Origin of the sequence: Pseudomonas sp. 5P_3.1_Bac2, assembly GCF_025465995.1 — a bacterium.
In the GTDB taxonomy this organism is placed as follows: Bacteria; Pseudomonadota; Gammaproteobacteria; order Pseudomonadales; family Pseudomonadaceae; genus Aquipseudomonas.
Genome location: NZ_JANLNY010000002.1, coordinates 114,622 through 229,964, shown reverse-complemented (window position 1 = coordinate 229,964; position 115,343 = coordinate 114,622). Strand labels below are relative to the sequence as shown.

The window sequence follows — 115,343 nt, the reverse complement described above, 5'->3', positions numbered from 1 at the left end:
CTTGCTGGCGCTGCTGCTACTGGTGCTGGCCACACTGTGGCATTTGGCGCCGCGCCAAGGCCCACTGCAACCGGCAGTCAGCCGGCACCGCCGGCAACTGCAAGAACACCTACGCGCCAGCGCCGACTTTATCCTCCGTCACAACGGCCAGCAGCGTTTGCTGCAAGGCCTGCAACAGGATATTCAGCGCCGCGCCCGCCAACGGCAGCCAGGCTTTGAGCGCCTACCGGTGGCTGAGCAGTGGCAAAGCCTCAGTCGCCTCAGCCGCCAAGCCCCGAGTTTTATCAGTCAATGCATGCGCACCACTGCCACGCCACGGCTCAGTGCCGCCGACTTCACCCGCCAGGTCGCCAACCTGCAAACCCTTAGGAATGCCCTATGATCCGGCACCTTGCAACCGTTAAATATTCCGTCTAATAGAAACAGACCCTCACGAATTCATAGTTGCAAGATGTGCTTGAGGGTCGATCTGATGGCCCTAACTCTGCCAGAGCAGACAAAGGGATTGGCTGCCTGGTCAGTACAGGGGATGGCAGATGGAGCTTGTGTGGGCTACTGACGATTTGGTGATCGCTGGGCAACCGTATCCTGGATTCCCCATTCTGCTATGGGACTCAATGGAAAGTTGTGTCCCAGCCAATCAGTTCTTTCGTCACTACCTGTTTCGCGGGGTCATTGGCTCTAAGCGATCCTGGCCCAGCACCGGTCGCGCGCTGTATGATTTCTTCAGCTTTCTCCAGGCCCATGAGATCGACTGGCGCGACGTTGATCGTGGCGAGGCCAAGAGCCTTGCGGCGGCCTACCGGGACTATTGCCTGGTGGCGTGCGAACTGGCACCGAACACCACTCACCAGCGCCTGCATTACATCTGCAAGTTCTACGAGTTCGCGCTGAAGGAGGGGTGGGTGAAACGCTTACCCTTTGCCTATGAAGAACGTAGCGTGAGGCGCGGTAAAAGCTTTCTTGCACATATCGATGCCAGTGGCGGCAAGGCTATGGCAAACGATGTGATGCCGCGTAGACATAAGGCCCTGCCAAAGTTCCTGAGCATGGCCGATGTCAAGGCGCTGCTGACCGCTGCGGAGAACCCTCATCACCGCATGATGATGCGCCTGGCGCTACATACGGGTCTGCGCCGCGAGGAGCTCGCCGCCTTTCCGCTGTCATATGTGTTCGATCCAGACAAGGCGCTACGAACCGAGCGCAACCTTCGCATCTACCTCGATCCATTCGACGGCAGCGGCATGGTGACCAAGGGCAGCAAACCGCGAGGTATCTACGTTAGTCGCGGGTTTATGGCCGAACTCTATCGCTATGTGACGAAGTTCCGCAGCGAGCGTGCGTCGCTGAGCAAGCCCCCGCAAAGGGCGCTGCTCCTCAACCAGTTCGGACGAACCTACAGTGAGGACGGTAAGAGCCTCAATCGGATCATCAGCGAGACAGGCAAGCGAGCGGGGATTAAGGTCCATACGCACATGCTCCGACATACCTATGCCACACATACCCTGATCAGTCTTCAACGCAATCCTGCGAGCGGACTGGAACCCCTAGTATTCATCCAACGGCAACTTGGCCACAGTTCGATTCAAACAACCATGGTTTACCTGCATCTGGTCAACGAAATAGCCGACGAGGCTGTGCTGGCCTATGACGATGAGTTGAACGCACTAGTGGGGGGGACTTGATGGGCAAGCGCAAGGTATTTACTAAAACCGATCTCAGCATCCCGCAAGTCGAGCACTGTCACAACGCAACAGGCAATGTGGTCATTCTCCCCGAGGTCATCCCGCCGACGAACACTACGGTCGAGTTCTGTCGGAGCACTATTAGCGCCCGGCGCTTCAACTTTGGCCGCTGGTACGGCGTCGGCATCGACCACGTTACCTACGTCTGTCAGCGTCAAATCGAGCGGTTCCTCGCCGGCCAGGACCAAGCCGCCTCTGTCACCACCATTGTCAGCTATTGCAACACTGGCCTGTGCAATTTCCTCGACTACTGCGTGCTGCGTAGGATGGCTTTTAGTCGTGACTTAGCTTTGTCTGATTTACATCGGGATCTGGTCGACGGCTACCTTACACATCTGGCGGGGCAGGGCTGGGTGATTAATTCTCAGAAGAGCGTCTATTCGAAGACCAAGCCTGTGCTGCTCGCCTTGGGTCGGCGTGGGCTGATCACTCTTATCAACTCCGGCGATGCAGCCACCTTTCCGCGCAACCCTTTCCCAAACAGCAACCTCAAGGGCAAGGGCGAGACGGCGCTGTCTAAGCGCGAGCTACAAGCATTCACAATAGCACTCAGGCAGGCACTTAAGCCGATCTGGAATGACGACGCACCAGTGACCAAAGAACTACTGGTCTTCGCTTTGTTGGTCATTGCGCTGCACACCGGACGCAATACAACTCCACTGCTGGAAATGGGCCGGGACTGCCTGCGGCCACACCCTAAAGACAACGCCGTATTTCTGGTGCTATGGAAGCGGCGTGGTTACAACACCAGCAAAGTGGCGCTACGCTCAGACTCGGACGCCAATCGCCTCCTGGAATCAACACCGAGCGTGAGAACCAACGTAGAGCGACTAATCCGCCGCGTGATGTCGCTGACCGAGTCTCTGGATGCAGATGCCCCGGACAACCTGAAGGGCCGAGTATGGCTATATCGCTATGGTAGCGGTAAGGGCGTCAGTCGAGTCTCGGCTTTGAATCCAAGTGCGCTAGTTGAGGCAACAAGTAGCCTCGTAACCAAATATAGCTTGACCGACAGCGAGGGGAAGGCACTGCGCATCAATGTCTCGCGCCTTCGCAAGACCTTCGCTAATCGTATCTTCGAGTTGACCGATGGCGACTTAACGACCTCCGCCGCGGCGCTCGGCAACACTCCCCAGGTGGCCGACCAGAACTACTTGGTGCCTGGCGAAGATGCCCGTCGCAACTGGCAGTTCATGGGTGAGGTACTGGTGCAGGAGTTGCTGACTAGTACCATCGGTACGACCTATAGGGACACCCCCATGGGCCACTGCTCCGACCTGGTATACGGTCAGTACGCCCCGGCGCGCGAAGGCGCGACTTGCATGAATTTCATGAACTGTCTGCGCTGCAAGCACTACGCGGTGACGGCAGAAGATCTGTACAAACTGTTCAGTTTCTACTTCCGCGTACTGACCGAGCGCTCGCGCATGGACAAGCGGCGCTGGGCACGGGAATACGCCCACATTCCACGACTGATTGAGCATTACATCGTTACCGAGGGGCTGCGTCGCGGCATCTTTAAGGCCACAGCTGTGGAAGCCGCCCGTGAGCGCGCCCGAACCCAGCCACACCAGTTCTGGTCGATTGATTTGATTGACAGCCTGGAGACATTTTCATGAACGGCAACCTCCTGGCGGCGCTACCCCAGGTACCTCTTCACACCCAGCCGAACGATGTGTGTGAGCTCGCAGAATCCGAGCGCGACGCTCTGATCATCAGCGCGACCAAGGTTGGTGAACACTGGGTCATCCTCAGTTGCTACGGCGATAACACCTGGCAACTCGACGGCTTCCCCAACAACATCTCTGCCAGCAAAACACGACTGGACTTCAGCATCGTGCCACCGGTATTTCGGGGGGTAATGAAGGCGGTGCTGTACCGTTATCTCCGGCGTGGGCGCACAGATTCGGGTCGGCCTAAAGGCGGCATAGTGCGACAACTTTTCTTTAATACAATGATATTCCTTCGGCATTTGGAGGCGCTCAAGCTCGACCACCTAGGCGGGGTGACACCTCTGGTATGTGCGAGCTATGTGACCGCCTGCAAAGCGTACCGGCAACCCCACCGGTCTAAGGGAAAACCGCTGTCGCAAGAGGGACTACGTAGACGTTTAGCGGCCGTCGAAGCGCTCTATGAACTGAGCCAGTACACCAATGACCCAATACCAAAGCATCCCTGGCCAGAGACGTCCTCTTTAGCAATGGCAGGGCTTACCGGTAGCGGCTCCCGTCAGAAGAAAGACAGCACGACACCACTAATCCCCGATGATGTGTTCTGCATCCTGTTCGAACGGGCCTACCTGCAGGTTGAACGCGGCCATCAACTGTTAGACCTTCGCGATAAGTTGGAAGTCATCGCGACGCAGCGAAAGAGGCAATGTCGCGAAGCCGTCATAGCGGCCAAGAATCGCCTTCTGAGCGATAGTGGTCGGAAGGGAGGTCTGAGAGCATTCAATAGGGCGCTGAGCGACCTGCGTACGGCCTGCTACATCACCCTGGCCAGCACCTCCGGCTGTCGCCACCATGAGTTGGCAAACTTGCAGTTGGGTGCGCACCACCGTACCCAAGACGATGAGGGCACCATCTATCATTGGATGCGCTCGCGGTCGGACAAGACTGACGTAGGAATTCATGACTGGATGATCCCTGAGGCCGCCGTGCTTAGCCTGCGCGTGATGGAACGCTGGTGCGCGCCCTATCAGGCCATGATCGCCGCAGAGATCGTACAGCGCCGCCGCGCCAACCCACATGATCCGCAAATTGTCGAAGCGCAAAAGCACCGGCATGCGTTATTTCTCGGCGTATATCCAAAAAAGGGTAACCAAGTGCGCACGCTTACCACGTGGGGTTTGGGTTTCAACCTAAACATATTCATCAAGGATTGCGGGTTGAATTGGAGTCTCACCAGCCACCAGTTCCGCCGCAAGTTTGCCAACTACGCCGCGCATAGCCGCTTCGGTGACCTGCGTTACCTCAAGGAGCATTACGCGCACTGGTCACTGGACATGACCTTGGGCTACGCGCTAGACGACAGTTGGGGACAGCACTTGGACCTAGACCTGTACGCCGATATTCAGACGGAATTGCAAGATATAAAACTCGGCATCGTTGATTACTGGCTGGGCGACGACCCCATGGCTGGCGGCTATGGTCGTGCGCTCAAGCAGTGGCAGCGGGAACCCCAGAACCTGCTGATATTCAAGGATCACGCCTCGATGCTGAAGTCTATTGCTGAAAGCACTGCGATTCGCAGCAACGGTCATGCTTGGTGCACCGCGGACAACGACGGTTGCGTCGGCAATACTCTAGAACGTACCCGCTGCGGCAACTGTAACAACGCCGTGATTGGACGCCGCCATGCGGCCATATACCAGCGACTCTACGATGATCTGAAAGGGCTGCTGCATTGCCCAGACATTGGAGAGAGCGGACGACAGCGCGTTGAGCGCGACCTGAATCGGTGCCGAGACGTACTGGCCCAGTTAGGCATGGACCCGGAGACCCTGATCGCATGAAGCCTATCGACAAGGCAACCAACTACAAGCCGGCTGAGGATCGTGAAAAGGATCTGCGGCTCGCGCTTTACCGCATCCAAAAGGGACGTACCCGCTCAGGGGAAACCAAGGTTACGATCACCGCAGTCGCCCGCGAAGCAGGAGTATCAACGGCGCTAATTCACAACTACTACCCAGGAATTGCCGAGGCTATCCGCGAGGCTCAAGGGCGTTCCAGTCGCGCCATGCGTGATGTGAAACACCAAGGCTTGCTTGCTGAGCGCAAGAAGTCCGCAGCCTATCGTCAGGAGATAGAGGAACTGCGGGCCAAGATCGCCCATCTCGCGTCCGTCAATGAGGTGCTATTGGACGAGAACCGTGTGCTCAAGAGTAAGATGAACGATCATAAGGTGATCAATCTTGCTTAAAGGAGCAAGCGTCCGCCCAACTCACCTCGAGTACGCCAGGCAGATACCCACTGGGGTAGTAGCTGCTAGCTGCGCGAGCAATAGCCTCAGAAAGGCAAAAGCCCGGAAATCAACCGGGCTCTGCAAATCCCTCAAGGGGGTTAAAAATCAAGTGCCTCAAGGGCTACCATTAAAACTCTATGGCCGGTTGACTCAAATGTCAACATTAGTCAAATAAGACTGACTCGCTCGTCTCGCGACCTTGGAACCCTGCAGCTCCGCATCTTCTAAGAAGTAGGCGATCAATACGTACCGCAATGTGTAGTCGTCAGAGTCCCTATAAGCGTTCCTAACGATGTCTACTGATATTCTGCGCACGCTAGGGGCTCGATTCGAATCACTGCGTGAGTCAATGAAGCGTAGGGTTACTTAACTTCACTGCTCTCAAGAAGCAGCAACTACGTATCTCCCGCGGAGTACTGGTATGCACATCGTTCAGCCATCGTCCGGTTTCGACTAAATGAGCCGGCCAAATCAAATCAGGCGCGGTTGGCGAAACGAAGCCTATGAGGTGCCGGTAAGCTAAACGAACATGGCTCCCGTCGTCAGCGTTTGATTGAAGGAGTCAAAAGTGTTGTCTCGGTGCAGCGTTCTCACTTGCCAAAAATAGAACGAGCGCACCGAACCTTCCGTCGAAACAGCTCCTTCCCGATAGGTAGTGCCCCGTGAAATGAGGGCGGTACCGCAGTTACCACTAAACTGAATGGGTCGCGCAGCCCCCCAACCGGCATTCCAATAGTAGAGGTCCGCGATTACCTGTTCGTCTACCTTAACCTCCAACCGCCCGTCACAAGGGGTAAGTTCGGCGTGGTCAGCGCCAGGTAGCGTTGGAAGGAAAAGCCGTCCAGGATATAAGTCGTGCTGGAGATAACCTAAACGGTCGAAATCAAGCGGCGCAGCAAGTGGCCAAGCCTTGCATTGCTCTTCCGTCAGCCCGCCTAGTTGGGGCGGCACGAAGATAGTTGTCGTGCTTAAGGGGTCATAGGACGCACTGCGAAGCATCCAACCATTGGCCCAGAAATCCTCCAAATGTGCTGGTAAGTCACTGTCAGCGGTGCTGCTGCCCTCCGCTTGCGACCAACGGACCAGTGAAACCTCCACACACCGCACCATCGATACAAATATTGGTGAACTGAACGCGATCAATTCGTCATCGGGCCGTATTTTTTTTACGTGGGCTTCCAAGCCTCGTACAGATGATTCGATAGCCTCTATATCGCCGTCGAAGTCAGTCGCCGCGGGAAACCAGACCGGGCGCTGAGGTCTGAGCAAGGCCAAGGTTGGATGAACTGGCAAAGCCAAGAGAGCCCTAGCTTCCGCTCGATCCGTTGGCATACCCCAGAACTCTTCAGCCACCGCCAACGTGCGAAGGTAGGCAGAGATAGCCCGAAGGGCTGTCCGCGAGGAGAGCTGTCCGATGAAACCATCGCCTAGGGGGCGTGAGAAGTGCCAAGGATCTCCTTGGAACGGGGCGTCCGGGTAGGCGGATCGATTCGCTGCCCATTCAAAAGCCATCTGCCGGACGAATGGAAACCCAGTGCGGCTTTCGAGCTCGCCCATAGAAGTCCGGAACATCCGAGGTAGATCTGAGCCTTGCACACCGTCAAAGTCTTGGGGAATCTCGAAGTCGTCGGGCGCCTCCTCCAGTTCTTCGTCGTCTTCGGCAAACATACCAAAGCTTTCCAGTAGCAGGTCCGAAAGTATTGATGATTTCGGGATGCTTTCAGCCAGCTTGAGGCTAGGTGAGTAGCCGTACGCTTGCGTTGCCATCCAGAAGATACACAGCACCTCAACCACTTCGGCCTCAAGCTTGCGCGAACTCAGCTGTTGAAGCAGCGCGTACTCAGTCTCATCCCTTATAGCAGCCTTACCTAGCCGAGCTGCCAGCTCCTGCATGCTCCACCACCTTGCAGATGTCGACGGCCAACCAAGCCTGGCTATGAGGATGCGAAGCTCGTCCATCAGTTTTCCGCTCCTTCAAGTTGGACTAGCTCGACAGCCCAGCGTGGTTTTCCCAATGGTAGAGTACGAGTGTCTTCAATGACGCAGCCAACCATCGTCTCGGCAAATTTCACGGCTTCTGCGATGCGCCCTTGTCGTGCATAGAAGTAGACCATCACTTCGTTAGGTGCCACTCGTGGAGGTTCGGGGTCACCGAACATACTGTAGGTCGTCGCAGTGACGAACTCGTCGCAGCGCTGCGGATAGTGCTTGACGACTAAATCGAGTCTGCTGCGGGTCTTTTCTTCCTTCTCCATAAATCCGATCCAACCACCGCTATGGATGTGCGCCTGAACGAGATACTTCCATGCCGCCTTTGCGCCACTTAGCTTGCGTCTAGTCTGAAATGCCAAATCAGACAGCTCCAAAACGCCCCGGAGCCTGCCCTCTCCCGACAGAAGCAAACCGTCGAGTGCCGTAAGAAGTCGCTTTCCTTGCCCAGCCTTTTCCCAATGTTGATACCAGGTACGAAGGAGCGTCAGTTGCTCTTTGTAGCTGGCTGATGAGCTGTCGAGCAGCTCACCGAGTTGTTCCGGCGCAAAAGTCGTGACATCTTCAGTGTATGGTTTGTTTTCGCTATCGCTGCCATTACTCTCCGTTCGCTGCAGCATTCCGATGTCCCAACCGACATGTTCCCGAAGTACTCGAAGTCGCTCCCCAGCGCTTTCGCTGCCTTCTCGTGCAATTCTACTCAGAGCGTCATGGATCTCCGGATGCAGTCCGGTTCGCATCAACGCGTCAAGCGGCCAACCATCCCTGACACCTTGCTCCACGTATTCCCGCAAACTGTCTTCTGCCTGCGACCAGTCGCCTGCGTGAGTATGCTCCTCGTACTTAGTCACCAAAGCTGACGGTTTCAGCTTCGCAAGTAGTCGGTCGGCGGCCGCCAGAACATGTCTGGTGCCCTTCCCATCGGTGTAGTCCAAGACGTGGTGGACCTGAGGCGCAATAACGCTGAGCAAGCGGCGAGCGTCGTTCGGGGCGACATCGACCAAATAGCCGATAGCGTCGACCGTGTTGTTCAGCGTAGGGTCTTTGCGGTGTGCATAGCCAGTTGTCAGCTCCCACGTCTGCTTGCACAACTCGCGAGCGCTGGAGTTCAAGCCATGAACTAACGCAATGGCACATAGCTGGAGCGGCATCTGAAGATGAACGCTGGTTTCCTGGCGAATCTCTGCATCAAGCAAGACACGTTGGGACTGAACGAACGCAGCCGCCGCATCGTCGCTCATCCTCGTCAACAATCCGGAAGCGTACTGAGTGCGGAATGACGCGCAGTCAAACCAAGCCTGCTGTCCCGCCGCCTTCATGGTTTCGTCGGTCAGGGCCACGTCGTCGAAGTGGTCCAACAGAATACTGCCCAGACGGATATCGCAGGCAATGCGATGCAGCGCGCTCCGAAAGTCCTCGGCTGCAGAGCTCGCGTCATGGCTTTGCCTGAAGCGCCTGAACTCCACCGTCTTTAGCAACTCGAACAGCTCATGGAAGTCCACGAACTCCCCCCGCCACCAATGGTGTGCAACCTGTGCCGCCGCCACAGACAGCGCGTTGAGGAAGTCGGTAATGTTCTTCCGGTCTTCGTAGACGGGAGCCCGCACGAACTCAAAGGCAGTTTGACCTTCCGCAGCCATGCACAGGCTCAGTTGAACGGCGCTGAAAAACCAGTGGTGCGCGAGTGTCGCCAGATCTTCCTTGCGCTCGTAGTAGTTGCCCTTGAGCCACTCAATGGGGATAGGCCCATTCAACGGCTTCGAGGCCCGCGTATGAGCCGCCTCTACGGCAGCGACGAAGGGGGTTCGCTCAAGTTCGTTGAAGTCATCGCGCTCCGCGATGCTCACTCCAGCGGTCGCCGCCGCACGGACGCACGCATCGCTGATGATGCTCTTGCTTTCACCAGAAGCGAGCGAAGCAGCGGCCGCCATCAAGTCATCCAGGTTACCCTCTTCAACAAGCATCTGGACTCGCGGCATCCAAACAAACGGCCCGTTTTCAGAAACTAGCCTAGCCAGCGCTGCCGGGGTCGCGCCGATGGCACCAAGGCGCGCAAATGCTTCGATGAGGAATTGATATTCATCTGAGCCGGCGCTCGACGAGTACCTGCTGGAGAAACGGCTCAAGCCTCTGAACCGACGAAGGGCCTCTTCACCACAAGCCTCGGCTACGATCTTGTCGCCCCGAGCACGCAGCGCCAGTCCTAGTGCGGCAAGCCGCAAGATGTCTGCCTCATGTCTAGAGGCAACAGCCTCCCGCACTACACCCTCCTCTTCAGTCAGGATCAACGTGTACGAGATCAGCCTGGCCATGTCATCGTTCTGCATCTGGTACTGACTGCCACCGACCATCCGCGCTTTGAGGTGCTCTAGTCGAAAGGCTTCAGCGAACGCGTTGGTATCCAGCGCTGCAACCAATGCATCGGACAGCAGCGTATCAAAGAGCGACTCTGGATATCCCTCTTCCAGGCGGAGCATGATCCAATCGCGGGTGAGGCCTGTGATGAGATTCTTGGGATCCCCCATCCTCGCCTGAACCGTCCACAGCCAGTTCACGCGTAGCGATGTGGGCGCAGTGCTTTCCAACCAGCTTGCCACAGCAGGCATCAGTTCGTTAATGCGGTCGGAATAGCCTGCGGTCGCACGCACAAATACCGCCAGACTTTCGTGGAAAACCTTCAGGCCTGCCGCCGATGAGTGAAGCAGATGCTCCACTTTCGCGACTTCCGGCTCCGCCGCGCCGACTTTCGCTGCGATCTCTCCGAATGCAGCCCTAGGCCAGAAAAACGAGAAGGCACATACCAGCCGCAGCGTGTCTTTGAGACTTGGAGGAAGGACTTCCCAAAGCGATGCGTAGTAAAACTTTGCATCCTTGCTTAAGTCTCCCTTCAGTTGCTCGACATCCCACTTCGACAAGCTGCGACCGGCATGCTCAAGCTCCGCGGTAGCATAGATGACGTGCAGAGGATGGCCATTGGTCTTCGTGCGAAGCGCGGTTGCAGCTTCCTGCAGTTGCGCATCCGAACCATCCTCACCCTCGAAGCCAATCGTGAGCCTGCCTTCCTGAAACGCCTTTCGCAAATAGGACAGAACTGCGTTCTCAGACATCGCCGGAAGCGTGCGCCACTCGGCCTTGGGCGCGAAGGCAAGCAGATCCGTCGGCAACTGGGCGTCGTCCACAGGCTGGGTTCCAACGAGTAGCACCATGTTGTCTGGGCATGGGATCACTTGGGAGAACACATCGTCCAGCGGCCGTTTGTCCTGAGCGTTAATGCGCCAGACGTGGTCCAATCCGTCCAGGACAAAAACGAATGGCTTGGCCTGTTTCTTGTAGTGTGAAGCACACGCTTCAAGGAGCGAGCGCAGGTCGCCCGCTGGAGCCTGAACATCGGGATGAAACCGTTTGATCTGAGCGTCGATGGACTGCTCGACAACGTAGCTGTTCACCCGGTCGCTCCCCCGCTCCGTCGTCGAGAGGAAGTAGTGGTGTCGGACCGTGGGGATCTCGCGCTCGGCAAGTGTGTCGCACAACGCGCTCAGGTATGTGCTCTTCCCACGGCCCGGCGGCCCTGTGAGCACGATTGCCCTCCCCGTAGCGCCGACAGCGTCACGGACGAACTCCCGATGAAATGTTTCGTCAGGCACCTCGTAACCCGGGGGAACAACGAAGTCTTCAGGCAAAGGTGCCGGCGGCGTCGACCGCAGGATGTTGCGGACTTGCTCCAGCGTGATCCAGCCATCCGGGGGCGGGAAGTTCTTCCGCGTGGCCCAGTTCAACGCAATGTTCTTGAGGGTAGCAATACCCTCAAGAGTGCCATGCTTGCGAAGTCGTGCATCGACCTCTTGCTCCAGCGTGTCGAACCCCTTATCGCTGTGACAAATTTGCAGCTGGCTGAAGAACGTCTCGCAGTCTTGCTCCCCCCCAAGTTCGGCGATGACCTCAGAACGCCTGGGCTCGGGGATCTTGGCGAAGGAGATCTTGCCGCCATCCAGGCAAGCTTCGATATCGGCGTCCGGACGGCGGTTGGTCGTCAACGAGAGCAGGCCAGTACGCGCCGGGTCTAGCGCCTTGAAGGCATCGAACCACTTGCGCAACATCGACCGCGATCGCGCCGTCGTGCCGGTTTTCTCGAGCATCCAATTCCAGCAGAGTGGATGCACGTGTGAGGCCGGGGTGAACTTGACCTGCTGGAGGTCGAAGAGGCCATCTGCACGCTCGACAACGATGTCATCCAGCCCCATCGGCGCGACAGCCTCGTCGTCGCACTCAAACCTGACCCGGGTGTAGCGAGCCGGCGCGTCAAGCCAATCGCAGAGGATTCGTAGGCCTTGCCGGTTCTGGTATATGTAGCCTGCGGCGGTGATCGCGGTGTTCTTGATGTCTTCAGACACGGGCGGCCTCTAGTTCAGAGGCCGCCACGATACGGTCGGCCCTTAACGAGAACTCGGTGATGCGACTAAAGACAACAATACGCGGGTCAACCGTTACCACCGGGAAGAGCGAGATCAAGATGTGTTGTATTAGCCCGACGCCTAACGTCATCATAAGAAGGTGCTCCCAATTAGGCTCTTTGATTGACGCTTTCTCATATGCTCGAATGAAACCGCGATTGTAGTGGGCACAAGCGACCGCAGGGGCGAGGGTCATTGCGTCCAAGACCGAAGTCATTCAAGCCCCGATGTAGTAGAAGCGACGGCGGGAGCAACTATGACTTGTTGTGTGAGCCAGGCATCTAATGCATCGATTCGGGTAAATGCAGTCGGAACCTCGTATGGCGGATGCACCATCCAGTAATGGATAGCTCGACTGACGTAGATCTCTAGATCGCGAGGTTGATCAACTTGGGGTAAAGGCCAGCTCAATAGCTCCAGGAGCCGCGACCTGTGCTGAAGAAGGAATTGCCTGCGACGCAGAATCCGGCTGAATTGGCCATTTCTGTCGTCCTCACTTTTCCCGAAGATTTTGTCTCTGAGTCGCCTGGTATCTTTCATTGAGTACGCTGGCTGGTTGTATTTGCATTCGGCAACCAGCAGCGTATTCGTTTCTGGCCAATACGCGAACACGTCAAAATCTCCCACATCGTCAAATCGTTCGCTGCGGAACCTGCGATAAAAATCTAGATTACGCATCACATAGGGCGTATGCCGTAAAAGCACTTCTCCTGCCCGCGCCTCCAACTTTTTCTCAATCCCTTCCTTGATTTCTCTGATAAGCGGTTCAACGTTGGGCAGCGAAAAATCGGCGGGAAGATATCCATCCCGTACGGAAGCACTCCAGATACTCAGGGCTCGACTGGCGGTTTCTGCCCCCCAACGCAAAGCATCGCCTTCATCGATTAATGGGCGGATTGCGTATCGGTGGATCCGCTTGCTGTGCTCCCAGTATGGAACCTCTGACTCTTCCACATCTCGTCCTGCCAGACGACGAATATGGGTGCCTGACAGAGTCAGGAACTCCACAATTAGGGCACTCTCGGAATTCTCTAGCCCTTCAATATTGTCCACCAGGAGCTGCGATAGTCTATCCGCTGTTGCCACGTATGAAAGCTCGAGCGTGTCAGTCAGTCCCAATTGCACAGGCTGGGAAAGAACTACTAACGCACTGAGTAAGTGCTGCAACTCAAATCCAAGATCCTGTTTAAAGGCTTTGCGCATCCTCTCGTCAGCCATCAGTTCTTCTACAGGACCTTCCACCTCGTCCTGATCATTTAAGTTGATACCCAATCGAGACTTGGCGTACTCCCGAGCGAATTTCTCGCCCCTTTCTCCGGAATCGGTTGAATAAAAGATCTGGGGTACGTGGAAGTCATCGATCTCAATACCTCCTACGTCTACCCCGGTGTGCAATACGTCGCCGGCGTCCGCCAGTACTTTGTACCAATCAACCAATCCCACCAGCTCACGCAACACTTCGCTAGTGACCTGTTGCGCACCGCCGCCCGTCGAACTTAGAACCTTTTCCAGAAGATATCGATAATGACGAGCCGCTGCGCCAAGGTCCTTACGTGCTTTTTCCACAGCCTCAAAACGATCGTATTCAACGTCATGCGCGAGGCTTTGCTGGGCTTTAAGAACAGCAAATCTCTCCGCTGCGGCAAGTGCATCATGTTGCTCAATGCACTGGCGAATAAGCTGATGCCGATCAAGAGAACCAAGACGCTTCTCAATATGGCTCCGGAGAAAATCCCGCCCGACATCAATCTTCGTCTTCGCGTCCTTGAGCTCGTAGCGTCCCGGATTTAGACCTGACCGCTGCATGGCAACAGCCAGATGCTTGCGAGCCTGCTTATAATCCATCGGGGATGGGATGACAGGATCTACAAAATCTGGGACATCAACAAGGCGCTGGGCGCGCTGCAGATGAAACCGGGCCGCAGCCGTGGCCCTAGATTGCAAAGTCACCGCCAAATCGTTTGAAAATGTTAATCCGTACTCCTCGTGGCAGCGCTGTAAGGCCTCGATTAGGCACCTAACCTCAAAAGACGCATCCTTAGAGTCATTCAAACCGGCCATCACAGCACGAGTTCTTATTGTGAGAAGAACAACGTGTGGCTGAGCTTCCGTTCGTGACGTTTTGACGATCACGTTAGGGAATATCGCCAGAGATTCGGGAGCCTTCTCGGGCTCGATAACGTCGCGAGCATCTACACCACAGGTAAGAATCAGATGCGGTAGCTGCAGCAGAGGCAGTGTTGACAGCAGATCGCGGTGACGGAAGAACTGATCTGTTAGCAAATGTGCAAACATCTCCAGCATCCGCCCATCTATTACCTGCAGATGAGGGGCGATAGGAACGAGGGTCTGGACGGCGCAAGCGTCCACCACTTGCGTTGAAAATCCTAACAGTGGCAAGCTGCGTGACTCCATTCTCGTGACACCCGAAGTCGCGGATGACAGTCTCCAACCAGCGGAATCCGTCGGAAACCTACTAGGAGCAAGGGCCCAGAATGAAGATAGTTCCTTAAAGCGGCGCGAGGTTCCCCAACTAGTGTCCAGCATCAGCATCGACGGCTCCATGGCACCGTCCACCAGAACTCCGTGGCTGTCTTTGAACGAGGCAAATTGATCAGCAAGTCCGCTGGAAAACGGACTGAACATAGCTCGTTGGCCATCCATGAACGTCCAAAATGATTCAATATCATCCGGCTGATCCAAATCGTCGAATATGGTGATGAAGTCTGCCAATGGCATCAGCCTCGCGGGCTTCACGACTGGATCAAGCATTTCCGGCGCGGTGCCGGATTGAGTGAGCACAATCAGAACGTGGACTTCTTCAGATTTGAGACAGCGGCTTCTGTCACTGCCCAAATAAAATCTGCGTCCGTCTGCCAATTGGAAGTGTGCACGCTCACCACGCTTCAAAGCAGCGTATACATTCTGCGACGCACTTGAAGCTTGCAGATACAACTGATGATCGCAAGCGCAGACGAGGTATACACCTGATTTGCTGGGGATGAGGCAGCTTATAGGTAGTTGATGAACTGCGGTCTCGCCGACGAACAGAGTGATTGGACCAATACGACTATGCCTGAAGCGCTCTGCGATAAAGCGACCAAACCTCCTGTGTACCTCCGCATCGACTCCCTGAGCATGCAGTGCTGCCCAATGGTCGATGACAACCCCCGGCATATTCCGTACAGAAATAGGCACCCAACTATCTCCGTCAGTCACAGCAAGGTATGGGAGAACCTGTCCGGCCATCACGGCATTGCCGAATCCATCGTGGGTGAGAGGATCCTTTAGAACGCCAAAGCTGGCTTCAAGGTCTTTGCTGGCATGAGCACGTCGATTAGCCAGGTATTGGCCCAGTTGAATAATTGTCGACCGACACGCTAACCAGAACTTTTCAGGAGGAACCTCCACGTCTCCGATGCCCGGCTGCGGCATCGATGTTTTAGCCAATTCAGGCATAGAATTGATAATACAAGTTTGCGCCGCGACGGCGAGATCCATGTCGACTTGTGCTGTCTCGATATCTGCATAAGAGATTCGGAACGCCTCCACAAAATCAGGTACGCGCTCGATGCAGCTACCGTAAAAAATCGGAACGAAATCGGAATCCAGACGCACCCTGGTCTGACCCCAATCCGCTTCGGAAGCAAAGTCTTCAAGCATCGGAAAGTCAGGCCAAACCGCGTAAAGCGCATTGACGAAGACTACAAAGTCCTCATACGTTGCAATAGGCAACGTACCTGAATTCGTCTCCTCCGTTCTCAACAGAACGGACCAGGCAAACATATGCTTGATGGGGCTGCCCACATTGGCTGGCCACAAATCGGATATGCTCAGCGCCAAAGCTGCGTCAATGCATTTGTACCGGCGGAGGACGCTAGTTGTTTGCTCGATGCATCGTTGAAATTTGCTTTCTATCTGAGAATCGGGCGCACGCCGCCTGGAAAAAAAATCAATACTGGGAGACCTAGTTTGCGGATCTCTGCCCAGCTTCGCCGCCTTGCGCTCACGTTTCTCTCGTGATTTCTTTCCCATCTAACTCTCCCTGTTTTGTATTTTTTGATACGGCGCGGCAGCTAATTTTGGTGATAACTGATTCTCCAGCGCAGCCCGAACTCGTCAGAAGGCAAATGCGTTGCCTCTCGGTACTTTGAAGCTGACTGCTACTCCCACATCATGTACCTGGAAAGTACCTAGCGTGCTGGCGTCAGAGACCGAAGCCGACACGCCATTTATGCCCTATAGACCATGGCGGTAAATTGATACGGACGATGCCATTCTTCGATCATTCGGCCAACAACAATGCAACGTGTTTTCCCTGTTGCCTCCATGAGGTCATTGGCAAACTCTCCAGCCGCTTCGCTGCGACTGGCCGACAGGACTTTCGGGAAAATATAGAAAGCGACCAAAGTATCGCTGTAGGAGGGAGGCAGGATGGCAAGCCCCCGGGGCTGTAGCGGGTCATGAGGGTTAGCTGAAACCCCCAGTTGGATCGCCATCAGTTCCTCGTCTAACCCGTCCGCGGCGTTGTAAGCGATGTCGAGTAGTGCAAGGCTAACCGTCGTCCAGCCTCGGCCAGCCCGATGTTGGACCTCCAAGATCATACGTCGAAGTGTTTCGGGCAATTGAAGCGGCGGTTTAGGTACTCTCACCCCTGCGTCGTGGCTGTTGTAATAGTGATCGATCGGAGCAGACATCCCCGCAATGGCAAATATCGCGTCGGAGCGCTCTACCTCCGGCATACCAAATGCGGTCTGAAGGTAGAACCCCAGATAATCCAACTCATCGCCGAGCAGACCCGTCGAACGTTGCACATGCCCGCGATTCGACAGGTAATGCAGGATAAATGCAGGCTCCTCAAGGATATCCACGACGCAGCCCAAGTCCGCAAGATTCAACGTCGGCGCGAGCTCTAAATCACCGGGGACCCAACCCGCCTCTTTTAACTCTGCTTCGCAACTGGCCAGGATCGAGAAATCATCGAGCGTCACCGAAAGCCGGATTACCCGGTCTATGGCTTTTCCATCAATCCCCAACTGATCAAGGACTTTCTGGCTTGCAAAATTGCCACTGCCCGATTCGCGGATGAACTGCGCCAGCCTATCCGACTGCAAGGCTGGGTCAACGAGCAGTTCCTGAACATGGCGCTTCACCCGATCCGGCGCACCTCGTAGCCCCTGTGCTGTCAGTGAGGCTGACTTTGATTCAACAATCAATACTGTGCGGTCAATTATCAATAGAAGATCAGTCTCGTAACGATCCTCCCCCACTGACCATATGATCCCCGCGTTGAGGCGGGCCATGGGAAATGCCTTTCGCAGCAAACTGGAAACTTTTCCTTCAAGATAAGCAGCACGCGTTCGAGCAAGTTTTCCCAAGGTGGACGGTTTCAAGTCATTCAGCAATGAACGCATGACGCTATGGACGTGGCTGAACACCAGTTGGGGCATCGGAAAAAAGTATGCCGAGCCGTCCTTAACGCAGGGCGCACCCCAAACCGGGTTGCCCATGAAAAACTTAGGCATGTCGTCGGTGCTCAAGCTCCCTGGACTTAGCGACAAACGCTCCAGCACTCGGATTACAACATTACGGTCAAGTGAAACCGCATGCGCCATACGATCGGGATCAACGGTGGCAAGCGCGGGAAGCTGCAAGTCCGCATGAGCCATCAGCATGCAGGCTAGCTGTTCTCGCCCAACACCTTCCGGAAGTCGACGCAGAAACTCCTCTGGATCGCCTTGAACAAAGGTACACTCCCGGAAATAGGTGTGGACCATCTCGGTGCGGGTTTGGCAACGGGTAACCCGCCCGAGCATCGTGAAGCGTTCTGACGCCTGTTGCTCAGTACAAATAAGCATAGCTTGTGCGATATCGATCACCTCCGTCGCACCGAAACCGTAGGCGACGTTAAGTTCGCTGTCCAACGCGCCGTAGAGTTCTCGCGAAATCTCTACCACCGAGCCATGGTAGCCCCAATTTCGCACGAACTGGGTGTGTCCCCTCAGGCGCTCTTGAAGCAAAAGCACAGCACGCTGCTCAGCATCAGCTTCCTTAGCTAGCGCTATAAAACGCGAGCGGTAAAAAGCGTCCGCGAGCTCTCCCAGCTTATCAATCATTTGCTGAATTTCTTCAGCTTTAGCGGGGAGTTGCCCCCATTGATCACGCGATACAGTTAGTGTGAGGGCCTGCAATAGCTCGACATGGTGCTGCTCGATCCCTGACATGATCCGTACATGAGAGACCCCCTCGGCGGTAACCGTAGATCGCAGCCCATAACCAGCCAAAACAGCAAGCAGATGAGGCGGATAACTGCATTGCAGCATCTCACGGATCTCTTCGCACAGTTCCGGCAGTTTCCTTAGGCTATCTGCGCCTTCGGCAACAAGCTTCGCCTTTAACTGATCACGGTTTATGTGGCTATAGGGGTGAATGGTCCATCCCCCACCCAACGCCGAGTCTGCTTCATCATTCATCACTTACAGGCTCCATCGACTGAATGTCGTTCACTGGCAAGCAACCTGCCATCATGAACTCGACGTTTCTGCTTGTCGCTACTGGTTACTATGGGTCGGTTTCAGGCGTTCGTGGCAGGCAGAAATCCGCCAAACATGGTCATTTAGAGATGTCCTTAAAAAATAGATGCAATGCAACAGACAGCTCTGACTGCTACAAGAGTGGCGGGCTGCTCCAACCGTTGATAAAAGTCCACACCTAATGTACGAGATATTAATTAGCCATGATACTCTGAAGACTCTATGTGCACTTCTGCTCTAACGCAGCAGACCAAGAATGGAGGCAGTCGAATGGCCCAGAAGCCAGTAGTTTGGTACGCAGCAGGTCGAATTGAGCGAGACCGAAATCGTTTCGGGTTGGTGGAATGTTCTCTCCTCGGTTTTGAGCAGGAGGCATGGAGTGCTATCCCAAAAGTGGTGGAGGAAACTGCCGAAGGTGTAACGTTCGCTTACTCGGGCCCTTGGACTGTTGGGTGCGATCACGGATGTGCCCATGTCGCAGGTGAACAGAACCCATGGGCAAGCTCTAAATCGGCCGGAACGTACGGCACTGGCACTCATGGGGCGGCGGAAAGCTATTGCTCATCTAATACAGGCGCTGCTGATGCGGGGAGCGTCGTATTTGAACGATCCATGGCAGGCATCGCCAAAGCGGATGCTGTATTCGTGTGGCTGGAAGATGCCGAATGCTACGGGACATTACTTGAGGTGGGATACGCTTTTGCGATGAAAAAGCCCATCTATCTCGCGCACGCTCCATGCGTGCTTCCCAACGGAGAGATGTGGTTCGCATTCAAAGCAGCCCAAAAGACTATGCAATCTCCGAATGCTCGCGACGCATTCCTCGCTGCCATCAAATATGTCGATGGCCTCCGTCAGGATTGATCCAGAGCTCGCCATTCAGCCAGAAGCGGACTCTCCGATGAACGCTCAGAACTGGCATCAATGTGGTTGTTTCGAAGTGATCTGGGTGAGCGGGCGCCACCTATCCTAGCTGCTAAGCTGACAACCCCGAAATGCGCTTAGCCTGGCGGGCGCCAGAATAGATTTCATAGCGGAAGTCAGAGCTTCAGCGATACTGTCTATCCTTGACACCGCTGCGTTTTTTTAAAACCTAACGGCGGCTTAGTAATGCTAGCGGGTGGGGCACCCTGGCACTCGATTGGCCTAGAAGCAAGTACAGAGTGCGGCCTGCCTACTCTCGCGTATCGGTCCAGTTAGGTGCTTTAGATCCAATACCAACAATTTAGTGTACATGTCATGGAGACAGCCGCGTGAGTGTCGTTGCAAGTCGTTACGAGCGTTTGGGACCTTTGCTCTCCCTGCTTTCTGATGAGGCCGTGCTTGCGCAAGCATGGAAAAAAGCTGACGCGTATATACGGCGACATAATTGGTATGCCGATATTCTGGAATTGGAACAGATATCTCTTCTACTACCTCAGACCCTAGGCATTTGGCAGCAGCAGATATCCTCAGGCGATCACGCTGGCGCCAGTCCCATGCGCCTGGTCCCTGCACCGAAGAACGGAAAGTGGCATTTTCCGTCTAAAACGGACGGAGGCGGCTGGAAATTTAAGCCTACCCCCAAGGCGGACAACTCCGTTCAGGTTGAGCCAGAGTTGCGCCCCTTGGCCCATGTCAGTATTCGCGAGCAAGTGATGGCATCCGCCGTAATGCTGTGTGTGGCTGATGCTGTAGAGACCTTGCAGGGTAATACCGACCCGGCTACCTATGCGAGCAAAGCAAATGGAAGGCAGCAGGTTTGCAGCTACGGTAACCGGCTTTTCTGTGATTGGCTCAACGACTCGGACGGTCGTCAACAGGCGAGATTTCGCTGGGGAAATGGAAATACCTACTCCCAGTTTTTTGTCGACTACCAGCGCTTCCTTGAACGCCCAGCCGAAGTGTGCCGTGAAGCGCTTCCAACGCTACTAGACGAGCGACTCTTTGTAGTAAAACTCGATCTCGCGAAATTTTACGACTGTGTAAGTCAGCCTGCAGTGGTCACACGCTTGCGCGGTATGTACCAAAGTTACGCTTCCAAATTTGCCATTCCATATGTGGCGTCGATATCCGAGTCGTTCTGGCAAGCAGCGGAGAAAATCCTTCGCTGGGAGTGGCATGAAAATGACGTCGCTGATCGTGAAAAGTTGAAATTAGGGCTGCCTCAAGGATTGGTGGCGAGCGGTTTTTTTGCCAACGCCTATATGCATGACTTCGATCAAATGATCGTTGGGGGCTTATCCCAGCGCGTAGGCATTCCAATCAAAGTGAATGGTAGTACCGTGCCCGCACGCTTGATCGATTACTGCCGCTACGTAGACGACATGCGCCTTGTAGTGGCAATTCCTAACGAAGCCGCGAATAGCCTGGCGCTTGAGACCATCGCAAATGACCTAAGCGAATGGGCAAATCTCCAGCTCAGTTGGTGCTTCAAGGATGCGCTCAATGGCCTAGAAGTAAAGAAAGAAAAGTCCGAGGCTATTGCTTGGGAGGACTTCGCGGTACAGGGGAGCACGTCCCGATTCATGCGCGGTGTGAACGGGCAAATCAGTACAGCCCCTGATCCAGCGACATTGCTTCAGGCCACTGGAAGCTTAGATCACCTTCTCTGGCTGGCGGATGCGCTAGACGATGTTGGTGACGTCGATGAAAATCCCTTAGCTTTGGCTAGAATTTCGCTACCAAGAGCGGACGTACGGGATGACACGGTTAAACGTTTCGCGGCGAACCGTCTGCGCCAGGTTCTAAGGATGCGCCGCAGCATGGCGGATCCAGAGTTACCTGCTGAGGATGCGCTAGCAAATACTGAGGTAAGCGAACGCCAAGCGCTAGATCATGAGATGGAAGCAATCGCTAGAAAGCTCGTTGCGTGCTGGTCACGCAATCCCGCTTTGGTCAGCGTTCTCCGCTGTGGCCTAGACATTTTCCCATCAGCAGACCTTTTGCGGCCAGTCCTGCAAGCCTTGCAGCTGAAACTTAAGCCAGACGCTAACCCTGCTGAACGTGAGGTTTCGTTATTCGTATTATCGGATCTGCTCAGAGCGGGAGCGGTGGAAACTGGAATGCATCGGCCAGAAAGTTACCCGTCTTCAGCTGACGTTGCTGGATACCGCAAGGAACTATTGCAAGCGGCTCTGGAGATTGTCGCGGATAATCAGCTGCCGTGGTACCTGCACCAGCAAGCTGCCCTTTTCCTCGCGGTCATGCAGTACCCCGTGCTGCTGCCACCAACGGATGAACTTGTTTCGTACAACGCTCTTCACAGTGCCTTGTGCCTTATACCACCTTTTACGGCTGACTTCTCGACTGCGCTCACGGCAGGGCTTCTGGTTTTGCGGATTACCGGCCAGCGCGACAAGTTTGTTATTTGGCTAGGTACATGGCTACAGAAACTCTCCATCAAGGATGCCAACGAGATTATCGATGACATCGCAATGATCGAACCGAAAGTATTGGGTGAGCTTCATGCCGCATGGATCGGCAGAGGCAAGGTTGGCTGGGTGAAATATGTCGATCGATATCTGTCCCCTCCTCAGCGCCAAGATTACCCGGTTCGTCTTCAGGACTGGCGTGCCGGCAAGCGGTCGCTGCTTGCGATAGTGACTCACCCCGATAACCCCTTCGTTCAGGAAAATGCGTTGCTCAAGTTAACGGCAGAGCTTCTGAAAGCTACGCCTCATGGAATACTTGATAACGATGGGGTAAGCCTAGAATGGCTGTCAGTCGAATGCGCGGACTGGAACAAGATCCAAGATCCTGCTACTCCAATCACGTTGTCATTCAAGGCACCTAACAAGATAGTACAGCCGTGGAACGAGAAACCTTCATGGTGCTCGGATGAACTAGCGTGGGCGTACCGTTTGGGACGACTCATGCGCTCCGCCATCGTTGGAGAAAATGACTTTACCACCCGTTTCTTTCCCTTGCGTGAGGAGCAGTTTGATCGCTATCGCAGCACTCAAAGCAGCTGGTACAAACGCCGCTTGGGCTTGATGCCGCTTAGCCGTGGATTGGGCGAAGAACCTACACCCATTTCGCCGTGGCTAAACGAGCTGGTCATGAGACTGCTGCAGTGGCCAGGGCTGGAGATCAACAGGAACGTAGTTGTAGGTTTTCCCGAAGTTGCTGTCCCGGCCGACTTGCTCATCCTGGTCAAGGCACGGCTGGCAGAGCAAGGACGCCTTTTTGGAAGACAATCCAACCTCCCGGCGTACCTGCTGCCGATCGAGTGCGCTAACGCAACTAGTCTGACTGCTTTTAAGGTCGCACTTGTCCAGTCCCTGATGCCTCGGGATGCGGATTTTTCTGAGGCTGATCCATTACATTGGACAGAACCTTATCGAGCTAGGCACAGAGCACATCTAGCCGCAATGTGCCGCTTGATCGGGCAACAGCTAGCAGCCGCGCGCTTCGCTAGCCGGAAAGCTTCCTCACAGCGCAAAGCCCAATTGGATTTGATTGTATTTCCAGAACTGTCCATCCATCCCGACGACATGTGGTTATTACATCGACTGTCAGACAGTACGGGGGCAGTGATATTTGCGGGCCAGACTTTTGTCCATCACCCCTATCTCAAAAAGCCTATCAACCGAGGTGTGTGGTTACTGCGCCAAAAGAGTGCTGCGGGCCGACAGATCGTGTGCGCTTATCAAGGAAAAGAGTATGGAATTCCATGGGAAAAGAGGGCTGGGGTGGCTGGCCACCGACCTTATCAAGTGATTGTCGAGTTCAAAGATGCCCGAGGCCTCACGGCGAGGTTAACTGGTGCTATTTGCTATGACGCGACTGATCTGAAACTCGCGACCGACATGCGCGACATCACTGACGGCTTTGTGATAGCGGCCCTTAATAAGGACATCGGAACGTTCGACACCATGGCTACGGCTCTACAGTTCCATATGTACCAGCCCGTGATGCTTACCAATACGGGTCAGTACGGTGGGTCGAACGCTCAGGCTCCTTTCAAAGCGCACCATGAGCGACAGATTGCACACGTACATGGGAACAATCAGGCGGTGGTCAGCATATTTGAGGTAGACCTACTCGCATTCCAAAGCAGCCGAAATGAGGAGCCGGAGAAAGAGAAGAAGGCTGCGCCTGCTGGATTCAGAGGAAGAAGCTAAGTACAAGACTGCCGTTCAATAATGGCAGATATAGATGGACTTCTGCAGGTCATTACGGGCAGCTACGTGACATGGACTTCAGGCTGTCGTTCGACGCTAAGCTCATGGAGTCGCTATCCTATTATTACCGTTCCCCTACAGACCTTTTGTGAGAAATCGCTCCGTAAACATGCGATGGATCAGTTGTAGGCATTTCTCATCAAGGTTGCCTATGCTGGACTCTCCAGAAAAGGGCTATTCTGGCCTTCAGACGAGACCCCGTCCTCCACAACACTCTCCTAACCAAGTCACCAACCTGCCTTGAGGTGCACTGCCTGAGACGTTACTGGTTGCTCTAGCCTAACCTCCACTCCAGACGAGCTCAAAATGAGAAGGTTCTTAGGATTGCAATTGTGCATGCTGGCCTTCACTCACTCTGTCCACACGTAAAAATACGTGAAAAACGTTAAATTAGGTAAGCGACTGATTTATGGAAGATAAATTTAATATAACAGTTAGTAACGCTCCAGAAGTCGTGAGCGAACAGACTCCCGAACAGCTGCACGCAAGCGTTGCGCCAGGCCTGGCTGCAACTCCCGAGGCCGCCCCAGCCACCAGCAGTGCGAGCCATGCCCAGGCCCAGCGGCAACGTGCCAGCCAGTTGGCCCAAGCCGTGCGCGCGGAATTGCAGAAGGTGCTGATTGGTCAGAACCAGGTGATCGACGATGTGCTCAGCGCCTTGATCGCCGGCGGTCATGTGCTGATCGAAGGCGTCCCTGGTTTAGGCAAAACCTTGCTGGTACGCGCCCTCGCCCGCTGCTTTGGCGGTGAGTTTGCGCGCATCCAGTTCACCCCGGACTTGATGCCCAGCGATGTCACCGGCCACGCCGTGTATGACCTGCAAAGCGAGCAGTTCAAGCTGCGCAAAGGGCCGATCTTCACCAACCTGCTGCTGGCCGATGAGATCAACCGCGCTCCGGCGAAAACCCAGGCCGCGTTGCTCGAAGTGATGCAAGAACGCCAAGTCACCCTGGAGGGCCGTGCCCTACAGGTGCCGCAACCTTTTATGGTGCTGGCCACGCAAAACCCGATCGAGCAGGAAGGCACTTACCCACTGCCCGAAGCTGAGCTGGACCGCTTTATGCTCAAGCTGCGGATCGATTATCCCGAGCACAGTGAAGAGCTGAACATGGTTCGCCAGGTGGCGCGTTCGAGCAAAGCCGACATGCTCGAAGTCACCTCGCTGCGCAGTCTGCTGCAAGCCCGCGACGTGCAAGCGCTGCAAAAAATCGCCAGCGATTTGCCCATTGATGAACAGGTGCTCGATTACGCCGTGCGCCTGGCCCGCGCCACCCGTACCTGGCCAGGCTTAGCCTTGGGCGCCGGGCCACGCGCCTCGATTGCCTTGGTCCGTTGCGGCCGGGCGCGAGCCTTGCTACGCGGCGGCGATTTTGTCCTGCCGCAAGATATCAAGGGCTGCGCGCTGGCCGTATTGCGCCATCGCGTGCGCTTAGCACCGGAGCTGGATATTGAAGGGTTAGCTGTGGATCAGGTGCTGCAACAACTGCTTGATCAGGTTCCGGCGCCCCGCCTATGACCCAGTCTTTCCAGCGTTTGAGCACGCTCGCCAACCAGACAGGACCACGCCGATGAAACCGGCGCGCCGATTACTCCTGTGTTTGGCCTGGCTGTTCGGCTTGGCCACCCTGCTGGGGATTGCCAGCGCCTTGGGCATGCCCCAGGTAGCCAGCGTGCTGCCAATATTCTGGGCATTGTTGCTGCTTCTGGGCCTGCTCGGCGTGGTCGATGCGCTGCGGCTCTGGCGCTTGCCCGCACCGCAAGTACAACGCTTGCTGCCGGGCAATCTGCCGCTGGGGCGCTGGAGTGAAATCCGTCTGCAGATCAGTCACGACTACCCACGCACGCTGCAGGTCGAAGTGTTCGACCATCTGCCCAGCAGCATGCAGTTTGAACACCTGCCACTGGCCGTCGAACTGCGCCCCGGGCAACATAGCCAAGTGGGCTATCGGGTGCGCCCGCTTGAGCGCGGACACTGGCACTTCAGCCACTGTGAAATCAGCCTGCCCAGTGTCTTCGGCCTGTGGCAGCGGCGCTGCTTGATCGCGGTGAATGACGAAACCCGGGTCTATCCCGACTTCGCCCGCCTGCATGGCGCGCAACTGATGGCGGTCGATCATTGGGTCAGCCAACTCGGGGTGCGCCAGAGTCAGCGTCGTGGTCTGGGCATGGAGTTTCATCAACTGCGCGAATTTCGTGATGGCGACACCCTGCGCCAGATCGACTGGAAGGCCACCGCGCGCAAGCGCACGCCGATTGCCCGCGAGTATCAGGATGAACGCGATCAGCAGATTATCTTCTTGCTCGATTGCGGGCGGCGGATGCGCAGTCAGGACGGCGAGCTGTCGCACTTCGACCATGGCCTCAATGCCTGCTTGCTGCTTAGCTACGTGGCCCTGCGCCAGGGCGATGCAGTCGGCCTGGCGACCTTCGCCAGCGAGCAGCCGCGCTTTCTCGCCCCCGGCAAAGGCCAGGGTCAGCTTAGCGCCATGCTCAATGCCCTGTATGACCTGCGCAATACCCAGCAGCCGGCGGACTTCAACAGCGCCGTCAACCAATTACTAAGCCGTCAACGCCGCCGCGCCTTAGTGGTGCTGGTGACGAACCTGCGCGATGACGATGATCAGAGCCTGCTCAGCGCGGTTAAACGCTTGGGCAAGCAGCACCGCGTGTTGATCGCCAGTCTGCGTGAGGAAGTGCTGGATGATCTGCGCCTCAACCCCGTCAGCGACTTTGCCGGTGCCTTGGATTATTGCGGCGCGCTGGATTACCTCAACGCCCGCAGTCAGCTGCATGAGCGCTTAACCGCGCAGCATGTACCGGTGCTGGATGCACGGCCGAGCGAGCTGGGGCCGCAAATGGTCAGCCATTATCTGGCGTGGAAAAAAGCCGGGGTTCTCTAGCCACGACTCACGAGAGCAGCCAAGCCTATCCAGCCCTTGCCCGGCGCCTTGCGATAAACCCGCGCCGGTGCGGCTACAGCCAAGTCACCTGTTGCTCCAAAGCAAAGCGCAAGCGCGGGTTATAGATGCCGCGCTCATGGGCCCGGCCCACCGCCAGCAACATCACGGGCACGGCTTGACGCGGGATATCTAACACCTGACGTAAGCGCACCTCATCAAAGCCCTCCAACGGGCAACTGGCATAGCCATGGCTTTGCACCGCAAGCATTAGATTCTGCGCGGCCAAGGCCGTCGACTTAACCGCCCAGGTGCGCATCTGCGCATGACTGTTTGGGCTGCGCATCAATGCCCGGCGCCAACCGACCAGGCGGATGAGCTGCCGCTTCAACCAACCGAGCAGCCCCAACGGCCCCTGGTTGTATTGAAAAGGCGCGGTCTTGCGATAGAAGTGCCGCACTGGCGCCGGCACCTCGGCCTCGGGCCAATCCCTGAGGATCTGTGCACACGCCTCGCGCCAGGTATCCGGCCGCGCCAACACGGCGATCAGCACCGGCGCCTTGGCCGCATGCTGGCCCATGCACACGGTATGCAGGCGCTCAAGCAATGCCGGCTGGCGAATCACCTGAAAACTCCAGGGCTGCAAGTTGCAGGAGTTGGGCGCCAATACGGCCAGCTCTAAACAGTCACGCAGCACCTCATCCGGCACTGGCTCATCGGTAAAGCGGCGCATGGCGCGGCGGCTTTCGATCAAGGCACGTAACGCCGCAGCGCTGGCAGGAGCCGTGCTGGGGGGACAGAGGGAGACAGTGTCGGGGCTCATCGCGGATTACTCGGGCAAGTGTTAGCAGCCGATTAAGCCGTGACGGGAGAGCCTGAACAAGCCGAAAAACCTAGAACTGCGCAGGCTTGGCACAAATGGCCTGAGCTGTTGCAGCGGTTTGCCGGTGGGCAAACCGCTGCAGGTTTCAGCCTAAAGCTTTTTCGATAGCGCTAATCAGGGCAGGATCATCCGGTGCGGTACGTGGCGAGAAACGCGCCAGCACACGCCCATCATGACCCAACAAAAACTTCTCAAAGTTCCAGGTGATATCGCCAGGGAACTCCGCGCCCTCACCCGCCAAAAGGCGGTACAACGGATGGCGGTCAGGGCCATTCACTTCCAGTTTGCTGCCCAGCGGGAAAGTCACCCCGTAGTTAAGGCTGCAAAATTCGCGAATAGCTTCTTCGCTGTCAGGCTCTTGCCCGGCAAACTGGTTGCACGGCAAGCCTAAGACGCTAAAACCCTTATCCTTGTACTGCTGGTAGAGCTTTTCCAGACCCGCGTATTGGGGAGTCAGGCCACACTTGGACGCCACGTTAACGACCAATACCACTTGGCCTTTAAAAGGCGCCAGCGGCAGCTCCTGACCATCCAGTGCACGCAGATTGAGGTCGTGAAAGGCACTCATGACTAACTCCTTTAGAACCCACAGGTTTCACGTCGCAGACAAAAAAGGCGCCTAATCCAAGGCGCCTTTAGTGCTTGTTTCAGCTTAGCAGTCGTGTCACGGCTTGGAACGACCATAAGTCGTTTTATGGGCACAACTGCTCAGTAAAACTTAGTGGTGGTGACCACCTTCGCCATGGATGTGACCATGGGCCAGCTCTTCGTCGCTGGCGTCGCGGATAGCGACCACTTTAACTTTGAAGTTCAGACGCTGGCCAGCCAGAGGGTGGTTGCCGTCAACGATCACGTCATCGCCATCCAGCTCGCGGATGGTGACGATTTGCATGCCGCCGTCCGGCGCCGAAGCGTGGAACTGCATGCCCACTTCCAGCTCATCGACACCTTCAAACATCGAACGGTTGAGGGTGGCGACCAGCTCAGCGCTGTATTCGCCGTAGGCTTCTTCCGGCTCGACGCTGACTTGCAGCTCGTCACCGACTTGCTTGCCCAGCAGGGCTTTTTCCAGACCGCCGATGATGTTGCCAGCACCGTGCAGGTATACCAGCGGCGCGCCGCCAGCGGAGCTATCGATTACCTCACCGGCATCGTTGGTCAGGGTGTAGTCGATGGAGACAGCCTTATTGGCGGCGATCAGCATGGGGGCGGGACCTTTGCATGGATAAAAAGAGCCGGCAAGTTTACCCAAGGGCACCGCCGAAAGCGATCCTAACGCGGACAGACGGGCGAAAGGTGGCCTTGATTCGTGTGGTTGATTTCCATCAGCAAAAATCCGGCCATTGTTTGTCAGACTTATCCTTTAGTCATAGTTGGCACCTGTAGGACGATCTACCCTGTCAGAATTGTTCTCGGGTTGTGTAGTCACAACACCGTCTACGGCGCAGGATGAAGCCAGCTCATAATAAAAACCGTGCCAATCAACGCACACAGCGGTGCAGCATTAAGCAGCGCCCTGTATTACTTTTGTGTCCGCGCTATCTGCCTAGCAAATCGAGGAATAGTTAATGCCGTCTCGCAATATCCTGGTGATCAACTGCGGCAGCTCGTCAATCAAATTTGCCTTGATCAACGAACACCATACTCACACCACCCTGATTGGCCTGGCCGAGCGCCTAGGCACTGCTGATGCCCAGATCAACTGGCAACTCGACGGTGAGAAAAACCACCTCAGCGTGCCTAACGCTGATCACCGCGCTGCCCTCGCAGAAATTCTGCCACTGGTGGAAAACGCCTCCGGCGGCCACCTCGACGGCATCGGTCACCGCGTAGTACACGGCGGCGAACACTTCACTGCGGCCTGCCGCCTCGACCCAGTGAGCCTCGACGGCATCCGTGCCCTCGCGCCGTTAGCGCCACTGCATAACCCGGCCAATGCCCTGGGTATCGAAGCCACCATGCGCCTGTATCCACAGTTGCCGCAGGTTGCCGTATTCGACACCGCCTTCCACCAAACCCTGCCGCCGCACGCGTACCGCTACGCCCTGCCGGAGTACCTGTACAGCGAACATGCGGTGCGTCGTTATGGTTTCCACGGCACCAGCCACCGTTATGTCAGCGCCCGCGCTGCCGAGATGAGCGGCCTGGAGCTGGAAAACAGCAGCTGGCTGGTCGCCCACTTAGGTAATGGCTGCTCCACCTGCGCCATCGTCAACGGCCAGAGCCGCGACACCAGCATGGGCCTGACCCCGTTGGAAGGTCTGGCGATGGGCACCCGTAGCGGAGATGTCGACGCTAACCTGCACAGCCACTTGGTACGCACCTTGGGTTGGAGCATCGAGCAGATCGACCGCATGCTGAACCACGACAGCGGCCTGCTCGGCCTGTCGGGCCTGTCCAACGACATGCGCACCCTGCAACAAGCCAGCAGCGAAGGCCATGCCGGCGCCACCTTGGCCATTGAAGTGTTCTGCTATCGTTTAGCCAAATCCTTGGCGGCCATGAGCTGCGCCCTGCCGCAACTGGATGGCGTGGTATTTACCGGTGGCATCGGCGAGAACTCGGCCTTGGTCCGTAGCCTCACCCTCACCCACCTGAAGCTGCTCAACCTCAAGCTCGATGAGCCCGCCAACCAACTCGCCACCCGTGGCGCGGCCGGCCAGATCAACGCTGAAGGGCATCCGCGCGTGCTGGTGATCCCGACTAACGAGGAACGCCAAATCGCCCTCGACACCCTTGCGCTACTCGACGCCTGATGACTGCACCCGGAGCACCTATGCATAGCTTTTTTATCGCCCCCACCGGCTTCGGTGTCGGCCTTACCTCCATCAGCCTCGGCCTGGTCGGCGCCCTGCAGCGCAGTGGCCTCAAGGTCGGCTTCTTTAAACCCATCGCCCAGCCGCACCAAGGCGACCTTGGCCCCGAGCGTTCCAGTGAGCTGATCGCCCGCACCCATGGCCTGCAATCGCCGCAGCCGCTGCCCTTGGCGCATGTCGAGCGTATGCTCGGCGATGGCCAGCTGGATGAGCTGCTGGAAGAAATCATCAGCCTTTACCAAGAGGCGGCTGCCGGCAACGACGTCGTGATAGTCGAGGGCATGGTGCCGACCCGCCAAGCCAGCTACGCCGCGCGGATCAACTTCCACCTGGCCAAAAGCCTGGACGCCGACGTGATTCTGGTCAGCGCCCCGGAGCAAGAAACGCTCACCGAACTGAGCGACCGCATCGAGATTCAAGCGCAGCTGTTTGGCGGGCCAAAAGACCCGAAAGTGCTGGGCGTGATCCTCAACAAAGTGCGCAGCGCCGATGGCATCGAAGCCTTTACCCAGCGCCTGCAAGAACTCTCGCCACTGCTGAAAACCGAAGACTTCCGCCTGCTCGGCTGCATCCCGTGGCAGGACGAACTCAACGCGCCGCGCACCCGCGACATCGCCGAGCTGCTCAGCGCCCGCGTGCTGAATGCCGGCGACTACGAACAACGCCGCGTGCTCGACATCGTGCTGTGCGCCCGCGCCGTGGCCAACACCGTGCAACTGCTTAAGCCCGGCACGCTGGTGGTCACCCCTGGCGATCGCGACGACATCATCCTCGCAGCCAGCCTCGCCGCCATGAATGGCATGCCCCTGGCCGGTTTGCTGCTATGCAGCGACTTCGCCCCAGACTCGCGGATTATGGAACTGTGCCGTGGCGCGCTGAACAGCGGCCTGCCGGTGATGACCGTGGGCACCGGCTCCTACGACACGGCAACCAACCTCAACCGGCTCAATAAAGAGATTCCGGTCGACGACAAAGACCGCGCCGAAAAGGTCGCCGATTTTGTCGCCAGCCACGTCGATCAAAACTGGCTGGTTAACCGCTGCGGCACGCCGCGTGAGCTGCACCTGTCGCCGCCCGCCTTCCGCTACCAGTTGGTGCAACGGGCCAAGGCCGCCAACAAACGTATCGTCCTGCCCGAAGGCAGCGAGCCGCGCACCGTGCAGGCCGCCGCCATCTGCCAGGCCCGCGGCATCGCCCGCTGCGTGCTGCTGGCCAAGCCGGAAGAAGTCGCAGCCGTGGCGCGCAGCCATGGCATCGAGCTGCCGGCAGGGCTGGAGATTCTCGATCCGGAGCTGATCCGCGAGCGTTATGTCGAGCCCATGGTCGAGCTGCGCAAAGGCAAAGGCCTGACGGCGCCGGTCGCCGCCGCGCAACTGGAAGACAGCGTGGTGCTCGGCACCATGATGCTGGCCTTGGATGAAGTCGACGGGCTGGTTTCCGGCGCCATCAACACCACCGCCAACACCATCCGCCCGGCCCTGCAACTGATCAAGACCGCGCCAGGCTACAACCTGGTGTCGTCGGTGTTCTTTATGCTGCTGCCGGATCAGGTGCTGGTGTACGGCGACTGCGCGGTAAACCCCGATCCAAGCGCCGTGGAGCTGGCGGAAATCGCCCAGCAAAGCGCGGCGTCGGCCGAGTCCTTTGGCATCCCGGCGCGGGTGGCGATGCTCAGCTACTCCACCGGCGAGTCGGGCATCGGCGCCGATGTCGAGAAAGTCCGCGAAGCCACCCGCCTGGCCCGCACCGCCGCGCCGCAACTGCTGCTCGATGGCCCGCTGCAATATGACGCCGCCGCGATTGCCAGTGTCGGCCGGCAGAAGGCACCGAACAGCCAAGTGGCGGGCCGCGCCACGGTGTTTATCTTCCCTGACCTCAACACCGGCAACACCACTTACAAAGCGGTTCAACGCAGCGCGGATTGCGTCAGCGTCGGGCCGATGCTGCAAGGCCTGCGCAAGCCGGTCAATGACCTGTCCCGAGGCGCACTGGTAGACGATATCGTCTTCACCATCGCCCTCACCGCCATCCAAGCGGCTAATCTGCCGCGTTAAGGGTCAACCGGGGGCGCCACGCACGCCCCCTTGGTTGCTATCTTCGGCGCGTTGTCGCCAACTTCTCGAAATTTGCTGCTATTGGGGCTTGCAGTTCAGTGCACAGACGTTACCCTGTGCGCCGAACTTTCTATGGCAAGACGCCATAGCCATTACAAAAACTGCGGGCCTAAGCCCCCACCCCGAGACGTTCGCCCCCATGCTGCACTTCCTGCCTGCCCCCGTGCGCGGCCTGATAGCTTGTTTGCTCCTCGCACTGAATACCCTGATTTGCTGTTGGCCACTGTTTTTTGTGGCCCTGCTCAAATTGCTCATCCCCGTGCCAGTCGTACAACGCGCCCTGCGCTTTGTGATGCATGGCATTGCCGAGTTTTGGATTGGCACCAATAACTTCTGGATCAACCTGGTTGGCCAGACCCAATGGCACGTCAGTGGCCGTGGCAGCCTGGATAACCAACACTCCTACCTCGTCACCAGTAACCACCAAAGCTGGGTGGATATTCTGGTGCTGCAATACCAGCTCAACCGCCGCATGCCGCTGCTGAAGTTCTTCCTCAAACAAGAACTGATCTGGGTACCGGTGATTGGCCTTTGCTGGTGGGCGCTGGAGTTCCCCTTTATGAAGCGCTTCAGCAAGGAGTACCTGGCCAAGCACCCGGAGAAGGCCGGCGAAGATTTAGCCACCACGCGCAAAGCCTGCGAGCGCTACAAAACCAATCCGGTGTCGGTGTTTAACTTCCTCGAAGGCACCCGTCTGACCCCCGCCAAGCACGCGCAGCAGCAATCGCCGTTTAAGCATTTGCTTAAGCCTAAGGCGGGCGGTATTGCCTTTGTGTTGGATGCCATGGGCGAGCAGTTGCACAGCTTGGTCAACGTCACCATTCACTACCCGCAAGGCAACCCCGGCTTCTGGGACTTACTCAGCGGGCGCATCCCGCAGGTGGTGGTGCATTTTGAAGAGCTGCCGATCCCCGCAGAATTTATCGGCGGCAACTACGACAAAGACCCGGTCTACCGGCAGAACTTCCAGAATTGGGTCAACCAACTCTGGCAAGCCAAAGACGCCCAGCTGGAACAACTGCATCAGCAATATCCCCCGCGTTAAACCAACACCCGCCGAACTGGCGGGTGTTTTCTTTGCGGTTCGCGCTGGCCACAGTACTTGCCTGCAACAGCAGAGGATAAGTCTTTAGGCGAGCGGCACCGATAAATCGCGGGCAGAAAAAAACGCGCCCAGTTGCCTGAGCGCGTTTTTTGAGGGGGATTACAGCGGACGCAGGTTGATCTCTACCCGACGGTTCTGTGCACGCCCAGCCTCGGTGGTGTTGCTGGCGATTGGCTGGCTAGAGCCCGCGCCGTACGCCGACAGACGCGAAGCCGCAACACCGTTAGCGCTCAGGTAAGACGAGACACTCTGCGCACGGCGGTTGGACAGGTTGTTGTTCAGCTCAGTCGAACCGGTGCTATCGGTGTAACCGACGATATCCACGCCATTCTTATCAAACTCTTTAAACACCAAGACCAGGGAATTCAGGGTTGGGTAGAAGCTGCTGGAAATATCCGCCGAGTTGCTGGCGAAGGTGATATTGCCCGGCATGATCAGCTTCAGATCGTTACCGTTACGCTGCACCTGGACGCCAGTACCTTGCAGGGTCTGCCGCAGTTTGGCTTCTTGGGTGTCGGCGTAATAGCCGTAGCCGCCACCGGCTGCACCACCAACTGCCGCACCGATCAGCGCGCCCTTGCCGCGATCCTTCTTGCTCGAAGTCGCCGCGCCCACCAGCGCCCCGGCCACAGCGCCGACGCCGCCATAAATACCCGCCTTGCTGGCTTCACTCTCGCCCGTATAAGGGTTGTTCGTGCACCCCGCGAGGACACTCAGACCCAAAACCGCCACTGCTAGATTTCGCCAAAATTTCATCGGATGTTTCCTTAAACTTAAAATCAATACGGGTTAACCGTGCCTTTCGACCGCGGGGAAAAACGAAGTTCAGTAGAACGGCACCTAAGTCTCGAAAATCTGCGGCTGATCAAGCACGGATAAAGGGATTTTCGCGCATTTCATCCCCCAAGCGGGTATCCGGACCGTGCCCCGTCACCACCGTGGCCTCTTCATCCAGAGTGTATAGACGCTGCTTGATCGAGCGCTCGATGGTGTCGTAGTCCCCACCCCACAAATCAGTACGGCCAATGCCGCGGCGGAACAGGGTGTCGCCGGCAATCAGCAGCTTGGCCTCTGGGAACCAAAAACTCATCGAGCCAGGGGTATGCCCCGGCGTATGCAGCGCCACCCCGCAACCACAGTCCAGCGCCTGATCGTCAGCCAACCACTGATCCGGCGCCGGCACCGGCGTGTAGGGCACGCCGAACATGCGGCACTGCATCTCCAGGTTATCCCAGAGAAACTGATCTTCTTTATGCAGATGCAGGCTCGCCCCAGTCAGCTCCTTCATCTGCCCCGAGGCGAGAAAGTGATCCAGATGGGCATGGGTATGAATGATGCTCACCACCTGCAAGCCATGGGCCTGCAGCCGCGCCATGATCACCTCCGGATTACCACCCGGGTCAACCACAATGGCCTTCTTGGTGAGCGGATCACCAATGATGGTGCAGTTACACTGCAACGGGCCTACGGGGAAGGTTTCGCGTATTAGTGCGGGCTGGGGGGCGTCCATGGGGATTCCTGTAGGATTGATGACATAATTTTGGCATAGCCCGGTTAGAGATGGCGACGTTCAGCAAGAAGGGCCTTTACCGGTGGTATGGGCCAATCAGGCGTAAAGGGTGGCCCCAATAGACCCGCCGATTCAATTGGGCTGCTCCGTTACCCCGCGCAGTCTACCGCGCGGGCCAACAGCTTCAGGCGCTACTGGCGATGGGGCCGCCGCCATGAATGGCCCGCTACGGCTCGGGTGTAGCCGGATGAGTTCTGGCCAGTCAACGGCCGAAGAGGTACTAGCCCCCCAGACTTATCGGCATCGAGCAAAAGAAATCCGTGCACCTCGGCGTAAAGCTCTGGCGCAGCGCGGCCACGGCGGTAAGAATGGCCGTCCTTCGCCCCTGTCACTTGCATGGATGCTGTGTCATGTCTAGCTCTACCGCTTCCTCCGCCCCACCTGTCGCGACCTCTGCGAATAGCGCCAACCCCTTAGTGCTGCGGATCATTGCCGCTTGTGCCCTGGCCCACCTGATCAACGACCTGATCCAGGCAGTGTTGCCGGCGATCTACCCGATGCTCAAGGCCAACTACGGTCTGAGCTTTACCCAGATTGGTCTGATCACCCTGACCTTTCAGATGACGGCCTCACTGCTCCAGCCTTGGGTCGGCTATCACACCGATCGGCATCCCAAACCCTGGCTGTTGCCGGCGGGGATGGTGTGCACCTTGATTGGCATTCTACTGTTGGCTTTTGTCGGCAGTTTCCCGGCAATTTTGCTGGCTTCGGCGTTGGTAGGGATTGGCTCGTCGACCTTCCACCCGGAGACTTCGCGGGTGGCGCGCCTGGCCTCCGGTGGGCGGTTTGGCTTGGCCCAGTCGACCTTCCAGGTCGGTGGTAACGCCGGCAGTGCCTTCGGCCCGCTGCTCGCGGCGGCGATCATCATTCCCTACGGTCAGGGCCATGTCGCCTGGTTCGGTTTGTTCGCCGTGGCCGCCATTGGCGTGCTGTATGGCTTAAGCCGCTGGTACCGGCAGCACCTGAATCTGTTCAAGCTCAAGGCCGGTGCTAAGGCGACCCACGGCTTGTCGAAAGCACGGGTCAACGGCGCATTAGCCGTGCTGGCGCTGCTGGTGTTCTCCAAGTACTTCTACATGGCCAGCTTCACCAGCTACTTCACTTTCTATCTGATTGAGAAGTTCCACCTGTCAATCGCCAGCTCCCAGTGGCACTTGTTTCTGTTCCTTGCTGCGGTAGCTGCCGGCACCTTTATCGGTGGGCCGGTGGGGGATCGGATCGGGCGTAAGACGGTGATTTGGATCTCCATCTTAGGCGTGGCACCGTTCAGCATCGCCCTGCCCTATGCCGACCTGTTCTGGACCGGTGTGCTGAGCATGCTGATTGGCTTTATTCTGGCCTCGGCCTTCTCGGCCATCGTGGTGTTCGCCCAAGAACTGGTGCCGGGCAATGTCGGCATGATCGCCGGGTTGTTCTTCGGCCTGATGTTCGGCATCGGCGGTATCGGTGCCGCGCTGGTCGGTCACCTGGCCGACAGTCATGGCATCGAGTATGTGTTCGGCCTGTGCTCTTACCTGCCGCTGCTGGGTATTCTCACCATTCTGTTGCCCTCCACCAAGGGCGTATGAGGCGTACGCCAGCGTGCCGGCAGGGCACGCTGGCGATCTAGTTGGCCATTCGCCACACACTTCTGCCCCTTCCTCTCGCGCCATTTAGACCCAGCCTTGACCGCTGGGCGCTTAATCGGCGTGCTGACAGATGTCATCAATTCACTGTCACCTTAGGTCAAGTATTTCTAGACCCTTAGCGCGCATACTCGGGCCTTACTCTTCCCACTCTCTGTCCACCCCGCTGCGGCACATTGCGGCTCTGCCTAAGGATGACGATGCCCGACTTGATGATGGCTGAGCCGCCCAGCATCACCCTAATCATGGCGCACGCCGAGCAAACGGCGCGGCACTGCGCCGTGGCGGGCTCGGTACGCATCTTTCATAGCCCCCATAACCGCCTGAACCCTGAGCCCATCGTCTACGGCAGCAATCACCCGGGCGACCGCCCCCTGTTGGTCGGCTGCCGATTTATTCCGCTACTGCAGCACATCCGCAGCACCGTGCTGCAAAGCCTGATCAGCACGGAGATAGTGCAGCGCCAGCCGGGCAGCCAGCCGGATCGACAACCACGGCGCAACGCTCTACAAGGCCGCGTCCCCGACGCCTGCGTAGTGCATGAAGCCCTGCCACACAGCGCCACCGCCACGATCGACAAGCGCGCTTTACGCCACCAATACGCCGAGGCGCATTGGAACGAACTGCTGGCTTAGCCGCTAGAACGTGCCCCGGCGAACCAGTCGGGGCGTGTCAGGCCAGCGTCCCAAGCTGTGCGCTATGCGCAGCTTTTTCAGCCGCAATAACGAGGTACTTATGCGTCTAAAAATCTTTGCCCTACCCTTCACCCTCGCCCTGGGACTGACCGCCAACCTGGCCGCCGCCAATGACCCAGTCCCACAGCCAGGCGTGCAATTGGATGACGTGGCATTTCAGGCCTTAGCCCGCGACGCTTACTTGTATGCCTACCCCTTGGTGACCATGGACCTGACCATGCGTCAGGCCACCAACACCGCTGATGCCAGCAGTCAGGCGCGACGCGCCCCCCTTAATCAGTTCGCCCACTACCGCCAGTACCCCGATGCGAACGCCAAAGACGTGGTGCGTTTTAACTTCGACACGCTGTACTCCTTAGCCTGGGTCGACAGCAAAAAAGAACCGGTAATTCTGACCATCCCCGACAGCCACGGCCGCTATTACCTGGCGCCGATGCTGGACATGTGGACTGATGTATTCGCTGTCCCCGGCACCCGCACCACGGCGAACAAGCCCGGCAACTATGCCATCACCAGCCCTGGCTGGCAGGGCCAGTTGCCGGCTGGCGTTGAGCAGATCAAAGCCCCGACCTCGATGGTCTGGCTCATCACCCGGATCAAGACTGACGGCCCGGCAGACTATGCCAACGTGCATCAGTTCCAGGACGGCCTCAAGCTGACCCCGCTAAGCGCCTGGGGCACTGACTACCAAGCCCCCAGCGCTCTGCCGCTGGACCCAGCAGTCGATAATCAAACGCCACCGCAGCAGCAGGTCAACAGCATGGATGGCCTGCAATTGCTGACGCGTTTCAGCCAACTGCTCAAAGACTATCCGCCGCACTACAACGACTACCCGATCCTGTACCGTCTGCGGGCCTTAGGCTTGGCCCCTGGCCAAGAGTTTGACCCCAGCCGCTTCAGCACCCAGCAATTGCAGGTACTGCGTGACACAGCCAAGAGCAGCCAGCAAGAGTTGCTGCAAGCGGTGCAAAACGCCGAGATTGGCAAGGTGGCCAACGGCTGGAACTGGGCTGACAACTTGGGCAGTTACGGCACCGACTACCGCCGCCGGGCGCTGGTGGCCCTCGCCGGTTTGGGCGCCAACCTGGCGGAAGATGCGATCTACCCCAATGGTTTCGCCGATGCCGACGGTAAGCCCTACTCCGGGCAAAACAACTATGTACTGCGCTTCGAGGCTGACCAACTGCCACCTGCCGAGGCCTTCTGGTCGCTGACCATGTACGACCCCCAGGGTTTTCAGGTGCGCAACCCGATCAATCGCTTCGCCATCGGCAGTTACGACAAACTTAAGTACGGTGCTGACGGCTCACTCGAGCTGTATCTGCAACAACACAATCCAGGCGCCGACAAAGCCAGCAACTGGCTGCCCAGCCCGGCTGAGGGTTTCCAACTGACACTGCGCTTGTATTCACCCAAAGCCAGCGTGCTCAAAGGCCAATGGCAGCCGCCAGCGGTACACAAAGTCCAAACGCCAGGGAGCTAAACATGCGAAACCTAATCAGCGCGTCACTGCTGGGCTTGAGTTTGAGTCTGCCACTGGTCGTACAGGGCGAAGTTAAAATCGCCCCTGAAGAACTGCAAGACATCGCCCGCGATGCCTATATCTATGCCTACCCGCTGGTGCTGATGCAGCTCACCCGCGAAGTCGGCACCAATGTCAGCCAACCCACCGGCCTGCGCGCGCCGCTCAACCAGCTGGCCCATGGCCGCGCCTTCCCGGATGAGAAGTTCACCGACGTGGTGCGACCTAACGCCGACACCCTGTACAGCGTCTTGAGCTTCGATGTCAGCCAGGAGCCGCTCGTGCTGCACGTGCCCGACTCGCAAGGGCGCTACTACATGCTGACCCTGCAAGACTGGTGGACCGATGTATTCGCCGCCCCCGGCACCCGTACCAGCGGTAGCGGCGAGCAAACCTTGGCGATTGTCGGGCCTAACTGGCACGGCACCCTGCCCGCGGGTGTGCGCCTGTATCGCAGCCCCACTAACGACGGCATGATGATTGGCCGCACGCGCACCAATGGCAAAGCCGATTACGCGTCGGTACACCAGTTTCAAGATGGCATCCAAGCCTATCCCCTGAGCGCCTATGGCAAAACCTATACAGCGGCGCAAGGTAAGGTTGATCCGCAGCTGGATATGCGCGCGCCGCCGGTGCAAGTCGAGGCCATGAGTGCCGCGCAGTTCTTCAAGCGCTTCGGCCAATTACTGGCGAACAACCCACCCCATGCGACCGACTACCCGATCCTTGATCGCATGCAGCGTCTGGGCCTGAAAGTCGGCGAGCCATTTGACCTCAGCAAGCTATCCAGCGCCGTGCAGCAAGCGCTGAACGACGCACCGCAGCAAGCCTTGCCGATGATCAAAAGCGCCTTCCGCAACTCCGGGGTACAAGCTAACGGGTGGCAGACCAACCTCACCGCCATCGGTACTTATGGCTCGGACTATCTGCACCGTGCCGGCGTGGCCTACGCCGGGCTAGGCGCCAACGTGATCGAGGACGCGATTTACCCCACCGCCTACAGCGATGCTCAAGGCCAGCCCCTGCACAGCGACAAGCGTTATGTCATGCACTTCAGTGCCGAGCAATTACCGCCAAGCCGGGGCTTTTGGTCGTTGACCATGTACGACGAGCGTCAGTTGTTCAGCGCCAACGACCTGCAACGCTTTGCCATCGGCGACCGCGACCCGCTTAAATTCAACCCCGACGGCTCGCTGGATCTGTACATTCAGCGCGAAGCCCCCACCAAAGGCTTGCACACGAACTGGCTGCCAGCGCCGGCCAGCGGCAGTTTCAGCATGAATATGCGCCTGTATTGGCCTAAGGCGGCGGCCCTCGATGGGCGCTGGACACCGCCACCTGTGCAACCAGTGCAATAACCCCGAGCGCGCGCTGGCGGACAGCGCGCGACTTCCTCCCTGCGTCAAGGCAAAAGATGGCAACAAGCCACCAGCCCTATCGCGAAAAGCCCATGCTAGAGCCTCCGCACAGAATGAGCAGGCAGTGACTGAGTTGGCATAGGCTTAAGTTGACAGATTGCTGGACGAGCTAGAGACTCGCCCAAGGACAAGCCCAACGCATAAGGTGGACTGATTGCTGATAAGCCAAGTGACTGCCTTTATTCGTGTCTCCGCACTGAATGGCATCGCCGAATTTGCGGCTACGCAAAACCTGGCCATAGAGCAACTTCTCGAAGCAGTGGAGCTCCCCAGCGACGCCCTGCAATATCCGGAAAGTTTTATCCCCTACCGCAAGTTTGCCGCCCTGCTCGATGCCGGCGCGCAGCGCACCGACAACCCACTGTTTGGTCTGCAATTTGGCCTGCATCAAGGGGTCGCTGCGTTAGGCCCGATGTTTTATCTGATTCGCAATGCGGCCAATGTCGGCGAAGCACTCAATGAGCTGTCTCGCTATTTTCATCTGCACTCCAGCTCTTCGCGCCTGCGCGTGACCCAGGAAGGTGAACACGCGCTGTTCCACTACGATGCCGATGACGTCAAGGATGTGCCCAGCCACCGCATCGTCGTCGAACTGGTGGTAGGCACCGCGACCCACTTGATGCGCGCCCTGCTCGGCAGTCGCTGGCAACCGCAGGCTTTGCTGCTGCAGCACGCACCACTGCGCCCGCCGCAGGCCTATCACCGCTTATTGGGGATCACCCCGCAGTTCAATGCGCCGTATAACGCGTGGGTGTTTGACGCCAAGTTACTGCAAGCGCCGCTAGGTGGCGGGGACCCGGAGTTGCGCAAGCTGATTCAGCAGCACTTGGATAACCTCGACCGCATGGCCGTGCAGGAGCTGCCCAGCTATGTCAGCCAACTGCTACGCGACCTGCTGCCCAACGGCCGCACCTCGATTGAGCAAATCGCCGAGTACATGGACTTAGGCCCACGGACCTTACAGCGCTACTTGGCCGAGGAAGGCACTTCGTTCCAGCAATTGCTCGACGAAACCCGCCAGTCCATGGCCCAGCGTTACCTGACCGACTCCACCCTTAACCTGACCCATATGGCCGCCATGCTCGGTTACTCCGAACTAAGTGCCTTTACCCGGGCGTTCCGCCGTTGGTATGGGATGAGTCCTAAGCAATGGCGCGTGCAGCAGGCCGGAGGCAGCCGGCAGCTGCTGCGTAGCCCGCGCGGCAGCTATTGCGACTAGGCCAAGGGCGCGAGCTGCAAGCGCAGCCAGTTACTCACTTGCTGCACGTGGTCTTGCCAACCCGCCTCCCCTAGCAGCCAATGCGCATGGCGCGGGAACTCGCGGTAGTCCATGCGTGCGCCATAGAGCTGCGCCATCTTGCGGCTCACGCCAGGCGGGATAATCCGATCGCGGCCACCGGCGAGGGCCAGTATCGGGCAGTGCAGCCGATTGAGGTCGACGCGGTTGCTGCCCGCGGTGTTCAGCGGCCCATAACCGACGGCATAGGCGACCCGGCCGGACTCCGCAATTAACTGCTCATACAACGCCGGGCGCTGGCTAGCCGGCACCTGATTAAAGACCAGGTAATTGGCTTCCCACGGGGTTAAGCGAAAACTCTTGCGCCACAAGCCCCACTGCGCAAAAGGCCGCAGCAAGCCCGGCAGCATCACCGGGCGCAATGGGAAGATTTGCCCTGGCACGGCACTGTTGATCAGCACCAAGGCGCTGACCTCCACGTGCTGCGCCGCCAACTGCGCCAACAAGCCACCCAGCGAGTGGCCGATCAGCACCGGTCGCTGACAAGTGCGCGCCAACTTAACCACGGCATCCACATAACGCTGCAAAGGCATACCGGCCAATGCCTCATCGCTATCCTCAGGTGCATGTCCGGGCAAGTCCAAGCTCAGGCAATTAAAGCCCTGGCTGCGCAGGCTGGAAATCCAGTCCTGCCACACTTGCTGGCGTGACCACATACCGTGGATAAAAATTAAGTCGGCGTTCATCAGCAGCCTTTCCTTACATAGCTAACAGCTAACTGCCGCGCAGTCTCAAGCATGGCTAAAGTGCAGGGCATGATCTTGCAGCGGGTCTTTGAGCAGCATTTTTTGATCATCTTCAAAACTGTGCAGTACCCGCCACGGCAAGCTGCGCCCTTGGCGCGGCAAGAAGGCTTGGGCACGTTGCACATAACCGGATTGCAGCGAGCCCATCACGGTCTCGTTGGCCTGCAACTGACCGGCCGGGGCCACGGGCATGACCATGTCATAGCCAGTCTGCTCCATGTACTTAAACAACCGGCACAGGTAGCTGGCGGTCAGGTCCACTTTCAGTGTCCACGGCGCATTGGTGTAACCAAACACGAAGCCCATATTCGGCACGCCTTGCAGCATCGAGCCCTTATAGGTCATCAACTGCCCCGGCTCACGCGGCTCGCCATCAACCTTGAGGCTCATGCCGCCGCAGGTTTGCAGTTGCAGGCCCGTGGCGGTAACGATGATGTCGGCCGGCAGGTGTTCGCCGGATTTAAGCAGGATGCCGGTCTCGGTGAAGCAATCGATCTGGTCGGTCACCACACTGGCGCGACCTTCGCGCAGCACTTTAAATAAATCGGCGTCTGGCACCGCACAGATGCGCTCATCCCACGGCTGGTAGCGCGGGGTGAAGTGGCGCATATCGACCTGATCACCCAACTGTTTGCGCACTCCGCGCAGCAGCCAGGAACGCACCACGCTTGGGTAGCGCTTGGACAATTTATAGATAAAGCGCTGCATGCCGATGTTGCGCTTGCGCGCCAGGTTGTACACCCACTTCTGCGGCAGCACCTTGGCCAATACGGCGGAAATTTTGTCGTAGCCCGGCACGCTAAATACATAGCTCGGCGAGCGCTGCAGCATGGTCACGTGGGCCGCCTGCGCGGCCATGGCCGGCACCAATGTCACGGCCGTGGCGCCACTGCCGATCACCACCACGCGCTTGTCGCGGTAGTCGAGTTGTTCTGGCCATTGCTGCGGATGTACACGCACGCCTTGGAAGCGTTCTTCACCGGGGAAATTCGGCAAGTAACCGGCATCATGGTTGTAGTAGCCGGTGCAGCTGATGAGAAACTTGCAGGTGAATTGCCGCACTTGACCGCTGGCTTCGTCCAGGCAGCTCACCGACCATTGGCGCTCGCTGGTGCTCCAGCTGGCCTCGGTGGTTTTCAGGCCAAACAGCACTTTGCGTTCAAGGTCGTATTCACGAGCCGTTTCAGTGATGTAGTTACGGATCGCAGGGCCATCGGCGAGAACTTTAATTTCATTCCACGGCCGGAATGAGTAACCAAAACTGAACATATCCGAGTCAGAGCGGATGCCTGGGTAGCGGAACAAATCCCAGGTGCCGCCAATAGCTTTACGCCTTTCGATCAGGCCAATTTTGGCCTGCGGCATTTGCTCAGCCAAACGACAGGCCGTACCAACGCCAGACAACCCGGCACCAATAATCAGAACGTCATAGTGGTTGTGCATGCAATGCTCTCATCACTTAATTATTTGTTGAGCAGTATTGACAGCCTACGGTGCGACCACTTGACCTTGGCAGCCCAACATTTGACATTTAACGACAACGCACTATTTCTGCGACAAACGCCACCTCCCCCCAAGGTTCGGTGGCGGCCGAGCATGGCGCAATTGCCTGAGAAAGACTGGGTGTTAGCGCACGCCTGAGGTACGCAGCGCAGCTGGGGTGAAGTCGTTAGCCGAAGCCGGCACCCCGAAGCGCACCCACTGCGCCTCTTCGTTAATCATGCCGTACACCCCATAGCGGCCGGAGATCAAGTCGTAGAGTGCCTCAAAGGCATACCAAGGCGTTTGTGCGTGGTATTCCTGCAGGTGCATGGCCTGGCCGACGCGCCACAGTTGCCCGCGGCCGTCGTACAACTCCGAGGCAACGATGGTCCAGGAGTCCTCATCCATATAGAACCGGCGCTTGGCATACACATGGCGCATACCGGACTTCAGCGTACCCTCCACGACCCAGACACGGTGCAGCTCGTAGCGCGCCAAGTCCTGATTGGTGTGGCCGACTTGCAAGAGGTCAGCGTATTTGACCTTGGGTGAGGCCAGCTCGTAGTTGTTGTAAGGGATGTACAGCTCCTGCTTGCCGATCAGCTTCCAGTCGTAGCGATTCGGCGCACCGTTATACATGTCGAAGTCATCCGAGGCGCGGGTGCCATCGGCGTTGTTGCCGGGGCTGTCATAGGCCACCTGCGGCGCACGGCGCACCCGGCGCTGGCCGGGGTTGTACTGCCAGGCCATGCGTGCTTCTTTGACTTGATCGAGGGTGTCGTGCACCAGCAGCACGCTGCCAGCCAAACGCGCCGGCGCGGAGGTCACCGCCTTGAACACCAGCAACGTGTTGGCGGCTTTGTCGGCCGTCATATCCGGCAACCAAGCGGGAAATGCCACCTGGTCCTGAATACGCACGAGGGTGTAGTCGCCATTGCGCTGAGGGAAGGCATTGCTGGAGTCGCGCAGCACGTTGCCACCGCGATAACGGGTGATGTGGTTCCACACCGCCTCAAGGCCGGATTTGGGGATCGGGAAGGCCAATACCCGCGATTCGGCAAACCCTTGCAAGCCATTACCGCCATCGACCAGGCTGACTTTTTCCGCGCTTTTACGCACGGCGTCATAGATGTCTTGCGGCATGCTGACGCTGCGGTGGCTGGGGTAGACCTTCATCTGATAGGTCTCTGGGTAACGCTTAAACATCGCCAGCTGGCCGGGGTTAAGTTTGTCGCGATATTGCTCGGCGTTCTTCGCGGTAATCACCAACAGCGGCTGCTCACCGGCATAGGGGTTGGCTAGAAAACCCTGGCTGTCGACACTGCCGGCATCGGCCTTAAGCCCGCCCGTCCACGCGGGAATACTGCCATCGGCATTGCCCGCCTGCTCTGCGCCCAGGGGCGTCAGATTCTTGCCCAACTGGGCCACTTCTTGCGCCGTTGCTGCGGCCCAGGTGCTGCTGGTAAAGACACACAGCGCTAATGCGCCGGCGATTTTCATGCTGCTGTTCATCGCGGGTTCTCGCCTTAAATTAGAAGTTGACGCCGACGCTGAGCGCCAGGAAATCACGGTCAATTTGGTTGTTGTAATCGCCGCCGAAGAAGTCGGTATAAGCCAGGCTGGCGGTGTACAGGCTGCGGTAATCGGCATCGACACCCAGGCTGATGGCCTTAGAACCCTCGTTGAAGGTCGGCCCGTAACCATCCACGTCGTGGCTCCACGCCACATTCGGCTTGAGGTTGATACCGGCGAACACGTCGCTGTACTCGAGCATCCCGCGCAGGCGATAGCCCCAGGAGTTGGCGGTGTAAAAGCCCTGCTGGTGGGTGGCGCTGTAAGGCCCTACTTCGTTGATCCGGCCATAACGCAGCTCGCTGCGCGACTCCAGTGCGGCGACATGGGTCATGCCCACTTCCGCCACCAAGGCCAAGCGTTCAGCCCCCAGCACACGGTCAAAAAAGTGCGTCAGGGTGCTTTGCACTTGGCTGACTTCTTTGCGCCGGTAGCCCTTGATGTCGCTGTCGGCCATGCCTAAGGCGCCGTTCAGGCCACCACTGGCGCCAGCGGTGAGCACGGCAATCACCGGTGCGTTGGTGAGGTCGATGGAGTTGAGCGCCAAGGGCATATTCGGCCGGTAGCTCAGCTCACCGGACCAGGCAGTGCCGGTAGGCAACGTGGTAGCGAAGCTCAAGCCATACAGACGGATATCTTCCGGGTACTCGAAGAAGTACTGGCTGTTGCCCAGCAGCGAGCTTTGCGCCATGGGCCCCAACGGGCCACCGGGCATCATCAGCCCCTGCAACACCGCGGCGCGGTCCGGCGTGCTCATGCCCAGGTAAGGCATGCGACTGTGGTAGTTCATGGCATAGGCGGCGTACTCGGTATCGTCGCCCAACCAGCGCAGAGCCAAGCCCCACTGGCCGCTGTTGCGCGCATCACGGTCGGCGCCGCGCGGTACGATCAGCCCCTCTTCGGTCATCTGCACATTCATTAAGTCGGCATAGGGCAACAAACCGTTCACCGCCGCCGGCAGGCCCACGGTGAAGTTATCGGTGCAGCCATCGGCAATGGTGTCGGCGCCAAAGAAGGTGCCGCAGTTGTCGACCACGGTCTGCTGCCAATCGATTTGGTAAAACATCTCAGCCGACAATTGCTCAGTCAGGCCCTGGGAGACAAACAGCATGTTGACCGGGATCAGGCCTTCCTTAATTTCCGCCCCAGGCCGGCGCAGTGCCGCTACATCCAATGGGTTGATGGCATTGATGCTGTTGCCGATAAAGGTGCTTTCGCCCCAACTGACCACCTGCTTACCCACACGCACGCTGCCGGGCAGGCTGTCAATGCTGTAGTTGTGGTAGAGGAAGGCATCGAGCATCTCGATACCCGAGGACTGCGCGCCCTCTTTGCGGTTGTGATCGCTGATGTCCTTATGCGGGCGGTTTTCGTCTTTGAGCTCAAAGTCGTACCAATACTTGCCGCGTAAAAACACGCCACTGTCGCCGTACTTCAACTCCAGGTCGTGCAGGCCTTTGAAGATTTTGGAGAAGGTTTCGCCCTTCTTGAAGTTCAGCCGGCCATCATCGTTAGCCGAGGCATTACTGTGGCCGCCGTTGACCTGGCCGACCAGATCCGGATCGGCGCCACGCATCGACCAACTGGCGCCCAGGGATAACGAAGTGTCCAGCTGGCCTTCGATTTCGCCGATGTTAAAGCTCGCGGCCTGAGTGGGACTTAGGTTGAAACTGTGCAGCAAGACAACGCCCAGCAAAGGGGTCGCCCAAGGTTTACGCCATTTTGTTGTTGTCATTGGCTGGTTACTCGGTTGAGGAAAAACCGCCTCAACATACCCAGCACAGGACGCGCGCCATACAGACTTAGGTAGCGTTTTGCAGCCACACCTAACGCCTATCAACAGCCCGGCGGCAGTGGGCAAGACAAGATTTTCAGGGCACTTGATGGCCTTGATTGCGGGCGCATTCGACGAACGGTAGCAGTCGCGTCAAGTCGCGTCGCAATATGTCAATTCCGCGTCGCGGAATATCCAAATACATGCCTAAGTTTTAGCGCAGCATTGTCCACTGCGGCTATGCCAATTCGGCACATAACAATGACGCCGCCGCGCACAAGCGCGACTGAATCGCCGAGGTACACGATCATGCAAGCATCCCTATCTCCATCCGTTCCCGCCAGTGTTGTGACTAATGGTCTGCCTGCCATCGCCAAGGGCTATATCCGCCGACCGGCGCTTAGCCAGCCGTTGATCGAGGGTAACCAGCGTTTAACGACCCTCTGCGCACCCGCGGGGTTCGGCAAAAGTGCCTTGCTGCTTGAGTGTGCCCACCAGGCGCCTGCTGGCACGCGGGTGCTGTGGATCGAGTTGTTGGGTGCGGACCTGAGCACACGCGAGCTGCTCAATTGCATTACCAATGCGCTGGATGAGCCGGCTGATGATGGTGAGCCCAAAGAAGCCCTGCGGCGTTTATTCGCCCGCGTGCGCCAGCCGCTGTGGTTAATGCTGGATGACTTTGCGCAACATGCCGGGGCTGAGCTCAATGCCTGCCTGCAAGAGTTGATCGAATACAGCCCCAGTCAGATCCGCTGGTGGTTGAGCAGCCGTCGCCCGCCACACTGGAGCCTGCCGCGGCTGGTGCTGCAAGGGGCGGTGAAACAGTTGGGCTATCGCGAGCTGGGCTTTGACGCCAAGGTTCTGCAAAACCTGACCAGCGAGCGCCAGCTGTACCTGAGCCTGCACCTGCATCAACGCCTGCTGGAGGAATGCGCCCATTGGCCGGCACTGATCTGCCTGTTATTGCACGAAGGCAGCCTCGACAACCTGCCCCAGCGCCTGCACCACGGCACGGCCTTATTGCGTGACTATCTGCAACGGGAAGCGGCCAACAGTGGCGCAGACGCTGAATACCTGCTCAACAATATGCGCGAGGTGCATCCGCATTGGTTCCACCCCACGCTCAACGTCCCGCACAGCCCCACTGCGCCGCGCCGTATGGGCCCCAGTAACAGCCTGTACCCGCTAAGCAAGCGCGAACGGACCATCCTGCAGCTCATTGCCGCCGGCCTGTCCAACCGGGAAATCGCCGAGCAGCTGTGCTTATCGGTCAACACCGTGAAAGCCCATGCCTGGAACATCAACAGCAAGCTCGGCACCGAGCGCCGCACCCAAGCCGTGGCCCAAGCCCAGCGCCAAGGTCTGCTCGGTTAAGCGCAACTCGCATTAACCCCAAGGCTCGCCCGCAAGGCGGGCCTTGGGGCTATCGTCAATCGATTCGTGCAGCGCCGACGCTTGGTCCAATGCTACGGAGCTGTGCACTAGGCAAACGGTCAAACAATCCAGGCAGGTTATTCACACCCCTGCCAGAGAGTTGGAGACCGCTATGCGCCACCGCCTAAACCCTATCCCGGAACACTCAAGCAGCACACTTAGCCCATCCAAACTGTTGCTGGCCTTGGAAAGCCGCGCGCTGTTCGAATGGCTAGCCACGCCGCTGGCCCTGCCCTGGCTCAAGCGCCAATGCCCGCTGGGTGACGGCCACGCGGTCATGGTGATGCCGGGCCTCCTCGCTGGCGACAGCTCCACTGCACCGCTGCGGCGTTTCTTAAGCACCTGCGGTTACCAGGTACAAGGCTGGCAGCAGGGCCGTAACCTGGGCCCAAGAGCGGGAGTGATGGCGGCGCTGCAACGACAATTGCGCGAGCTGCAGAGTGCCTCAGATGGCAAGATCAGTTTGATTGGCTGGAGCCTCGGCGGCATCTTTGCCCGCGAATTGGCGCGCCTACAGCCAGAGGCGGTGCGCCAAGTGATCAGTTTGGGCAGCCCGCTGTATGGCGAACCGCAAACCAGCACGAATGCCTGGCCACTGTATCAACACATCAGCGCTGGTCATCCGGCCGATGTGGAGCGCGGTGACTGCGCCCCGCCGGTGCCGACCACCTCGATCTTTAGTCGCGGCGATGGTGTGGTGGGTTGGCGCGGCAGTGTCGAAACCCACGGCGCGCAGATCTGCAATATCCAGCTGCGCTCAGGCAGCCATCTCGGCCTCGGGGTTAACCCACTGGTGTGGTGGGTACTGGCCGAACGCCTGGCCCAGGCCGAACACGCCTGGCAGCCATATAACGCACAGGGCCTGAGCCGCTGGCTGGTCAGCCACTATCAGCCGCGTTAGTGCCTACCACTGCGCCAGGCGCTGCTGGCACAACTCGAGGAAGCGTTGCACGGCCGGTGCTCGGGAGCGGCCCGCTAACTCGATGGCGTTGATCTGCGCCCGCAGCGTCCAGCCTGGCACGTCCAGTGCGGCCAATTCACCACTGACCAGTTCCGCCGCCAATTGCGGTAACGGCGCCGGCAACCAGGCATCGGTGCGCAACAGGGTTTGCTTGAGTAACTCATAGTCGCTGCTCAGCACATGCACCTGGGGTAACTGCCCATCCGGCTGGGCCAGCAATTGCAACAACGGATGGCTTTCGCCTAACTGCGCAGCAGACAGCATGGGGTACTCATACAGCTCCACCAAGCTGACATTTTTGCGCTGATGCAGGGGGTGTTGCTGGCGGACAAAGATCGGCGCCGGCAACGACTTCAAGGCTTGAAAACTCAGGCCCTCGGTACTGTGCATACTGCCGAAGCCGCCCAACACCAAATCGAACTGGCGGCTTTGCAGCCCCTGCACCAGCTCCTCCGGATTGCCCTCGGTGATATGCACTTGGATCTTGGGAAACTGGGCGACAAAATCGGGCAACACTGGGCGCAGCACAATCTCGCGGATCGCTCGGCCCACCCCCAGATTCAGCCGGCCGCTGTCGAGCTGACGGTACAGTGCGGCTTCGCGGATCAAGTCATCGACATCACACAGCAACTGAGAGCAGCGCGCCTCGATCTGCAAACAAAACGGCGTGGCTTGCATACCACTTTTGCTCCGATCGAACAGCTGCACACCTAGGTCCGCTTCGAGAATGGCGAGGCTGCGCGTCAGCGCTGGCGGCGTCACATGCAGCACGTCCGCGGCCCGGTTGATGCTGCCGTGACGAATCACGGCCTGGAGATGTTTAAGCTGTTTGAGTGTGAGCATGTTGGGCTTCGACAGATACGGGATCACCCGCTTAGATGGCATGGCGTGATAAGACCAGTAGGGCACAAAAGCTGCCTTGGCAGGCTATGCCAAAGTCCTAAATTTCACGACCACATTTGGTACGAAAGTTTTATCTTTCACGAGTTACGGGTTGCTTAGTCGTTGAGCAGGCCCAGGCTTTTCGCCCGCGCTACTGCCTGTGTACGGCGCTCCACGCCAAGCTTGCTGTTGATATGGCGAGCATGGGTTTTCACCGTGTGTAGCGAAATAAATAAGCTGTCACTGATTTGCTGATTCGAGCAGCCTTGGGCGATCAGGCGCAGTACCGCAAGTTCGCGACTACTAAGGGCGTCCACGGCAGAACCGGGCAAGGTCAAACTGACGCCATCACCGGTGTCTGGCAGCAATTGCGCTAAGTCTTGGGTCACATGGCAGGGTTCGACTTGCAGCAGGTGCTCACGCAGCCACTGCGGGTGCGCCAGCAAAGCCTCGTGAAACGGCAACAAACCTCCGCCGCCAGCGGTTTGCAAAACGCTGCGCAGCAAAGGTTGCGACTCACGCTCGCGGCCCGACTCGCGCAGCAACTGCGCCCACTGCATCTGCCCCATGGCCCAGATCAAATGGGCACCCGCTTTGTGGGCCTGAGTGCTTAACTGGCGCAGGCCCCGCTCGGCGCGGTCCAGCTCACCGATCAACTGATCATGCCGGGCCTGACACAACTGAATATGTAACGCCAATTGCGGATGAAATTCCGGGGCAGCGGCGCCCTGCTCGCCGTTATAAGCCTCATTCAGACGACTCAACCACAGCCCAGCCAGCTCGTGCTGACCTTGACGTAACCACAGCTCGCACTTAATCAGAGTGACCATGCCCAGGTAGTAAATGGCCGGCACATCCCAGATATGCATCAGCCGTTCGACCTCAGCCAAATGGGCAAAGGCTTCGGTGAGTTCACCACTGCGCCCGGCCAAACTAGCCAAAACGCAGTAGCCCAGCACCACACTGATATCGCGACAGCTGCGCGCTTCGGCAATACCTGCCAGCAGGCATTCACGGGCCTGCTCTGGCTGCAAGCGCAGGCTGTACAAGTACCCCTCATACAGGCGCAAACGTCCGCGTACCGCGTACTGTCGATCACGGGGCAAACTGTGCAAGCGTTGCTGGCCCTGACGGATCTCTTCGAGGGCCCGCAGCACCTCGCCCCGGGCCTGCAGAACCCGCGCCCGATCACAATGGGCGAAGGCTTCAAATAAGGGATTAGCAATGCGTTGGGCCAGCTCCAGAGCCTCACGGCTGAGCGCCCGCGCCTGCCATTGATCGCCTTGGGCCAAGGCCAAATTAGTCAGACTGGAAAGACACAGCAGGCGTTGGCCATAGCGCTGCGGCGGCAGACAACTCAATGCCTCACCGCAATGGGCTTGGGCCTTGGGCGCATCGCCAAGGCAGCGCGCGATCACCCCACTTAGGGCCAACCACTGGGCCAGCAAACTGGTGTGCTCCACAGGGTCCGGCGCGGGTAAAAAGCGCTGCAAGTTGGCCAGCAACTCCTGCGCCGCATCCAATTGGCTGGCCAGAGCTAACGCCCAGCCGTACAACAAAATCAGACGCGGCGTGCTGGTCAGCAGGGACTCGGGAATGTCCATCTTCCAACGCAGCAAAGTCGAGACGTTTTGCTCGGCGAGCAGTTGCTCCTCGGACAGGTTCTGCACCAAGTTGGCAGCCACATCGGACTGCCCCGCGCGCAGCGCCTGCTCGATGGCTTCATCCAAAAAGCCGGCACCACTGAACCAACGACAAGCACGCAGGTGGGCAGCGACCGAGGTTTTTAAGCGGCTACGCAACAAGTCAGAGAATAAATGGTGATAGCGAAACCATTTGCCTTGCTCATCCAAGGGCACCAAAAACACTTGGTGAGCTTGCAGATGACGGATGATCGCCGCGCTGTCGCCGGCATCGCGCAAGGCATCGCACAGCTCGGCGCAGAACCGCTCTTGGCTGGCGGTGGCATATAAGAAAGCCTGCACGTCCTCCGGCTGGCGTTCGATGACTTCTTCCAGCAGATAATCGTGGATCAGTCCTTCGCCGCTCTGCCCCAAGGTTGCCAAAGGCTCAGTGGCATTGCTCTGGGGCGCCGCCAGGGTCCACAAACGCAAGCCCGCGACCCAGCCCTCACTGCGCTGCAGCAATACCGCTAAATCGTCCGGGGCCAACGCCGCACCTTGCAGAGCCAGTAACTGAGTGGCCTCGCCAGCACTTAAGCGCAGATCCTGCTCGTGCAGCTCCAATAATTGCCGCGATAGCCGCAAGCGCGCCAAGTGCCAGTCCGGACGCTGCCGGCTGGTGACCAACACGCGCAGGCCGGCGGGCATGTGATTGAGCAAAAACTGTAGGCAGCGATCGAGCACCGCCCCTTGGGCCAAATGGTAATCATCGAGGACCAACAGCAATGGCCGGTTCTCTTGTAGATGCAGCGCCAGCTCGTCGAGCAAAGTATCCAGCCACTCTTCAAAGGCAAAAGGCTGGTGCCGTTGGCGCATGCGTAACAGGCCTAACGCCTCTTGGCCAACTTGTGGGTAGAACTGCTGAAAAGCACTGACCAAGCGTTCGAGGAACCGCCCCGGGTCGCTGTCCCGTGTAGAAAGCGCCAGCCACAGGCTTTGCCACTGGCTCGGTAGATGCTCGCAAAACTCGATGGCCAGAGAGCTTTTGCCAAAGCCGGCCGGAGCGCTGATCAACAATAAGCGCCCACCTAAACCCTCGGCCAAACGCGCGCAAAGTTGCGGCCGGGCCACATATCCAGCAGGCAGTGGCGGGCGATAAAACGGCCCCCCGAGAATCTTCGGGGCACTGATCAGCACGGGTGGAAGGGTTAAATCAATCATGTATCCGCGTTTAGTTCTCAAACAATCTGAGCAGGTCGACTGTCGCGCAGACTAGCGTTTAGAACGTGGGATTAGAAGCCTTTAGCGCGATTTAGCCGGTATCTAACACGATCCACCATACATAATGTCGGTTTGTAGGACTTTTTACGAGCATAAAAAAACCGGCCATTACGGCCGGTTTTTCCTTACCCAAAGCGCTTAGCGAACGCCTGCCTGGCGCAGTGCTGCTGGGGTGTAGTCGCTTTCTTTAGCTGGGTAGTCATACACGTAAGAGCTTTTCTCTTCGTTTTTCATACCCAGGGCCAGGTAGCGGCCGGACTGCAGGTCATACAGAGTTTCTACGCTGTACCAAGGTACTTGTTTGTCGTAGTAATGCTGCGAGTGAGCCTCAGCGACACGCCACAGGGTGCCACGGCCATCGTAATGGTCGATTTCTGCGGCTTGCCAGGTATCTTCGTCGATGTAGAAGTCACGCTTGGCGTAGATATGACGCTCGCCGGCTTTCAAGGTGGCGGTTACGTGCCATACGCGGTGCAGCTCGTAACGAGTCAGGTCCTGATTGATGGTGCCGGCTTTGACGATTTCGCTGTACTTAAGCTTCGGCGAGTCCAGACGGTAGCTGTTGTAAGGGATGTAGATTTCCTTCTTACCAACCAACTTCCAGTCGTAACGGTCCGGGGCGCCGTTGAACATGTCCAAATTATCAGATGTACGCAGGCCATCGGCTGCAGTACCCGGACCGTCATAGGACACCTGCGGAGCACGGCGCACACGACGCTGGCCGGCGTTGTACAGCCAAGCCAGACGCGGCTCCTTAACCTGGTTGAGGGTTTCGTGCACCAGCAGCACGTTACCGGCCAGACGCGACGGCGCGGTTACCCGCTGCTTGAAGTAGAACAGCACGTTGCTGCCTTTGCTGGCATCGGCATCTTTCAGCGCACCCCGGAAGGTGAACTCATCCTGGAAGTACACCAGGCTGTAAGAGCCATTCGCCTGTGGCGTGGCTTGGGTCACCAGTCGCTTAACACTGCCGCCGCGATAGCGGGCGATATGGTTCCAGATCACCTCCAGACCGTCCTTAGGAATCGGGAACGGGTTAGCCTGGTCAAAATTTTCCAGACCGTTACCGCCCTCTACCAATTTGGTGCTGACCGCGTTTTTCTTTGTGGCGGCAACAACGAAGTCCGGCACGTTAGCGCTACGGTGGGTGGTGAACACCGGGATTTTGTAGGTTTGCGGGTAACGTTTGAACAGCGCCAGCTGGCCTGGGGTCAGCTTGTCTTTGTACTGTTCAGCGTTTTGCGCAGTGATGGTGAACAGCGGCTGCTCATTAGGGAACGGATCGGACAAGAAGCCCGCAGCGTCTACGCTACCGGCGTTCTTCGGCAGGCCACCGGTCCAGGCAGGGATCGAACCATCGGCGTTACCGGCCATTTCAGCCCCCAGCGGAGTCAGGCTGGTGCCCAACTTCGCCGCTTCCTCCGGAGAGACAGCCGCCATCACGCTGGTTGTCAGCATCGACAAGGCCAGCGCGCTGGTTTGCAGCAAGTTTTTAGTTATTTTCATCTGCATACTTCCTCAAAAATCCGTCTACTTAGAAGTTCACGCCAAAGCTGAGCGCAACGAAGTCGCGGTCATCAGTGGTCGAATACTTACCATCAAAGAAGTTGGTGTAAGACAGGCTCGCGGTGTAGGTGTTTTGGTACTCCGCATCCAAGCCCAGGCTGACAGCCTTACGACCTTCTTCGAAGTTACCGCCTGGGCCAGGCGAGTAGCCTTCAACGTCATGGGACCAAGCGACGCTCGGACGCAGGTTGACCCCGGCGAACACATCTGGGTATTCCCAAATGGCCCGAGCGCGATAACCCCAGGAGTTGGCAGTGGTGAAACCATCACGGTCACCGGCTTTATCCAACATCTGTTGTGTGGTGTTTGCACCGCCGGTAACGGCGTTAACTGGACCGGACATATTGCCTGCGGTACCGAAAATCGGATCGCGGCCATAGCGCAGTTTGCTCGCCCCTTCCAGGCCGCCCACGTGGGTCCAGCCAACCTCACCAACCAGGGTCAGGCGGGAGGCGCCCATCACTTGGTCAATAAAATGGGTAAAGGTGGTTTGCAGCTGGGTGATTTCTTTACGGCGGTAACCGTGCAGATAACCCTCAGCGTCCGGGCCCAGTGGCGATACGTCGGCATATGGACTGCTGCCGCCCACAACCAGAGGTTTCAGGCCGGCGTACAACACGTCAGTGGAGTTCAGCTGCACCGGAGCATTGGGCCGGTAGCTGATTTCACCGCTCCACGCTGTGCCAGTAGGCAAGGTGGTGGAGAAACTCAGACCGTACAGGCGAATATCTTCTGGATACTCCATCATGTAGCCGCCGTTGGCCGCCATGGACAGGGCACCCGCTTGTTGAGCCAGAGCTGGGTTGTTAAGCAAGGTGTTGATGGTGCTGGCCAGGTTGTTGACCCCGGCAATCGCATCCGGAGTTGGCGACACACCACTGAAGATCGGCATGCGGCTGTGGTAGTTCATGAAGTAGGCACCGAACTCGGTGTCCAACGGCTCGAACATGTAGCGGAAGGCCAAGCCCCACTGACCGCTGTCACGGGCATCTTTATCGCCATAACGCTTAACCAGAGCGCCTTCCGAGGTACCCGTGATGGCATTCGCGCCACCCGACTGGAGGATCGAGTTAATCAACGACAGAGTGCCCGCATTCGGCATGCTGAGTACGTTCAGACCTTGGGTACAACCATCAGCGACGATGTCCGCTTGGGAGAAGAAGGTGCCGCAGTTGTCGATGACGGTTTGGTCCCACTCCAGTTGGTAGAAGGCCTCCATCGACAGGTCTTCAGTCAGGCTCTGGGCCACATAGAACATGTTGACCGGGATCAGGCCCTCTTTAATTTCAGCGCCTGGACGGCGGAAAGCCGAGACGTCAACGGGGTTGATCGAGTTGATACCGCCTTGGATAAAGGTACTTTCCCCCCAGCTCACCACCTGTTTACCCAAACGTACCGAACCTGGCTGCTCGGCAATTTGGTAGTTGTGGTAAACGAAGGCGTCGAGGATCTCGGCGCCTGAGGCTTGGGCACTCTCTTTACGGTTGTGGTCGCTGATAGGTTTGAACTCACGATTTTCATCTTTGAGTTCGAAGTCGTACCAGTATTTGCCCCGCACAAATACGCCGGTGTCGCCGTATTTGAGTTCGAGGTCGTGAATACCTTTGAAGATTTTCGAGAAGGTTTTGCCGCGGCGGAAGTTCAGATGGCCATCGTCCGAGGTTTGCGACAGACCGTGACCGCCGTTGTTGACACCGATCAGATCGCTATCGGCTTTTTGCGTCGACCAGCTCGCACCCACAGACAGGGCTGAGTCGAACTGACCCTCTATTTCACCAATATTGAAAGTCACACCAAAGGCCGGTGCAGCGAGTGTAGATGCGAGGCTGACGGCCAGTGGCAACTTTGCCAGGCGCCAGAATTGTTGTGTTTTTATCATCGACGCTACTCCATGTGCTTTTTGTTATTGATGGATCTAACTATATCGAGCGAGTTTGGCAGCATGATCCCTCTAAAGTGTGATTTGCGCTGCCTGAGTACTCTAGGCCGCAGGTTTTAACGCGGTGGATTAACCAACAAGACCAAGAATAGCCTTGTCCGAGCAATTACCAAGCCAAGACAAAGTTTGACTACACAGTCACAAACCGCACCGTAAAGTCCCCTCTTGCGAGCTCCCAGAGAGTTGCTGAAAGGCGCTGCGTTAAAACCTGAATCCAGATCATAAGCATCTGTTTTAACTAGAAAAATATCGATTACCGTTAAAACAACGGACACTTTTAGGCCGTTTGATAAGTTTCGCCATACCCTTACAAAGTTGACAAAAAAGTGCTGCCGCTGGCCTGCCAGCGAACAATATCCAAGCGGATTTTTTTCTTATCTAACTTACCGACACTGGTCTTGGGAACTTCGGTAACAACAGCAATCTGCGAAGGTATCGCCCACTTATTAATAGTGCCCTGCTCAACAAATGGCTTGAGATGCTCCTTTAATTGTTTGGCATCCAGTGTGTGTTGCTCCTGTAACACCACCAAAGCAAAAGGCCGCTCGCCCCATTGCGGATCTTCCACACCCACCACCGCCACCTCACGCACAGCCGGATGGCGACTGATTAAATCCTCCAATGCCAGCGAGGAAATCCATTCGCCACCGGTCTTGATCACGTCCTTAATGCGGTCACGGATCTCAATAAAATTAAACTCGTCGATGGTCGCCACATCGCCGGTGTGCAGCCAGCCGTGTTGCCACAACTGCGCGCTCTGCCCGGGCTCGCGGTAATAACCCTGGGTGAGCCAGGGCGCGCGTAACACCAGCTCACCTTGGCTGCTGCCATCGTGGGGCAGGAACGAGCCGTCGCCGGCCATAATCGCCGCTTCCACCAAGGGCACCGGCACTCCGGCCTTGATCCGGTATGTGGTGCGCTCATCGTCGCTGCCGGCTTGCAGCTCATCATTGAGGTGGGCACAGGAAATCAACGGCCCGGTCTCGGACATACCATAGGCTGCCGTCAGCTGGATCCCGCGACTCTTGGCTAAGTCATACAGCGAACGGGTCAACGCACTGCCGCCGATGATCAACTTCCAGCCGCCGAAATCGACACCCTGGGCACTCTTGGCGCCCAGCACCATCTGCAGGATGGTCGGCACGCAGTGCGAGTAGGTGACCCTCTCCTCTCGCCACAGCTTAATCAGCAGGTCGGGCTCATAGCGGCCTGGGTATACCTGCTTCAGCCCCATCATCGTGGCGGCATAGGGCATGCCCCAGGCGTGTACGTGGAACATCGGCGTGATCGGCATATACACGTCATCACTGCCCATCAAGCGCACGCTGTCGAGACTGCCCAGCACACTGACTTCGGCCAAAGTGTGCAGCACTAACTGGCGATGGCTGAAATAGACACCCTTAGGATTACCGGTGGTGCCGGTGGTGTAAAAGGTGGTGGCGATGGAGTTTTCGTCGAAATCAGCAAAGTCATACTGGTGACTGGCGCCGGCCAACAAGTGTTCATACTCGCCAACCAGATTGGGCAGATCCGCCGTAGTCTCGCAGCCATCGCTGAGCAGGATGGTTTTTTCAACTGTTTGCAACTGCTCCGCCATGCTTTGGTAGAGCGGCACGAAGTCACTGTTAACCAGCACGAACTTATCTTCGGCATGATTCATGGTGTAGAGAATCTGATCCGCCGAGAGACGGATATTGATGGTGTGCAGCACCGCCCCCAGCATCGGAATGGCGAACATACACTCCAGGTAACGGTGGCTGTCCCAATCCATCACCGCGACGGTGTCGCCGGCCTTCACTCCGGCAGCGCTAAGCATGTTGGCTAGGCGCGCGATGCGTTGATTGAGGGTCAGGTAGTCATAGCGAAGCAGGTCGCGATATACGATCTCGCGGGTTTTCTCGTAGCGCACGCCTGATAACAACAGGCGTTTGATCAGCAGCGGCGCTTGATAGGCGCAGGCGGTCGGGTCAAGCAGACGGGTTTGCAACATGCCATTAGCCTCTTAAGACGTTTTTATTGTGCTGATGCAGTGCCGCCAATCTAGAGACTCGACCCAGGGGCCAAATCAGCCCAAAGAATGATTTTTTTTATGACTCTATGGCCAATTTTGGTCACACAGTAGAATTGCCCCCACCACTCAATGTTTTTTGTATAACAAGAAGGAGTTACCCCAATGTCCGATATCGTCATCGTCAGCGGCGCCCGCACGCCTATGGGCGGTTTTCAAGGCAGCCTGGCCAGCGTGGCAGCAGTGGATCTGGGCGCAGCAGCCATTCGCGCGGCAGTCGCCCGCGCCGGTATCGAGGCGGCCGATGTGCAGGAAGTGATCATGGGCTGTGTGTTACCGGCGGGCCTCAAGCAAGGCCCCGCCCGCCAAGCCTCGCTCAACGCCGGCCTGCCAGCGGCAACGGGCTGCACCACGATCAACAAGCTCTGCGGCTCAGGCATGAAAGCGGTCATGCTGGCCCACGACCTGCTCAAAGCGGGCACTAACAGCGTGATGATCGCCGGCGGCATGGAAAGCATGTCCAACGCCCCCTATGTGATGACCAAGGCACGCACTGGCCTGCGCATGGGCCATGGCGAAATCAAAGACCATATGTTCTTGGATGGCCTGGAAGACGCCCGCACGGGTCGCCTGATGGGCTCCTTCGCCCAGGAAACCGCCGACCAATACGGCATCAGCCGCGAACAAATGGACGCCTACGCCATTGAGTCGCTCAAACGTGCCCAAGCCGCCATTGCCAGCGGCGCGTTGGCCGCCGAGATCGTGCCGGTCACCGTCAGCAGCCGTAAAGGCGACATCGAGGTGAAGGACGACGAGCAACCCCTGACGGCCAACCTGGACAAGATTCCGACGCTCAAACCGGCATTTAAAAAAGACGGCACCATCACCGCCGCCAACGCCAGCTCGATCTCCGACGGTGCTTCTGCCCTACTCCTGATGACCGCCGAAGAAGCCACCAAGCGCGGCCTCAAACCATTGGCCAAAATCGTCGGCCATGCCACCCAAAGCCAAGACCCCAGCGAGTTCACCATCGCGCCGATTGGCTCGATCACTAACCTGCTGAAAAAGACTGGCTGGAACAAAGCCGATGTCGACCTGTTCGAGATCAACGAAGCCTTTGCCATGGTCACCATGCTGGCCATGCGTGAGCACGATCTGGATCACGCCAAAGTGAATATCTACGGCGGCGCCTGCGCCCAGGGTCACCCGGTGGGCTCGACCGGCTCGCGGATCATCCTGACCCTGATCAACGCCCTGAAAAACACTGGCGGCAAACGCGGCATTGCCTCGCTGTGCATTGGCGGCGGCGAAGCCACGGCGGTGGCGGTAGAACTGCTCTAAGCCAAATCCTGCGGGCCGGCCCCAGGCCGGTCCGCAGGGCTAACGCCGGCGATCGAGCAAGTTGACCAGCAACTGGTCAAGGGTGCCCCACAGCGACTGTTGCAGGCGCTTGTACCAAGGTCGGCGGCGCCACTCTTGCGGGCTGATCGGCGTGCTTTGGGCAAAGTCATGCTGAAAACTGCTCAGCACTTGGGCGGTAAAACCTGGGTCCAACGCTTCTAGATTGGCATCGAGGTTAAAGCGCAGATTCCAGTGATCGAAGTTGCACGAGCCGACACTGACCCAGTCATCGACCAAGACCATTTTCAGGTGCAAAAACTGCGGCTGATATTCAAAGATTTTCACCCCAGCCTTGAGCAAACTGGCGTAGTAACGCTGCCCGGCAAAACGTATCGGCGGGTGATCGGTGTGCTGCCCGCTTAGTAACAAGCGCACATCCACCCCCCGCGCGGCGGCCTGCCGCAAGCTGCGCCGCACCCGCCACGTCGGCAGAAAATACGGAGTGGCCAACCAGATACGCTGCTTGGCACCACGCAGCGCACGCACGAGTGAGAGCAAAATATCGCGGCGTTGCCAGGCATCGGCAAACGCTACCCGGCCCAAGCCACCGACACGACTCGGTAGCGGCGGCAAGCTGCGATAGCGCGCGGGGCCATGGGGGCGCCAGACACGCCAGGTGTTGATGGCCTGATAACTCTCCCACTGCCACTCGAACAACGCCTGCCAGTCGCGCACCAGCGGCCCGCTGATTTCCACCATCGCTTCGTGCCACACCGAGTTGGCCTCAGGCGCACGGTCCGCCTGCCAAAACTCATCAGTGGCCCCGGTACCACCGACAAAGGCGTAGTGCTGATCGACCAGTAACAGCTTGCGGTGATCGCGGTGAAAGTTACGCAAGCCATGCTGCCAGTGCAGCGGGTTATACAGACGCAAGACCACGCCGGCATTGACCAAGCGTTGCCGGTCCCGCGTCAGTAAGCGCTGCACGCCGAAGCTATCGAACAGACAGCGCACCCTGACGCCACGCTGCGCGGCGACGCACAGCGCATCGATCAGCTGATTGCTACAGGCGCCGCTCTCGACCAGATAGAGCTCCAGCTCGATCTGCTGCTGCGCCTGGGCAATGCGCGCCAGCATCCGCGGGAAAAAGCGCGGCCCATCGAGCAACAGATTAAGTTGATTGGCATGGCGCCAGGGGAACACCTTATTCGGCATGGCGCGGCATCCTGCAGGCGTAGGCCATTACGTCTCACAAAAGAGAAATCCAAAGCCAACCATAGCGGCTGGCTTTGGCCTTGCAAAGCCACCTGCGCGGTTAAGGTAAGGGCAGCGCCTGCGGTAACAGCTGGCAACCCTCGCGCGGTCCCAGCCACTGGGCGCTTTTCGTCACGCCCATGCCACGGGCAGTGACCTGCTTGTGCGCAGCGTCTTCATGCAGCGCCGACAGCGGCACATACTGCGCCACATAGCTGGCGCAGTACTCGGCGGGGTTATTGGCCACGTAACGGCAGGAGCAATATTCCTTGGCCGAGTAGGCGCCGATAATCCCCGGGAAGCCAGCTAAGTCAGTGCGGTTTTGCCAGGCAAGGCCGGCTAGTAGCACCAGGATCAAGAACAAAGCGCTGAGCAGCGGATGGCGACGGATCATGGTTGTACCTGCTCGGCAAAGGCGGCCTGGATCAGTTTGAGGAAGTGATTGCGATCAAAGCTGGCATCGCGATCATCGGCGTAGCGCACCACCACCAAGTTAGCGCTGGCCATCACATATAAGCCTTGCCCCCAATGCCCTAAGGCCATCAAGGTATCGCTCGGCGCATCCGGCCAGGGTACGGCCGCAGCGTTGTGCGCGACGTTAAGCCACCAGTGCCCACCCGGCACTGCTTCAGTGGTTTTGCCAGCCTGAGCGAGGTAATTGGCAAAGGGCGTGCGGTTAAATTCGACCCAGGCTTTGGGCACGATTTGCTGATCCTGCCAGCGACCATCGTGCTGCATCAGCAAGCCGATACGCGCCAGATCACGGGCAGTCATGTAGACATAGGACGAAGCGATCAAGGTGCCGGCGCCATCGCGCTCCCACACTGCGCTGCGAATACCCAAAGGATCAAACAGTGCGGTCCACGGATAATCCGCATAATTCTCTGCGCCGACCATGCCCTTCAGCGCTGCCGCCAAGACGTTGCTGTCGCCGCTGGAATAGCGAAACCGCGTGCCTGGCTGAGCGCCTGCGGGCGTATGGCTGACGAACTCGGCCATATCATTGCGGCCACGGGTGTAGAGCATCGCCACCACCGAGGACTTCAGCGGCGCGTATTCGTAGTCCTCTTGCCAATCCAGGCCCGACGCCCAGTTCAGCAAGTGGCCAACCTTAACCTGCGGGTGCGCGGCAAAGGCTGGGTAGTACTGCGCCACCGGCGCATCCAAACGCAGCTTCCCCTGACCGTAAGCCACGCCCATCACCGTGGCGAGTATGCTCTTGGACATCGACCAGTTGAGGTGCGCCGTGGCCGCCGTGGTCGGCGCCGCATAGCGCTCGTACACCACCTGACCATCGCGAATCACCAGTAAGGCATCGGTGCGAATGCCCTTGCGGCTGACCTCATCACGCGCCGGGAAGGCATAGGCTTGCAGAGTATCAATCGCCGCGCTGGGCGCCGCTAACTGGGTTTGCCAGTCGGCAGTGGGCCAGTGCTCAGCCTGAGCAGTACTCGCGCTAACCGCGCAAACCAGGGCCAGCAACAGCCGGCGGGGGGCAAACAACGAACCCATGACAGCGCCTCTCATCGTTTTGAGCGCGCACCCTAGCATGCGGCTCAAGCCACGTACCATGCTTGAGCCAGGTACGGGCTAACGCGGCACGCGATAATCGTCGGGGCCCATCAAGTCCATGCCGCACTCTAAGTTCTCGATCCAGTACAAAAACGCACTGATCATCTCCTGGCCCACAAACGGCCGGCCATGCTGCGGCACGATCATCGCCACATCCATGTCGCGCACCATCGCCGCCCACAAGCGGCAGACTTTATTGCTGGCCATATAACGCCGATGAAAGCCGAGCATATGCGGCACGTGGTTAACGAAATCGGTCACCGGGTTGGCGTCATCCACCAACGAGGCGCCCATATCACCGGAAAACAGAATCTTGCTCACCGGGTCGTACAACTGAAAGTTGCCCACCGAATGCAGAAAGTGCGCCGGCACCGCCTTAAGTTTCGATTGGCCTAAGGCAAAGGATATCCCCGCATCGGGCAAGGCAATGATGCGATCAAAGGTGTTCAAACCACGGCTCAGGGCCAAATAGTTGGCCGTCAGGTGCGGTAAAAAGCGCGCCCATAACTTGGAGCAGATCACCCGCGCCCGGGTGTGCAGCAGCCACTTGTCCAGCGAGGCGATGATGTCCGGGTCTTGGTGGGAGGCGAAGATATAGGTCAGGTCCTGCACCGGAATGTGCTTGGACAACTCCATCGAAAGCGGCGTGTAGGTCAGGTCGCCGCCCGGATCGAGGAGCAAGTATTGCTCGTTATCGGTAATCAGAAACTGGTTGGACTGCACGCCCTCGCCACTGACCAAATCATCAAACATCAGACATTGATGCTTGCCGTTATCGAACAACACTATGGGCTCACGTCGCATCACAGGCTCCTAGGAAAGCCCGCAAGCTTAGCCGGGTGCGATGCGCGCCTTACTGACCTGGATCAAGCGTCCCATCTTGGCGCTTTTTTATTGCGCTAAGCCAATGCCGCCAGAGCCTTCTCCAGGCGTTTAAGCCTGGCGCTTTTAGCAATGCCTAAGAGGCCGCGATCGCGTTGCCACAACTGCTGCCAATGGCTTGGGCTGCCCGCCAAAGCGGCATCCAGCTCCGCGTGCAAGGCCTCAAACTGGGCGAATAAGCTCGCCAACAGCACATGCCCGGCGGCGGCATTGGGACACTGTCGCGCCATCTCCGCGCAACCGGCCAACAGGCCGAGTAGCCGCAACTGCAAAGCCTGCGGCCAAGCACAATCCTGCCCTACGCCATACAACCAGGCCGTCAGTGCCGCGAGGACGTGATTATCTTCTAAGGTGCGAAACGGCTTGCAGTAATCCGCCCAACCATCGCCGGGTAAGCGTTCGCAGGGCGCGGCTTGCAGCAACAACCGGCCATGGCTGATATCGGGCATCAAGGGCAAGCTCGGCAGCGCCTCAATGCTGACGCCAGGGCCGCCGCTGCGCACCACGGCCAGGGCGATTTGTGGCGGACTGTCGGGCGCCTCGACCCGAGCGGCGACCAGCAACCACTCGGCGTACTCAGCCGCGGTGACAAAGTCCTTGCGGCCATCGAGTTGCAAGCCCTGTAAGCGTGTCTTGAGATCGGCAGGGCGAATGCTGCGCTGCTCGGTGACACACAGCGCGCCCAAGGTCCAAGGCGCGGCGGGCCATAAGGCGCGCAAAGCCGCTTGATAACCGGCCAAGAAGGCTAAACCCGGCGTTGCGGCCATGCGCCCACCGAGCACAGCTAACTGCAACGCACTGGGCTGCTGAAGCTGCGCCAGCAGCGTGGCATACCACTCGTCTAAAGCCTCTTCAGCTAAACGCGGCTGCGCGCCTAGTAACGACTGCCAATGCATGGCGGATACCTCACAGGTTGAGCGTTGTTGTTATGAATTTATTCGCAGGGGCCACTGTCACATAACTGTTAGCAAAAGTTCATATCGATGACACCCGCCGCACCTAGCTTCAATCTTGCCCAGCAATGTCTACCGGCTCAAGGCAAAAAGCCGGCCAATGGAGATATCGGCATGACTCAGCAGCTTTCCCCCGCGCGCCCTGGCCGTCATTTACAAGCCGAGCGGTTACACGGCCCTGATGCCCTGCGTGAAGCCCAAGCCCTGCGTTACCGTGTGTTCAGCAGCGAGTTCGCGGCCAAACTAAAAGGCGCGGAGCTTGGCCTGGATATGGATGACTACGACATTCACTGCCAGCACATCGGTGTGCGCGACCTTAACAACGGCCAACTGGTGGCCACTACCCGCCTGCTCGATCACCGCGCCGCCGCTGACCTAGGGCGCTTTTACAGCGAAGAAGAGTTCAACCTGCAGGGCCTGCTGCAACTACAAGGCCCGGTGCTGGAGCTGGGGCGCACCTGCGTCGACCCTGCCTACCGTAACGGTGCCACCATCGCCGTGCTGTGGAGCGAGCTGGCTGAGGTGCTGAACCAAGGCGGCTACCGTTATCTGATGGGCTGCGCCAGCATCCCCATGCAGGACGGCGGTATCCAGGCCCAGGCGATCATGCAGCGCCTGCGCGAACGTTATCTGTGCACCGATTACCTGCGCGCAGTACCCAAGAATCCGCTGCCGGAGCTTGAGGTGCCGAGCAATGTCATCACCGAAATGCCGCCGCTGCTCAAAGCCTATATGCGCCTTGGCGCGAAGATCTGTGGCGAGCCCTGCTGGGACCCTGACTTTCAGGTAGCGGACGTGTTTATCCTGCTCAAACGCGATGAGTTATGCCCACGCTACGCGCGCCACTTTAAAGCGGCGGTTTAAGCACTGTTGCCCGGCAGGTGGTGACTCTGTAACAGTGCCTACCGTGCTGAGCGCTTGAGACTGCTAATGAAGAAACTACGCCTGTATTTACGTCTAACCCGCCTGTTGTTGGTCATCACCCTGGGCACCTTGTTAGCGGCTGGACTAAGCCTGCTAGAACGTCTTTTTAGGCATGACCTGATGGCCACCCGACAACGGCTGACCCGCTGGTTTCTTGCCCGCCTGGCCAGCGCCCTGCCTTTTCGCCTGGAAATCAGCGGCGAGCTGCCGCGCGAGCCCATGCTCTGGGTCAGCAACCACATCTCCTGGACTGACATTCCTCTGCTAGGCATGCTCACCCCGCTGTCGTTTTTGTCCAAAGCCGAGGTACGCACCTGGCCGGTGGCTGGCTGGTTGGCGCATAAAGCCGGCACCTTGTTTATCCGCCGGGGTGGTGGCCACAGCAACCTGCTCAATCAGCAACTAGGTCGGCACTTGCAACAGGGGCGCAACCTGCTGATTTTCCCTGAAGGCACCACCAGCGACGGGCAGAGCCTGCGCACCTTCCACGGTCGGTTACTGAGCAGCGCCATCGACAATGGGGTGGCCGTGCAACCGGTGGCGATCCGTTATCTGCGCGGTGGCCAGCCCTGCACCATCGCGCCCTTTATCGGCGATGACGACATGCTCTCGCACCTGCTGCGCTTGCTCAGCAGTGATATTGGCCTGGCGCAAATTCAGTTGCTGACGCCCATCACCAGCGCCGGCAGTGATCGCAATGGCTTGGCGCGCAGCGCGCAATTAGCTATCGCCCAAGCCCTGTATGGGGACTGCGAAGCGGTCAGCGACGCCGCCGCTTAAGCACGGCGGCGGTTATTGCGCCTGCCGGGCGAAGGTCAATAGTTCGGGATAAAACGCCTTAAAGTCGGCCGTGAGCGGCTCATACAAGCGCTCCAGTTGCGGCATCGCGCCTTGCAACAACCCTGGGCGCGACAGGCGCCGGTCAATCCCCGCCAGCACCCGTGCCAATACGGCAAAGTCGCTGTAGCTGCCCAACCAATCCTGCGCCGCCATCAGCGGCGCAATCTGCGCTAAGCGCCCCGGCAGCGCGGGTTCGGCATCAAGCACCTGGTACACCCGCTGAGTGAACAAGGGCAAAGGTTCGGCGGCATAGTCGTGCCAATGCTGGGCCAGACAATGGTCGAAAAACACATCGAGGACGATCCCAGCATAGCGCCGCTGCTCGGGAGCAAAGCGCGCACGCGCACGGGCCAGCAAGCTGTGGCTATCGGTAAAGGCATCGATGCGCCGGTGTAAACGGATGGCCGCCTCAATCTCCGCCGGCCATTGCCCGCGTAAAGGCCCTTTGACGAAATCGCCATACAGGCTGCCAAGTAGTTGGGCCGGGCGGTCACCGCCCAAGTGCAAATGCGCTAAGTAATTCATCCCTACAGCTTACACATCAGCCGAGTCGATGGAGACTATCGGCACTAACAATCTGTATATCGCCAACTAACGATATAAGGTTCGCCTCACGCCTGCCCTTCGCAGCCTGAGTGACGCACCGCCCATGAATGAACAACTCGACGACCTGATCAAAGCCCTCGCCCACCCGGTGCGGCGCGACATTTTGCATTGGTTGAAAACCCCCGAGCAGTACTTCAGCGAGCAAGGCCACTCACTCGAACTAGGCGTTTGCGCCGGGATGATTTTCAAGCGCTGCAACCTCTCGCAGTCCACGGTTTCTGCCCACCTCGCCAGTTTGCAGCAGGCTGGTTTAGTCAGCAGCCAGAAGGTCGGCCAGTGGCACTTCTTCCGCCGCAATGAAGCCGTCATCCAAAACTTTTTACAGCAGCTTGGCCAATCCCTCTGAGCCCTGCCCCACTTAATTGACCGGAGACTATGGCATGCCTGCCGCCCTATTCGTCCTAGCCTTATCGGCCTTTGCCATTGGCACCACTGAGTTCGTCATCATGGGCCTGCTGCCTGACGTGGCCAACGACCTGCACGTGTCGATCCCCGGCGCGGGCTGGTTGATCACCGGTTACGCCTTAGGTGTGGCGCTGGGTGCACCGATCATGGCGCTGCTGACCGCCAATTGGCCACGCAGAACTTCACTGCTGGTACTGATGACGATCTTTATCGGCGGCAACCTGTTCTGCGCCTTGGCCCTTGATTACGAGATGCTGATGCTCGCGCGGGTAATCACGGCCCTCTGCCACGGCGCCTTTTTCGGCATCGGTTCAGTGGTCGCCGCCAGCCTAGTACCGGCCAACCGCCGCGCCTCTGCCGTCGCCTTGATGTTCACCGGCTTGACCTTGGCCAACGTGTTGGGTGTGCCGCTGGGCACCGCCTTAGGTCAGTACGCCGGCTGGCGCACGCCGTTCTGGGCGGTGACGGTGATTGGCCTGCTCGCCTTTATCGGCCTGTGGCGCGCCTTGCCACGCAATCAACAAGCAGAGCGCGCCGATCTGATGAGCGAGCTGCGAGCCCTGCGCGGCAGCGGCTTGTGGTTGGCGCTGAGCACCACGGTGTTGTTCTCCGCCTCGATGTTTGCCCTGTTTACCTATATCGCCCCACTGCTAACCGACGTGACTGGGGTGACACCCCGTGGCGTGACCTGGACCCTGCTGCTGATCGGCCTCGGCTTAACCGTCGGTAACGTGCTCGGCGGGCGCTTAGCCGACCGCAGCCTTAAAGGCACCTTGCTCGGCGTGTTTGTCGCCATGGCGCTGGTCAGCGGCCTGTTTAGCTGGACCAGCCAGGTTGTGCTGGCGGCCGAAGTCACACTGTTTATCTGGGCCCTGGCCACCTTTGCCGCCGTACCGGCGCTGCAAGTCAATGTGGTGAGTTTTGGCAGCGGCGCGCCCAATCTGGTTTCCACCCTCAATATCGGTGCCTTCAACCTCGGTAATGCCCTTGGCGCCTGGGTCGGTGGCCAAGTCATCGAGGCCGATTTAGGCCTGCGTAGCATCCCCCTCAGCGCCGGCGCCCTGGCCCTCTTCGCGCTGGTGACCACCCTGCTGACGTTTGCCAGTCAAAACCGAATTTCTATCGCTCGTACACAACCTAACCATTGAGGAAACACCCATGAGTAGTTTGTTTAATCCACTGCAACTCGGCGAACTCACGCTGAATAACCGCATCATCATGGCGCCCCTGACCCGCACCCGCGCTGAAGCCGGTCGCGTACCAGGCCCACTGAATGCTGAGTATTACGCCCAGCGCGCAAGCGCCGGCTTGATCATCAGCGAAGCCACTTCGATCAGCCCACTGGCCGTAGGCTACCCAGACACCCCCGGGATCTGGAGCGACGCCCAAGTGCGCGGCTGGAGCAACGTGACCAAGGCGGTGCACGGCGCGGGCGGCAAAATCTTCCTGCAACTGTGGCACGTCGGGCGTATCTCTGACCCGGTCTACCTCAACGGCGAACTGCCGGTGGCACCTAGCGCTATTCGTCCAGCCGGCACTGTCAGCCTGGTTCGTCCAGAGAAGGGCTACGTGACCCCACGCGCCCTGGAAAGCGAAGAAATCGCCGAGATCATCGAGAGCTATCGCCAAGGCGCGGAAAACGCCAAAGCGGCGGGTTTTGATGGCGTGGAAATCCACGGCGCCAATGGTTATCTGCTCGATCAGTTCCTGCAAAGCAGCACCAACCTGCGTACCGACAACTATGGTGGCAGCCTGGAAAACCGTGCGCGCCTGCTGCTGGAAGTCACTGACGCAGTCATTAGCGTATGGGGCGCCGGCCGGGTTGGTATGCACCTGTCGCCACGCGCCGACGTACACGACATGGGCGACAGCAACCTGAGCGAAACCTTTAGCTATGTCGCCCGCGAGCTGGGCAAGCGCGGCATCGCCTTTATCTGCGCGCGCGAGCGGGCAGCCGATGACAGCCTGCTGCCTAGCCTGAAGAAAATCTTTGGTGGTGTGGTAATCGCCAACGAAGGCTTCGATAAGGCACTGGCCAGCGCCTGGATCGACAGCGGTAAAGCTGATGCCGTGGCCTTTGGTGTGCCGTTTATTGCCAACCCGGATCTGCCGGCACGTCTGCTCAAAGATGCGGCGCTTAATCCGCCGCGTCCAGAAACCTTCTACGGTTCTGGCCCACAAGGCTATACAGACTACCCAGCACTCTGAGCAACACCCAGGCTTGTCGCGAGCTGGAAAAACGCGGCAAGCCTGGTTCTAGCTAAACCTTACAGGGTGCTTAAGGCATCCAGTAGGGCTTGGTTCTGCTCCGGCGTACCGATGCTGATACGCAGGTACTGAGCAATGCGTGCTTGCTTGAAGTGACGCACGATCACCCCCTGCTCACGCAGGCCCGCGGCCAAAGTCGCCGCGTCCTTTTGCGGATGGCTGGCAAAGACGAAGTTCGCCGCTGACGGCAACACCGTAAAGCCCAACTGCTGCAAACCCGCGACAGTCTGCTCACGGCTACTGATTACCTGCTGGCAGGTGTGCGCGAAGTACTCTTTATCGGCAAAGGCCGCAGCCGCACCGGCAATCGCCATGCGATCCAATGGATAGGAGTTGAAGCTGTTCTTCACCCGCTCCAGCGCCTCGATCAGATCGGCATGCCCTACCGCGATACCGACACGCAGCCCCGCCAACGAACGCGACTTGGACAGCGTCTGGCTGACCAGAAGGTTCGGATACTTATTCACCAACGCAATCGCCGACTCGCCACCGAAGTCGATATAGGCTTCGTCGACCAGCACCACGCTATCCGCATTGGCCGTCAGCAAACGCTCAATCGCCGCAAGCGTCAGCAGGCAACCAGTCGGGGCGTTAGGGTTAGGGAAGATAATCCCGCCATTGGGCCGCGCATAATCTTCCACACGGATCTGGAACTGCTCATCCAGGGCAATGGTTTCATGCGCAATGCCATACAGGCCGCAATACACCGGATAAAAGCTGTAGCTGATATCGGGAAACAGCAGCGGCTTGTCCTGTTGAAACAGACCGTGGAAGGCATGGGCCAGCACTTCATCAGAACCGTTACCGACAAACACCTGATTGCTCTGCACCCCGTAATACTCAGCCACGGCCTGCTTAAGGCGGTCGCTATTCGGGTCGGGATACAGCCGCAGGTCGTCGTTCAGCTCAGCCTGCATCGCGGCGATGGCCTTAGGCGATGGGCCGTAGGGGTTCTCATTGGTATTGAGCTTAACCAGCTTAGTCAGCTTGGGTTGCTCACCCGGCACGTAAGGCACCAGGTCTTTTACGAAGGGGCTCCAGAATTTGCTCATCTGCCCTTCTCTCCTCAAATGGGTCTGTGGGCGCGGGCTCGCGTGGTGAACGCGAACCCAGCGGCGATCAGTCTTTGATACGGTATTCAGCACTGCGGGCGTGGGCGGTCAGCGACTCACCGCGAGCCAGCACGCTGGCGATCTTGCCCAGCTCGGAGGCGCCTTGCGCCGAGCAGTGGATGATCGACGAACGCTTCTGGAAGTCATACACCCCCAACGGCGAGGAATAACGCGCCGTGCCGGAAGTCGGCAGCACGTGGTTCGGCCCAGCACAGTAGTCGCCCAACGCCTCGGCGGTGTAACGGCCCATAAAGATCGCACCGGCGTGGCGAATCTCCGGCAGATACTGCTCGGGGTTCTCGACCGACAACTCCAAGTGTTCCGGCGCAATGCGGTTAGCCACTTCGATGGCCTGCTGCATGTCTTTAACCAGAATCAGCGCGCCGCGACCTTCTATGGAAGTGCGGGCAATGCTCTCGCGCTCCAGCGTCGGCAGCAGTTTGGCGATACTGGCGGCGACACGATCAAGGAACTCGGCATCGGGGCTGACCAGAATCGACTGCGCGTCTTCGTCGTGCTCGGCCTGGCTGAACAGATCCATGGCGATCCAGTCCGGATCGGTCTTGCCATCGCAGACCACGAGGATCTCCGAAGGCCCGGCGATCATGTCGATGCCCACTTTACCGAACACGTGACGCTTAGCCGTGGCCACATAGATATTGCCCGGGCCGACGATTTTATCCACTGGTGGCACACTTTCAGTGCCATAGGCCAAAGCCGCGACGGCTTGCGCGCCACCGATGGTGAACACCCGGTCAACCCCGGCAATGCAGGCCGCAGCCAACACCATTTCGTTAATTTCGCCACGCGGGGTCGGTACCACCATCACCACTTCCGGCACACCGGCGACTTTCGCCGGGATAGCGTTCATCAGCACCGACGATGGATAGGTGGCCTTGCCGCCTGGCACATACAGGCCAGCGCGATCCAGCGGGGTGACTTTCTGCCCGAGCACGGTGCCGTCGGCTTCGGTGTAGCTCCAGGAATCCTGACGCTGATGTTCGTGGTACTGGCGCACGCGCTGCGCGGCCACTTCCAAGGCCTCGCGCTGCTCGGGGCTGATACGGCTCAGGGCCAGTTGCAGACGCTCGCGCGGCAGAATCAGATCCGCCATGGCGCTGACTTCAAGGCCGTCGAACTTTTGCGTGTACTCCACCAATGCGGCGTCGCCACGCTCACGTACGGCCTGGATGATTTCTAAGACGCGATGATTGACTGCATCGTCCGACACACTTTCCCAGCTCAGCAGATGATCCAGATGCTGGGCAAAGTCCTGGTCAGCGGCATTGAGACGGCGGATAGCGATTGCAGCGGTCATAGCAGGCCTCATTATGGTTGGGCGAATACTCGGGCGTCGCTAGGCTACCAAGCCCTCCGTATGGACGCCCGAGAAAATTGGCTATGAGACGGATAGGCGAACGCGGCGGATTGCCGCGCTATATCACTTGCCGGGGATGCAGCGGCTCAAGCACGGTGGTTTCACCGCCAGCAGCCGCTAGGCAAGTTGGACTGTCAGTGTGGATGTCGCTCTTCGACAGCGACGCGCAGGGTTTCAATCAACGCCTGAATCCGTGCGTGCTGCATCTTCATCGAAGCCTTGTTCACCACCAGTCGCGAGCTGACCTGGGCGATCAGTTCTTGCGCTTCCAAACCGTTGGCACGCAGAGTGTTGCCGGTATCGACCACGTCGATGATCTTGTCCGCCAGACCCACCAAGGGTGCCAGCTCCATGGAGCCGTACAGCTTGATGATATCGACCTGACGGCCTTGCTCGGCGTAGTAACGCTTGGCCACGTTGACGAACTTGGTCGCCACCCGCAGACGGCCCTTCGGCTCAGGCACACCCACTGCGCCTGCGGTCATCAGCTTGCAGCGGGCAATGCGCAGATCCAGTGGCTCATACAGGCCTTGGCCGCCGTATTCCATCAGCACGTCTTTGCCGGCCACGCCCAAATCGGCGGCGCCATGCTCCACATAGGTTGGCACGTCGGTGGCGCGCACGATCAGCAGACGAACGTCATCCAAAGTGGTGGGGATAATCAGCTTGCGGCTTTTATCCGGATTCTCGGTCGGCTCGATGCCTGCCGCCGCCAGCAGTGGCAGGGTGTCATCGAGGATGCGACCTTTGGACAGAGCAATAGTCAGCATGGTCTTAACCCGGCACTCGGCGAATCTTCGCACCCAGCAACTGCAGTTTTTCTTCGATGCACTCGTAACCACGGTCGATGTGGTAGATGCGGTCGATCAGGGTGTCGGAGTCTGCCACCAGTGCGGAGATCACTAGGCTTGCCGAAGCACGCAGGTCGGTGGCCATCACTGGCGCGCCCTTGAGCTGCTCAACCCCGGTAACGATGGCGGTGTTGCCGTCGACTTCGATTTTGGCGCCCATGCGCAGCATTTCGTGCACGTGCATAAAGCGGTTTTCAAACACGGTTTCGATCACGGTGCCAGTGCCTTCGGCAATGGCGTTGAGGGCAATGAATTGCGCCTGCATGTCCGTGGGGAACGCCGGGTACGGGGCGGTACGCAGGTTGACGGCTTTCGGCCGCTTGCCATGCATGTCCAGCTCGATCCAGTTGTCCCCACAGGTGATCTCAGCGCCGGCCTCTTGCAGCTTCGACAACACGGCTTCGAGCGTCGTTGGGTCGGTGTCTTTTACCTTAACCCGGCCGCCGGTAGCGGCAGCCGCCACCAAGTAGGTGCCGGTTTCAATACGGTCAGGCATCACACTGAAGCGCGCGCCGCCTAAGCGCTCGACGCCATCAATGGTGATGGTGTCGGTGCCGGCACCGCTGATTTTGGCGCCCATGGCGATCAGGCAGTTGGCCAGATCCACGACTTCAGGCTCACGCGCGGCGTTTTCCAGCACGCTGCGGCCTTTAGCCAGGGTGGCCGCCATCATGATGTTTTCGGTACCGGTCACGCTGACGGTATCGAAGAAGAATTTAGCGCCACGCAGGCCACCTTCTGGCGCGCGGGCTTTGATGTAGCCGCCTTCCACGTCGATGATCGCGCCCATGGCCTCAAGGCCACGGATGTGCAGGTCGACCGGACGCGAACCAATGGCGCAACCGCCTGGCAGAGCCACTTCAGCCTGGCCGAAGCGAGCCACCATTGGCCCCAGCACCAGAATCGAGGCGCGCATGGTTTTCACCAGCTCGTAAGGCGCGACCAAGGTTTTGATCGCTCGCGCATCCACCTCAACGCTGAGCTTTTCGTCGATCACAGGCTCAATACCCATGCGCCCGAACAGCTCGATCATGGTGGTGATGTCGTGCAGGTGCGGCAGGTTGCAAATGGTGACCGGCGCGTCGCCGAGCAAGGTCGCAGCGAGAATCGGCAGGGCAGAGTTCTTCGCCCCGGAAATGCGGATTTCGCCATCGAGGCGCACACCGCCGGTAATAATCAGTTTGTCCATGATTCTCTCGGTTTAGGAGCGCGCGGCCCAATCGGCACGGCTAAAGAATTTCATGCTCACGGCGTGGATACTGCCATCGGCAATCCAGGCGTTGAGGTGGGCGTAAATCTGCTGCTGACGTTTAACCGGGCTCAAGGCCGCCAACTCATCGCTAATCAGATTCAATTGGAAGTTGCAGCCTTCTCCTTCAACTTCAATCTGGGTGTTAGGCAACTTAGCCTCAAGGAGACTCTTTACTTCTAAGGCCTGCATGCTCAACCTCGATCAATGCATGGAATAACGACAGCCGAGCAGACGCTCGTGGGCCGAGCATCATACAAAAAAAGCCTAGCGCCTGCGAATTTTGGATTACCACGTTGCGTCCAACTGGCCGGTAATTAGCTGCTCAGCGGCAGAATTTCCAGCAAGCCGCTGACTCCGGCGATCTCCCGCATATCCTTGGGCAGATCGCGCAGACTGAGACTCTTACCCGCTGCTTGGGCGTCGCGCATAAAGGCCAGGAGCAAGGCGATGCCGACGCTGCTGGACTTCACCACGCCGCTGCAATCAAGGACAAAAGCTTGGGCTTGACTGGCTTTAAGCAGCTTGCCGCCCTGCTCACGCAAGGCCGGGCCACTGAGGTAGTCCAGCACTCCCGCCAGCTGTAACTGACCGGGAGTGGTTTCCTGAATGCTAGCCTGACTCACGATCCGTTAGCCCCTTGGCGGGCCTTAGCGACTGTTTCGGCCCAAGTGTCGATCACCTGGTCGAGGTTGTTGTGGTGATTCTGCATGGACTGCGCAAACTGATCGCGGAACAGCTTGCCGATGTTAATGCCATTAATCACCACGTTACGCATGCGCCAAGCACCCGTTTCGTTAACCATGGTGTAGGACAGCGGATAGATCGTGCCGTTGCCGTCCTTGATTTCCATGTTCACCGAGGTGCGCTGCGGATCTTGCTGGCCAGTCACTGGCAATACGCGGATGTCTTGGTTGTTGTACTCAAGCAAGGCGTTGCCATAGAACTGCATCAGGCTGCGTTTGAAATTCTCTTCAAAACGCTGCATCTGCGCAGGCGTCGCTTGCCGCGAGTAACGTACGGTCATCACGCCACGGGAGATGCCGTCGACATCCACCACCGGGCCCAGGATGTTGTTCAGTGCGGTGTAAAAAGCGCCCGGATCATGACGATACAGCTCTTTATTGGCTTTCAGGTCGGACAAAAGGGTATCGGTTGTCTGCTGCACCACGTCATGGGCAGTCGGCGCCGCCAGCGCTGAGAAACTCAGCAGCGCCAAACCAGCCAGAAGACCACTACGGATAAAGTTCAACATGTTCAAAACCCTTACTTATCGGCTTGGTCTTTATTGACCGAATTCAGCAAAAACTTACCAATCAAGTCTTCCAGCACCAATGATGACTGGGTGTCATGTATGGTGCCGCCTTCCTTGAGCACTTCATCGTCACCGCCAACACTGATGCCGATATATTTTTCACCCAGCAAGCCGGCGGTCAGGATTGATGCCGTGGAGTCCACGGGCAAATTATTCACGTCGTTGTCCAACAGCATAGTGACGCGCCCAGTGTAGCTATCACGATCCAGATCAATGGCAGTGACCTTACCAATGGTGACCCCGGCCATGGTCACCTTGGAGCGCACGGTCAGCCCGGCGATATTGTCGAAGTTGGCATAGACCTTATAGCTACTGTCGTTATTGCCCACGGTTAAGCCACTGACGCGCAGGGCTAACAATAACAAGGCCAACAACCCGGCCAACAGGAACAAGCCGACACCCACTTCCAGCGTGCGGTTCTGCATCAGAAATCTCCAAACATCAACGCGGTCAGAATAAAGTCCAACCCCAATACGGCTAGCGAGGCATATACAACGGTTTTAGTAGTGGCGCGACTGATACCTTCTGAAGTCGGCTCACAGTCATAACCTTGGAACACGGCAATCCAGGTCACCACAAAGGCGAAGACCATACTTTTGATCACGCCGTTCAGCACATCATCGCGAAACGACACACTGCTCTGCATGTTGGCCCAGAACGAGCCGTCATAAACACCCAGCCAGTCCACCGCCACCATCGCCCCGCCCCAAATGCCGACCACGCAAAAGATCATGGCCAGCAGCGGCATGGAGATAAATCCAGCCCATAAACGGGGAGCGACAATATATTTAAGCGGATCGACACCGATCATCGACAGACTCGACAACTGCTCGGTGGACTTCATGTTGCCGATTTCAGCGGTTAACGCAGAGCCTGCGCGCCCCGCAAACAGCAACGCCGTCACCACCGGACCCAGCTCGCGTAACAGGGTCAACGCCACCATCTGCCCGACGGCTTGCTCGGAGCCGTATTTCTGCAAAATGCTGAAGCCTTGCAGCGCCAACACCATGCCGATAAACACGCCCGAGACCACAATGATGGCCAGCGACATAACACCCACCGAGTGCAGTTGCTTGACCAGTAACTGAAAGCCATTGCCACTGCTGCCACGGCCAAACAGCGCACGCAGCAAAAACAGGCCGGAACGGCCTAAGCTCACCAGTACATCAATTCCCGCCCGACCAAACAGACCCACCCGCTCAAGCACAGATGTCTTGCGCATCAGCGCCCTCCCAGAAGATCTTCACGATAGCTACGTGCAGGATAGTGAAATGGCACCGGACCATCCGGCGAACCCTGCATAAATTGCCGGATGCGCGGGTTATCCGAGCCCATCAACTCATCCGGAGTTCCCTGCCCCAGCACCTGGCTATCACCCACCACATAGATGTAATCAGCAATGCTGGCGGTTTCCGCCAGGTCATGGGACACCACAATGCTGGTGATACCCAAGGCGTCATTCAGCAGGCGAATCAGGCGCACCAGCACGCCCATGGCGATCGGGTCCTGACCGACGAAGGGTTCGTCATACATGAGGATTTGCGGATCGAGGGCAATCGCCCGCGCCAAGGCCACCCGGCGCTTCATGCCACCCGACAGTTCATCCGGCATCAGCTCTACCGCCCCGCGCAAACCTACGGCTTGCAGCTTCATCAGGACGATGTCGCGGATCATCTCTTCCGGCAATTTGGTGTGCACCCGTAGCGGAAAGGCTACGTTCTCAAACACATCCAAGTCGGTAAACAACGCACCGCTTTGAAACAGCACGCCCATCTGCTTGCGCATATCAAACAGATCGCTGCGCGACAGTTTGGGCAAGTCCAAGCCATTGACCCAAACTTCCCCCTGGCTGGGCTTAAGCTCAGCGGCGATCAAGCGCAACAAGGTGGTTTTACCGCAGCCAGACGGCCCCATGATCCCGGTGACCTTGCCACGCGGAATGCGAATGTCGACGTTATTGAAAATATCCCGCTCGCCACGCTTAAAACTCAGGCCTTTAAGCTCGACGGCATACGGGTTCTCGGCGCTCATTTAAACTCCTTGCTCACAACTGCATGGCTGACGACTTTTATCTGCATCAAAGAACTTCAGCCTCCGTCGCACTACCGAAAATAGCCGCTGACTATAGCACTGGCACCATAAGCAGCCAAAGCTGAACTTCAGCTGAACACCGCGTATAGCGACTCTAAAGAGCCATCAACACGCATGGGGTTGTAGAAAAACTGGGCAGTCACACCTTTACCGTTATAATCGATAACTTTTAGCCAGTCCGCCACAGAGTTTAAATGAGCCAACCTAGTGATCTGATCAAGTCTGCGCAGCGCACCATCCGCCTGGAAGCGGAGGCTATCAACGAACTTTTGCCGCGCATTAATGCTGACTTCACCCGCGCTTGCGACCTGATTCTGGCCAGTAAAGGCCGTATTGTCGTGGTGGGCATGGGCAAATCGGGTCATATCGGCCACAAAATTGCAGCCACCCTGGCCAGCACTGGCACCACCTCTTTCTTTGTCCATCCGGCGGAAGCCAGTCATGGCGACATGGGCATGATTACCCGCGATGACGTCGTGCTGGCCCTGTCTAACTCCGGCTCCACCGCCGAGATCGTGACCCTGCTGCCGCTGATCAAACGCCTGGGCATCACCCTGATCAGCATTACCGGCAACCCGGAATCGCCCCTGGCCCAAGCCGCCGAGGTCAATCTGGACGCCAGCGTCAGCCAAGAGGCCTGCCCGCTCAATCTGGCACCCACCTCCTCAACCACCGTGTCGTTAGTACTCGGTGACGCGCTGGCCATCGCCCTGCTGGAGGCCCGCGGCTTTACCGCCGAAGACTTCGCTTTCTCGCACCCAGGCGGTGCCCTGGGCCGCCGGCTGCTGCTGAAAGTGGCCAACGTGATGCATAGCGGCGACGCGCTGCCCTGCGTCCACCGCGGCACATCGCTGCGCGAGGCATTGCTGGAGATGACCGAAAAAGGCTTAGGCATGACCGTGGTAGTGGACGATGATGGCCGTTTGGCCGGGATCTTCACCGACGGCGACTTGCGCCGCGCCTTGGATCGCAACATCGACGTGCGCCAGGCCAGTATCGATGAAGTAATGACCGCAGGTGGCAAGGTTGCCCGTGCGGAGATGCTCGCCGCCGAAGCGGTGAAAATCATGGAAGACCACAAAATCAACTCGCTACCCGTGGTCGATGAACACAACAAGCCAATTGGCGCCTTTAACTTAGGCGACCTGCTGCGTGCTGGAGTGATGTAATGCTGGATGATCTTCTGCAACGCGCTAAAGCCGTGAAACTGGCGGTATTCGACGTCGACGGCGTATTGACCGACGGCAAGCTGTACTTTTTGGTTGATGGCAGTGAGTTCAAGACCTTCAACACCCTGGACGGCCACGGCATCAAGATGCTGATCAACTCCGGTGTGCGTACCGCCATCATCACCGGGCGCAAAACCCCTGTGGTAGAACGACGCGCGCAAAACCTGGGCATTCAGCATCTGTATCAAGGTCGCGAAGATAAGCTGGTGGTACTTGATGAACTACTCGCTGAACTTGGCCTAAGCTATGCAGAAGTCGCCTATCTGGGCGATGATCTACCCGATCTTCCGGTTATTCGCCGCGTAGGCTTGGGTATGGCAGTAGCCAGCGCTGACAGTTTTGTCCGTCAGCATGCCCATGGCATCACCCGAGCACGGGGTGGCGAAGGCGCTGCACGGGAGTTCTGTGAATTGATCATGCAGGCCCAGGGCACCCTGACGGCCGCGCAAGCTGCGTACTTATAGGTCACCCATGCCGCGTAAATTGACCCAAAGCATCCTGCTTACCCTGGCTGTTGCCCTGCTGATTGCACTGGGCTACTGGAATTTACGGCCAAGCAGTTTCGATGAGGCGCCAGCGCAAGATAACGCTGCCAGCCTGATCGACTTCTATGCCGAGAACACCTACACCATCGAGTTTCAAGAGGACGGTAAGCTCAATTATGAGCTGAACGCCAGCAAAGTCGAACACCTGAAGGCCAGTGATGTCACATTGGTGACCGCACCGGACATGGATATGTATCGCGGCAAAGAAAGCCCCTGGAAGATTCGCAGCCTACGCGCTGAGGTCTCACCCGGCGGCACCGAGGTCGAGTTGATCGACCAAGTCAGCATTAAGCGCGCTGACGCTAAGGGTAATCCCACCGAGCTCACCACCAGCCGTCTGACCGTATTCCCCGATAAGGACTACGCGCAGACGCAGCAAGCCGTAAAGATCGACACGGCCGAAGGGGTGACCACTGCGGTGGGCATGAAAGCGTACTTGAATGACAGCCGGATGCTCCTGCTGTCCAACGTAAGAGGTCAGCATGAGGCTCGTTAACACCCTCCCCCTATTATTCAGCCTCGGTGCTGCACTCTCTAGTTTCCACGCTTGGGCCTTGCCGACCGACAGCAGCCAGCCCATCCGCATCCAAGCTGACAGCGCTGAACTGGACGATAAAAAAGGCGTGGCCGTCTATCGTGGCGGCGTGATCATCACCCAGGGCAGCATGAAAGTGACTGGCGATACCGTGACCATCACGCAAAACGCCCAAGGTGAAGTGGAAGTCTTCACCTCTGTCGGCCGCCCAGCCTATTTCGAGCAGCGCCCATCCCCTGAAAAGGACTTGGTTAAAGCTTATGGCCTGACTATTCAGTACTTCACCACCAACGAGCGCGTGATACTGATCGACCAGGCTAAAGTCATCCAAGAAGGCAACACCTTCGAAGGCGAGAAAATCGTCTATGACACCAAGCGCCAGATCGTTAACGCTGGCCGTGCCACCGGCACCAATGTCTCTGCGCCACGTCCGCGCATCGACATGGTGATCCAACCGAAGAACAAACCAGCTCCCCAGCAGGCGCAGTAATAATGGCCACATTGAAAGCCCAACACCTGGCCAAAGCCTACAAGGGCCGCCAAGTCGTGCGCGACGTTAGCCTGAATATCGAAAGCGGGCAGATCGTCGGCCTACTGGGCCCTAACGGCGCCGGTAAAACCACCTGCTTTTACATGATTGTCGGCTTGGTCCAGGCTGACCAAGGCCGGGTGATGATCGATGACCTCGACGTCAGCTACCAGCCTATGCACGGCCGCGCGCGCGCCGGCATTGGCTACCTGCCACAGGAGGCGTCGATCTTCCGTAAGCTCAGCGTTGCCGACAACATCATGGCGATCCTCGAGACCCGTAAAGACCTCGACGCCGCTGGCCGCCGCCAGGCTCTGGAAGACCTGCTGCAGGAATTCCACATCAGCCATATCCGCGACAGCCTCGGCATGAGCTTGTCCGGTGGTGAACGGCGCCGCGTGGAAATTGCTCGCGCCCTGGCCACCAACCCGAAATTCATCCTGCTCGACGAACCTTTCGCCGGGGTGGACCCAATTTCGGTGGGCGATATCAAGCAAATCATCCAGCACCTGAAAAGCAAAGGCATCGGCGTATTGATCACCGATCACAACGTGCGTGAAACCTTGGATATTTGCGAGACAGCCTACATTGTCAGCGACGGCCAACTGATTGCCGAAGGCGACTCTGCCGCCATCTTGGCCAACCAGACGGTTAAAGAAGTTTACCTCGGGCACGAGTTCCGCCTGTAAACGCAGCTTTTATTAAGCTTCGTTCAGGCAGAGCTAGGCAAAACCCTTAAAGTCAGGCATATAATTTGCTTCCTAGTGGCGTTTTTATCCTAGCGCCCTGTAGTGGATTGCGCACAGACGCCGGTAAATAAGGTCTGCAATGAAACCATCGCTAGTCCTGAAGATGGGCCAGCAGCTGACGATGACGCCGCAGCTGCAACAAGCCATTCGCCTCCTCCAACTGTCGACCCTGGATCTGCAACAAGAGATTCAGGAGGCCTTGGAGTCCAACCCAATGCTCGAACGCCAGGAAGATGGCGACGACTTCGACAATTCGGACCCTATGGCCGATGGGGCGGAGACGGCGAGCAATAGCGAACAGACTGACGCCTCGTTCCAGGAGAGCAGCTACCAAGAACCCAACCAGACTGTGGACAATCTGGAAGAAGGCGATTGGAACGAGCGCATCCCTAACGAGCTGCCGGTCGACACCGCGTGGGAAGACATCTACCAAACCAGCGCCAGCAGCCTGCCCAGCAGCGCCAGCGATGACGACGAGTGGGACTTCACCACCCGCACTTCCACCGGCGAAAGCCTGCAAAGCCATTTGCTCTGGCAGCTCAATCTGGCGCCAATGTCGGATAAAGACCGGCTGATTGCCGTAACCCTGATCGACTGCATCAACGAGCAGGGCTACCTCGAGGAAACCCTTGAAGAGGTCTTAGAAGCTTTCGATCCCGAGCTGGATATCGAGCTCGATGAAATCGAAGCGGTGCTGCGCCGTATTCAACAATTTGAGCCCGCCGGGATTGCCGCGCGCAACTTAGGCGAATGCTTGCTTCTGCAACTGCGCCAGTTGCCAGCAAACACCCCATGGCTGGCCGACGCCCAGCGTTTGGTGAGCAACTACCTCGATCTGCTCGGCAGCCGCGACTACAGCCAACTGATGCGCCGCATGAAGCTCAAAGAAGACGAGCTGCGCGTGGTCATCGAGCTGATTCAAAGCCTCAATCCGCGCCCAGGCTCGCAAATCGAGTCGAGCGAGCCGGAATACGTGGTGCCCGACGTCATTGTGCGTAAACACAACGAACGCTGGCTGGTGGAGCTGAACCAGGACGCCATGCCGCGCCTGCGGGTCAATGCGCAGTACGCCGGCTTCGTCAAACGTGCCGACTCCAGCGCCGATAACACCTTTATGCGCAACCAACTGCAAGAAGCGCGTTGGTTTATCAAAAGCCTGCAAAGCCGCAACGAAACCCTGATGAAGGTGGCCACGCAGATCGTCGAGCATCAGCGCGGTTTCCTCGATTACGGCGACGAAGCCATGAAGCCTCTGGTGCTACATGACATCGCCGAAGCCGTGGGCATGCACGAGTCGACTATTTCGCGGGTGACCACACAGAAGTTTATGCATACCCCACGGGGTATTTATGAACTTAAGTACTTCTTCTCCAGCCACGTCAGCACCTCCGAAGGCGGTGAGTGTTCGTCGACGGCAATCCGCGCCATCATCAAAAAACTGGTCGCGGCGGAAAACAGTAAAAAGCCATTGAGTGACAGCAAGATCGCTGGTCTACTGGAAGAACAGGGCATTCAAGTCGCCCGCCGTACAGTGGCTAAGTACCGTGAGTCCCTCGGTATAGCGCCTTCCAGCGAGCGTAAGCGGTTGATTTAAGGCGACATTTAATAGCTAGAGACAGATAACACGCGAGAACCTGCCCAGGTCGTCGTAAAGTAGCCATACTGATGCCAAGAGCCTCCACCCTGACCCCGGCCGGCCCCTCTTTAGGGACCAGCCAAAGTGTTTCGGCAGCAGGCCTAAGGCCTGCTTCTCACACCTGGCAATAAGGAGAAAGCGGTATGCAAGTCAACATCAGTGGGCACCAGCTGGTAGTGACCGACGCGCTACGCGACTACATCACCGAAAAACTCGGTCGATTAGAACGCCACTTCGACAAAATCACCAACGTGCAAGTCATCTTGGAGGTTGAGAAACTCAAACAGAAAATCGAAGCCACTTTGCGTGTGGCCGGGGCTGAAGTAGTGGCCAATGCCGAGCACGAAGACATGTATGCCGCAATCGATTTACTCGCCGACAAACTCGACCGACAACTTATTAAACACAAGGAAAAACAGCTCGATCGCCAGCAAGGCTTAGTGGCTCGCTGAGATCGTCTCTCTCCTATGATCCGACTCGAATCCATCCTGACCCCCGGCCGCGCCCTTGTTGGCGTGGCGGGTGGCAGCAAAAAACGTGTGCTCGAACAGATTGCCAACTTGGTCGCCCGTGAGCTGCCCGACCTTGATGGCCAAGACATCTTTGAAAGCCTGATCGCACGGGAAAAACTCGGCTCCACCGGTTTCGGCAATGGTATTGCCATCCCCCACTGCCGCCTCCCCGGCTGCACCGCACCGATCAGTGCGGTTCTGCGCTTGGATGCCGCGGTGGATTTTGACGCCATCGACGGCATGCCAGTCGATCTGTTGTTCGTTCTGCTCGTCCCACAAGAAGCCACCGACGCCCATCTTGAACTGCTGCGCCAGATCGCCAGCATGCTCGACCGCAGCGACGTGCGTAACAACCTGCGCCAAGCAGCCAGCAGCGAAGCCTTGTACCAAGCGGTGGTAGACGCACAACGCCAGCTTAATCAGGCTTAATTATGCGGCTGATCATTGTCAGTGGCCGATCCGGCTCAGGTAAAAGTACCGCCCTCGATGCCCTCGAGGACAGCGGTTACTACTGCATCGACAACATGCCGGCGGGTCTGCTGCCGGATGTGGCCGAGCGGGTGTTGATTGAAAGCGAGCTGGTGCAGCCCAACGTGGCCGTGTCGATTGATGCGCGCAACTTGCCCAGCCACCTGCAACGTTTTCCTGAACTGCTGGCCGAATTGCGCTCGCGCAATATCCGCTGCGATGTGGTGTACCTCGACGCCGACGAAGAAAGCCTGCATAAGCGCTTCTCGGAAACCCGCAGGCGGCACCCGCTAACCACTGACAGCCGCTCGCTGAGCGAAGCCATTCGTGATGAAGCCCTGCTGCTGGCGCCGATTATTGACTTGGCCGACCTGACCATCGACACCACGGCGCTGAACCTCTATCAGCTGCGCGACATCCTCAAGCTCCGCCTGCTCGATCAGCCAGAGCCAGGTACGGCGTTTTTGCTTGAGTCGTTTGGCTTTAAACGCGGCATGCCGATTGATGCCGACGTGGTCTTCGATGTGCGCTGCTTGCCCAACCCTTATTGGAAGGCCGACCTGCGTGATTACTCGGGTCTGGATCAACCCATCATCGACTACCTGTCGGGCCTGCCCGACGTGGAGGAAATGTATCAGGACATCCTCGCCTACCTGAGCAAATGGCTGCCGCGCTTTGCCGCCAGCAACCGCTCCTATGTCACCGTGGCGATCGGCTGCACCGGCGGCCATCATCGTTCCGTGTACTTAGCTAACCGCCTTGGCCAAGCCTTAAAGCCCAGCCTGAAAAACGTTCAGACTCGCCACCGCGACCTCGATTAAGGAATTGCCGCGATGCCCGCCTGCGAAATCACCATCATCAACAAACTGGGTCTGCATGCGCGCGCGGCGGCCAAGTTTGTCGGCGTCGCCGGACGCTTCCCCTGCCAGGTCAAAATCGGTCGCAGCAGCGACAGCTTGGTCGACGGCAAAAGCATAATGGGGGTGATGATGTTGGCCGCCGGCAAAGGTACACCGGTGCACCTGTACACCGAAGGCAGCCAAGAACAAGAGGCGCTGGATGCGCTGTGCGAGCTGATCAATAACTTCTTTGATGAAGGTGAGTAACCCCTCATTCCAATAGCCACAGCGCCATAAAAAAGGGCCTGATCAGCTAAGCTGAGCAGGCCCTTTTTTATTGATTGGCCTTAGCTGCCGGCCACGGTCATGCGCTCGATCAGCACCGAGCCTGTGCGGATATTGCTACGCACCTCGACGTCGCTGCCCACAGCGACGATCTGCTTGAACATATCGCGCATATTGCCGGCGATAGTCACTTCCTGCACCGGGAACTGGATCTCGCCGTTTTCCACCCAATAACCGCCGGCGCCACGGGAGTAGTCGCCGGTCACCATATTCAGGCCCTGTCCCATCAGCTCGGTAACGAGCAACCCGCGGCCCATGCGCTTCAGCAGCGCACGCTGGTCTTCATCGCCATGGCTGACAAACAGGTTATGCACGCCGCCCGCGTTGGCGGTGCTGGGCAAGCCCAGCTTGCGCCCCGAGTAAGTGCCGAGCACATAGCTGAGCAGCTCACCATTGTTAACAAAGTGCTTGCCATAGGTGGCCAGCCCGTCGCCATCGAAAGCAGCGCTGCCCAAGGCACGGGGAATATGCGGACGCTCATCAAGGCTTAACCAAGAGGGGAACAGTTGCTGTCCCAAAGCCCCCTCCAAGAACGACGATTTGCGATACAGGTTGCCGCCGGAGATAGCCCCCAGGAAGCTGCCAAACAGGCCGCTGGCAAGCTCCGCACTAAACAGCACCGGCACTTCACAGGTTGGCACCGGACGCGCACCCAAACGGCTGACAGCGCGCTCAGCGGCGCGCTGACCAATGCTGGCGGCGTCAGCTAGCAACTCGCCCTGGCGGTTTACGTCGTACCAATAGTCGCGCTGCATCTGCCCTTCGCCTTCGGCGATCATCACGCAGCTAAGGCTGTGCCGGGTACTGGCGTAGCCGCTGATAAAGCCGTGGCTGTTGCCATACACACGGCTACCGACGTGGGTGTTGAGGCTGGTGCCGTCGGCGTTTTTAATCCGCGAATCGGCCGCAAAAGCCGCCGCTTCACAGCGCAGCGCTTGTTCAATGGCCTGCTCTGGAGTGATCGCCCACGGGTGATACAAATCCAGCTCAGGCAACTCTCGGGCCATCAACGCGGCATCGGCAAGGCCAGCGCAGTCGTCTTCCGAAGCATGCTTGGCAATGGCTAAGGCGGCGGCCACGGTCTCGCGGATCGCCGCATCACCGGTAGCCGAGGTGCTGGCCGAACCTTTGCGCTGGCCCACATACAGAGTGATACCAAAGCCTTGGTCACGGTTGAACTCGACCGTTTCCACTTCCCCCTGGCGTACCGAGGTGGACAGGCCCTGACCAGCCGAAACAGCCACTTCACAGGCACTGGCCCCCTGCCTCTTGGCTTCAGCCAAAATCTGCTCCACCTGTGCCTGTAACTGCGGCACGGCCTCTGGGCCAACGCTATCTACTGCACTCATACACACTCCTAAACGATAAGCCGCAGGTGTGGGCCAACAGCCCGAACGCTTACAGCTGGAAACTTGCTGCTATCATGTCGGCGTTATCCACTGGACCGCCACCATGTCTGAATACCTCGACGACGACTTCTCCGGCGAGAAGAGTAAAACCCAGGTCAAGCGTGAGCTACACGCTTTGCAAGAACTGGGACAACGCCTCACTACGGTCAAACCTGACCTGCTTAACAAAATGCCGCTGACCGACGAGTTGCGCCGCGCGCTCGCCGAAGCGCCGAAGCACACGGCCAACTCGGCGAAAAAGCGCCACGTACAATTCATTGGCCGCCTAATGCGCGACCAGGACGTGGAAGCCATCCTCAACGTCCTCGATCAGGTGGATGCCTCCACCCGCCAGTACAACGAACGCTTTCACAACCTAGAGCGCTGGCGTGATCGTTTGATCAACGGCAACGATGAAACCTTAGAAGCCTTCGTCAGTGACTACCCGGAAACTGATCGCCAGCACCTGCGCCAGTTGATCCGTCATGCCCAACACGAGCTGGCCCATAACAAACCGCCAGCCGCTTCGCGCAAAGTGTTCAAGTACATCCGCGAACTCGACGAAACTCAGCGCGGTCTGCGCTAAGACCACCAGCACATGGGTGGCCGCAGCCACCCTCTGCCCTGATGGCGGGCAGCCTCAGGCGCCAGTTCCGCCCACAGTGATCGCATCAATCTTCAAGGTCGGCTGGCCGACGCCCACCGGCACCGACTGACCGTCCTTCCCGCACGTACCGACGCCGCTGTCCAAGGCCAGATCGGTGCCGACCATCGACACCTTGCTCATGGCTTCCGGACCGTTACCAATCAAGGTAGCGCCTTTGACCGGCGCGGTGATTTTGCCGTCCTCGATCAAATAGGCTTCGCTGGTGGAGAAAACAAACTTGCCACTGGTGATATCGACCTGGCCGCCGCCCAGGCTGGCGCAGTAGATGCCTTTTTTCACCGAACGGATGATTTCTTCTGGATCGCTCTCACCGGCCAGCATGTAAGTGTTGGTCATGCGCGGCATCGGCAAATGGGCATAAGACTCGCGCCGGCCATTGCCGGTAGCCGCTACGCCCATCAGGCGGGCATTGAGCTTGTCCTGCATATAGCCCTTGAGCACGCCGTTTTCGATCAGCGTGGTGCACTGCGTGGCGCTGCCTTCATCATCCATGCTCAGGGAGCCGCGCCGCTGCGCCAAGGTGCCGTCGTCGACGATGGTGCACAGCTTCGACGCCACCGGCTGGCCAACGCGGCCACTGTAGGCCGAGCTGCCCTTACGGTTGAAGTCGCCTTCCAAACCATGGCCAACGGCCTCGTGCAGCAGCACGCCGGACCAACCGGAGCCGAGCACCACCGGCATAGTGCCCGCCGGTGCGGCAATCGCTTCCAAATTAACCAACGCCTGGCGCAGCGCCTCGCGGGCATAGCCCATGGCGCGCTCTTCGTTATTGCTGGTTTGCTCGAGGAAGTAGCGGTAGTCGGTACGCCCGCCGCCGCCATGGCCGCCGCGTTCACGGCGACCATTTTGCTCAACGATGACACTGACGTTAAAGCGCACCAGCGGCCGGATATCGGCGCCCAGGCTGCCATCGGTGGCGGCAACGAGGATGCGATCCCAAACCCCCGCCAGGCTCACGCTGACCTGCTTAATCCGTGGATCAAGGGCACGGGTGGCCACGTCGATGCGCTTGAGCAGCTCGACTTTCTCAGCACGGCTCAGCACATCCAGCGGGTTGTCACGGCTGTACAGGGGCGTCAGCAGCGGGCTGTTGAAGGCCTGCACACGCCCCTCCTGGCCGGCGCGGGCAATCGAGCGGGCCGCACGGGCGGCTTGGCTTAATGCATCGGCAGTGATCGCATTGCTGTAGGCAAAACCGGTTTTCTCGCCGGACTGCGCACGCACGCCGACCCCTTGATCGAGGTTAAAGCTGCCCTCTTTGACGATGCCGTCTTCCAGCGCCCAAGTCTCGGACACCTGACTTTGGAAATACAAATCGGCGGCATCGATACCGGGGCCGGCGAGTTCGCCGAGCACGGCTGGCAGATGCTCAATGGTCAAGCCGCCGGGGGCGAGTAAATGCTCGCTGACGGATACCAACATATCGCTCATGGTTTGCTCTCATTATCTGACTGGTGCTGTACCGGCAACCGAGGCTCGGCGGCGGCAAAAAATCGTTGGTGCTGGGCCACCGGCATACGCTGGCGGATCGCGCTTTGTTCTGCGCTATCGCGCTTAGCCACTAACACGCCGGGACCATCAGGCAACTCGGCCAATACCTGACCCCACGGATCAATAATGGCCGAATGGCCGAAGGTTTGCCGCCCTCGCGGATGGCTGCCGCCCTGGGCTGAGGCCAGCAAGTAGCATTGGGTTTCGATGGCGCGGGCGCGGGTCAGCACTTGCCAGTGGGCGGCGCCGGTAACGGCGGTAAAGGCCGCCGGCATGCTGATCAGCTCGGCGCCGGCGTTGCGCAGCAGGCTATACAACTCGGGGAAGCGCAGGTCATAGCACACGCTTAAGCCCAACCGCCCGACCGGCGTGTCAGCCACGACCACCTGCTGGCCAAACGCATAGTCGTCGGATTCACGATAACGGCCATGGCTGTCGCTGACATCCACATCAAACAGATGCAGTTTGTCGTAGCGAGCCGCCGTTTGCCCTTGGTCATCGATAAGCAGCGAGCAGGCATTGGGCTTGGCCTCAGGCTGCCCCTCAGGCGGCAGCGGTAAGGTGCCGGCGACGAGCCACAAGCCCAAGTCCCGCGCGGTTTGCCGAAGCCAAGGCAGAATCGGCCCCTGCCCCAAGGCCTCGGCGCGGCCTATAGCCGCTAAGTCGCGCCGGCCCATGGCGGCGAAGTTCTCGGGCAGCACCGCCAACCGCGCGCCCTGCGCAGCGGCTTGACTCAACAACTGGCGGGCTTGGGCGAGGTTGGCCAGCACATCGTCCTGGCTAACCATTTGAATGACAGCAAGGCTCATTGCGGATGGCTCTCGAAGGCGGCAGAAAGCAGCAGCTTACAAGCCCGGCACGGCGTCTGCACTAAGGCAACAGATTTAACCGTCATTCCTTGGGTTTTTCGAAGGGCTTATCGAAGGTAATTTCCGGGCTTTGCCACGGCCCACGCACGTTGTACTGCACACTGGCAAAGCGTGCGACCTGATTGCCCAACAACTTATCCACCACAAACAGCGCGCCACCAATGGCCGGCGCGCCAATAATCAGCGCGGCAAGCGGCAGGTTGTTACTCACCGGCAGGGTCACCAGCAGCTTGGCATCGATGCGATCAGCGGCCAGGTTCAGGGTGCCATCCAACTCCAGATTGCTCGATGGGCCATCCACAGCTATCGGCTTGCGTGTAACAAACACGCCGCGATCAGCGGCCAGCACGCCCTTCACTTTGTCGTAGCTCAAGCCCTTATCAACTAAGTCAGAGAAGTCCAAACGCAGACGGCGGCCAATGGAGTCGAAGTTAAGCAGGCCAAACACGCGCAAGGCCGAGGCTGAGCCATCCACCTGGGTGAACTGGCCTTTGCGCATGGAGATATCCGTCATGCCGCTAAAGCGCTGCAAACTGAACCAGGCGGGCGAGCCCGGCCAATTGCCGCTGACATCCAGGCGGAAGCTTTCACTGCTGACACTCGGGGCATACCCCCACGCCGCCAGCACCTTGGACAGGTCCTTACCCGACAGGCGGCCCTCATAGCTGGTACGCACGCCGCTGGGGCTGTGTTGCCAACTGCCCTGCCCGGCGATATTCAAGCCTTTGAGATTCAGCGCCAGCTCACTGAACTGTACGCCCTGGCCCTTCGGCCGCGCTTTGAACGACCAGGCGCCTAAGGCGTCATCGCCCTGATAGACGTTTTCCACCGCCACATCCAAAGCCGGGAACTTGCGTGGATCAACATCCGCCAAGATATCTGGGGCTTGCTCTTGGTCACTGTCGTCATCCTTTTGCGCCGCCGGGAAGCGCAAATAAGCCAGCTTCACCGAAATCGGCTGCGCGCTATTGGTCGGCAAGCCGATGTGACCTTTGACGCGCACACTATCCAAATCCAGCAGCCAACTGCTGCTGTTGCGGCTCAGGCCTACTTCCAGACCATCGACACTGGTGCCAAAGCCATTGAAGCGGCCGACACGCACTTGGGCATCTTTAAATAACTGCTGCGCACCACCGCCTGCTGTTTGCATGTATGGCTCAACCGCTTGCTGCCAGGCGGCCAGGTCGACCTGGCTGACCCGCCCGCGTACGCGCAGCCCCGCACTGGTGGGCAACAAAGCCGGGCCATCGCTAAGACGGATCTCGCCGCGGCCCTGATTAAACTGCCCGGGCTTGGCCGCAAAGGACAGACTCAACAACTTGTCGTAGTCCAGCCAATAACGCCGCTCGCTACCGCCTAAAGTCATACGCCAGATGGATGGGCGCAGATCTTCAGCACGCTTGGCAAAGGGCTCCGGCAAGGCCACGGTGACGCCTTTAAGGTTGGAGTCGACACGCAACTGGCTGTCGTCCCCATCGATGGTCAGACGCAGCTGATACGGCAGCTTGCCACTCACCGGGAGGTCTTGCTGCACCCCCAGCCACTGGCTGAGATCCTGTACCGCAATCTGCCCCGAGGCATCGATGCGCGTCCGTGCCCGCCCGGGGGAACCTTCCGCATGGGCCTTGGCGCGCACTTGCTGGCCAAACAGTTGGGCGCGGATATTATTGCCGCTAAGGCCTTTAGCTGTGTCGTAACGAAACGCACCACTTAGGTGGGTGAATTGCAGCGCCGGATTGGCAATGGCCAAACTGGCGTTGTCACTGCTGAAGTCCACCACCACATCGGGGGCCTTACCCTTGTACAGCGGGATGTTCAAATCCAGCTTGCCGCGTAGCGCCCCTTCGCCCTTCCAACCGGCAAACACTTCAGAAGTGCCCAGCGGGGTTTCCTGGAGAATTTTCAGCGCATCCGGCAGGCTGCTGTGGACATCGCCCTTAAGCAGCAGGTGGATCGGATGCTCAGCTTCGGTCAAGCCGATTAGCGCTTGCGCGTTAGTCACCTGACTATTGAATAAACGTCCCTGGGCAAGCTCTATGCGCACGGCCTTCGGCTCGATGAACACGCTCGCCGTGCCCTTTTGCAACGACGGCCAGCCCGGCTGGAAGGCCAGCTCGGCATCATGCACGGCAAAGAACAGGGTTAGGCTGCGCGCTGCGGCTTCAGCCCCTTTGTTGAGGGAGCCTTGGTATTGGAAGAAGCCTTCATCGACCACGCCGCCACGAATGGCAGTTTTTAACCAGTGATCGAGGTCTTTGCTAAAGCCCGGCACCAAGCTGGGCAGATACTTCTCGGTGTAGCGGGCATCGCCGCCGCGCAGACCGACGCGCAAGTCCATGTAGTCTTCTTGCGCGGGATCGAAGCGCAGGCGAATCAGCATATCGCCCGATGCTGGGCCTTCGTCCCCGACCACCTGCATATAAGGACTGCGCAAGGTGAAGGCGTCTTGATCAATTTCCCAGAACAATTGCGCATTGGCCTGGTGATAGATCCACGGTTTGGGAAACAGGGTGTCCAGATGCAGAGAAAATTCTTCGGTGGCCATGCGCAGCTCACCGTGGCCTAAATCGCCAGTGATACTGCCCGTGACGTTCTCCACCGCTGGCACCCCGTGCCAAGAAGAAATCCCTACTTGGTGCAGGTTGGCCGAGAACTGTAAACGGTCGCTGGCCTCGCTCTCGGGCAGGTAAACAAACTGCAGATTGCTCAACTCACCATGGGGCTTGAGCTGATCAACGATGTCGCGGGCTTTATCCGGCATGGGTGCCAGGGCGCTGATCAGGTCCTGTAACGGCGCCAGATCAATGCGGTTAGCGCTGATCAACCACTGCTTAGGCTGCTGCTCAACTTGCACCTCAACCTCGCCCCAGCGCTGTTCGCCACGGCTAAAGCCTAAGTCGTCGATGATCAGTTTGAGGCCGTCACGACTGCGCTGGGCATAGGCATCGAGGGATAGATCATGCAGCGCCACAGCCTTGCGCTGAGCATAAGCGCCTTCAAACTGCTGGCCATGCAGCTGGCTGGCAGCCTTTTGCACGGCGCCGTCGGCCCAGTCCAACCACAACTCCCCGCCAAACTGCAGGTGCTTAACCTGCCACTGGCCCAGCACACTGGCGGGCAGCCACTGCGCCCAATCGCTCTGTGGCAGGCTCAGGTACAGCTGAGCACTGGAGTTTTGCCAGTGGGCAGGTTGAATCTGTGTGCGCAGTTGCAGCGCCAGCGGCTTGCCATCCGGCAGGGCCAGGCGCGCATCCAAACGCTGATGACTGCGCCCGTTACTCACACTCAGGCTGACGTCGCTGAAGCTATACGCCGGATGGTCCAAGGCATGTACCGTGACCTGGCTGTCGAGTACCGATAAGGCCTTGACCATTTGCCCACGATTAAACAGCTGCTGCGCATCTAACTGCGTCGGACCGTTGGGTTTGGGCAACCCCTCCAACACCCAACTGCCATCGGCCGCCTGCACCGCACTGATGTGCAGCCCGGCAATCTCCACATGGGCGATTTGCAGCTGGCGCGTCAGCAGGCTGCCCAGCACATCGGGCACTACGCGCACTTGTTTCAGTTGCAGGGCGTCGGCGCCCTCGCCCAGCTGCAGGTCATGGGCCAGCAAAACCGGGGCGAAACCCTTCCAAGTGCCTTCCAAGGCACCGATCTGCACTGGCAAGTTGAGCGCCTCGCGGGCTTTGTCCTCAGCCTCTTGGCGATATTCAGCGACTAGCGGGATTAACTCACGCCCTAGGCTGACATACAGCGCCGCTAATACCAGTACCAAGGCACAGAGGCCCAAACCGCCCCGTAACAACAGCGCTAAAGCGCGCAGCAAAAGCGCCATTCAATCGATGCTCAAGTGAGAAATTCTCATATCAGAGCAATACCACGTCGTATTGTTCCTGAGAGTACATGGTCTCGACTTGAAACTTGATGGTACGACCGATAAAGGCCTCTAAGTCGGCCACATTGCCCGACTCTTCATCCAATAAACGGTCCACTACTTTTTGGTTGGCCAACACTCGATATCCTTCTGCTTGGTAGGCCCGCGCTTCACGCAAAATCTCGCGGAAGATTTCATAACAAGTGGTCTCAGCAGTCTTCAGCTTGCCCCGTCCCTGGCAGGCACTGCAAGGTTCGCACAGCACCTGCTCAAGGCTTTCGCGGGTGCGCTTACGGGTCATCTGCACCAGGCCCAACTCGGTAATGCCGATGATGTTGGTCTTGGCGTGATCGCGTTCCAGCTGCTTCTCCAGGGTGCGCAGCACTTGGCGCTGGTGATCCTCATCTTCCATGTCGATAAAATCGATAATGATGATCCCACCTAGATTGCGTAAGCGTAGCTGACGCGCAATGGCTGTGGCAGCCTCGAGGTTAGTTTTGAAGATGGTCTCTTCCAGGGTGCGATGCCCAACGAAGGCGCCCGTGTTGACATCGATGGTGCTCATGGCCTCGGCCGGGTCGATGATCAGATAGCCACCGGACTTCAGCGGCACCTTGCGCTCCAGCGCCTTCTGGATTTCCGTCTCGACCCCATACAGGTCAAAGATCGGCCGTTCACCTGGATAATGCTCAAGGCGATCAGCCACCTCAGGCATCAGCTCAGCAACAAACTGGGTGATTTTCTGGAAGGTTTCCCGGGAGTCCACCCGGATTTTTTCGATCTTTGGGTTGACCAGGTCACGCAGGGTACGCAGGGCCAGGCTGAGGTCTTCGTAGATGACCGTCGGCGTCGGCGCGACTTTCATCTGTGTGGCGATCTGCCCCCACAGGCGGCGCAAGTAGCGAATGTCGGCGAGAATCTCATCGGCACCGGCACCATCGGCGGCCGTGCGCAGGATAAAGCCACCGGCTTCTTCGATGCCTTCGGCGCTGATGCAATCATTGACGATTTTCTTCAGGCGCTCGCGCTCGGCCTCGTCCTCAATCTTCAGCGAGATGCCGACGTGGCTGGTGCGCGGCATGTACACCAGATAGCGCGACGGGATCGACAGCTGCGTGGTCAGGCGTGCGCCCTTGCTGCCAATTGGATCTTTGGTGACTTGCACCACCAAGCTCTGGCCCTCATGGACCAAAGCGCCAATGCTCTCCACGGCAGGGCCTTCACGGGTGGATATTTCCGCCGCGTGGATAAAGGCGGCGCGCTCCAAACCAATATCGACAAACGCCGCCTGCATGCCCGGCAGCACCCGCACCACTTTGCCTTTGTAGATGTTACCGACGATGCCACGCTTTTGCGTGCGCTCGACATGCACTTCCTGCAACACCCCGTTTTCCACCACGGCGACCCGCGATTCCATGGGGGTGATATTGATCAGGATCTCTTCACTCATGCGCTTATCTCTTTGGCGAGCAAGCTGAAAGCCCAAGCATTCGCCACTGAAGACGAGCCACCCGCGACCTGCAACCTCTTAACTGTGATGCGGCAGAGACTGCCAGCACGGAATTGCAAACGCTGCGAGTAAGGCAGCAGTTTCACATAACGGCAACCCTACCACTGCCGAGTAACTGCCTTGCAAGTGTCTGACAAAAATTGCCCCTAGGCCTTGAATGGCATAACTCCCGGCTTTGTCCTGGGGTTCACCACTGGCCCAGTAGGCCTCAATTTCAGCGGCGCTGATAGGACGAAAACTGACTTCGGCACTCACCACCCGCGCTTCGACTCGCTGCGCACTGGCCAGCGCCACCGCGCTGAGCACCTGATGACTGCGCCCGGACAAGGCACTGAGCATAGCCATAGAGTCGGCTTGATCACGCGGTTTGCCGAGGATCTGCCCATCCAGCAGCACACAGGTGTCCGCGCCCAACACCACGGCAGTAGCGGCCTCAGGCAGATCCGCCAAGGCTGCGCCGGCCTTCGCCCGCGCCAGGCGCTCGACATAGGCGGCTGGCGCTTCGCCAGCCAACACCGTCTCATCAATGGGCAACACATGGCTGCGAAACGCCACGCCAATTTGCGTGAGCAGTTCACGCCGGCGCGGTGAGCTGGAGGCGAGATAAAGCGTGGCCATGCCAAGGTATCCCTATCCGTAGTGAGGCCCGACAGCCTTAAATTAATTAACGCCCAGGCGCCGCTGCAGGCTACGCAAGAACATACTCACCCACGGCCACAACAAGGCGCTGACCAAAGCAGGCAAGAGAAAATCGAGGGTCGGCTGGCGATCACCGGTCAACGCGGTTAGCCACAACTGGACCAGTTGCGCCAGGCCGAATACCACCAAGAGCGCCGTGCACTGTTGCCACACGGGGAACATGCGCAGACGCTGATGCAGGGTCATGACCAAGAAGGTGATCAGCACCAGAATCAAGGCATTTTGTCCCAGCATGGTGCCATTCAATATATCCGCCAGCAGCCCCAGCACAAACGCGGTGGTCATGCCCACCCGGTGCGGCACGGCCAACACCCAGAAGGTCAGGACCAGCGCCACCCACATGGGCCGGCCGTATTCCAGTGGCGAGGGTAAAGTCAGCACGCTGAGCAGTAGCGTCAGCGCCAGTGAAAGCCAGATAAACCAGGTATTAGTTGCCCGCTTGGCCATTAGTGAGCGCTCCCGGCAGATGGAGTGGCTGGCGCAGGAGCCGCACTGCCAGCAGGGGCCGCGGGCGTGCTCGCAGGATTAGCGGCAGCAGGTTTAGCTTGCTGTTCGATTTCCCGATCCAGCGCCTCTTGCGCTTGCGCCGACTCGGTGGCGCGCTGCTCCGGGGTGCGCGGATCGGTAAAGACCAACAACATGTAACGACTGCGATTGAGCATCGCCGTGGGCACCGCCCGCACCGTGGCAAAAGGCCCGGTGTCGTGCACCACTTCACTGACCACCGCCACCGGATAACCGGCCGGGAAACGCTGGCCCAGACCGGAACTGACCAGCAGATCACCCTCCTTAATGTCGGCGGTATCAGCCACATGACGCAGCTCTAAGCGCTCCGGATTACCGGTGCCGGTGGCGATAGCGCGCAGGCCGTTGCGGTTGACCTGCACCGGAATGCTGTGGGTCGTGTCGGTCAGCAGCAATACCCGCGAGGCATAGGGCATCACTTCCACCACCTGGCCCATCAGACCACGGGCGTCCAGCACAGGCTGGCCCATGACCACGCCGTCTTTGCTGCCTTTATCGATCAGGATGCGGTGGGTGAAGGGGTTCGGATCAACGCCGATCAGCTCGGTGGCCAGCACCTTGTCATCGACCAAGGCAGCCGAATTGAGCAGTTCACGCAAACGCACGTTTTGCTCGGTCAGCGCCGCCAGCTTTTGCAAGCGCCGCTCAAGCATCAGTCGTTCGGCCTTGAGCTTTTCATTTTCTGCCGCCAGCACGCTGCGCGAGCTGAGCTCTTGAGTGGCCGAACGCCACAGCCAGATCGGCAGCTCCGCCGCTTTATACACAGGCTCGACGATCAACCCCAACTGCGCACGCAACGGTTTGAGAATGGCTAAGCGGGCGTCCACCACCATCAGCACAACCGACAACAGGGTAAACACCAGCAGGCGTGCACCTAGCGAGGGACCCTTGGCAAATAGCGGTTTAATCGTGATTTCCTCGTGGCATCAAACAAAAAGCTGCAAGCAGGTTCGCACCTGGCTTGCAGCTTAGAGACTGGTCACAACTTGGCGTCGACCGCGCAAGCAGATACGGCGAGTGGCCACTGTGTCAGCCCAACGAACCATTGTCTACCAACTTGGCCAGCGCTGTCCGGGCTTACTCCGTGGACAGCAGATCCATGGTGTGACGGTCGATCATTTCCAGCGCCTTGCCGCCACCACGGGCCACACAGGTCAGCGGGTCTTCGGCAACAATCACCGGCAGGCCAGTTTCTTGCGACAGCAGCTTGTCCAGATCACGCAGCAGCGCACCACCACCGGTCAGCACCAAGCCGCGCTCGGCGATGTCGGAAGCCAGCTCAGGTGGCGATTGCTCCAGAGCGCTCTTCACCGCTTGTACGATGGTGGCCAGCGACTCTTGCAGCGCTTCCAGCACTTCGTTGGAGTTCAGGGTGAAGCTGCGCGGTACACCTTCAGCCAGGTTACGGCCACGCACGTCAACTTCACGCAACTCGCCACCGGCATAAGCAGTACCGATTTCTTGCTTGATCCGCTCAGCGGTGGACTCACCGATCAGGCTGCCGTAGTTACGGCGCACGTAGGTAATGATGGCTTCATCGAAACGGTCGCCACCCACCCGTACGGACTCGGCGTAAACCACACCGTTCAAGGAGATCAGCGCGATTTCCGTGGTACCACCACCGATATCGACGACCATCGAACCACGGGCTTCTTCCACCGGCAGACCGGCACCGATAGCGGCCGCCATAGGCTCTTCAATCAGGAACACTTCACGGGCGCCAGCGCCCAAGGCGGATTCGCGAATCGCGCGGCGTTCCACTTGAGTCGATTTGCACGGTACGCAAATCAGTACCCGTGGCGAAGGCTGCAGGAAGCTGTTTTCGTGCACCTTATTGATGAAGTACTGCAGCATCTTTTCGCAGACGCTGAAGTCAGCAATCACGCCATCTTTCATCGGGCGGATCGCAGAAATATTGCCAGGAGTACGACCCAGCATACGTTTGGCTTCAGTACCAACCGCAACAACGCTCTTCTGGTTGCCATGGGTACGGATTGCAACTACAGACGGCTCGTTCAGTACGATACCGCGCTCACGAACATAGATCAGGGTGTTGGCAGTGCCCAGGTCAATCGACAGATCGCTGGAAAACATGCCACGCAGTTTCTTGAACATGGGATAGGGACCCTAGGCAACGCGTGGGTAAAAAGTGCGGCAAACTCTAACAACGGCGGGGATTTTGAGCAAGGCACCAATATGTTAGATTGCGGGCTTTCCATACTTTAACAACCATCATCGCGGCCAATTGCGGCTGCCTACTCTTTATTTGTCCCCTGCCTTTAGCGCATGGCGACTCGCTCACATTGCCATAGGCGGCCACCTGATGCGCTGCTTTATATAGGGAGAAATCCAATGGCGCTTGAACGTTGCGACGTGGAAAAGATCGCCCACTTGGCTCGACTGGGTCTGAGTGAAGCTGAAATTCCAGGCACCACCGCCACCCTCAATAACATCCTCGGCCTGATCGATCAGATGCAGGCAGTGGATACTGACGGCATCCAACCGCTGTCCCATCCGCTGGAAGCCACCCAGCGCCTGCGCGCCGACCAGGTCAGCGAACGCAACCAGCGCGAGGCTTACCAAGCCATCGCCCCAGCCGTCGAGAACGGTCTGTATCTGGTTCCGAAAGTCATCGAGTAAGGGAAAAGCCCAACCATGCATCAATTGACCCTGGCCGAGATCGCCCGCGGACTCGCCGAGAAAAAGTTTTCTGCACAAGAGTTGAGCAGCAGCCTGCTGGAACGCATCAAGCAACTCGACCCGAAACTGAATAGCTTCATTACCGTGACCGAAGAGCTGGCCCTAAGTCAGGCCAAGGCGGCTGACGAACGGCGCGCCGCCGGCGAGACTGGCCCATTGCTAGGTGCGCCAATTGGTCACAAGGACCTGTTCTGCACTGACGGCGTGCTGACCAGCTGCGCCTCGAAGATTCTCAGCAACTTCCGCGCTCCGTATAACGCCACCGTGGTCGAGAAACTCGCCGCGGCAGGCACCGTGACCCTCGGCAAGCTGAACATGGACGAATTCGCCATGGGTTCGGCTAACGAGAACAGTCACTTTGGCGCCGTGCATAACCCTTGGGATCTTAACCGCGTACCGGGCGGCTCCAGTGGTGGCTCTGCCGCTGCCGTCGCAGCGCGACTGATTCCAGCGGCCACCGGCACCGACACCGGCGGCTCGATCCGCCAGCCGGCGGCTTTCACCAACCTCACCGGGATCAAGCCAACCTATGGCCGCGTCTCCCGCTGGGGCATGATCGCCTACGCCTCCAGCCTTGACCAAGGTGGCCCGTTGGCGCGCAACGCCGAAGACTGCGCCCTGCTGCTTGGTGCCATGGCCGGCTTTGATAGCAAAGACTCGACCAGCGTCGATCAGCCAGTCGACGACTACCTCGCCGCCCTGAGCAAACCTTTGAACGGCCTGCGCATTGGCCTGCCAAAGGAATACTTCGCGGCCGGTTTGGATAGCCGTATCGCCGACAAGATCATGGCCGTGGTCGAGCAGCTCAAACAGCTTGGCGCCACGATTAAAGACATCAGCTTGCCGAACATGCAGCACGCCATTGCCGCGTACTACGTGATCGCCCCCGCCGAGGCCAGCTCCAACCTGTCGCGTTTTGACGGCGTGCGCTTTGGCTATCGCTGCGAAAATCCGCTCAACCTAGAAGACCTGTACAAACGCTCGCGCGGTGAAGGCTTCGGCGCCGAAGTTAAGCGACGCATCATGGTCGGCACCTACGCGCTGTCGGCGGGCTACTACGATGCCTACTACTTAAAAGCGCAGAAGATCCGGCGCCTGATCAAGAACGACTTCGTCAGCGCCTTTAATGAAGTCGATGTGATCCTCGGCCCAACCACCCCGAACCTGGCGTGGAAAATCGGCGACAAGGACCAAGACCCAGTCGCGGCCTATCTGGAAGACATCTACACCATCACCGCTAACCTCGCCGGCATCCCTGGCCTGTCGATGCCAGCTGGCTTCGTCGAAGGTCTGCCGGTGGGTGTGCAATTGCTCGCGCCGTATTTCCAAGAAGGCCGCTTGCTCAACGTCGCCCATCAGTACCAGCAAGTGACTGATTGGCACCAACAAGCCCCGGCTGGATTTTGAGGACGCCTGACATGCAATGGGAAACCGTAATCGGGCTGGAGATTCACGCTCAGCTCAGCACCCAATCGAAGATTTTCTCCGGCAGCGCCATCACCTTTGGCGCCGAGCCCAACACCCAGGCCAGCCTGGTCGACCTCGGCATGCCCGGCACCTTGCCGGTGCTCAACGCCGAAGCCGTGCGCATGGCCTGCAAGTTCGGCCTGGCGATTGACGCCGAGATCGCGGCGCAGAACGTCTTTGCCCGCAAAAACTACTTCTACCCGGACCTGCCCAAGGGCTATCAGACCAGCCAGATGGATGAACCCATCGTCGGCAAAGGTTTCCTTGATATCACCCTAGAGGACGGCACCAGCAAGCGTATCGGCATCACCCGCGCGCACTTGGAAGAAGACGCCGGCAAATCCTTGCACGAAGACTTCCAGGGCATGAGCGGTATCGACCTGAACCGCGCCGGCACGCCGCTGCTGGAGATCGTCTCCGAGCCGGATATCCGCAGCGCCAAAGAAGCGGTGGCTTACGTTAAAGCGATCCACGCGCTGGTGCGCTACCTGGGCATCTGCGACGGCAACATGGCCGAAGGCTCGCTGCGCTGCGACTGTAACGTCTCGGTACGGCCCAAAGGCCAGGCCGAGTTCGGCACCCGCGCCGAGATCAAAAACGTCAACTCGTTCCGCTTTATCGAGAAGGCGATCAACCACGAAGTGCAGCGCCAGATCGAGCTGATCGAAGACGGCGGCAAAGTGGTGCAGGAAACCCGCCTGTACGATCCGAACAAAGACCAAACCCGCTCCATGCGCAGCAAGGAAGAGGCCAACGACTACCGTTACTTCCCCTGCCCTGACCTGCTGCCGGTGGTGATCGAGCAAAGCTTCCTCGACGAAGTGCGCGCCAGCCTGCCGGAACTGCCGGTGCAGAAACGCGAGCGTTTCGAGGCGCAGTTCGGCCTGTCCGCCTACGACGCGACCGTGCTCGCGGCCAGCCGCGAACTGGCGGACTACTTCGAGGCGGTACAAGAGGTCTGCGCGGACGCCAAGCTGGCGGCCAACTGGGTCATGGGCGAGCTGTCCAGCCTGCTCAACAAAGACAACCTGGAAATCGACCAGTCACCAGTCTCGGCTGCGCAACTGGGCGGCCTGATCCTGCGCATCAAAGACAACACCATCAGCGGCAAGATCGCCAAGATGGTCTTTGAAGCCCTGGCCGCCGGTGAAGGCGCGACGGCGGACGAAGTCATCGAGAAGAAAGGCCTCAAGCAAGTCACCGACAGTGGCGCCATCGAAGCCATGCTCGATGAAGTGCTGGCAGCCAACGCCGAGCAAGTCGAGCAATACCGCGCCAGCGATGAAGCTAAGCGCGGCAAGATGTTCGGCTTCTTCGTCGGCCAAGCCATGAAGGCCTCCAAAGGCAAGGCCAACCCTGGTCAGGTCAACGAGCTGCTGAAGAAGAAGCTCGAAGGCTAAGCGGCTGTACCCAACGCCGGGCTTGCCCGGCGTTGTCTTATCAGCAATTCACTCACTGACTCAGGAGCTGCGGATGCGTCTCGTCCTACTCGGCCTGTTCAGCTTATTACTCAGTGCCTGCGCCAGCCACGGCCCGTTTGATTATCAAGACGAAGGCATGGCCTCTTATTACGGTGCCCGCCATCACGGCAACAAAACCGCCAGTGGCGAACCCTTTAACCAATACGCCCTGACCGCCGCTCACCGCAGCCTGCCCTTTGGCAGCAAGGTCAAGGTGACTAACTTAGGCAACGGCAAAAGCGTGGTGGTGCGCATCAACGACCGTGGGCCACATACCCGTGGGCGCATCATCGACCTGTCATACCAAGCCGCCAAAGACTTAGCCATGCTGCGCGACGGCGTCGCACGGGTACGCGTGCAACAGCTAGCGGATTAGTCCGCGCTCGCACTGAACATCTGTCATCACTAAAAGCAACGGAGAGAGCACGATGAGCGACAGCTACAACGAAGGTTTACAGGTCCGCCGTGAAGTAATGGGCGACGCCTTTGTCGATCGCGCCCTGGGCAATGCCACCGAATTCACCCAGCCGCTGCAAGACTTCGTCAACGCCCACGCCTGGGGCGGGGTATGGACCCGCGAGGGGCTGGATCGCCAGACCCGTAGCCTGATCACCCTAAGCGCCCTGACTGCACTGAAATGCCCGCAGGAGCTCAAAGGCCATGTACGCGGCGCCCTGAATAACGGCTGCACGGTTGCGCAGATCCGTGAAACCTTGCTGCACTGCGCGGTCTACGCGGGTGTGCCGGCGGCCATCGATGCCTTTCGCGCTGCACAAGAAGTGATCGACGCCTGGCAGCAGGAGCAAGCCTAGTCCGCCCTCTCGAAGGTCGCCCAAGGTCACCGGCTGAGGGCGGCTCGGCGCGCTTCTGCATCCTGAACGGCCCAGCGTTGCCGGGTACGCGGAATATCACGCGGCAACCACACAGACTCAGCAGCAAAACTCTTCTAGTCGCCCGCGGGTTATCGACTAGCGCATCCGGCTAAAAGGCTTAGCCAAGCCTGCCAACACCTTCAGCGGCTCTTGGCCGCTGTTGATCAATGCCCAGCTCGCCTAGAGCCTGAGGGCGCAGTGAGCGTAGCTTAGATCCAGCCACCGAACTGCAGAATGATCAGACCAATATTGGTTGAGACCGCCGCCAACAAGGTGGTCAACACAATGATCGCCGCTGCCAGTTGATAGTTACTGCCCACCGCCTTGGCCATCACAAAGCTCGCCGCAGCGGTGGGGCTGGTGAAGAACAGAAACAAAATCCCCAGCTCCGGCCCACGGAAGCCACAGTAAAACGCGCCCAACGTGGCCAACAGCGGCAGCCACAAGACTTTCATCAAGCTCGAGCTGAGTGCCAGCATGCCGCTTTCACGCAGTGCCGCCAGGGACAAACTGGCGCCAATGCAAATCAGCGCCAGCGGCAAGGTCAGCTGCGCCAGGTATTCGCCCGAGGTGCTCAGCCATATCGGCAAGCGCACCTGCCAGTAGGCGAAGGGAATAGCCGCCAACACCCCAATAATCAGCGGATTGGTGATGATGCTTTTACTGATGCTCCACACATTGGCCTTGGCCTGCGGGCTGTAGACCGCCAGTACCAGCGCAGCCAGGGTGTTGTAGCTGAGGATCACCAGGCCACCCAGGACGCCGCCAAGGGACAGGCCATAGTCGCCGTATAGGCTGGTGGCCAAGGCCAGACCGATAATGCCGTTGTTGCCGCGAAACGCGCCCTGCACATACACGCCACGGTCTGCGCGCGGCACCCGCCAGATCGCCCAAGCCCAGGCCAGGAAAAAACTCGCCAGGGTCGCCAGCAGGAAAAAACCCAGCAGCTTGGGTTGCAGCGCTGTTTTTAAATCAGCATGCAAAATGGCCGGAAACAGCATGACCGGCATGCTGACGTTAAACACCAAAGAGGTCGCGGTGTTGATAAAGGCGGCATCGATCTGCCCCAAGCGCTTCAGCACCGCGCCGACCAACAGCATGGCGAACACCGGCGCGGTGACCGCAAAGATTTCCAAGAAGATCGCGTACATGGGCCCAGCCAAGCAAAGACAGAGGCCGATCATATCAGGCCAAAGCGCCGCCCGGCCCAGCTCAGCAGCCCCCACGAAGCTTCTCAGGCGACCAATGCGCAACAGCTGTAGGGCACTGAAAGCTAATTGAAAGCTTGCCTTCGTAGAGTCAGGGCACAGTCGACTCGACTCGACTCGTGCAAGTGTGACGCCTTAGGGCGCTCACGCAGCTGAAAACAACAACGGTGAACCCATGCGCTCCAGCCTACTCTACCCCCCTCAGGCCGCCTTCTTCTTGGCATTGCTGATCAGTCCGCCACCTGCCGGCTAAGACTGCCGCACCGCATTCACCGACCGCACCCGCTAACCGGAGATAGCTCCATGCTGACATTCCTTGGCTTTGCCATGGTCATTACCTTTATGTACCTGATCATGAGCAAGCGCCTGTCCGCGTTGATTGCCCTGATTTTGATCCCAATCATCTTTGCCCTGATTGGCGGCTTTGCCAAAGACATTGGCCCCATGATGCTGGAAGGCATCGGCAAACTGGCGCCCACCGGCGTGATGCTGATGTTCGCCATCCTCTACTTCGCCCTGATGATCGACTCCGGCCTGTTCGACCCAGCCGTGCGCGCCATCCTGCGCATGGTCAAAGGCGATCCGTTGAAAGTATCGATGGGCACCGCAGCCCTGGCCCTGATCGTCTCCCTCGACGGCGACGGCGCCACCACCTACATGATTTGCGTCGCCGCCATGCTGCCGCTGTACAGCCGCATCGGCATGAGCCCGCTGATCATGGCCGGGCTGATTATTTTGGCCGGCGGCATCATGAACATGACCCCCTGGGGCGGCCCCACCGCCCGCGCAGCCAGTGCTTTGCATGTCGACCCGTCGGCGATTTTCGTCCCGATGATCCCGGCCATGCTGGTGGGCTGCGTGGCCCTATTTGGTGTGGCGTGGTTCTACGGTAAGCGCGAACGCGCGCGGCTTGGCGTGCTGCAATTACCGACGGGGGCCGAGCACAGTGAAGTCACTGTTTCGCAGTACCCTGAAGCGCGCCGGCCGAAACTGCTGTGGATCAATGCGCTGCTGACCGTCGCGCTGATGGGCACGCTGATCGCCGGCCTGCTGCCGCTGCCCGTACTGTTTATGATCGCCTTCAGTCTGGCCATGATCATCAACTACCCCAACTTGCAGGAGCAAAAAGAGCGCATTGCCGCCCATGCCGGCAACGTCTTAGCCGTAGTGGGATTGATCTTCGCGGCAGGGATTTTTACCGGGATTCTCACCGGCACCGGCATGGTCGACGCCATGTCCAAGAGCCTGCTCAGCGTGATCCCACCGTCGATGGGGCCGTATATGGCGGTGATCACCGCGGTGGTGAGCATGCCCTTTACCTTCTTTATGTCCAACGACGCCTTCTACTACGGCGTGCTGCCGGTGCTCACCGAGGCCGCCGGGCATTACGGCATCAGCCCAGTGGAAATGGCCCGCGCCTCCATTGTCGGCCAGCCGGTGCACCTGCTCAGCCCGCTGGTGCCCTCCACCTATTTGCTGGTGGGATTGGCCAAGATCGAGTTTGGTGACCATCAACGCTTCACCCTGAAATGGGCGATCCTGATTTGCTTGGCCATTATGCTGGCCGCCCTGCTGATGGGCGTATTCCCCCTGTTTGGCCAACACTGATCCTTGCCGAGCGCCACTGCGCTGCGAACTGCCCCCCCGGATTACGCCGCTGCGCGGCTAATCCAGGCTACGGCGATCAGGCTACGGCCTAACGGCGGACGGTATCGTAGGGTGGGTGAAACCCACCGGGGTAATCTTGCAAAGCCATCCCGGATTACGCCGCTGCGCGGCTAATCCAGGCTACGGGCGATCCAGGCTACGGCCTAACGGCGCACCGGGCGTTTTTGCAATTTGCGCTGCAAGGTACGGCGGTGCATGCCTAAGGCGCGAGCGGTGGCCGAGATGTTGCCTTCGTGCTCGCTGAGCACGCGCTGGATATGCTCCCACTGCAGGCGATCCACCGACATCGGGTTTTCCGGCACCAGGGTTTCCAGATCGGCATGCTGGGTCAACAACGCGGCCAGCACATCGTCGGCATCGGCCGGTTTGCACAGGTAATTGCAGGCGCCACGCTTAATCGCCTCGACGGCGGTGGCAATGCTGGAATAACCGGTGAGGATCACCACGCGCATTTCTGCATCCAACTCCAACAGCTTGGGCAGCAGCACCAAGCCGGAGTCGCCATCCATTTTCAGATCAACCACGGCGTAATCCGGGGTGTCCTGCTCGGCCAGGCTCAGGCCTTCTTCAGCGGAACCTGCAATCGACACGCGCAGACCACGCCGGCTCATGGCCCTGGCCATCACACGGGTAAAGGTCGGATCATCGTCAACCAGCAACAAATGCGGCTGTTCTTCACCGTCGAACAAGACTTCGTCGCTCATATAAAGTGTTCCTTAAGTACGGCCGTAAGCACGCGGCAATTTCAGCTCGGTGAGCGTACCGCCTTCTTCATGGTTATACAGTTTAACCGTACCACCGGCGCGGGTAACGCTCGCCTGACTAAGGAACAAGCCCAAGCCAAAGCCCTTACCCTTGGTGGTAAAAAACGGCCGCCCCAGCTGCTCCGCGATGGCCAACGGCACACCGGCGCCAAAGTCGCGAATAGTCAAAGTCAGCCATTGGTGATCCCAGTTCAAGCGGATATCCAGCTTGTCTGGACAGGCATCGGCGGCGTTATTCAGTAGGTTAAGCAGCGCCTGGGTCAGATCCGCCGGCGGCATCAAGCTGGGCGGCGCACCACGGCCCATGCATTGATAACGATAACTGGCCTCGGGGCGCATCAGGTGCCAACGGTTGAGGGTAGTCTCCAACCACTCCACCGACGACAACTCGACGATTGCCTGGCGCCGATCCGCCTCGGCGGCGCGTACCAATTGCTGCAAGGTCTCTTTACACAGCTTGACCTGCTCCTGCAGCACCGCCAGATCTTCCTGCAAGGTCGGCTCTTGGTGCTCGCGGCGCAGCTCCTTGATCAGCACGCTCATGGTCGCCAGCGGCGTTCCCAGCTCATGGGCGGCACCCGCGGCCTGCGTGGCCACGGCGAGCAGTTGCTGATCGCGCAAGCCTTCCTCACGCCGTTCAGCGCGCAGTTCTTCTTGCTGACGCAGCTCCTCGGCCATCTTCGCCACGAAGAACGTGATCAACCCCGCGGCTAGCGCAAAGCTCAGCCACATGCCGTAAATCAACAGACTTTCACGGTGACCGTCGGGCAGAGCCAACGGGTGCGACCAAACCAGCAACAAGGTGTAACCAGCCAACGCCAGCCCCGCCAGAATCATGGTGTAGAGCCAGGGCAACGTCGCCGCGGCGATGGTCAGCGGTACCAGGTAATAGGACACAAACGGGTTGGTCGAGCCACCACAGTAGTACAGCAACAGGCTGTGGATAATCAGGTCGCAGGCCAGTTGCAGGGCATACTCCTGCTCGGTCACCGGCCATGGGCCGCGCAGGCGAAGCGCCGTGATCAAACCTAAGATCAACGACAACGTAAGGGTGATGCACAGCTCCAACCACGGCAGCGACAGCGAGCCTACCTTATAGGCCAGGCCCACCGAGCCGGCTTGGGCCGCCAGCACGAGAAAACGAATAAGGGTCAGCCGCCAAAGATTTTGCCGACTCGCCGACAGCAGATTTACAGGTGTGAGCATAAATTCTCCGCAATGCTGCTAAGTCTCGATCAGCGAGCGCCAGCGAGCGCGGCAAGTATAACCAAGCACTTAGCCATCTTAGTGCGGCAACAAGCCGCAGCCAGCACCCTGCCTGGCATCGCGAGAGCGAGCCAAGCCCTGTCAGAAAAAATTTGCGGCCCAGTTAACCCCTTCGCGACCCTGCCTGCGTCTAATGTGTACAAACCGCGCTAGTCCTTGGCGCCGCCATCTTGTGAAACGACTGGAAAGGATCTGCCATGTTGAAATTGTCCCGCCTCGCCTCAGCCGCCCTGCTCAGCAGTTGCGCCACCCTGAGTCTGAACGCTGTAGCCGATGCTGTGCGTTACAACCAAGTGGCGCTCAACGCTGAAGTCAGCCAAGAAATCGCCCACGACATGATGGACGTGACTCTTTATAGCGAAGAGCAAAACAGCGACCCCGCAGCCCTGGCCGAGCAAATCAGCAAGACCCTCAATAGCGCCATCAGCAAGGCGCGCCAAGTTAAGGATATTCAAGTCAGCTCAGGTAGCCGTAACAGCTACCCGATCTATGACCAGAAAAACCAGAAGATCACCGGCTGGCGTGAGCGCGCCGAATTACGCCTACAAAGCGCAGACTTTGCTGCCCTGTCCAAGCTCACCGGCGAGTTACTCGGCGAGCTAAAAATGGCCGGGATGAATTTCAGCATCGCCAGCGCCACCCGGAAAAAACATGAAGACCAGTTGATCAAAGACGCCGTAGCCGCCTTTAAAGCACGCGCCCAGCTGACCACTGAAGCCCTCGGGGGCAAGGACTACAAACTGGTCAGCCTGAATCTCAATAGCGGCGGCTTCCAACCCCCGGTATATCGCATGAATGCAGCCTTTAAAGGCATCGCGATGGCCGCCAGCGCTGACGCCATGCCCGAGGTGGAAGCCGGCACCAGCCAAGTCAGCCTGACTGCCGACGGCGTGATTGAAGTACAGCTGCCGTAAATGACCGATCACTAGCACAATCGTACAAGAGCGCTTGCCCGGCGAGCGCTCTAGTTCGCTAGCTATGCGCCAGCTGTAACAATATTTGTCAGAAATTGTAGATATGCGACATCTGCTTATAGGCAGATTCTGAAAAAGCCCTTTGACGTCATATGTCCCTTGCCCCTTCCCCTGCTCGTGGCTAGTTTCTGCCGATGCCTCCACAAGAGGCACCTCAGGAAGAATAATTAGACATGGGGTTTATATGCGTAAGAGCGCCTTTATCCAGGCAGTGTTAACCGCTGGGCTAATTACCAGCACCTCCCTCGCCAGTGCAGCCAACAACTTAGTGTTTTGCTCCGAAGGCAGTCCAGCAGGCTTTGATCCAGGCCAATACACCACCGGCACCGACTTTGACGCCTCCGCCGACACTATCTTTAACCGCTTAGTCCATTTTGAGCGTGGCGGTACCAAGGTCATCCCAGGCCTTGCGCAAAACTGGGACATCAGTGACGACGCCCTGACTTACACCTTTCACCTGCGACCCGGGGTGAAGTTTCACACCACCAGTTACTTCAAACCCAGCCGCGAGTTTAACGCCGACGATGTGCTGTTTACGTTCCAGCGCATGCTCGACAAAAACCATCCGTTCCGCCTCGCCTACCCGTCTGAGTTCCCTTACTTCACCGACATGGGCATGGACAAAAATATCGCCAAGGTGGAAAAGCTCGACGACTTAACCGTTAGGTTCACCCTGCATGAAGTCGATGCCGCCTTTGTGCAAAACCTGGCCATGCACTTCGCCTCGATTCACTCCGCTGAGTATGCCGAACACTTACTGAAGATCGGCAAGCCTGCCGAAATCAATCAAAAGCCCATCGGCACAGGTCCATTCGTATTTAGCCGTTACCAGAAAGACGCGGTGATTCGCTACAAAGGCAATAAGGAGTATTGGAATCCAGATGAGGTGAAAATCAACAACCTGATTTTCTCTATCAACACCGACTCCTCGGTACGCGTGCAGAAGCTCAAAGCTGGCGAATGCGATATCACCCTCAATCCGCGCCCAGCGGATTTGAAAACCCTGAAAGAAGATCCTAACTTGGCCCTGCCCAGCCAAGCCGGCTACAACCTTGGCTATATCGCCTACAACGTGCAGCATCCTCCGCTGGATCAGCTAGGCGTGCGCCAGGCGCTGGATATGGCGGTGAACAAACCGGCCATTATCGAGGCGGTGTACCAAGGCGCCGGGCAGCTCGCGGTGAATGCCATGCCACCAAGCCAGTGGTCGTATGACGAAACCATCAAAGACCCGGCCTATAACCCGGAAAAGGCCAAAGAGCTGCTGAAGGCAGCCGGCGTTAAAGAAGGCACCGAAATCACCCTATGGGCCATGGCCGCGCAGCGTCCTTACAACCCCAATGCCAAACTGATGGCGGAGATGCTCCAGGCCGACTGGGCCAAGGTGGGCATCAAGGCACGCATCGTCACCTACGAGTGGGGCGAGTACCTCAAGCGCACCAAGTCCGGCGAGCAGGACGCGATGCTGATCGGTTGGAGCGGCGACAACGGTGACCCGGATAACTGGCTGGGCACCCTGTATAGCTGTGCAGCCATTGGCGGCAATAACTTCTCGCGCTGGTGCAATGCCGACTACGACAAGCTGATCATCTCAGCCAAGCGCATCACCGATACCGCCAAGCGCAGTGAGCTGTACCGCCAGGCCCAGCAGGTTCTTCACCAACAAGTGCCGATCACCCCGATCGCCCACTCCACCGTCTACCAGCCCATGCGCAAAACTGTGCATGACTTCAAAATCAGCCCATTCGCCTCGAATGTCTTTTACGGCGTAAGCAATCCGCCATAGCTACCCCCAACACCGGCGCCCTCGTGCGCCGGTATAGCCCTAAACGGGGCTAGCTCCATGTGCCACTAGAGCACAGGAGCCGCGCTTTGATCTCACCTGTCCCGATGCGCAGCCGCGCAATGATCTGCTGCCCCTCATCGTTGAGGAGCAGCGGCATGGCGTCGGTTATTTCAATAAAAAGGAGCAAGAACCATGAGCAGAGTTGTATGGAAACACAGCGCGCTTAGCCTCGCTTTAATCAGCATCAGCCCAGCGCTGTGGGCCAATGATCCTGAACCCAGTCCAGAAAGCCCGAGTTTTGTCGCCGAAGAGGAAGGCATCAATGACCTAGCCGAACCGGTGAACGCCCAAGCCGGGGCTAAGGGTTTTTTCGGCGGACAAAGCTTGGATGTGATCACCCGTAACTTTTACTCCCGCGAACAAGGCAAAAACGCCAACATTTATCGCATCCCCAAAGGCGATGGCTTTGAAACCACCCACAGCCGCTATGCCTGGGTGCAAGGCACGCGACTCAATTACCAGTCTGGCTACACTCAAGGCACCGTTGGCTTTGGCTTGGACCTCAGCCTGTTTAACGCCCTGAGCCTTGAGCGAGGTAAGGGCCGCATCGCTGGCGGTGGCAACCGCACCCTAACCCACAGCGATGGCGAGGCGGTGGATCAGTGGTCCAAGCTGGGCATTGCCGACGTGCGTTTTCGCGTCTCTAACACCGAATTGAAAGCTGGTCGCTTCCTGCCCGACACCCCCGTTTTGGTGCCCAACGACAACCGCGCGCTGCCTTCAAGCTTCACCGGTTACGCCATTAGCAGTGAAGAGTTTAGCGATCTGTCGCTGCAAGCCGGTCGTTTCCGCCGTGCCAGCCCACGCACCGGCGCCGGCGACCAAGCGCTGACCACCGAATACGGCACCCGCGAAGTACGCGCCGAGCATATGACCTACTTGGGCGGCGACTACAAACTGGCGAAAAACCTCAATGTCTCGCTCTATGCCGGCCAGCTAGAGGATGTCTGGAACCAATACTACCTAGGCGTCACCCATGATCTGGGTAACCGTGAAGTACTCGGCCTGCGGACCTCGTTCAACCTCTACGACACCCGCGACGAGGGCTCTCGCGAAGGCGGTTATATCGATAACACCACCTGGAGTTTGGGCTTTACCTTGTCCCACCAGGCACACTCGCTGACCCTGGCCTGGCAGCAGGTGGATGGCGATGAGTACTTCGATTACGTCAACGAGTCCGGGGCGATCTACCTGTCTAACTCGCTGTTTTCCGACTACAACGGGCCGAACGAAAAATCCGCGCAAATCCGTTATGAAACCGACTGGACAGCTTACGGCGTGCCTGGTTTAACCACTGGCATCTGGTATGCCAAGGGCTGGGATATCGACGGCACGCATTACCGGGGGGATCGCAACGGTGCCTATGGCAACTACGCCGAGGTGCGCGCCATGAAGAACGAGGAGCACCACGAAGTGGGCTTATCCACCACCTACGTACTGCAAAGCGGGGAGTTGAAGAACACCTCATTCCGGGTGCTATATATGACCCATCGCGCCAGTCAGAACCAAATCGACGGCAACCTGGATGAGCTGCGCATTGTCACTACCCTACCCTTTAACTTGTTCTAACCGCAAAAAGTGCCGGCTACCCGCTGGCACAGGGAGAATTGCCCATGAAGCTACCCGCCATTGCCCTACTCAGCCTGCTGGCCATAAGCCCCTTTACCCAGGCTAAAAATTTAGTGGTATGCACCGAAGCCAGCCCCGAAGGCTTTGATATCGTCCAGTACGCCACCTTGGTCACCGCCGACGCCGCCGCAGAAACCGTCTTCAACCGGCTGGTCTCCTTCAAACCTGGCAGCACTGAACTGCAACCGAGCCTCGCGACCAGTTGGGAAATCAGCGACGACGGTTTGGTCTACACCTTCCACCTGCGCCCCAACGTGCAGTTCCATCACACCCCTTATTTCACCCCGACCCGCGCCCTGAATGCCGACGACGTGCTGTGGTCGTTCCAGCGTCAGCTTGACCCTAAACACCCGTGGCATAACACCGCCATTCGCGGCTACGCCTACTTTGAAGCCATGGGCATGCGCGAGCTGATAAAGAGTGTAGAGAAGGTCGATGACCTCACCGTGCGCTTTACCCTTAACCACCCCGAAGCGCCATTCCTCGCCGATATCGCCCTGAACTTTGCTTCGATCTACTCGGCCGAATACGCCGATCAACTCTTGGCCGCAGGCAAAACCAAACTGCTCAACAGCCAACCCATCGGCACCGGCCCCTTTGTATTTGTGCGCTATAACAAAGATGCTCAGGTGCGCTTCAAAGCCAACCCCGATTACTTCCTAGGCAAGGCCAAGGTCGATCAGTTGATCTTCGCCATCTCCACCGACGCCAACGTGCGAATGCAAAAACTGCGCGCCAATGAATGTCAGGTCGCCATTCTGGCTAAAGCCGAAGACATCCCCCAGGCGCGCAAAGATCCCAATCTTGCCGTGGATGAATTGGAAGCGCTGATCACCAACTACATCGCCATCAACACCCAGCACAAACCGCTGGATGATGTGCGCGTGCGTCAGGCCATCAACCTCGCTATCGACCGTCCTGCACTGCTCAAAGTCATGGCCGGTGGCGGCAAAGTGACCGAGGCGGTCAACCCTTACCCACCGACCATCCTCGGCTGGAACGCCAATATCAAAGCCACCCCCTTTGATCTCGAAAAGGCCCGCGCGCTGATTAAAGAGGCCGCTGTCGAGCCGTTTAAAATCACCTTATTTGTACGTAACGGCAGCTCCACCAGCATCCCCAACCCGGCACTGGTGGCGCAGATGCTGCAAGCAGACTTGGCCAAAATCGGCGTGACCCTGGAGATTCGCATGCTCGAATGGGGCGAAATGCTGAATCGCGTCAAACAGGGTGAGCATGATCTGGTGATGCTCAGCTGGGTCAGCGACAACGGTGACCCGGATAACTTCCTCACCCCGACCCTGTCCTGTTCGGCCGCGCAAAATGGCGAGAACCAAGCGCGCTGGTGTAATGCACAGTTTCAAGACCTTATAACCCAAGGTCGGCGCACCAGCGACAGCGCCAGCCGAGTCAAACTCTATGAGCAGGCGCAAGAGCTGGTGCATGAGCAAACACCCTGGATCCTGCTCACTCATCCCACCCTGTTTGTCCTGCGCCGCAGTAATGTGACCGGCTATGTAATCAATCCGCTGGCGACCAGCAACTATTGGCAAGTGGATGTGCAGTAAATCGGCCGTCTGAACAGTCCATGCTCAAGCCCCGATGAGATAACTAAGCCGCCCACTAACGATGGGCGGCAACTTACAAGGAGTCACCTAGCGCAATGTTGAGTTTTATTCTGCGCCGTTTGGGATTGTTAATTCCGACCTTTTTCGGCATCACCCTACTGACCTTCGCCCTGATTCGCATGATCCCCGGAGACCCGGTGGAAGTGATGATGGGCGAGCGCCGCCTCGATCCCGAAATGCACGCCCAAGCCATGGAGCGCCTGGGCCTTAACAAGCCGCTGTATGCACAATACATCGACTACATCGGCCAATTAGCCCACGGTAACTTGGGCGAGTCGCTGCGCAGCCGCGAAAGCGTATGGAGCGAATTCACCACCTTATTTCCCGCGACCTTGGAGCTGGCCTTAGCCGCCCTGCTGTTTGCCGGCAGCATTGGTTTGATCGCCGGCGTCATTGCCGCACTCAAGCGCGGCTCGTTATTTGACCACGGGGTGATGGGCATCTCACTGGCCGGCTATTCCATGCCAATCTTCTGGTGGGGCCTGCTGCTGGTGATGTTCTTCTCCGTGTGGCTGGGCTGGACGCCGGTTTCGGGGCGCATCGACCTGCTCTACGACATCGAACCGGTCACGGGCTTTATGCTGATCGATACCCTGCTCTCGGACGAACAAGGCGCCTTCCTCGACGCCCTGCGCCATATGATCTTGCCGGCCATCGTGCTGGGCACCATTCCGCTGGCGGTGATCGCCCGCATGACCCGCTCGGCCATGCTCGAAGTACTGCGTGAGGACTACGTGCGCACGGCACGGGCCAAGGGCCTGTCGCCGGCACGGGTGGTGTTTATCCACGGTCTGCGCAACGCGCTGATTCCTGTGCTCACGGTGTTTGGTCTGCAAGTCGGCACGTTGCTCGCCGGCGCGGTGCTGACCGAGACGATTTTCTCTTGGCCCGGCATCGGCAAGTGGCTGATCGAGGCTATCGGCGCGCGGGATTATCCAGTGGTGCAAAACGGCATTTTGCTGATTGCCTGCTTAGTCATCCTGGTCAACTTCGTCGTGGATATCCTCTACGGCCTGGTCAACCCCCGTATTCGTCACCAGAGCTAGGGCTTGGCCATGCCAGCTAATTGCCCTATCCAGCCCCTGGTTGTCAGCCTGTTTACCGACCCAGCGCGCGCCGCGCTGGGGCAACGGAGTGCGTTATGAGTAGTGAAACCATCATTGATCCGGCTATCGATCAAAGCCTGGTCTATCCCTCGCCGTTAAAAGAATTCTGGCAAGCCTTTAGCCACAACAAAGGCGCCCTCGCCGGCTTGCTGTTTATGCTGTTGTTGGTGTTTTGCGCACTGTTCGCGCCCTGGATCGCCCCGCATAACCCCAGCGAGCAATACCGCGAGTTTTTGCTCACCCCGC

The 115,343-nt window shown here is 58.4% G+C and carries 93 protein-coding genes and 1 pseudogene (2 of these 94 only partly in view); 48 read left to right on the top strand and 46 right to left on the bottom strand.

From position 1 onward, the window contains the following. The 5 genes from NTD81_RS01010 to NTD81_RS00990 form a co-directional block, all read left to right on the top strand. Positions 1–382, top strand: partial view of a DUF4350 domain-containing protein gene (locus NTD81_RS01010; RefSeq protein ID WP_262178508.1) — the 3' end only. Its footprint begins 941 nt before the window's first position; only the last 382 of its 1,323 coding nucleotides appear in the window; its start codon lies beyond the left edge, outside the window; its stop codon occupies positions 380–382. Positions 383–536: 154 nt separating this feature from the next. Continuing rightward, the gene (locus NTD81_RS01005) at positions 537–1,685 is read left to right on the top strand and encodes a tyrosine-type recombinase/integrase (protein WP_262178506.1); all 1,149 of its coding nucleotides are present in this window, start codon (positions 537–539) and stop codon (positions 1,683–1,685) included. Next, on the top strand, positions 1,685–3,364 hold the full coding sequence (locus NTD81_RS01000) for a hypothetical protein (protein ID WP_262178504.1): 1,680 nt from the start codon (positions 1,685–1,687) through the stop codon (positions 3,362–3,364). The genes NTD81_RS01005 and NTD81_RS01000 overlap by 1 nt, the downstream gene beginning before the upstream one ends. Further along, the gene (locus NTD81_RS00995; RefSeq protein ID WP_262178501.1) at positions 3,361–5,259 is read left to right on the top strand and encodes an integrase; all 1,899 of its coding nucleotides are present in this window, start codon (positions 3,361–3,363) and stop codon (positions 5,257–5,259) included. The genes NTD81_RS01000 and NTD81_RS00995 overlap by 4 nt, the downstream gene beginning before the upstream one ends. Beyond that, the gene (locus tag NTD81_RS00990) at positions 5,256–5,666 is read left to right on the top strand and encodes a TetR family transcriptional regulator (RefSeq protein WP_262178499.1); all 411 of its coding nucleotides are present in this window, start codon (positions 5,256–5,258) and stop codon (positions 5,664–5,666) included. The genes NTD81_RS00995 and NTD81_RS00990 overlap by 4 nt, the downstream gene beginning before the upstream one ends. Before the next feature lie 561 nt (positions 5,667–6,227). On the opposite strand, the gene NTD81_RS00985 is transcribed toward NTD81_RS00990, so the two are convergent. From NTD81_RS00985 to NTD81_RS00970, 4 genes are all read right to left on the bottom strand, one after another. Beyond that, positions 6,228–7,667, bottom strand: a complete 1,440-nt coding sequence (locus tag NTD81_RS00985; protein ID WP_262178497.1) for a multidrug DMT transporter permease — start codon at positions 7,665–7,667, stop codon at positions 6,228–6,230. Beyond that, positions 7,667–12,088, bottom strand: a complete 4,422-nt coding sequence (locus tag NTD81_RS00980) for an NACHT domain-containing protein (protein ID WP_262178495.1) — start codon at positions 12,086–12,088, stop codon at positions 7,667–7,669. Before NTD81_RS00980 ends, NTD81_RS00985 begins: the two co-directional genes overlap by 1 nt. Positions 12,089–12,361: 273 nt before the next feature. Then, complete coding sequence (locus NTD81_RS00975; RefSeq protein ID WP_262178493.1) at positions 12,362–16,183, bottom strand: hypothetical protein; 3,822 nt, start codon at positions 16,181–16,183, stop codon at positions 12,362–12,364. A 197-nt stretch (positions 16,184–16,380) separates the two neighbouring features. After that, positions 16,381–18,621 (bottom strand): nuclease-related domain-containing protein, encoded by a 2,241-nt coding sequence (locus NTD81_RS00970; protein ID WP_043050034.1) that lies wholly within the window; start codon positions 18,619–18,621, stop codon positions 16,381–16,383. A gap of 330 nt (positions 18,622–18,951) precedes the next feature. On the opposite strand from NTD81_RS00970, the gene NTD81_RS00965 reads away from it, so the two are divergent. The 4 genes from NTD81_RS00965 (at position 18,952) to NTD81_RS00950 (ending at position 26,746) form a co-directional block, all read left to right on the top strand. Next, the gene (locus tag NTD81_RS00965) at positions 18,952–19,545 is read left to right on the top strand and encodes a nucleoside 2-deoxyribosyltransferase (RefSeq protein WP_161796518.1); all 594 of its coding nucleotides are present in this window, start codon (positions 18,952–18,954) and stop codon (positions 19,543–19,545) included. Positions 19,546–19,934: 389 nt separating this feature from the next. After that, positions 19,935–23,786: an RNA-directed DNA polymerase gene (locus tag NTD81_RS00960; protein ID WP_262178488.1), complete on the top strand. Its 3,852-nt coding sequence runs from the start codon at positions 19,935–19,937 to the stop codon at positions 23,784–23,786. A gap of 469 nt (positions 23,787–24,255) precedes the next feature. Further along, on the top strand, positions 24,256–25,362 hold the full coding sequence (locus tag NTD81_RS00955) for an AAA family ATPase (protein WP_262178486.1): 1,107 nt from the start codon (positions 24,256–24,258) through the stop codon (positions 25,360–25,362). A gap of 52 nt (positions 25,363–25,414) precedes the next feature. Continuing rightward, positions 25,415–26,746: a DUF58 domain-containing protein gene (locus NTD81_RS00950; RefSeq protein WP_262178484.1), complete on the top strand. Its 1,332-nt coding sequence runs from the start codon at positions 25,415–25,417 to the stop codon at positions 26,744–26,746. Positions 26,747–26,819: 73 nt separating this feature from the next. On the opposite strand, the gene NTD81_RS00945 is transcribed toward NTD81_RS00950, so the two are convergent. From NTD81_RS00945 to NTD81_RS00935, 3 genes are all read right to left on the bottom strand, one after another. Beyond that, positions 26,820–27,566, bottom strand: a complete 747-nt coding sequence (locus NTD81_RS00945; protein WP_262178482.1) for a nitroreductase family protein — start codon at positions 27,564–27,566, stop codon at positions 26,820–26,822. A 145-nt stretch (positions 27,567–27,711) separates the two neighbouring features. Further along, positions 27,712–28,194, bottom strand: a complete 483-nt coding sequence (locus NTD81_RS00940) for a glutathione peroxidase (protein ID WP_262178480.1) — start codon at positions 28,192–28,194, stop codon at positions 27,712–27,714. 150 nt (positions 28,195–28,344) lie between these two features. After that, a complete protein-coding gene (locus NTD81_RS00935; protein ID WP_262178478.1) occupies positions 28,345–28,830 on the bottom strand; it encodes a peptidylprolyl isomerase in 486 nt (161 codons plus the stop codon). Positions 28,831–29,194: 364 nt separating this feature from the next. Between NTD81_RS00935 and NTD81_RS00930 the strand changes: the two genes are divergently transcribed. From NTD81_RS00930 to NTD81_RS00920, 3 genes are all read left to right on the top strand, one after another. Next, positions 29,195–30,382 (top strand): acetate kinase, encoded by a 1,188-nt coding sequence (locus NTD81_RS00930; RefSeq protein WP_262178476.1) that lies wholly within the window; start codon positions 29,195–29,197, stop codon positions 30,380–30,382. Between the two features lie 20 nt (positions 30,383–30,402). Then, on the top strand, positions 30,403–32,496 hold the full coding sequence (gene pta, locus NTD81_RS00925) for a phosphate acetyltransferase (protein WP_262178474.1): 2,094 nt from the start codon (positions 30,403–30,405) through the stop codon (positions 32,494–32,496). 199 nt (positions 32,497–32,695) lie between these two features. Continuing rightward, the gene (locus NTD81_RS00920; RefSeq protein ID WP_262178473.1) at positions 32,696–33,601 is read left to right on the top strand and encodes an acyltransferase; all 906 of its coding nucleotides are present in this window, start codon (positions 32,696–32,698) and stop codon (positions 33,599–33,601) included. Positions 33,602–33,760: 159 nt separating this feature from the next. Here NTD81_RS00920 and NTD81_RS00915 read toward each other — a convergent pair whose 3' ends face one another. Continuing rightward, positions 33,761–34,417: an OmpA family protein gene (locus NTD81_RS00915; RefSeq protein ID WP_262178471.1), complete on the bottom strand. Its 657-nt coding sequence runs from the start codon at positions 34,415–34,417 to the stop codon at positions 33,761–33,763. A gap of 109 nt (positions 34,418–34,526) precedes the next feature. Beyond that, complete coding sequence (locus NTD81_RS00910; RefSeq protein WP_262178469.1) at positions 34,527–35,171, bottom strand: MBL fold metallo-hydrolase; 645 nt, start codon at positions 35,169–35,171, stop codon at positions 34,527–34,529. A gap of 410 nt (positions 35,172–35,581) precedes the next feature. Between NTD81_RS00910 and NTD81_RS00905 the strand changes: the two genes are divergently transcribed. The 5 genes from NTD81_RS00905 to NTD81_RS00885 all read left to right on the top strand — a co-directional run bounded on the left by NTD81_RS00905 (position 35,582) and on the right by NTD81_RS00885 (position 41,710). Further along, entirely contained in the window at positions 35,582–36,799 is a 1,218-nt protein-coding gene (locus NTD81_RS00905; RefSeq protein WP_262178467.1) for an MFS transporter, read from the top strand. 257 nt (positions 36,800–37,056) lie between these two features. Continuing rightward, positions 37,057–37,491 carry a hypothetical protein gene (locus tag NTD81_RS00900; protein ID WP_262178465.1) on the top strand — a complete coding sequence of 145 codons (435 nt, stop codon included), beginning with the start codon at positions 37,057–37,059 and terminating at the stop codon, positions 37,489–37,491. 100 nt (positions 37,492–37,591) lie between these two features. Next, on the top strand, positions 37,592–39,034 hold the full coding sequence (locus NTD81_RS00895) for a DUF1254 domain-containing protein (RefSeq protein ID WP_262178463.1): 1,443 nt from the start codon (positions 37,592–37,594) through the stop codon (positions 39,032–39,034). Between the two features lie 2 nt (positions 39,035–39,036). Beyond that, the gene (locus NTD81_RS00890) at positions 39,037–40,431 is read left to right on the top strand and encodes a DUF1254 domain-containing protein (RefSeq protein WP_262178461.1); all 1,395 of its coding nucleotides are present in this window, start codon (positions 39,037–39,039) and stop codon (positions 40,429–40,431) included. Positions 40,432–40,645: 214 nt separating this feature from the next. Then, positions 40,646–41,710 carry an AraC family transcriptional regulator gene (locus NTD81_RS00885; RefSeq protein ID WP_262178459.1) on the top strand — a complete coding sequence of 355 codons (1,065 nt, stop codon included), beginning with the start codon at positions 40,646–40,648 and terminating at the stop codon, positions 41,708–41,710. Here NTD81_RS00885 and NTD81_RS00880 read toward each other — a convergent pair. The 4 genes from NTD81_RS00880 to NTD81_RS00865 all read right to left on the bottom strand — a co-directional run bounded on the left by NTD81_RS00880 (position 41,707) and on the right by NTD81_RS00865 (position 47,323). Beyond that, positions 41,707–42,474, bottom strand: coding sequence for an alpha/beta hydrolase (locus NTD81_RS00880; protein WP_262178457.1), 768 nt, complete (start codon positions 42,472–42,474; stop codon positions 41,707–41,709). The two genes, NTD81_RS00885 and NTD81_RS00880, sit on opposite strands and share 4 nt — an antisense overlap. A 45-nt stretch (positions 42,475–42,519) precedes the next feature. After that, complete coding sequence (locus NTD81_RS00875; protein ID WP_262178455.1) at positions 42,520–43,977, bottom strand: flavin-containing monooxygenase; 1,458 nt, start codon at positions 43,975–43,977, stop codon at positions 42,520–42,522. A gap of 183 nt (positions 43,978–44,160) precedes the next feature. Beyond that, on the bottom strand, positions 44,161–45,528 hold the full coding sequence (locus tag NTD81_RS00870) for a DUF1329 domain-containing protein (protein ID WP_262178453.1): 1,368 nt from the start codon (positions 45,526–45,528) through the stop codon (positions 44,161–44,163). A 19-nt stretch (positions 45,529–45,547) separates the two neighbouring features. Then, the gene (locus NTD81_RS00865; protein ID WP_262178451.1) at positions 45,548–47,323 is read right to left on the bottom strand and encodes a DUF1302 domain-containing protein; all 1,776 of its coding nucleotides are present in this window, start codon (positions 47,321–47,323) and stop codon (positions 45,548–45,550) included. Positions 47,324–48,544: 1,221 nt separating this feature from the next. On the opposite strand from NTD81_RS00865, the pseudogene NTD81_RS00860 reads away from it, so the two are divergent. Continuing rightward, positions 48,545–48,736, top strand: a pseudogene (locus NTD81_RS00860) (response regulator transcription factor); the annotation flags it as partial. 172 nt (positions 48,737–48,908) lie between these two features. Next, the gene (locus NTD81_RS00855) at positions 48,909–49,697 is read left to right on the top strand and encodes an esterase/lipase family protein (RefSeq protein ID WP_262178449.1); all 789 of its coding nucleotides are present in this window, start codon (positions 48,909–48,911) and stop codon (positions 49,695–49,697) included. A 3-nt stretch (positions 49,698–49,700) separates the two neighbouring features. On the opposite strand, the gene NTD81_RS00850 is transcribed toward NTD81_RS00855, so the two are convergent. The 5 genes from NTD81_RS00850 to NTD81_RS00830 form a co-directional block, all read right to left on the bottom strand. Further along, the gene (locus tag NTD81_RS00850; protein ID WP_262178447.1) at positions 49,701–50,666 is read right to left on the bottom strand and encodes a LysR family transcriptional regulator; all 966 of its coding nucleotides are present in this window, start codon (positions 50,664–50,666) and stop codon (positions 49,701–49,703) included. Between the two features lie 89 nt (positions 50,667–50,755). Continuing rightward, a complete protein-coding gene (locus NTD81_RS00845) occupies positions 50,756–53,482 on the bottom strand; it encodes a LuxR C-terminal-related transcriptional regulator (RefSeq protein WP_262178444.1) in 2,727 nt (908 codons plus the stop codon). A gap of 198 nt (positions 53,483–53,680) precedes the next feature. Further along, positions 53,681–55,048 carry a DUF1329 domain-containing protein gene (locus NTD81_RS00840; RefSeq protein WP_262178442.1) on the bottom strand — a complete coding sequence of 456 codons (1,368 nt, stop codon included), beginning with the start codon at positions 55,046–55,048 and terminating at the stop codon, positions 53,681–53,683. Positions 55,049–55,076: 28 nt separating this feature from the next. Next, positions 55,077–56,987 carry a DUF1302 domain-containing protein gene (locus NTD81_RS00835; RefSeq protein WP_262178440.1) on the bottom strand — a complete coding sequence of 637 codons (1,911 nt, stop codon included), beginning with the start codon at positions 56,985–56,987 and terminating at the stop codon, positions 55,077–55,079. 367 nt (positions 56,988–57,354) lie between these two features. After that, complete coding sequence (locus NTD81_RS00830) at positions 57,355–59,037, bottom strand: fatty acid--CoA ligase (protein ID WP_262178438.1); 1,683 nt, start codon at positions 59,035–59,037, stop codon at positions 57,355–57,357. A 183-nt stretch (positions 59,038–59,220) separates the two neighbouring features. On the opposite strand from NTD81_RS00830, the gene NTD81_RS00825 reads away from it, so the two are divergent. After that, complete coding sequence (locus NTD81_RS00825; protein WP_262178436.1) at positions 59,221–60,396, top strand: acetyl-CoA C-acyltransferase; 1,176 nt, start codon at positions 59,221–59,223, stop codon at positions 60,394–60,396. A 39-nt stretch (positions 60,397–60,435) separates the two neighbouring features. On the opposite strand, the gene NTD81_RS00820 is transcribed toward NTD81_RS00825, so the two are convergent. The 5 genes from NTD81_RS00820 to NTD81_RS00800 all read right to left on the bottom strand — a co-directional run bounded on the left by NTD81_RS00820 (position 60,436) and on the right by NTD81_RS00800 (position 65,000). Further along, positions 60,436–61,611, bottom strand: coding sequence for a phospholipase D-like domain-containing protein (locus NTD81_RS00820; protein WP_262178434.1), 1,176 nt, complete (start codon positions 61,609–61,611; stop codon positions 60,436–60,438). Between the two features lie 100 nt (positions 61,612–61,711). Continuing rightward, on the bottom strand, positions 61,712–62,044 hold the full coding sequence (locus tag NTD81_RS00815) for an amidase (RefSeq protein WP_262178432.1): 333 nt from the start codon (positions 62,042–62,044) through the stop codon (positions 61,712–61,714). Next, positions 62,041–63,162, bottom strand: a complete 1,122-nt coding sequence (locus NTD81_RS00810) for a serine hydrolase domain-containing protein (RefSeq protein ID WP_262178430.1) — start codon at positions 63,160–63,162, stop codon at positions 62,041–62,043. The genes NTD81_RS00815 and NTD81_RS00810 overlap by 4 nt, the downstream gene beginning before the upstream one ends. 78 nt (positions 63,163–63,240) lie before the next feature. Next, entirely contained in the window at positions 63,241–64,026 is a 786-nt protein-coding gene (locus NTD81_RS00805) for an MBL fold metallo-hydrolase (protein WP_262178428.1), read from the bottom strand. Positions 64,027–64,121: 95 nt separating this feature from the next. Then, positions 64,122–65,000: an acyl-CoA dehydrogenase family protein gene (locus tag NTD81_RS00800; protein ID WP_262178405.1), complete on the bottom strand. Its 879-nt coding sequence runs from the start codon at positions 64,998–65,000 to the stop codon at positions 64,122–64,124. A 171-nt stretch (positions 65,001–65,171) separates the two neighbouring features. Between NTD81_RS00800 and olsB the strand changes: the two genes are divergently transcribed. Beyond that, positions 65,172–65,921: an L-ornithine N(alpha)-acyltransferase gene (gene olsB / locus NTD81_RS00795; RefSeq protein ID WP_262178403.1), complete on the top strand. Its 750-nt coding sequence runs from the start codon at positions 65,172–65,174 to the stop codon at positions 65,919–65,921. Between the two features lie 66 nt (positions 65,922–65,987). Next, positions 65,988–66,761: a lysophospholipid acyltransferase family protein gene (locus NTD81_RS00790; protein WP_262178401.1), complete on the top strand. Its 774-nt coding sequence runs from the start codon at positions 65,988–65,990 to the stop codon at positions 66,759–66,761. 12 nt (positions 66,762–66,773) lie between these two features. Here the strand turns inward: NTD81_RS00790 and NTD81_RS00785 are convergent, their stop codons facing one another. Then, the gene (locus tag NTD81_RS00785) at positions 66,774–67,346 is read right to left on the bottom strand and encodes an ACP phosphodiesterase (RefSeq protein ID WP_262178399.1); all 573 of its coding nucleotides are present in this window, start codon (positions 67,344–67,346) and stop codon (positions 66,774–66,776) included. A 124-nt stretch (positions 67,347–67,470) separates the two neighbouring features. On the opposite strand from NTD81_RS00785, the gene NTD81_RS00780 reads away from it, so the two are divergent. The 3 genes from NTD81_RS00780 to NTD81_RS00770 are packed head-to-tail and all read left to right on the top strand — an operon-like array spanning position 67,471 to position 70,040. Further along, the gene (locus NTD81_RS00780; protein ID WP_262178397.1) at positions 67,471–67,773 is read left to right on the top strand and encodes an ArsR/SmtB family transcription factor; all 303 of its coding nucleotides are present in this window, start codon (positions 67,471–67,473) and stop codon (positions 67,771–67,773) included. A 34-nt stretch (positions 67,774–67,807) separates the two neighbouring features. Then, complete coding sequence (locus tag NTD81_RS00775; protein ID WP_262178395.1) at positions 67,808–68,980, top strand: MFS transporter; 1,173 nt, start codon at positions 67,808–67,810, stop codon at positions 68,978–68,980. Positions 68,981–68,990: 10 nt separating this feature from the next. Beyond that, the gene (locus tag NTD81_RS00770; RefSeq protein WP_262178393.1) at positions 68,991–70,040 is read left to right on the top strand and encodes an alkene reductase; all 1,050 of its coding nucleotides are present in this window, start codon (positions 68,991–68,993) and stop codon (positions 70,038–70,040) included. 59 nt (positions 70,041–70,099) lie between these two features. Here the strand turns inward: NTD81_RS00770 and hisC are convergent, their stop codons facing one another. From hisC to NTD81_RS00720, 10 genes are all read right to left on the bottom strand, one after another. After that, complete coding sequence (gene hisC / locus NTD81_RS00765; RefSeq protein ID WP_262178391.1) at positions 70,100–71,152, bottom strand: histidinol-phosphate transaminase; 1,053 nt, start codon at positions 71,150–71,152, stop codon at positions 70,100–70,102. Positions 71,153–71,219: 67 nt separating this feature from the next. Next, positions 71,220–72,530 (bottom strand): histidinol dehydrogenase, encoded by a 1,311-nt coding sequence (gene hisD / locus NTD81_RS00760; protein ID WP_262178389.1) that lies wholly within the window; start codon positions 72,528–72,530, stop codon positions 71,220–71,222. Between the two features lie 194 nt (positions 72,531–72,724). Then, positions 72,725–73,360: an ATP phosphoribosyltransferase gene (gene hisG / locus NTD81_RS00755; RefSeq protein ID WP_262178387.1), complete on the bottom strand. Its 636-nt coding sequence runs from the start codon at positions 73,358–73,360 to the stop codon at positions 72,725–72,727. A gap of 4 nt (positions 73,361–73,364) precedes the next feature. Continuing rightward, positions 73,365–74,630, bottom strand: a complete 1,266-nt coding sequence (gene murA, locus NTD81_RS00750) for a UDP-N-acetylglucosamine 1-carboxyvinyltransferase (protein ID WP_262178385.1) — start codon at positions 74,628–74,630, stop codon at positions 73,365–73,367. 12 nt (positions 74,631–74,642) lie between these two features. Next, positions 74,643–74,882, bottom strand: coding sequence for a BolA family protein (locus NTD81_RS00745; protein ID WP_262178383.1), 240 nt, complete (start codon positions 74,880–74,882; stop codon positions 74,643–74,645). A gap of 125 nt (positions 74,883–75,007) precedes the next feature. Beyond that, on the bottom strand, positions 75,008–75,316 hold the full coding sequence (locus NTD81_RS00740) for a lipid asymmetry maintenance protein MlaB (protein ID WP_262178381.1): 309 nt from the start codon (positions 75,314–75,316) through the stop codon (positions 75,008–75,010). Further along, complete coding sequence (locus NTD81_RS00735) at positions 75,313–75,945, bottom strand: phospholipid-binding protein MlaC (RefSeq protein ID WP_262178378.1); 633 nt, start codon at positions 75,943–75,945, stop codon at positions 75,313–75,315. Before NTD81_RS00735 ends, NTD81_RS00740 begins: the two co-directional genes overlap by 4 nt. A gap of 11 nt (positions 75,946–75,956) precedes the next feature. Next, entirely contained in the window at positions 75,957–76,430 is a 474-nt protein-coding gene (gene mlaD / locus NTD81_RS00730) for an outer membrane lipid asymmetry maintenance protein MlaD (RefSeq protein ID WP_262178376.1), read from the bottom strand. Further along, entirely contained in the window at positions 76,430–77,227 is a 798-nt protein-coding gene (gene mlaE / locus NTD81_RS00725) for a lipid asymmetry maintenance ABC transporter permease subunit MlaE (protein WP_262178374.1), read from the bottom strand. Before mlaE ends, mlaD begins: the two co-directional genes overlap by 1 nt. After that, the gene (locus NTD81_RS00720) at positions 77,227–78,036 is read right to left on the bottom strand and encodes an ABC transporter ATP-binding protein (RefSeq protein WP_262178372.1); all 810 of its coding nucleotides are present in this window, start codon (positions 78,034–78,036) and stop codon (positions 77,227–77,229) included. Before NTD81_RS00720 ends, mlaE begins: the two co-directional genes overlap by 1 nt. Before the next feature lie 254 nt (positions 78,037–78,290). Between NTD81_RS00720 and NTD81_RS00715 the strand changes: the two genes are divergently transcribed. From NTD81_RS00715 to NTD81_RS00670, 10 genes are all read left to right on the top strand, one after another. Further along, positions 78,291–79,265 carry a KpsF/GutQ family sugar-phosphate isomerase gene (locus NTD81_RS00715; RefSeq protein WP_262178369.1) on the top strand — a complete coding sequence of 325 codons (975 nt, stop codon included), beginning with the start codon at positions 78,291–78,293 and terminating at the stop codon, positions 79,263–79,265. Continuing rightward, positions 79,265–79,789: a KdsC family phosphatase gene (locus NTD81_RS00710; RefSeq protein WP_262178367.1), complete on the top strand. Its 525-nt coding sequence runs from the start codon at positions 79,265–79,267 to the stop codon at positions 79,787–79,789. Before NTD81_RS00715 ends, NTD81_RS00710 begins: the two co-directional genes overlap by 1 nt. 7 nt (positions 79,790–79,796) lie before the next feature. Then, the gene (gene lptC, locus NTD81_RS00705; RefSeq protein WP_262178365.1) at positions 79,797–80,366 is read left to right on the top strand and encodes an LPS export ABC transporter periplasmic protein LptC; all 570 of its coding nucleotides are present in this window, start codon (positions 79,797–79,799) and stop codon (positions 80,364–80,366) included. Continuing rightward, positions 80,353–80,895 carry a lipopolysaccharide transport periplasmic protein LptA gene (lptA, locus tag NTD81_RS00700; protein WP_262178364.1) on the top strand — a complete coding sequence of 181 codons (543 nt, stop codon included), beginning with the start codon at positions 80,353–80,355 and terminating at the stop codon, positions 80,893–80,895. The genes lptC and lptA overlap by 14 nt, the downstream gene beginning before the upstream one ends. Positions 80,896–80,897: 2 nt before the next feature. Then, positions 80,898–81,623 (top strand): LPS export ABC transporter ATP-binding protein, encoded by a 726-nt coding sequence (gene lptB / locus NTD81_RS00695; RefSeq protein WP_262178361.1) that lies wholly within the window; start codon positions 80,898–80,900, stop codon positions 81,621–81,623. A gap of 139 nt (positions 81,624–81,762) precedes the next feature. Beyond that, complete coding sequence (locus NTD81_RS00690; RefSeq protein ID WP_262178358.1) at positions 81,763–83,277, top strand: RNA polymerase factor sigma-54; 1,515 nt, start codon at positions 81,763–81,765, stop codon at positions 83,275–83,277. A 185-nt stretch (positions 83,278–83,462) separates the two neighbouring features. Next, positions 83,463–83,771, top strand: coding sequence for a ribosome hibernation-promoting factor, HPF/YfiA family (gene hpf, locus NTD81_RS00685; protein ID WP_262178356.1), 309 nt, complete (start codon positions 83,463–83,465; stop codon positions 83,769–83,771). Between the two features lie 15 nt (positions 83,772–83,786). Next, positions 83,787–84,260: a PTS IIA-like nitrogen regulatory protein PtsN gene (gene ptsN / locus NTD81_RS00680; protein ID WP_262178354.1), complete on the top strand. Its 474-nt coding sequence runs from the start codon at positions 83,787–83,789 to the stop codon at positions 84,258–84,260. A gap of 2 nt (positions 84,261–84,262) precedes the next feature. Beyond that, positions 84,263–85,120, top strand: a complete 858-nt coding sequence (rapZ, locus tag NTD81_RS00675) for an RNase adapter RapZ (RefSeq protein ID WP_262178352.1) — start codon at positions 84,263–84,265, stop codon at positions 85,118–85,120. Between the two features lie 12 nt (positions 85,121–85,132). After that, positions 85,133–85,405 (top strand): HPr family phosphocarrier protein, encoded by a 273-nt coding sequence (locus NTD81_RS00670; RefSeq protein WP_262178349.1) that lies wholly within the window; start codon positions 85,133–85,135, stop codon positions 85,403–85,405. A gap of 80 nt (positions 85,406–85,485) precedes the next feature. Here the strand turns inward: NTD81_RS00670 and pmbA are convergent, their stop codons facing one another. Beyond that, positions 85,486–86,832, bottom strand: a complete 1,347-nt coding sequence (gene pmbA / locus NTD81_RS00665) for a metalloprotease PmbA (RefSeq protein WP_262178347.1) — start codon at positions 86,830–86,832, stop codon at positions 85,486–85,488. A gap of 103 nt (positions 86,833–86,935) precedes the next feature. On the opposite strand from pmbA, the gene yjgA reads away from it, so the two are divergent. Further along, positions 86,936–87,457 (top strand): ribosome biogenesis factor YjgA, encoded by a 522-nt coding sequence (yjgA, locus tag NTD81_RS00660; protein ID WP_262178345.1) that lies wholly within the window; start codon positions 86,936–86,938, stop codon positions 87,455–87,457. A gap of 54 nt (positions 87,458–87,511) precedes the next feature. Here the strand turns inward: yjgA and tldD are convergent, their stop codons facing one another. From tldD to mreB, 8 genes are all read right to left on the bottom strand, one after another. Continuing rightward, positions 87,512–88,969, bottom strand: coding sequence for a metalloprotease TldD (gene tldD / locus NTD81_RS00655; RefSeq protein WP_262178343.1), 1,458 nt, complete (start codon positions 88,967–88,969; stop codon positions 87,512–87,514). After that, a complete protein-coding gene (locus NTD81_RS00650; RefSeq protein WP_262178341.1) occupies positions 88,966–89,838 on the bottom strand; it encodes a carbon-nitrogen hydrolase family protein in 873 nt (290 codons plus the stop codon). The genes tldD and NTD81_RS00650 overlap by 4 nt, the downstream gene beginning before the upstream one ends. 82 nt (positions 89,839–89,920) lie before the next feature. After that, positions 89,921–93,736: a YhdP family protein gene (locus NTD81_RS00645; RefSeq protein WP_262178339.1), complete on the bottom strand. Its 3,816-nt coding sequence runs from the start codon at positions 93,734–93,736 to the stop codon at positions 89,921–89,923. A gap of 31 nt (positions 93,737–93,767) precedes the next feature. Further along, the gene (gene rng / locus NTD81_RS00640; protein WP_262178337.1) at positions 93,768–95,225 is read right to left on the bottom strand and encodes a ribonuclease G; all 1,458 of its coding nucleotides are present in this window, start codon (positions 95,223–95,225) and stop codon (positions 93,768–93,770) included. Positions 95,226–95,303: 78 nt separating this feature from the next. Further along, a complete protein-coding gene (locus NTD81_RS00635; RefSeq protein ID WP_262178335.1) occupies positions 95,304–95,903 on the bottom strand; it encodes a Maf family protein in 600 nt (199 codons plus the stop codon). A gap of 42 nt (positions 95,904–95,945) precedes the next feature. After that, positions 95,946–96,431, bottom strand: a complete 486-nt coding sequence (gene mreD / locus NTD81_RS00630; protein ID WP_262178333.1) for a rod shape-determining protein MreD — start codon at positions 96,429–96,431, stop codon at positions 95,946–95,948. Continuing rightward, positions 96,431–97,372, bottom strand: a complete 942-nt coding sequence (gene mreC, locus NTD81_RS00625) for a rod shape-determining protein MreC (RefSeq protein WP_410017100.1) — start codon at positions 97,370–97,372, stop codon at positions 96,431–96,433. The genes mreD and mreC overlap by 1 nt, the downstream gene beginning before the upstream one ends. A gap of 214 nt (positions 97,373–97,586) precedes the next feature. Then, the gene (gene mreB, locus NTD81_RS00620; protein WP_262178331.1) at positions 97,587–98,624 is read right to left on the bottom strand and encodes a rod shape-determining protein MreB; all 1,038 of its coding nucleotides are present in this window, start codon (positions 98,622–98,624) and stop codon (positions 97,587–97,589) included. A gap of 237 nt (positions 98,625–98,861) precedes the next feature. On the opposite strand from mreB, the gene gatC reads away from it, so the two are divergent. The 5 genes from gatC to NTD81_RS00595 all read left to right on the top strand — a co-directional run bounded on the left by gatC (position 98,862) and on the right by NTD81_RS00595 (position 102,948). Then, positions 98,862–99,149 carry an Asp-tRNA(Asn)/Glu-tRNA(Gln) amidotransferase subunit GatC gene (gene gatC / locus NTD81_RS00615; RefSeq protein WP_262178329.1) on the top strand — a complete coding sequence of 96 codons (288 nt, stop codon included), beginning with the start codon at positions 98,862–98,864 and terminating at the stop codon, positions 99,147–99,149. A gap of 15 nt (positions 99,150–99,164) precedes the next feature. After that, positions 99,165–100,616, top strand: a complete 1,452-nt coding sequence (gatA, locus tag NTD81_RS00610) for an Asp-tRNA(Asn)/Glu-tRNA(Gln) amidotransferase subunit GatA (RefSeq protein ID WP_262178327.1) — start codon at positions 99,165–99,167, stop codon at positions 100,614–100,616. 11 nt (positions 100,617–100,627) lie between these two features. After that, on the top strand, positions 100,628–102,076 hold the full coding sequence (gene gatB / locus NTD81_RS00605; RefSeq protein ID WP_262178324.1) for an Asp-tRNA(Asn)/Glu-tRNA(Gln) amidotransferase subunit GatB: 1,449 nt from the start codon (positions 100,628–100,630) through the stop codon (positions 102,074–102,076). 73 nt (positions 102,077–102,149) lie between these two features. Beyond that, complete coding sequence (locus NTD81_RS00600) at positions 102,150–102,512, top strand: septal ring lytic transglycosylase RlpA family protein (RefSeq protein WP_262178322.1); 363 nt, start codon at positions 102,150–102,152, stop codon at positions 102,510–102,512. A gap of 52 nt (positions 102,513–102,564) precedes the next feature. Further along, a complete protein-coding gene (locus tag NTD81_RS00595) occupies positions 102,565–102,948 on the top strand; it encodes a carboxymuconolactone decarboxylase family protein (RefSeq protein ID WP_262178319.1) in 384 nt (127 codons plus the stop codon). 269 nt (positions 102,949–103,217) lie between these two features. Here NTD81_RS00595 and NTD81_RS00590 read toward each other — a convergent pair whose 3' ends face one another. Further along, positions 103,218–104,159: an AEC family transporter gene (locus tag NTD81_RS00590; protein ID WP_262178317.1), complete on the bottom strand. Its 942-nt coding sequence runs from the start codon at positions 104,157–104,159 to the stop codon at positions 103,218–103,220. Positions 104,160–104,519: 360 nt separating this feature from the next. Here NTD81_RS00590 and NTD81_RS00585 point away from each other — a divergent pair, with 360 nt between their 5' ends. Continuing rightward, positions 104,520–105,824: a CitMHS family transporter gene (locus NTD81_RS00585; RefSeq protein ID WP_262178314.1), complete on the top strand. Its 1,305-nt coding sequence runs from the start codon at positions 104,520–104,522 to the stop codon at positions 105,822–105,824. A gap of 203 nt (positions 105,825–106,027) precedes the next feature. On the opposite strand, the gene NTD81_RS00580 is transcribed toward NTD81_RS00585, so the two are convergent. Together NTD81_RS00580 and NTD81_RS00575 are read right to left on the bottom strand one after the other, a co-directional pair. Then, on the bottom strand, positions 106,028–106,588 hold the full coding sequence (locus NTD81_RS00580; RefSeq protein WP_262178312.1) for a response regulator transcription factor: 561 nt from the start codon (positions 106,586–106,588) through the stop codon (positions 106,028–106,030). 12 nt (positions 106,589–106,600) lie between these two features. Beyond that, positions 106,601–107,854, bottom strand: coding sequence for an ATP-binding protein (locus NTD81_RS00575; protein ID WP_262178310.1), 1,254 nt, complete (start codon positions 107,852–107,854; stop codon positions 106,601–106,603). A 257-nt stretch (positions 107,855–108,111) separates the two neighbouring features. Between NTD81_RS00575 and NTD81_RS00570 the strand changes: the two genes are divergently transcribed. The 6 genes from NTD81_RS00570 to NTD81_RS00545 form a co-directional block, all read left to right on the top strand. Continuing rightward, positions 108,112–108,828 (top strand): SIMPL domain-containing protein, encoded by a 717-nt coding sequence (locus NTD81_RS00570; protein ID WP_262178307.1) that lies wholly within the window; start codon positions 108,112–108,114, stop codon positions 108,826–108,828. Positions 108,829–109,072: 244 nt separating this feature from the next. Continuing rightward, complete coding sequence (locus NTD81_RS00565) at positions 109,073–110,674, top strand: ABC transporter substrate-binding protein (protein ID WP_262178305.1); 1,602 nt, start codon at positions 109,073–109,075, stop codon at positions 110,672–110,674. A gap of 192 nt (positions 110,675–110,866) precedes the next feature. Beyond that, positions 110,867–112,303 carry an OprD family porin gene (locus NTD81_RS00560; RefSeq protein WP_262178302.1) on the top strand — a complete coding sequence of 479 codons (1,437 nt, stop codon included), beginning with the start codon at positions 110,867–110,869 and terminating at the stop codon, positions 112,301–112,303. Between the two features lie 44 nt (positions 112,304–112,347). Further along, positions 112,348–113,931 (top strand): ABC transporter substrate-binding protein, encoded by a 1,584-nt coding sequence (locus NTD81_RS00555; protein ID WP_262178299.1) that lies wholly within the window; start codon positions 112,348–112,350, stop codon positions 113,929–113,931. 95 nt (positions 113,932–114,026) lie between these two features. Continuing rightward, positions 114,027–115,037 (top strand): ABC transporter permease subunit, encoded by a 1,011-nt coding sequence (locus NTD81_RS00550; protein WP_262178296.1) that lies wholly within the window; start codon positions 114,027–114,029, stop codon positions 115,035–115,037. Positions 115,038–115,132: 95 nt separating this feature from the next. Beyond that, positions 115,133–115,343 carry the start of an ABC transporter permease subunit gene (locus NTD81_RS00545; protein ID WP_262178294.1) on the top strand. It continues 704 nt past the right edge of the window, so the window shows 211 of its 915 coding nt (coding positions 1–211); the start codon lies at positions 115,133–115,135; its stop codon lies off the right edge, out of view.

What these genes read in the sequence shown, in the direction of transcription:
- NTD81_RS00805 (WP_262178428.1), bottom strand. Translation starts at nt 64,026, where the DNA reads ATGCGACGTGAGCCCATAGTGTTGTTCGATAACGGCAAGCATCAATGT.
- yjgA (WP_262178345.1), top strand. Translation starts at nt 86,936, where the DNA reads ATGTCTGAATACCTCGACGACGACTTCTCCGGCGAGAAGAGTAAAACC.
- NTD81_RS00955 (WP_262178486.1), top strand. Translation starts at nt 24,256, where the DNA reads ATGGAAGATAAATTTAATATAACAGTTAGTAACGCTCCAGAAGTCGTG.
- NTD81_RS00720 (WP_262178372.1), bottom strand. Translation starts at nt 78,036, where the DNA reads ATGAGCGCCGAGAACCCGTATGCCGTCGAGCTTAAAGGCCTGAGTTTT.
- tldD (WP_262178343.1), bottom strand. Translation starts at nt 88,969, where the DNA reads ATGAGCGATATGTTGGTATCCGTCAGCGAGCATTTACTCGCCCCCGGC.
- NTD81_RS00940 (WP_262178480.1), bottom strand. Translation starts at nt 28,194, where the DNA reads ATGAGTGCCTTTCACGACCTCAATCTGCGTGCACTGGATGGTCAGGAG.
- NTD81_RS00975 (WP_262178493.1), bottom strand. Translation starts at nt 16,183, where the DNA reads ATGGGAAAGAAATCACGAGAGAAACGTGAGCGCAAGGCGGCGAAGCTG.
- ptsN (WP_262178354.1), top strand. Translation starts at nt 83,787, where the DNA reads ATGATCCGACTCGAATCCATCCTGACCCCCGGCCGCGCCCTTGTTGGC.
- lptA (WP_262178364.1), top strand. Translation starts at nt 80,353, where the DNA reads ATGAGGCTCGTTAACACCCTCCCCCTATTATTCAGCCTCGGTGCTGCA.
- NTD81_RS00790 (WP_262178401.1), top strand. Translation starts at nt 65,988, where the DNA reads ATGAAGAAACTACGCCTGTATTTACGTCTAACCCGCCTGTTGTTGGTC.
- NTD81_RS00905 (WP_262178467.1), top strand. Translation starts at nt 35,582, where the DNA reads ATGTCTAGCTCTACCGCTTCCTCCGCCCCACCTGTCGCGACCTCTGCG.
- NTD81_RS00635 (WP_262178335.1), bottom strand. Translation starts at nt 95,903, where the DNA reads ATGGCCACGCTTTATCTCGCCTCCAGCTCACCGCGCCGGCGTGAACTG.
- NTD81_RS00970 (WP_043050034.1), bottom strand. Translation starts at nt 18,621, where the DNA reads ATGAATGATGAAGCAGACTCGGCGTTGGGTGGGGGATGGACCATTCAC.
- hisD (WP_262178389.1), bottom strand. Translation starts at nt 72,530, where the DNA reads ATGACCGCTGCAATCGCTATCCGCCGTCTCAATGCCGCTGACCAGGAC.
- NTD81_RS00880 (WP_262178457.1), bottom strand. Translation starts at nt 42,474, where the DNA reads ATGAACGCCGACTTAATTTTTATCCACGGTATGTGGTCACGCCAGCAA.
- NTD81_RS00855 (WP_262178449.1), top strand. Translation starts at nt 48,909, where the DNA reads ATGCGCCACCGCCTAAACCCTATCCCGGAACACTCAAGCAGCACACTT.
- NTD81_RS00930 (WP_262178476.1), top strand. Translation starts at nt 29,195, where the DNA reads ATGCCGTCTCGCAATATCCTGGTGATCAACTGCGGCAGCTCGTCAATC.
- NTD81_RS00835 (WP_262178440.1), bottom strand. Translation starts at nt 56,987, where the DNA reads ATGATAAAAACACAACAATTCTGGCGCCTGGCAAAGTTGCCACTGGCC.
- rng (WP_262178337.1), bottom strand. Translation starts at nt 95,225, where the DNA reads ATGAGTGAAGAGATCCTGATCAATATCACCCCCATGGAATCGCGGGTC.
- NTD81_RS00550 (WP_262178296.1), top strand. Translation starts at nt 114,027, where the DNA reads ATGTTGAGTTTTATTCTGCGCCGTTTGGGATTGTTAATTCCGACCTTT.
- NTD81_RS00910 (WP_262178469.1), bottom strand. Translation starts at nt 35,171, where the DNA reads ATGGACGCCCCCCAGCCCGCACTAATACGCGAAACCTTCCCCGTAGGC.
- hisC (WP_262178391.1), bottom strand. Translation starts at nt 71,152, where the DNA reads ATGAGCAAATTCTGGAGCCCCTTCGTAAAAGACCTGGTGCCTTACGTG.
- NTD81_RS00830 (WP_262178438.1), bottom strand. Translation starts at nt 59,037, where the DNA reads ATGTTGCAAACCCGTCTGCTTGACCCGACCGCCTGCGCCTATCAAGCG.
- NTD81_RS00670 (WP_262178349.1), top strand. Translation starts at nt 85,133, where the DNA reads ATGCCCGCCTGCGAAATCACCATCATCAACAAACTGGGTCTGCATGCG.
- NTD81_RS00825 (WP_262178436.1), top strand. Translation starts at nt 59,221, where the DNA reads ATGTCCGATATCGTCATCGTCAGCGGCGCCCGCACGCCTATGGGCGGT.
- hisG (WP_262178387.1), bottom strand. Translation starts at nt 73,360, where the DNA reads ATGCTGACTATTGCTCTGTCCAAAGGTCGCATCCTCGATGACACCCTG.
- NTD81_RS00575 (WP_262178310.1), bottom strand. Translation starts at nt 107,854, where the DNA reads ATGCTCACACCTGTAAATCTGCTGTCGGCGAGTCGGCAAAATCTTTGG.
- NTD81_RS00965 (WP_161796518.1), top strand. Translation starts at nt 18,952, where the DNA reads ATGGCCCAGAAGCCAGTAGTTTGGTACGCAGCAGGTCGAATTGAGCGA.
- olsB (WP_262178403.1), top strand. Translation starts at nt 65,172, where the DNA reads ATGACTCAGCAGCTTTCCCCCGCGCGCCCTGGCCGTCATTTACAAGCC.
- NTD81_RS00820 (WP_262178434.1), bottom strand. Translation starts at nt 61,611, where the DNA reads ATGCCGAATAAGGTGTTCCCCTGGCGCCATGCCAATCAACTTAATCTG.
- NTD81_RS00875 (WP_262178455.1), bottom strand. Translation starts at nt 43,977, where the DNA reads ATGCACAACCACTATGACGTTCTGATTATTGGTGCCGGGTTGTCTGGC.
- NTD81_RS00715 (WP_262178369.1), top strand. Translation starts at nt 78,291, where the DNA reads ATGAGCCAACCTAGTGATCTGATCAAGTCTGCGCAGCGCACCATCCGC.
- NTD81_RS01000 (WP_262178504.1), top strand. Translation starts at nt 1,685, where the DNA reads ATGGGCAAGCGCAAGGTATTTACTAAAACCGATCTCAGCATCCCGCAA.
- NTD81_RS00775 (WP_262178395.1), top strand. Translation starts at nt 67,808, where the DNA reads ATGCCTGCCGCCCTATTCGTCCTAGCCTTATCGGCCTTTGCCATTGGC.
- NTD81_RS00950 (WP_262178484.1), top strand. Translation starts at nt 25,415, where the DNA reads ATGAAACCGGCGCGCCGATTACTCCTGTGTTTGGCCTGGCTGTTCGGC.
- pmbA (WP_262178347.1), bottom strand. Translation starts at nt 86,832, where the DNA reads ATGAGTGCAGTAGATAGCGTTGGCCCAGAGGCCGTGCCGCAGTTACAG.
- NTD81_RS00590 (WP_262178317.1), bottom strand. Translation starts at nt 104,159, where the DNA reads ATGTACGCGATCTTCTTGGAAATCTTTGCGGTCACCGCGCCGGTGTTC.
- mlaD (WP_262178376.1), bottom strand. Translation starts at nt 76,430, where the DNA reads ATGCAGAACCGCACGCTGGAAGTGGGTGTCGGCTTGTTCCTGTTGGCC.
- NTD81_RS00690 (WP_262178358.1), top strand. Translation starts at nt 81,763, where the DNA reads ATGAAACCATCGCTAGTCCTGAAGATGGGCCAGCAGCTGACGATGACG.
- NTD81_RS00645 (WP_262178339.1), bottom strand. Translation starts at nt 93,736, where the DNA reads ATGGCGCTTTTGCTGCGCGCTTTAGCGCTGTTGTTACGGGGCGGTTTG.
- NTD81_RS00985 (WP_262178497.1), bottom strand. Translation starts at nt 7,667, where the DNA reads ATGGACGAGCTTCGCATCCTCATAGCCAGGCTTGGTTGGCCGTCGACA.
- gatA (WP_262178327.1), top strand. Translation starts at nt 99,165, where the DNA reads ATGCATCAATTGACCCTGGCCGAGATCGCCCGCGGACTCGCCGAGAAA.
- NTD81_RS00650 (WP_262178341.1), bottom strand. Translation starts at nt 89,838, where the DNA reads ATGAGCCTTGCTGTCATTCAAATGGTTAGCCAGGACGATGTGCTGGCC.
- NTD81_RS00555 (WP_262178299.1), top strand. Translation starts at nt 112,348, where the DNA reads ATGAAGCTACCCGCCATTGCCCTACTCAGCCTGCTGGCCATAAGCCCC.
- NTD81_RS00585 (WP_262178314.1), top strand. Translation starts at nt 104,520, where the DNA reads ATGCTGACATTCCTTGGCTTTGCCATGGTCATTACCTTTATGTACCTG.
- gatB (WP_262178324.1), top strand. Translation starts at nt 100,628, where the DNA reads ATGCAATGGGAAACCGTAATCGGGCTGGAGATTCACGCTCAGCTCAGC.
- lptC (WP_262178365.1), top strand. Translation starts at nt 79,797, where the DNA reads ATGCCGCGTAAATTGACCCAAAGCATCCTGCTTACCCTGGCTGTTGCC.
- gatC (WP_262178329.1), top strand. Translation starts at nt 98,862, where the DNA reads ATGGCGCTTGAACGTTGCGACGTGGAAAAGATCGCCCACTTGGCTCGA.
- NTD81_RS00870 (WP_262178453.1), bottom strand. Translation starts at nt 45,528, where the DNA reads ATGAACAGCAGCATGAAAATCGCCGGCGCATTAGCGCTGTGTGTCTTT.
- NTD81_RS00745 (WP_262178383.1), bottom strand. Translation starts at nt 74,882, where the DNA reads ATGCAGGCCTTAGAAGTAAAGAGTCTCCTTGAGGCTAAGTTGCCTAAC.
- NTD81_RS00810 (WP_262178430.1), bottom strand. Translation starts at nt 63,162, where the DNA reads ATGGGTTCGTTGTTTGCCCCCCGCCGGCTGTTGCTGGCCCTGGTTTGC.
- murA (WP_262178385.1), bottom strand. Translation starts at nt 74,630, where the DNA reads ATGGACAAACTGATTATTACCGGCGGTGTGCGCCTCGATGGCGAAATC.
- rapZ (WP_262178352.1), top strand. Translation starts at nt 84,263, where the DNA reads ATGCGGCTGATCATTGTCAGTGGCCGATCCGGCTCAGGTAAAAGTACC.
- NTD81_RS00995 (WP_262178501.1), top strand. Translation starts at nt 3,361, where the DNA reads ATGAACGGCAACCTCCTGGCGGCGCTACCCCAGGTACCTCTTCACACC.
- mlaE (WP_262178374.1), bottom strand. Translation starts at nt 77,227, where the DNA reads ATGCGCAAGACATCTGTGCTTGAGCGGGTGGGTCTGTTTGGTCGGGCG.
- NTD81_RS00945 (WP_262178482.1), bottom strand. Translation starts at nt 27,566, where the DNA reads ATGAGCCCCGACACTGTCTCCCTCTGTCCCCCCAGCACGGCTCCTGCC.
- NTD81_RS00580 (WP_262178312.1), bottom strand. Translation starts at nt 106,588, where the DNA reads ATGAGCGACGAAGTCTTGTTCGACGGTGAAGAACAGCCGCATTTGTTG.
- NTD81_RS00990 (WP_262178499.1), top strand. Translation starts at nt 5,256, where the DNA reads ATGAAGCCTATCGACAAGGCAACCAACTACAAGCCGGCTGAGGATCGT.
- mreD (WP_262178333.1), bottom strand. Translation starts at nt 96,431, where the DNA reads ATGGCCAAGCGGGCAACTAATACCTGGTTTATCTGGCTTTCACTGGCG.
- NTD81_RS00560 (WP_262178302.1), top strand. Translation starts at nt 110,867, where the DNA reads ATGAGCAGAGTTGTATGGAAACACAGCGCGCTTAGCCTCGCTTTAATC.
- NTD81_RS00920 (WP_262178473.1), top strand. Translation starts at nt 32,696, where the DNA reads ATGCTGCACTTCCTGCCTGCCCCCGTGCGCGGCCTGATAGCTTGTTTG.
- NTD81_RS01005 (WP_262178506.1), top strand. Translation starts at nt 537, where the DNA reads ATGGAGCTTGTGTGGGCTACTGACGATTTGGTGATCGCTGGGCAACCG.
- NTD81_RS00780 (WP_262178397.1), top strand. Translation starts at nt 67,471, where the DNA reads ATGAATGAACAACTCGACGACCTGATCAAAGCCCTCGCCCACCCGGTG.
- NTD81_RS00595 (WP_262178319.1), top strand. Translation starts at nt 102,565, where the DNA reads ATGAGCGACAGCTACAACGAAGGTTTACAGGTCCGCCGTGAAGTAATG.
- mreB (WP_262178331.1), bottom strand. Translation starts at nt 98,624, where the DNA reads ATGTTCAAGAAACTGCGTGGCATGTTTTCCAGCGATCTGTCGATTGAC.
- NTD81_RS00890 (WP_262178461.1), top strand. Translation starts at nt 39,037, where the DNA reads ATGCGAAACCTAATCAGCGCGTCACTGCTGGGCTTGAGTTTGAGTCTG.
- NTD81_RS00895 (WP_262178463.1), top strand. Translation starts at nt 37,592, where the DNA reads ATGCGTCTAAAAATCTTTGCCCTACCCTTCACCCTCGCCCTGGGACTG.
- NTD81_RS00840 (WP_262178442.1), bottom strand. Translation starts at nt 55,048, where the DNA reads ATGAAAATAACTAAAAACTTGCTGCAAACCAGCGCGCTGGCCTTGTCG.
- NTD81_RS00865 (WP_262178451.1), bottom strand. Translation starts at nt 47,323, where the DNA reads ATGACAACAACAAAATGGCGTAAACCTTGGGCGACCCCTTTGCTGGGC.
- NTD81_RS00570 (WP_262178307.1), top strand. Translation starts at nt 108,112, where the DNA reads ATGTTGAAATTGTCCCGCCTCGCCTCAGCCGCCCTGCTCAGCAGTTGC.
- NTD81_RS00815 (WP_262178432.1), bottom strand. Translation starts at nt 62,044, where the DNA reads ATGATCCGTCGCCATCCGCTGCTCAGCGCTTTGTTCTTGATCCTGGTG.
- NTD81_RS00915 (WP_262178471.1), bottom strand. Translation starts at nt 34,417, where the DNA reads ATGAAATTTTGGCGAAATCTAGCAGTGGCGGTTTTGGGTCTGAGTGTC.
- NTD81_RS00770 (WP_262178393.1), top strand. Translation starts at nt 68,991, where the DNA reads ATGAGTAGTTTGTTTAATCCACTGCAACTCGGCGAACTCACGCTGAAT.
- NTD81_RS00600 (WP_262178322.1), top strand. Translation starts at nt 102,150, where the DNA reads ATGCGTCTCGTCCTACTCGGCCTGTTCAGCTTATTACTCAGTGCCTGC.
- hpf (WP_262178356.1), top strand. Translation starts at nt 83,463, where the DNA reads ATGCAAGTCAACATCAGTGGGCACCAGCTGGTAGTGACCGACGCGCTA.
- NTD81_RS00800 (WP_262178405.1), bottom strand. Translation starts at nt 65,000, where the DNA reads ATGCATTGGCAGTCGTTACTAGGCGCGCAGCCGCGTTTAGCTGAAGAG.
- NTD81_RS00565 (WP_262178305.1), top strand. Translation starts at nt 109,073, where the DNA reads ATGCGTAAGAGCGCCTTTATCCAGGCAGTGTTAACCGCTGGGCTAATT.
- NTD81_RS00845 (WP_262178444.1), bottom strand. Translation starts at nt 53,482, where the DNA reads ATGATTGATTTAACCCTTCCACCCGTGCTGATCAGTGCCCCGAAGATT.
- NTD81_RS00900 (WP_262178465.1), top strand. Translation starts at nt 37,057, where the DNA reads ATGCCCGACTTGATGATGGCTGAGCCGCCCAGCATCACCCTAATCATG.
- NTD81_RS00710 (WP_262178367.1), top strand. Translation starts at nt 79,265, where the DNA reads ATGCTGGATGATCTTCTGCAACGCGCTAAAGCCGTGAAACTGGCGGTA.
- NTD81_RS00935 (WP_262178478.1), bottom strand. Translation starts at nt 28,830, where the DNA reads ATGCTGATCGCCGCCAATAAGGCTGTCTCCATCGACTACACCCTGACC.
- NTD81_RS00735 (WP_262178378.1), bottom strand. Translation starts at nt 75,945, where the DNA reads ATGTTGAACTTTATCCGTAGTGGTCTTCTGGCTGGTTTGGCGCTGCTG.
- NTD81_RS00785 (WP_262178399.1), bottom strand. Translation starts at nt 67,346, where the DNA reads ATGAATTACTTAGCGCATTTGCACTTGGGCGGTGACCGCCCGGCCCAA.
- lptB (WP_262178361.1), top strand. Translation starts at nt 80,898, where the DNA reads ATGGCCACATTGAAAGCCCAACACCTGGCCAAAGCCTACAAGGGCCGC.
- pta (WP_262178474.1), top strand. Translation starts at nt 30,403, where the DNA reads ATGCATAGCTTTTTTATCGCCCCCACCGGCTTCGGTGTCGGCCTTACC.